Here is a 112,534-nt window from a genome sequence, read left to right as displayed (position 1 = left end):
CGGCAGATGATGACGAACCAGAGAACGGCCAGCCAGTTGCCGGCGTTCGCATGGGGCTGGGGGCCCGTGGCCTTGAAGGTCCGTACTTCGTGCGCGATGCGCGCTTCGATCGCGCCGTCGGTGACCGAGGCGGCTGCGAAGGCCGCCGTACCCACCTGCATCGCGGAGACGGTGGCGTCCCACGTGGCGAAGCGGTTGGCGCGGGGGTTGAGGGCCTGGTGCGCCTGAACCAGCCGGAGTGCCTCGTTCAGCGCCGCGCCCACCGTCGTGGGCGAGGCATCCAGATTCCGGATGCTGGTCTCGAACGCGTCCGCCAGATGCTCGGTGACCTGCTCGTCGACCGCGGGAACGGAGTGCCGCACCACCCTTGCCGTCACGTCGCGAACTCGCCGACCCAGGTGCGCTTGAGCAGGTGCTTGGGCAGGTACTCGGACTCGACCGTGAACACCAAGTCGACGTCGTACGCCAGGCATGCCATGGCCAGCGGAGCCAGGGCGACGAGGCCGTCACCACTCAGGGAGCGAGCCTCATCGGCGGTCCAGTACTCCTTGTGCCAGTTCAGAGCATTCACCAAGGAGTCGTTGAAGGCCTGGTCCTCACGCCGCAAGTACAGCTGGAAGAGCTCGAGCGGGGGGTAAAGGATCTTCAGCATCAGCTCGGAGCCCGCGATCGGCGCGCGCTCCGGTGCAGTGCCCTGCACGGCGGTGACCAGGGTGTCCCACACCTCCGAGCGCCCGAACCAGAAGTGCTGCAGGGTCTCGATCCAGGCGTATACGTACTCGTCGAACTCGGCGCCGGAGGCGCGCAGGAACTCCACCGGCACCTGCGCCAGCTGGTTCAGCCGGTCGTTCTCGCGGCAGATCAGCGCAAGGTAGAAGGCGGTCAGCCAGTTCCCGGCATGCAGGTACTCCTGCGGGCCGGTCGCCGGCAGCCTGCGGATCTCGTCCAAGGTTCCGACGCGGCAGGCGACCGGCCCCTCCTGCGCGGTCCCGGCGGCGAACAGCGCCGGACCCACCTGCATGGCCAGGATCCACGACTCCCAGGTCTCCAGGTCCCCCGCCACGGGGTCGTGGAGGCAGCGCCACTTGGCCGCGGAGAGCGTCAGCGCTGGCGCGTCGTAGCGATCGTCCTCGGAGGTCTCGATCCCCTCGACCGCTTCCCGGGCCGACGCGACGACCGGGGCCGTGGCCACGGCCGCGTCGTCCGTGCGGAACGGGTGGCGGGGGACGGCGGTGGTCATGGGTGCCTTACGTGCGTTGTGGGGCCGGGGGCGTGCTGTCCGCGGTCTTGCGTGGTTACGCGTCGAACTCGCCGCGCCAGGCGAAGTCGAGGAGGGCTTCGGGCAGGTAGCCGGACTCGATCTCGACCGTGACGCCGTTGGCCTTCGCCAGGCAGGCGATCGCCAGGGGGGCCAGGGCTACGACTCCCAGGATGTTCGAGGCGCGGTCCTCGTCGGCGGTCCAGTACTCCTTGTGCCAGCGGACGGCGTCGGCCAGGGCTTCGTTGAAGCCGGCGAGGTCGTTCCGCAGGTAGTGGTAGAGCATGATGATCGGCGGGTAGCGGAGCTTGCTCATCTCCTCCGCGTCGACGACGCGGGCCTGCTCGGGAGCGCTCAGGTCGACGGCGCGGATCAGGTGCGTGCGCAGGTCGTCCCGGTGGAGCCAGAAGCTCTGGAGGGTCTCCACCCAGGCGTAGGTGTACTCGTCCAGGGCGCCGCCGAAGTCGCGCAGCAGGGACACCGGGATCCGGGCCAGCATGTCGAGTCGGGCTGCCTCACGGCAGATCATCGCGAGGTAGAAGGCATCGAGCCAGGTGTTCGCGTTGAGGTAGGTCTGCGGTCCGGTGGTGGCGAGGCGGCGTTCCTCCTGCCGGATCTTGCAGTTGACCATTTCCAGGTCGGAAGCGGTGGCGGCGAAGACGGCCGAGTGCACCTGCATGGCCAGCAGCCAGGACTCCCACGTCTCCAGCATGACGGCGCCGGGGTCCCCGACCGTGCGGACGAGGGCGACGTTCAGCGACTCCATGACGGCATCCGCCCTGGAGTTGTGGGAGGTCTCGATCCTCTCCAGCGATTCGGACAGTGACTTCTCCATGACGGGAACCACCGCCGCCATCTTGTCCGTCGGATAGTCCTGGCGAGGCACGACCACGGTCAAGTGCCCTCCACGTGACGAACTTGCCGCATGGGCCGGGCTCGTCACGACTGCGCCAGTTCCCGGAGCTTCCAGAACTCGTCGACCTCGGTCAGCTCAGCCGAACCTGCCTGCCCGGAGACGGGGTCCCCTGGATGCTCCATCAGCTCGGCCAGCGCGACGCTGGGGAGAAGGCCCCGGTCGTACGCCTCCTGTAGTCGGTCCAGCCAGACCAGGCCGGCCCTGTAAGCCTCCAGGTCGGCCTCATCGCGTGCCTCGAAGCTCGCCGCGCCGTCGGTGTCCGATGCCCACAGGAACCCCAGCACTCCCGGTTCACCGAGTACAGGCACGTATCGGACGGGGCCGGACGTCTGCCGCTCGTACCCGGCTGAGAACTTCGGGGTCTGACTGAAGATTCCGTTGCGGTAGGGGATCTCCGCCAAGGCCGAAGCCAGGCGGGGCCGGTTCGCGGCGAACACGGCCTCTTGCTCGTGCCCCCGCAGATCGAACGGCATCCAGGCATCGGAGAACGTCGTGAACCCCACCTGAGGTTGGCCGGTGCGATCTCGTTGAGCTGGACCAGTCCGGTGGCAACCGTCTCCACTTCGGAACCCGGGATCCGGCCTGCCGGCTTCCAGTGCAGGTTCCGGGTGAACAGCTCGTCGAACTGCTCGACTCGCAGCACGCGGTGCCTGAGGAGTGGCCCCTGGCCGTCGGCCGAGGTGGAGGACGAGACGCGCCCCTTGGCGTCCACGGCATCAAGCACGGTCTGGCTCAGTGCCCGCAGAAGCGGAGTGCCGAGGTTGCCCTGTGCGGTGCCGGGGCGGAACGTCACGCCCGTCAGATCGAGGCCGCCTGCGTTGTCCACCATGAACTCTCCATCCCTTTCGTAGAAGAGGACTAGCGGCTCGTAGAGGTCGGGGATGACGCAGTACGAGGCCGGATTCTGTGCGCGGAGCTCTGCCAGGCGCACGGCACCCGCACGGGTGCGCTGAAGGACGCCGCACGGAACGGTACGCAGGAATTCTCGAGTTCCGCGGAAAGCTCCGGCGACAGTCGGAATGCGGGTTCCACGTGCTCCGTGATGTCAGAGAAGGGCCATGTGCTCTCGGCGAAACACGCCTGGGCCCACATGGCCGCCCGCCGGAGATACTCACGCATCAACAGGCGCCACGACATCACGTGCCCGAACGCATGGTCCCACTCGGCAGTCTATTCCATCGCGCGAAAGTGACTCAGTGTGACGGATGACATCCGGTCGTCGCTTGGGGCAGTCCCCATAGCGGAGTCACTGACCTTGGGGTCGTTGAGGAGGCAGGACCTGAACGTGTGCACCCCGGCTGTTCAGCCAGAATTCGAGATCGGCTCCGGTGATCTCCCGCAGCTCTTCCCCTTCGACGACCGAAGCCGGACCGAACACCGTCCCTGTGAGCCCCAGCACTACCGTCTGTTCATCCATGGCGACTTGAAATGAGGTTTGTTTGACACTCGCGTTCGACAGGTCCGCGCCTTGAAGTTTTACGTCGAGCAATCCGGCCCCATCGAGTTTCGCGTGTCGGAAGGATGCTCCGCGAGCATCGACCGACCACATTTCCGCACTTCCGAGGTCGGCTCGGTCCAAATTCGCGCGGCCCAGAGAAGATCCATCCAGGACGGCCTTTACGAGCGTGGCTCCGGAAAGGTTCGCCCCATCGAGCTCGGCCCCCTCCAGGTGGGATCGATACAGATCAGCCCCGGACAAGTTCACGTCGCGGAGGACGGACTCCGTGAACAGCCCGTTGGCGAGATCGGCACCCGAGATATCAGCTCCACTCAGATCGAGCCCAGCGACATCCAGCAGGGAATCGCTCTCCGCAGCCCACTCGTTCAGTACGGCAGTGGCTTGCGCATCGGCTGGGAGCGTCTTCACGCTGCGTCCATCGTTACGGATACCAGACAATGCGATCACTCCAACCGTTCTGTTTCACTATGGCTTCGAGGTCATTGATCGCGGCTTGGTTGGCATTTCGCGTGTCGAGAATGACGATGCGACCCTTGACTTCGATCTGGTCCCTCAGCTTCCGGGTCCATCCCTGATTGTCCGCCGGATTGTACGCTCCCTTGAACGGAAGTGACTTGTCACGGACGTTGTTGAGCGGTGGCCAGTCGGAGTGCACGCCCTTGATGTCATAAAACTCGCCTGAGCCGGGCGAATAAAGATCGCCCTGGTTCGCCCCGGGCGGTCGCTGGATGTCGGCCGGGAGGGTTCCCCGCTCACGCATGTCGAGGGCGAGGCGGGCCTCGTCCATCTCGGAGGGCTTCACCTTCCCCTTGTGGTCGGGGTCCTGCTTCATCTGATCGAAGTCGTCCGTATGCCGTTGCTCGACGCCTTCCAGGTGCTGGGCGTGCGCAGCCTGATCTTCCGGAGTCAGCGCCGGGGCGGGTCCGAGCGGCGACTCGGGGAGGTCGGCCGGGGGAGGGCCGTCGTGCCCGACACCGTCTGGGCCTTCACCCGCACCGGACGGGCTTCCGCTGTTGCCGCCAGGGGCGGTTTCCGGGTGGGGGCCCGGGGTGTGGCCCGTGCCGGACGGCGCGCTCTCGCCGTGGCCGGAGCCTGTGGAGGGGCCGTCTGTGTGGCCCGTGCCTCCCGAACCGTCCGGGTGCCCCCCACCGCTGGAGGTGGTGTCACCCTGGCCACCGGTCGGGGAGTCGTGGCTCGCGGAGGGACCCTTGCCCAAGTCGTTCGCACTGCCGCCAGGGGAGGTGTCCGGGCGGGTGCTCGGGAGGTCGTCGGCCGCACCGACCGGGGGAGAGGTGTCGGAGCCGAGGCGGACGACGTCGTCGGTGCCGCGGGCGCCGACGCCGACCAGTTCGCGCTCCGGGACCCTGGCGGTGGCCGGGGCGTCCGGCTTCGGGGCCTCGACGCGGGGGGTGTTCGCGTCCGCGTCCGGCACGTTCTCCTGCTTGGCGGCCTTTCCGCTCTGCTCCAGGGAACCGTCGGCCTTGTAGATGTTGCCGTCGAGGTCCATGAACCGCGGCCCGTCGGGCGTCGGGAGCTTGACCGTGCCGGGCGGGAGGGTCGTCGTGCCCTCGGGCAGCTTGACGGTGCCGTCCGCGAGCTTCGTCGCGCCTTCGGGGACCGTCGCGCCGGCCGGGAGGTGGATCGCGCCGTCCGGCAGCAGCACCGCGCCGTCGGGGAGGGCGACCGCGCCGTCCAGGTTGATGCTGGGGACCTCGAACTTGCCGGCGCCCTTGAGGCCGGCCATCACGTCGCCGATCTTGGCGAACCCGGCCCCGGCGCCCTTGAACATGTACGTCATCGGGTCGATCGCCCGGCCCGCCTTGCCGGCGAACGACAGGGTCTTGGCGACCGCGCCCGCCTTGCCGGCGCCCGAGACCGCACCGCCCGCGCCGCCGGTGAACACCGTGGTCAGGACGTTGAAGGTCACCGCGCCCGCGGCACGGGACGGGTTGGAGCCCCACTGGTCCCAGGCCAGGAGGGCCTTGCCGGTCTCCTTCATGGCGGTGCGGGAGTCGCGGAGCCAGGACGGGAGCTTGTCGTCGGGGGCGGCGAGGAAGAGGGGGCCCACGCCGGGGACCGACATGATGGCGAGGCCGGTACCCAGCTTGGCCAGGCCGGTCCAGGACTGCTTGAACACGTCCCAGCCCTGGAGCCCCACCAGACCGCCGAGGCCCTTGAGGGTGCCCCAGACGCCGTCGACGATGATGCCCTTGCCGAACTCCCAGGCGTGCTCCCACACCTGCCAGGCGGGGATGGACTCCTCGACCGCGTCGCCCCAGGGCAGGGACTTGGACTGCTTCATCGCCTCGGCGTCGTAGCCGTACATGTCCTTGCCGTTGGAGCCGTCGTTGACCTTCAGCGGCTTCCCGCCGACCAGGGCGACGATCTTTCCGTAGGCGGCCCGCTCCACTTCCTGGAACTCGGCCCAGACTTCGGCGATCTTGTTGCGGCGTTCGAGGTTCTCGTCGATCAGATCGCCGTCCTCACGCCACTTCTCGTCCTTGTCCGTCTCCGTGCGGAAGGCCTGCGCCTCCGCCTTCAGGGTCTCCAGCTTCTTGACGATCGGCGCGGCGTCGCGCGAGTACGTGCCCAGCGCGCCGGCGATCGTGCACATGTCGGAGCTGAGCTTGAGCCCGAGGTCGGAGACGGGCTTGGTCGTCGCGAACAGCTGGTCGGCTTCCGGGGCCTGGTAGAAGGCCTGGAGGCCGCCGAAGCTGGTGTGGACGTCCGAGGTCTTCGTCGCGACCGCGGCCCCGCCCGACGAGATGGCCTTGACCTTCGCGTCCAGCACGGCCAGGTTTCCCGTGAAGACCGGCACCTCGGCCGGGTCGACCGGCGCGTTCCCGCTCACTTCTTGCCCCCCGGCTTCTCGCGCAGGACGTCGAGGTTGACGGCCCTGGCCGCGTCCTGGGCGGCCTTGGCCTGCTCCAGGTCGCCTTCCAGGTACTCGTTCGTCGCCTTCACCGCACCGAGGACGCAGGCCTCGATCCGCTCCGCCATCGACTTGAACTCCGGCTTGCGGGCCGTCAGGTACTCACCGAGCGCGGCCGCGACCGGGCCCATCGCCTTCTGGCTCAGATGCGGCTGGCCGACCGGCACCGGCCCTGCCAGCTTGGTCTCCGCCTGCGAACCGGGCACGGCCGTCCCCGCGGCCTGCGCCGCCTCCGACATGGCCGTGAGCAGGGCGTTGAGCGCCTTCTCCAGCTCACCGGCATGCGTGCCGACGGTCTTCAACTGGCCCTGCACACCCTGCGGCTTGATGTCCCACGACGTCATCAGCGAACCCCCGTACTACCCCGACCAACCGTCCCGCGTTCCCGGCTCGTTCAGCCGATGTTGTCGACCGCGGCCTTCGCCCGCTGCAGCGTCTGGTGCGCCGTCGCGTCGTTCTTCTCCAGCGTCGTGTTCAGCAGCTGGATGATGTTCTTGACCTCCTGCGAGGCGTTCTTCCACCGCAGCTCCTTGGCGTGGTAGTCGTCCGCCACACCGTCCGCCGCGAAGTCCGCCATCGCCGAGGCGACCTGCGCCTCACGTGCCGCGATGACCTGCTCCAGCTGGCCGATCACGGCCTTGATGCCGCCCTGTACCTCCGTCGAGGCACCCACGTCGTACGCACGACGGTCCGTCCCACCTGCCACCACAACCACACTCCCCGTGAAGAAGAACCAGAAGAAGAACCAACAGAAGAAGGAGCGGCGGCCTCAGCGGCCGCGGAAGCGGGCGGCGTCGAAGTTCGCCGCACCCTGCGTCTGCCGGGCGTTCTCGCCCTGCTCCTGGTCACCCGAGCCGAAGGCCTGCTCCATCCCCGACTGGCCGCCCAGGATGGCCGCCAGCGAAGCGTTCAGCTCCTTCGCGATCCCGTCCGCGCGCAGCTTGAACGAGTCGAACGCGACCTTGCCCTGGCCCTGGAACTTGCCCTCCAACGGCTGCGCCGCGGTCACCAGCTGCTTGATCAGCGACCCCAGGTCCGTATTGGAGTTGCGCGACCCGGACATCAGGTTCGTCAGGACCTGCGTCCCCATGTCGAACTTCATCTCACTCCCCCGTACATGCGATCGATCGTAAGTATGTTCATCTTCGTCAATCCGCGTCGCGCCTGCAACCGGCAAAGCCGCAGTTGTGACTCACCCATGACAATCCCCCAGAGGTCTTCACGACCCCTTCAGATGACCCATGAGCCGCTCGAAGACGGCCCACCCCGAGAGGTCCGAAGGGTCCCCGGGCATCGCGTAGTAGTAGGCGGGGCGGGACTTGGGGCCCAGTCGCACCGGCTGTGCGGCCAGCGGGGTGTGCCGGGCGCGGTCGTCGGGCATGGCCCGGACCTCCTCCGCTCCCAGGACGAAGGCGAGCGGCACGCCCGGCCCCTCGAAGCGCGGCGGTACCAGCAGGTCCCGGCGCGCTTTGCGGAGTTGTACGAGCATCGACTGGAGGCGGTGCCGGGTGACGAGCGCCTCCGCCGTGCGCGGCATGGCGTCCAGCGGTGGTTCCTCGCCGGCGCCGTAGCCGAGGGCCAGGGTCACGGTCTCCTCGACGCCCGCCTTCGTACGGCTGATCCGCACCGTGGCGAGGCCGGGCCGCTCGGGGCTGCCCACCACCACGAACCAGGTCGGCTCGGGTGCCCGGGCGAAGGCCACGTCGGTCAGCCGGCCGGGCGACCACGGCAGGTTGGCCGGCTCGGCCGTGCCCCAGCCCGCCGGGGGCGCGCCGGTCAGCTCGCGCCACACCGTCTCCAGGGCGCCGCCGAGGACCAGCCGGTCGTCCGCGGGGTGGACGGTGCGGAAGGTGACGGCCAGCTGCCGTTCGGCCGTCTCCGTGACCTCCTGGTACGAGGCGGCCACCGGGGTCCGCGGGTCGTCCTCGGTGGCGTGCTCGGACACCACGGTGGCGAACATACCCTCCTGCCAGCGCAGTACCGCGCCCGAGAGCCCGTCGTAGTAGCCGTCACGCTCGTCCCGCACGACCCACCGCGACGGCCAGTCCGGCATGTTGGCCAGCACCGCCGGCGACATCGGCGTCCCGGGCGGAGTGACGACCTGCAGGCCCCGCTCGGCCGCCGCCGCGGCCCGGAAGGCGTCGGAGAGCCAGGCCGTCATGGCGACGACCGGGCGGTCCATGATGACCACCGCGACGTTGGGGGTCAGTACGTCCACGGCGGGCTGCGCCGCCGCGGGCGCGGGCGCGACGCCGACCCCGTCGGTCCGCACCACGCCCAGGGAGCCGGCCGCCTCCGGCGGCCATGCGCTCCCGCCCGCCAGATCGGCGAGCCGGGCCGCGAAGGTTCCGGCGAGGCGCTCGGCGTCGGGTACGCCGGTGGTGGCGCGCGCCTCCGTCCACCAGAACGGAACGCGCGGCGGGGTGGCCCCGAGGAGCCGCTCGGCCTCCCCCTCGACCTGGACCAGCAGGGGTGCCTCAACCGAGACCAGCGGCCGCCCCTGCTCGTCGCAGAGCTGTACGACCGCGCCCTCGCCCGCCGCGTTCACCAGTTTGTCGGGGCCCCCGGAGAGGAGGCCGGCGAGCACCACCCACGGATCGGGCATCCGCGGGGTGAGGGCGATGACGTCCTTGGTCATGAGGTCGTACGGTCCTTCGCAGTCCGGTGTCGGGGAGGGGCGGCAGGGGATGGCCGGGAGTGCCAGGGGTGTCACCCGGGCGACGTGTACACGGTCTGGATCAGGCGGTTGGACTGGCCCCTGCGGACGAGGACGCCGCGGCCGGCCGGCTGCTGGGAGGCGTACACCCCCGGGAACAGCTGGCCCTCGCCCCGGTCTCCCGCCATGACGATCGCCGAGGCGCCGGACTCGCGCAGGCCCTGTACCAGGGGTTCGTACATCCCGCGCGAGGCGCCCGCGACGCGGCGCGTCAGGACGAAGTGCAGGCCGATGTCCATCGCCGCCGGGATGTACGGGACGAACGGGGCGAGCGGCGACTGTCCCGCGGTGGTGAGCACGTCGTAGTCGTCGACGAGCACGACGATCCGGGGGCCGCCGCCCCAGCTGCCGGGTTCCAGGTCGTCCAGGGGTGCGCTGTCGTCGGGCAGCCGGCGCTCCAGTTCGGTGGCGATGCCCGCGGCCAGCCCGGCGCACATCTTGCCGTTGTAGGCGTAGCCGCCGTTGAACTCCTCCGGGACCACGCCGCGCAGGCTCCGCCGCGGGTCCATGATGGCGAAGACCAGTTCCTCCTCGCCGTAGCGGTCGATGAGGCCGGCGGCGATGGTCTTGAGCAGGTTCGTCTTGCCGCACTCGCTGTCGCCCATGACCAGCAGGTGCTGGTCGTGCCGGAACAGGTCGAGGAGCACGGGCGCCAGCCCGTTCTGGTCGAGGCCGATCGGCACGCGCGCGGGCTCCGCCGCCGGTCCCGGCAGCAGGGCGGGCTCCAGCAGGTGCGGCAGTACGCGGACCGGCTGGGCGGTCTCTCCGCTCCAGGTGGCCCGGACGGTACCGGCGGTGCGCTCCAGCACCGCGCCGAGTTCCGAGGTGTCGCGGAGCCCGTCGGTGCGGGGCAGTGCCACCTGCGCGAAGAGCTTGCCGTCGGTGAGGACACGGCCGGGTTCGGCGGGGGACAGGGTCTCGGCCAGTTTGCGGTCGACGCTGGACTCGCTGGGGTCGTTGAGGCGCAGTTCGACGCGGGTGCCGAAGTTCGACTGGGTGGCGATGCGGACGTCGTTCCAGCGGAGCATGCCCGCGACGACGTGGATGCCGTAGCCGCCGCCGCGCTTGAGGATGTCGACGACGGCGTCGTCGAGCTCCTCGAAGTCGTCGCGCAGCGCGCCGAAGCCGTCGATGACGAGGACGATCTCGGCGGAGGCGAGCCGGGGCAGCCGGCCGGCCGCGTGCAGTGCGCGCAGCTGCTCGACGGAGTCGATGCCGTGTTCCCGGAAGAGGTCCTCGCGGGTCGCGAGCATGGTGCGCACTTCTTCGAGGGTGCGGGCCGCGCGCTCGCGGTCGGCGCGTCCCGCGACTCCGCCGACGTGCGGCAGACCGGCCAGGGCCTGGAGGCCGCCGCCGACCAGGTCGAGGCCGTAGACGCCGACCTCCTGCGGGGTGTGGGTGAGCGCGAGCGACAGGACGAGGGTGCGCAGCAGGGTGGTCTTGCCGGACTGCGGGCCGCCGATGACGGCGGCGTGGCCGCCCGCGACGGTGAGGTCGAGGTACCACTCGCCCTGCCGCTGCCTGGTCGGGTCGTCGATCAGGCCCATCGGTACCGTGAGCCGGCCGCGCCGCTTGGTGAGCTGCATGCCGCGCGCGCCGACGTCGAGCGGGCCGGCGACCTCGTCCAGGGGGATCGCGTCGGGCAGCGGGGGCAGCCAGATGCGGCGTACGGGAGCGGCGGCGGCGCGCAGCTGCTCGACGATGACGCCCATCTCGGTCGGTCCGGTCTCGCGGCGCCGGGCGGTGGGCTCCCGGCTTCCGGTGGTGTCCGGCTTGGACAGGGTGTTGAAGGCCTCGTACTCCAGGGCGAGGGGTCCGCTGTCCTCGTCCTCGGCGCGCTGTACGGGGCCCCGGTAGGCGCCCGAGACGTAGCTCGCCTTGAACCGCTCGTAGTGGCTGGTGTCGACCTTGAGGTAGCCGAAGCCGGGCAGCGGCGGGAGGTGGAAGGCGTCGGTGGTGTCCAGGACCGTGCGGGACTCGTCGGCGGAGAACGTGCGCAGGCCCAGCCGGTACGAGAGGTACGTGTCCAGGCCCTTGAGCTTGCCGCCCTCGATGCGCTGGCTGGACAGCAGCAGGTGGACGCCGATGGAGCGGCCGATGCGGCCGATGGACAGGAACAGGTCGATGAAGTCCGGCTTCGCGGTGAGCAGTTCGCCGAACTCGTCGATGACGACGAACAGGTGCGGCAGCGGTTCCAGGTCGGGGCGGCGGTCGGCGCGCAGCGCGGCGTAGTCACCGATGTCGGCGATGTTGCCGGCTTCCTTCAGGACCTGCTGGCGGCGCTTGACCTCGCCGGCGAGGGAGGCGTGGACGCGCTCGACGAGACCGGCCTGGTTCTCCAGGTTGGTGATGACGCCCGCGACGTGCGGCAGGTCCGCGAACGGGGCGAAGGTGGCGCCGCCCTTGTAGTCGACGAGGACCAGGGCGAGGTCTTCCGGGGGGTGCGTGGCGACCAGGGAGAGGACCAGGGTGCGCAGGAGCTCGGACTTTCCGGAGCCGGTGGCGCCGACGCACAGGCCGTGGGGGCCCATGCCCAGTTCGGAGGATTCCTTGAGGTCCAGCAGCACGGGCCCGTGGGAGTCGCTGATGCCGATGGGCACGCGCAGGAAGGCGCGTTCGCCGCGCGGGGCCCACAGGCTCGCCAGGTCCAGCCGGGCCACGTCGTCGATGCCGAGCAGGTCGGCGAAGTCGACGGGGCCGGACAGGGGCGCGTCGACGAGGGATTCGGCGGACAGGCGCAGGGGGGCGAGCATCCGGGCGAGGCCCTCGGCGAAGGGGACGCCCACTTCGTCCACGGTCCCGTGGGCGCTGATGGGCTGGTCCTCGCGCAGGTCCTCGATGAGCAGCCGGTCCCCGTCGGCGGTGATGCGCACGCCCACGTGTCCCGGTTCCTGGATCCGCTGTTCCAGGAGGTGGATGACGGTGGTGCCCATCTCGCGCAGGCCGACCGCCTCGTCGGGGCGGGGCAGTTCGGCGGCGTCCTCGCCGTGCCCGTCGGTCACGACGAGCAGGCGGGACGTCATGGCCAGGGCGTCCCTGCCGGACAGCCCGCGGCGCACTTCGGCGGCGTAGGAGGCGCGGCGACGCAGGTCCGGGCCGATCTGCCGGGCGAGCTGGTCCACGGAGGGGGCGATGCGGCGGGCGGCGACGGGGCCGTCGAGCTGCTCGGTGTCGAGGAGGTGCGGCATCCACTTGGCCCAGTCCCAGTCGGGGAGCCGGTCCCCGGGGACGGCCAGGGCGATCGCCACGTCGTCGGGGGCGTGCAGGGCGGCGGCCTGGACGAGCAGGGCGCGGGCGACGCGCAGGCAGTCCTCGCGCGGGCCGATGACGCTGATGTTGCCGACGCGGTCGAGCGGGACGGTGAGCGGGAGTTCGGTGCCGTTGCGGAACCGGGCCGTCAGCGCCGACGCCTCGTTGAGCATGAACTGGTCGGGCGGGGTGAGGACGGTGGAGCTCTGCTGGCCGATCTGCAGGTCGCGCACGGGCATCTCGCCGGTGCCGACGCGCACGCGCAGGAAGTCGCCGTCGACGCGGCGGCGCTCCCACAGCCGGGCCGGGTCGCGGACGATGTCGTACAGGGCGTGGGGCGACGGGTTGAGGACGTCGGCCCGTTCACCGCGCTCGCGCTCCTCGCCGGTGAGCTCCTCGCGCAGGTCCTCCAGGTAGGCGAGGTAGGCCTCGCGCTGCGTGCGGCGCGTCCGCTGGGCCTTGCCCCGCTGGGAGAAGACGAGCGCGAGGGATCCGACGATGGTGACGACGAGGATCAGCGCGCCGAGAGCGGCGAACTGGCTGTTGCGGACGACCGTCATCATCACGACGGACGACATGACGCCGGCCACCGGCAGCAGCGACATGGCGATGTTGCCCGCCTTGCCCTCGGGCAGGTTGGGCGGGGCCTCGATGATGCGGGCGGCGGGGGCGGCCGGGGGCTTGATGGTTCTGGCCGGGCGGTGGACCAGTCGGGTGCTCATCGTCGTCGTCCGTCAGTCGCGGTCGGGCTCGGCATGTCGGTCAGTGGCGCTTCTGGGAGAGCTGGAAGGCGTCCGCGGCGATCCGCGTGGCGGTCTGCCTGGTCGAGCGGGCCAGCAGCTCGGGGCTGATGGGGCCGCCGGCCGCCAGGTGCCGGTCGTACGGCAGGACGTGGACGGTGGTTCCGGCGGCCTTGAGGGTGCGGGCCGCCTCGGCGAGGTCGATCCCCGAGTGCGGCGTCTGCTCGGTGAGCACGACGACCGTGCCGGCGATCATGTGCGGGGGCAGCCCCCGCATCCACTGGAGGACCGCGTACGTGCTGGCGACGCCGTCGAGGGTCGCGGGGGTGGTGAGGACGCGGGCCTGGGCGGCGGAGAGCGCGACGCGGGCGACCTCGGCGGGCAGGGTCTCGCAGTCGACGACGGTCACGCCGAAGTAGCGGCGGAGCGCGACCATGGCCCGCTCGTAGGACCGGGTGTCGAGCATCGCGCCGATCTGTCCCTGGCTGCCGGGGAGCAGCCAGGCGTTGTCGCGGAGCTGGACGAGGTAGCCGGTGACGTCGAGGAGCGACATCTGGGGTTCGACGATGTCCGCGACGTCGCCGGTGGTCCAGCGCAGGGTCTCGGCGCCGAGGCGGACGGGCAGGGAGCCGAGGGCGGGGTCGGCCTCGACGAAGAGGACGGGGTCCTGCCGGTAGTGGGCGTACGTCGTGCCGAGCAGGGCGGCGACCGTGGACTTGCCGGCGCCGCCGCGGATGGAGGTGACGGCGATCTGGCGGCCGGTGGTGACGGGCTGCTGGAGCAGCTCGGCGGTCCGGGTGGCTTCGGCGACCTCGTGGGCGACGGATGAGGAAACGATTCGCCGTACGGCGCGTACGGCGCGCGCGGCGAAGGGCTCACCGTGGCGGGGCTTGCGGCCCGCCCCGGCCAGGTCCCTGTCGACCGCGGGCCGGGAGTCGGGGGTGCGGGCCTGCGGGGAGGCCGGCTGACGCCGCGGTGCGTGGCCGAGGGGGTCCGCCCGCGGGTGCCCGTGGCCCGGGGCGGGCTGCGGCGCGCCGCCGGGGGGCGGGGCGGACTCCCGGCCGCCGGGCGCGGGCGCGGCGGGCACCGGGTGCGGGCCGCCGTGGACCGGGTCGCCGGACCCCCGGGTCGGGAAGCCGGCGCCCTGCGGCGCCTGCGCGGCGGCCGGGGGCTGCGGGCCGGCCGGCGGCTGTGGGCCGGCCGGGCCCTGCGACGCCGGCCGGGCGCCGGGCGCCGCGGCGCCGGACCCCAGGTCGCGCAGGACGTCGCCCTGCCAGTTGTCTCCGCTCGGCATCCCTGCCCCGCCCCTCTTCATTCCGTCCTGCCGCCCCGCCCGGAGCGCGTGCGCGTTGACTCAGAACTTGTCGAGCAGTTGCCCGTACACACCGAACACCCCGACGGCGATCGGGAACAGCCCCACCATGCCGACCGACTCGACGAGGTCGGCGGTGCGCCGCAACCGCACCCGGACGTGCTCCGGCGGCTGCACCGCGAGCACGACCAGCGGCAGCAGCGCCGCCACCGCGAGGACGGCGAGCGGTCCGGCGCCCTCGCCGTGCTCGGTCCACAGCATCACCAGGCGTACGACGAGCAGCGCCGCGGCGGCGAACAGCGCCACGACCTCGGCGACCAGCGGGAAGGCGCGCGCTCTGGACAGGAGCACCACCGCGCCGAGCGTCGGCAGCACCACCGTCCACACGGTCGGCTTCTCGGCCAGCGTCAGCAGCCAGCCGGCGGCCGCCGCCGAGATCGCGGTGACGATCGTCGCGAGGGCGAGCCCGCGGTGCGTGGCGGCGAGGGCGTTGCCCACCTCGTGGCGGCTGACCGAGGCGCCCCCCGAGCGGCGGTCGTCGAGGGCGGTGAGCCCCGAGGCCATCAGGGCGAGCCGCGGCAGCAGGCCGAGCAGCACCACGGAGAAGAGGAGCATGACCGCGCCGAGCCGGGCCGGATCGCCCTGGACGGCGGCGACGGCTTCCCACACGGCGGTGATCACGGCGGTGACCACGGCGCCGATGAGTCCGCCCCGGCCGAGGGGCGAGAAGTAGCCGAGCAGCACCAGCGTCAGGACGAGCGCGCCCGCGACGGCGGCGAGCCGTGCACCGCCCGACCAGTGGTGGGCGTCCGCGGCGGTCCACGCGGTGAGCACGCCCAGCGTGCCGGAGGCGAGCAGGAGGGCGGTCGCCAGGCCCCGGTTGCCCTGCCCGATCCGGGCGACGAGCGCGCCGGCCACCAGCAGGACCAGGGTGACGGTGCCGAGGGCGACCGCCAGGGCGTCGAGTGCGAACTCGCGGCGGGCGAGCAGCGCGGCCGTCACCGCGAAGGCGACGGTGGCCACGCCCGCACTGCGCCGGCGGGCGGCCGGGCGCCAGCGCCAGGCCCGCAGATCGAGGTCGTCGGCCACCAGGTCCGTGACGTCGTGGACGACGGGCGCGGGCGGCGCGGAGTGCGACCGTACGAGCCGCAGGACGGCGCCGTCGGCTATCCCGGCCGTCGCGAGCGTGCTGTCGTGCGGCAGCGCGGAACCGTCCGGCGCGATCAGCTGACGCGTCATCGGGCGCGCCGCGGCCCGGTCGTCGAGCAGGTGCAGTATGTCCGGGAGCAGTTGCCCGATCGGAGTGTCGGAGGGCAGGACCATGTCGGCCCGGCGCCGCTCGCCGACCAGGGTCACCCGGCTCAATTGCGCGCGGGAAGTCGTTGCTGTGCTCACCACTTACCGGAACCTATCATCGCGGAATTGCGACCTTTCGGGGCCAAGGGGACATAGTTCTGCTGGGGGCGGCGAGCTTTCCCGGATCTGCACACGGCTGCGTCCCCGCCGCCCCTACGCCGGTGTCGGCTTGGGCGACGTGGACGTACGCGCGGGCGGGGGCGACTTCTGCGGTGTCCGCGACGGCGACGGGTGGGGTGCCGTCGAAGGGCGGTTCGCCGTCGAAGGGCGGGGCGGCGGCGCCGTGGACGCGCCCGTCGGCAGCGGCGACTTCGCCGGCCCCCCGAACTGCTCCACGCGGTTCTGCTGCTGCCGCTGCTGCTCGGCCTTCTGCTTGGCGAGCGTGTGCTGGATGAAGGACCACCCGACGCAGCCCGCGCACAGGACGGCCGTGATGGCGAGGCCCGCGAACAGCTTCCCGAGCCGTCCGTCCGCCGTGCGCCGCGCCCGCTGCGCGCCGAACAGCAGCGCGTCCCCCATCCTGCGCCGGCGTACCGTCACCGATTCCAGGAGCTGGCTGTCGTAGTCCCTTGCCATCCGTCGTCCGTCGCCTCAGTCCCGACTCGTCGAGCGCGGCAACCGCTCCGGGGCGCGGATGCTGCGCCTGGGCCATGCGAAATCCCCCGTGTTTTGCCTCTGCAACATAAGGCATGGAACAACCCCGGGCACACCCCTGTCCGGGGAGGGGCGCTCCGATCCCCCCGTGCGCGGGCACGGCCCCGGCGGCCCCCGGGGGCCGGCCCACGGCGCGGTCGCCCGCGGGCGGGGGCGCGGTTACGTTGGAGGGACCGGTCCTTGTCGGCTCCGCGGGAGGCCCGTCATGGCGACACGTTGGCGCAGTGCGGCGATGGCGGCCGCCGCGGTCGGGCTCGTGGTGGCGCCCCTCGGCGGGCCCGCGGCACAGGCCCGGACCGCCCAGGCCCCGGCCGCGGCGGTCGCGGCCACCGATCCCGCGGAGGATGCCTTTCCCCGGCTGACCCCGGCCGTGGCCGCGGAGCTCGACGGCGCGATCCGCGGGGTCATGGACGAGGCGAAGGTGCCGGGGGTGCTGGTGTCGCTGTCGGCGCCCGGCAAGGGGGAGTACGTACGCGCCTTCGGCGTCGCGGACAAGGCGACGGGCGCGCCGATGGCCACCGACCTCTACATGCGGATGGGCAGCGAGACCAAGACCTTCACCGTGACCGCCCTGCTCCAGCTGGTGGACGACGGCAGGGTCGGCCTGGACGATCCGATCGGCAGGTACGTCTCCGGTGTGCCGAACGGCGACCGGATCACCCTGCGCGAGCTGGCCGGCATGCGCAGCGGACTGTTCAACTACTCCGACGACGAAGCCTTCTTCAAGGCGCTGACCAGCGACCCCCGGGGCAACTTCACCCCGCGGGAGCTGCTCGGGTTCTCCTTCTCGCACCCGGTGCAGTTCGAGCCCGGAGCGCAGTTCCAGTACTGCAACACGAACCTGATCCTGCTCGGCCTGGTGGTGGAGAAGGTCACGGGCACCCCGCTCGCCGAGTACGTCAACAAGGAGGTCGTCGCGCCCGCCGGACTGAAGCACACCCTCTTCCCCCGGGGCGCGGAGTTCCCCTCGCCGCACGCCCACGGCTACACGAACCAGACGGCCTCCGGGAAGACCGAGGACGCCACCGACTGGAACCCCCCGTGGGCGTGGGCCGCCGGCGCCATGATCTCCGACCTCGCCGACCTGAAGGTCTGGGCGCAGAGCCTTGCCACCGGCCGGCTGCTGACCCCGGCCACCCAGGCGGAGCGGCTGAAGACGAGCCCGGCCGGGAACCTGCCCGACACCGGATACGGACTCGGCATCTTCGACGCGGAGGGCTGGATCGGGCACAACGGCTCGCTGCCCGGATACCAGTCGCTGACCGTCTACCTCCCCGAGGCGAAGGCCACGATGGTGGTGCTGCTCAACACCGACATCGCCTACGAAGGGGCCGAGCCCAGCTCCCTGTTCGGCGAGGCGATCACCCAAGTGGTGACCCCGGACCACGTGTTCAAGCTGCCCTCCCAGCCGGTCGCCGGCACGGAGTAGCCGCCCGGGCGCGCCCCGCCCCGGCCCCCCTCCGGAGTCCCGCGCACAATGGGGCTTCGCGCGGGACGCCGACCGAGGGAGAGACGACGCACATGAACGCTCAGGCATCGCAGGGGCAGCAGCCGGGCACCGGGGTCGTGCTCCGCACCGCCGGAGAGGCGGACCTCGACGAGGCCGCCGCGCTGTTCCGGGGCTACCTCGACTTCTACGAGGTGCAGGTCGAGGACCCGGACCGCCCGCGGGCCTTCCTCGCCGAGCGGATCGCCAAGGACGAGTCGCTGGTGCTGCTCGCCGAGGTGCCGGGGGCGGGGACGGTCGGGTTCGCGCAGGTCTACCGCACGTTCTCCTCCCTCGCCCTGCGGCCGGCCTGGATCCTCGGCGACCTGTACGTGGCCCCGGCCGGGCGCCGTACGGGCGCGGCGACGGCGCTGCTGCGCGAGGTGCTGCGCCGCGCCGCCGCGTCGGGTGCGGCCGCGGTGCAGCTGGAGACGGCGTACGACAACCACGTCGCGCAGGGGCTGTACGAGGCGGAGGGCTTCGTCCGCGACGAGTTCCACCTCTACTTCCACGGGCTGGAGGGCCTGGAGGGACCGGAGGGATCGGCCTGACCTCGGCGCCGGCAGAGGTCCCGGGGCCGGCCGCGGTGCCGGTGCCGGTCCCGGGCCGCGGTCACTTGGCGTCGGCGTAGCACTCCACGACCGCCGTCGTGAACGGGAACCGGACCGGGGTGTCGCCGAAGGCGATCCGTCCGGCCCGGTCCCCGGCGGCGCGGATCGCCTCGGCGACCGCCCCGGCCTCCTCGGCGGGGCAGTGCACGATCACCTCGTCGTGCTGGAAGAACACCAGCTCGGCCCGCATCCCCGCGGTCGCCTGCCGCAGGGCGGCCAGGAGCAGCAGGGCCCAGTCGGCGGCGCTGCCCTGCACCACGAAGTTGCGCGTGAAGCGGCCGCGGGCCCGGGTGTTGGTCGAGGCGTAGCTCGGGGTCCAGGCGTCGTCGCGCTCCTGCGGGAGTCCGGCTTCGCCGCCTTCCCCGCCGCCGGCCGGGGTCCCGCCCGCGTCGGCGTCCCCGTCCCCGTCCGCGTCCGCGGAGGTGGCGGGGGGCGGGCTGGTGCGGCCCAGCCAGGTCCGTACGAGCCGTCCCTCCTCGCCCGCCCGGGCGGCGTCGTCCACGTACGCCACGGCGCGGGGAAAGCGGCGGCGCAGTGCGGCGAGGTTCTTCAGGCCGTCCCCGGAGGTCTGCCCGTAGACGGCGCCGAGGACGGCGAGCTTCGCCTTGTCCCGGTCGCCGGAGAAGCCCTGGCGGGAGACGGCGGTGTAGAGGTCCTCGGGCCGGCCGGCCACCTCCATGAACGCGGGGTCGCGGGAGATCGCGGCCAGGACGCGCGGCTCCATCTGGTCGGCGTCGGCGACGACGAGCCGCCAGCCGGGGTCGGCGACGACCGCCCGGCGGATCACCTTCGGGATCTGCAGGGCCCCGCCGCCGTTGGTGACCCAGCGGCCGGTCAGGGTGCCGCCGGGGATGAACTCCGGGCGGAAGCGGCCGTCGTGCACCCAGTCGGCGAGCCAGCTCCAGCCGTGGGCGGTGTAGATCCGGTACAGCTTCTTGTACGCGATCAGCGGTTCGACGGCGGGGTGGTCCAGCTCCTGGATCTCCCAGCGGCGGGTGGACTTGAGCTTGATCCCGGCTTCGCCGAAGGCCCTGATCACGTCGGCGGGCAGGTCGGGGCGCACGCGGCGGCCGAACGCGGCGGACACCTCGTCGGCGAGTTCGGCGAGCCGGCGGGGCTCGCCGCCGCCGGCGTACCGCTCGCCGAGCAGGTCGGTGAGCAGGGCGCGGTGGACGTCGGCCCGCCAGGGCAGGCCCGCGCGGTTCATCTCGGCGGCGACGAGGAAGGCGGCGGACTCGGCGGCGACGAGCAGCCGCATCCGGTCGGGGTGGTGGGTGGCGCCGAGGCGCTGCACCTGGTCGGCGTGGACCGCGAGCAGGGCGTCGAGGGGTACGGGGGCGGGCTGGGGGTCGAAGAGGGAGTCCTGCGTACCGGGCACGGCGGCCCGCTGCGGCGGATCGGGCGGTACGGGCTCGTTCCTGAGCCGGGCCCAGGCGGCCGCCGCCGACCGGGGCTCACCGAACCGGCCCTCGTGCCCGAGCAGCAGCAGTTCGGCGTCCTCGACGTCGTGGCACCGCTCGACGCGGGCGCCGGCGGCGAGCAGGCGGGGGTACACCGCGGCGGTGGACCGCCACACCCACCGCGTCCCGGCGGGGGCGGCCCGTACCGCCTCGGCGGGGTCGCGGACGCGGAGCCGGGGCCCGGCGGGGGCGTCCGGTGGCCCGGTGGGTGCGGGCGCGGGGGTGACGGGCGCGGGGGTGACGGGCGCGGCGTGCCACCACCCGTCGGCGTCCTCGGCGAGGGCCCACCGGCCGGCGTTTTCGCTCACGGGTGCGAGTGTCCCACCGGGGTCTGACAGGGGGGCGGCGCCGTGCCGGTCCCGTGCCGGGGGCTTGGGGGCTCGGGGCGCGGGGGCTCGGTTCGGTGCCGGGGGCGTCGGGACCGGGTGCCGCGCCGTTGCCGGGGCTCCGCCCCGGACCCCGCGCCTCAAACGCCGGCGGGGCTGGGAGGGGGCTCCGCCCCGGACCCCGCGCCTCGAACGCCGGCGGGGCTGAGAGGGGGCTCCGCCCCGGACCCCGGGCCCACACGCCGGCGGGGCTGAGAGGGGGCTCCGCCCCGGACCCCGGGCCCACACGCCGGCGGGGCTGGGAGGGGGCTCCGGCCCGGGCCCCGGGCCCACACGCCGGCGGGGCTGAAGTGGCGCCGCTCAGGCCCCCGGCTCGAAGGCCGGTGGGACTGGAACGGCGCTGCCTCGGGGCCCGGGGGGGGTCTTGGCCTCGCGGGTTCGGGGGTGGGGTGGGGGACATGCCAAGCTGGAGGGTGTGAGAGACCTTGCCGAGACCGTCGACCGCGCCTTCGCCGCCGCCCTCTACGCCCAGGACGACGCCGGACTGGACACCGGAGCCTCGGTGCTCGTCGCCGAGCCCGCGCTGTGGCCCGGGGTCGGGCAGGAGCTGCTCGCGCGCGGCGAGGCGTACGCACGGCAGGGCTGGGAGCGCGGCTGGCAGCCGGCCGACGTGCTGCGGCTGGTGCGCCGGGACCTCGACGAGCGGCACCTGAGGATCACCGGGGACCTGATCGCGGCCGAGGCGCGCCGTTACGCCCGGCTGCCCGCCCGGTGGACGGACGCCGAGGCCTGGTGGGGGAGCGACGGGGAGTACGCCGACCGGCTGGCGCAGCGGGAGCGGACGGACCGGTTCACGCTGGCCGGCGCCTTCCTGGAAGTGCTGCGGCTGCTGATCCGGCTGCCCTCGATCGAGCCCGTGGGCCCGCTGCCGGGCGACCCGGCGGACCTCGGGGAGCACGCGCACATCGAGCCGCGGATGCTCGGCCGCATCCGGGCCCTGCTCGCCAAGGCCGAGGCGACCACCTTCCCGGAGGAGGCGGAGGCGCTCAGCGCCAAGGCCCAGGAGCTGATGGCCCGGCACACCGTCGACGAGGCGCTGCTGGCGGCGCGCGGCGGCGGTCCCGCGCGAGTGCCGGGGGCGTGCCGGATCGGTGTCGAGCCGCCGTACGAGGAGGCCAAGGCGGTGCTGCTCGACGCGGTGGCCACCGCCAACCGCTGCCGGGCGGTGTGGAACAGCGGCTTCGAGTTCTCCGCGGTGGTCGGCTTCGAGAGCGACCTGGAGGCGGTGGAGCTGCTGTACACCTCGCTGCTCGTGCAGGGCACGGCGGCGATGACCCGCGCGGAGGCCGCGCAGCGCTCCGGCGGGCGCAAGCGGACGAAGACCTTCCGGCAGTCCTTCCTGCTCGCGTACGCCAGCAGGCTCGGCCAGCGGCTCGCCGAGACGGCCGAGCACACGGCCGCCGAGGCCCCGGACAACCTGCCGGCCCTGGTGGCCCGCGACGTGGCGGTGACCTCCCGGGCGGACGAGATGTTCCCCCGGACCACGACGACCCGGCTGCGCGGTGCCACCGACCACGCGGGCTGGGAGGACGGCACGGCAGCCGCCGACCGCGCCCACATGGGAGGCCGGCGCAACCCGCTGCCCCGCTAGGGCGGGCTCCCGCTACGGCTTGGTGGTGTCCTCCGCGCGCAGGGCCCGCGTCTCCGACTTCAGGATCCGCATCGACTTGCCCAGCGAACGGGCCATGTCGGGCAGCTTCTTCGAGCCGAACACCAGCAGGCAGACGACCAGCACCACGAGCAGGTGCCACGGTTGCACGGCGTTGCGGAACATGGAGGGCCCCCTCGGGCGGCCGTCGGGATGATGATCGGACCCATGGAACAGCCGCGGAAGGGGTCAGGACAAATCTGAAGAAGTCCTGAAAGCCGAACCGGCCCCCGCACGGCTACGCTCGACGCCATGAGCTGGCTCCGGGCGCTGAAGGACACCGCCCGGTCGGGCGTGAAGGTCGAGCGGACGCGCCTGGAACCCCTGGTCGCCCTGCGCGCGGCCGCCGGGCTCGCGATCGTCATCGGCGCCGGGCTCGCGTTCCTCGGTCCGGGAGCCGCCGCCAGTTCCGCGTTCGGCGCCTTCATGGCCGCCATCGCCACCTTCCAGCAGAGCTGGCGGCCGCGGCCCGTGCTCGCCCTCGCCTCCGGCCTGACCCTGGCCGTCTCCACCTTCGTGGGCTACCTCGTCGGCTCCTCGCACACCGCGCTCTTCCTCGCGCTCCTCGCCGTCTGGACCTTCGCCGCGAGCCTGATGTGGGCGGCCGGTCCCACCGCCGGGATCATCGCCTCGGGCAACGTCGCGATCATGCTGGTCACCGTCACCCTGCCGACCTCCGTCCCGCAGGCCGCCGGGCACGCCGCGATGATCGCCGCCGGCGGGGTGGTCCAGGCACTGCTGATCGTCCTCTTCCCCATCCGCCGCTGGGGCGCCCAGCGCGACGCCCTGGCCGACGCCCTCGCCGCCGAGGCGGACTACGCCCGGCGGCTGCGCCACGACCCCCACGCCCCCTTCGACCCGCAGCCGCTGATGCGGGCGCGGGCCGCCGCCACCGTCACCGCCCGGCAGGCCCGGCGGCGCCCCGCCGAGCTGCACGGGGCGCGGGGGCTCGCCGAACGGATCCGGCCCGTGCTGGCCTCGCTCGCCGACCCGGCCGTGGGGGCGCCCGCCGAGGGACCGGCGCGGGACCGGGTGCGGGAGCTGCTCGCCGCCGCCGCGTCGGTGCTCGACGCCGCCGCGCGGGCGATCCGGCACGGCGAGCCGGTCCGGCCGCCCGCTCCGGCCCTCGCCGTCCTGAGGTCCCCCGACACGGCGGACCTCCTCACCGGCGCGCCGCTGCGGGCCGCGCGCCGGCTCGCCGCCCTGCTGGACGACGTACGGGAGACGGCCGAGCCGGGCTCGGGGCGCACCGCCGACCCGGGGGAGTCGATGCTGCGGCCCACCCTGTGGCGGATGGCGCCGCTGGTCCTGAAGGCCGTACGGGCCGAGCTGCGGCCCGGGTCGCCGGTGCTGCGGCACGCCCTGCGGGTCACCGCCGTGGCCTGTACGGGACTGGTGATCGGGCTGGCGCTGCCGCTCGGGCACGCCTACTGGGCGCCGATGGCCTCCGTGATGGTGATGCGGCCCGACTTCAGCCAGACGTACTCCCGCGCCGTCGCCCGCTTCGCGGGGACCCTGGTCGGGGTCGCCGTCGCCACCGGCATCGTGCAGCTCGCCCATCCGGGCATGTACCTGTCGGGCCTGCTCGCGGTGGTCAGCGCGGGCCTGATGTACGTCCTGATGCGCACCGGGTACGCCGTCGCGCAGCTCTTCGTCTCCGCGTACGTCGTCTTCCTGCTCGGCATGGGCGGGGTCCGCTGGGACCAGACGGTGCCCGACCGGGTGGCGCTCACGCTGGTCGGCGGGCTGCTCGCGATGGCCGCGTACGCCCTCTACCCGGCCTGGGAGACCCCGCGGCTGCGCACCCGCCTCGCCGACTGGCTGGCCGCGGACGGACGGTACGCGGCCGCCGTGCTGCGCCAGTACGCCGACCCGGCCAGGGCTCACCGCGCGGACGTCCGCGCGGCCCTGCTGGACACCCGCGACGCCCGCATCGCCTGGCAGGACGCGGTCGCGCGGGCGGCGGGGGAACCGGTGCGCCACCGGGGGCTGTCCCGGGCGGCGGCCGAGGGAGCCGGCGACGCCCTGGCGGCGCTGGGCCGCCACGCGATGCTCCTGGAGGCCCACCCCCCGGACCGGGACGGGGCCCCGGTGGCGGGGGCGGCGGAGTTCGCCGAGGCGCTGCGCGCCGCGACGGAGGCGGGGGCCAGGGCCGTACGGGAGCGCCGCGTTCCGCAATGGGACGGCGTACGGGACCTGCTGACGGACTGGGACACCCCCGCGTCGGGAGTGCTGCGGGGGGCCGCCGAGCAGCTCGTGGACTCCCTCGACGAGGTGTCCGAAGCCCTGCGGCCCTGAAGGGGGCCCGTTTGTGATCAGTGGGCCACCCTCCGTGCACGTGCATCTGCCCATGCAGGCGCTTATGAACACAGCTATGATCCGGTGCAGTTGACATCTGCACTATCGGGGGCTTCCTGTGGACCACGCGTACAACGGGATGGCAGCTGCAGAACTCGCTTCCCTGTTTGAGCTGACGTGGCAGAAGAGCAGACACAGCAACTCTCAGGGCTCTTGTGTGGAGTTCGCGAGACTGCCCGGCGGCGATGTCGCCATGCGCAACTCGCGCTTCCCCGACGGGCCGGCGCTCGTGTACACGCCGGCCGAGATAGAGGCGCTGCTCCTGGGGGTCAAGGACGGCGAGTTCGATCACTTGATCGGCTGACGGAACAGCGCACTCATACAAGCCATGCACGTGCAGCGGCCGGGATTGATCGCAGTGATCAATCCCGGCCGGTTGGCGTGTAAGGGCGGGTCGGCCGCCGTCTGCGACGGCGGCCCCGCGGCTCAGTCGGGGAGCAGGAACAGCGCCCAGACGACCTTGCCGGTGAGGCGTCCCGCGAGCGGGTGCCAGCCCCAGCTGTCGCTGTAGGAGTCGACCAGGAACAGTCCGCGGCCGGACTCCAGGTCGAAGTTCTCCTCCGTGCGCTCCGGGGAGAAGGCCCCGCCGGGCCGGTCCTCGCTGGGGTCGCGCACCGCGCACACGAGCCGCGTGCTCCACCGCATCAGGTGCAGCCGCACCGGAGGCTCCGCCTCGGCGCACGCACCCCGCACATCCTCGGGCAGGGCATGGCGCAGCGCGTTGGTGACGAGCTCGGAGACGACCAGCGACACGTCGTCGAAGCGGTCGTCGAGACCCCACTGGGACAGTGTCGAGCGGGTGAAGGTGCGGGCGCCCCGCACCGCCTCGAAGCGGGCGGGCAGGGCACAGGAGGCGGACCCGGAGACAGCCGTGGGGTCGACCGGGGGAAGCCCCTGCCGTAACGGCTCGAGCATGGTCGATCCATTCGTCCCCATGCGAGGCACTCCCGGGATTCGCGGGCGAAGCGGCGGCCTCGTCCAAAGAGAACTGCGGGGTGGGTCCGTGCTCCGGCGCGAACAGCACGCAGGTGCGCGGGGACCATCGTTCCGAATGGCGGAGCCGGATGCAAGGGCAGATGCACGTGCACGCGCCGGACCTGTCCACTCCCGTGACGGTTCTTGCTCATTTCTTCCTACGCATACGGACGGACTTCTTTCCCCGCGGGCGGGATTCCGTTACAGAACGAGTACGGGCCGATGCGTTTTGGTGGCAGACTGCGGCCCCTGGGGTTCGGGGGCCCCGCTGGCTGTCCCGCCCGCACGTGAGTGCGGAAGGGGCGCACATCCATCGCGATGGGGAGGGCAGGACTAGTGACCGCAGAAGCCAGCGGTTCTGTGGTGCGCCGAATCCTCCTGGGCTCGCAGCTCAGGCGACTCCGTGAATCCCGCGGCATCACCCGCGAGGCGGCCGGCTACTCGATCCGCGCATCCGAATCGAAGATCAGCCGCTTGGAGTTGGGAAGGGTGAGCTTCAAGGCACGGGACGTCGAGGACCTCCTCACGCTCTACGGGGTCACGGACGACGCGGAGCGCGAATCCCTCCTGGGTCTGGTCCGCGAGGCCAACGCCACCGGCTGGTGGCACAGTTACGGAGACGTGCTGCCCGGGTGGTTCCAGACGTACATCGGTCTGGAGGGCGCCGCCTCGCACATCCGCATCTACGAGGTGCAGTTCGTCCACGGCCTGCTCCAGACCGAGGCGTACGCCCAGGCGGTCGTCCGCCGCGGCATGCCCGGCGCCACCGCGGCCGAGATCGACCGGCGCGTCGCGCTGCGCCTGGAGCGCCAGAAGGTCCTCGTCTCCGAGAGCGCCCCGGTCTTCCACGCCGTGCTCGACGAGGCCGCCCTGCGCCGCCCGTACGGCGACCGCGACGTCATGCGCGGCCAGCTGGAGCACCTCATCGAGATCTCCCAGCGGCCCAACGTGCAGCTCCAGGTGATGCCGTTCTCCTTCGGCGGCCACGCGGGCGAGAGCGGTGCCTTCACCCTGCTCCGCTTCCCCGAGTCCGACCTGCAGGACATCGTCTATCTGGAACAGCTCACCAGCGCCCTCTACCTGGACAAGGACGAGGAAGTGGGGCAGTACGGCCGGGCCATGGAGCGACTTCAGGCCGACTGCCCGGACCCGGGCCAGACCAGGGATCTTCTTCGCGGCCTGCTCCAACTGTCTTGATTCGCACGTACTATGACGTCTGATCAGTGCATGATGACCGATCGGTCTCCGGTGCAGCGCACGGGTGCGCGCTCGCAGTAAGGGATGGCATGTCCATATTCAGCGACCTGGCTCACCAGTACATCGACGGCGAATGGCTGGCCGGTACCGGTTCGTGGGACATCATCGACGTCAACCCCTACAACGGGGAGAAGCTCGCCGCCATTACCGTGGCCACCGTCGAGCAGGTGGACCAGGCCTACCGCGGCGCCGAGCGCGCCCAGCGCGAGTGGGCGGCCACCAGCCCCTACACCAGACGCGCGGTCCTGGAGCGCGCCCTGCGGATCACCGAGGAGCGCGAGAAGGAGATCGTCGAGGCGATGATCGACGAGCTCGGCGGGACGCGTCCCAAGGCCGAGTACGAGGTCCACATCGCCATGGAGTTCATCCGCGAGGCGATCCAGCTGGCCGTCCGCCCCGAGGGCCGCATCCTGGCCTCGCCGGTCGAGGGCAAGGAGAACCGGGTCCAGCGCCTCCCGGTCGGCGTCGTCACCGTGATCAGCCCGTTCAACTTCCCGTTCCTGGTCACCCTGAAGTCCGTCGCCCCGGCCCTGGCCCTGGGCAACGCCGTGGTGATCAAGCCGAACCAGAACGCGCCCGTGGTCGGCGGCGGGGTCATCGCCAAGATCTTCGAGGACGCCGGACTCCCCGCGGGCCTGCTGAACGTCCTCGTCACCGACATAGCGGAGATCGGCGACGCCCTCCTGACGCACCCCGTGCCCAAGGTGATCTCCTTCGCCGGCTCGGACCGCGTCGGCCGGCACGTCGGCGCCGTCGCCGCGAAGCACTTCAAGCGGACCGTCCTGGAGCTCAGCGGGAACAGCGCGCTCGTCGTCCTCGACGACGCCGACCTCGACTACGCGGTGGACGCGGCCGTCTTCAGCCGGTTCGTCTACCAGGGCCAGGTCTGCATGGCCGCGAACCGCATCCTGGTCGACGCCTCCGTCGCGGAGGAGTTCACCGAGAAGTTCACCGCCCGGGTCCGCGCCCTGAAGACGGGCGACCCGCACGACGCGGACACCCACATCGGCCCGCTGATCAACTCCTTCCAGGCCGACGCCCTCACCGCGCTCGTGGACCGGGCCGTCGCCGAGGGCGCCCAGGCGCTCGTCCGCGGGTCTACGCGCGGCAACCTGGTGGAACCGACCGTCCTGGCCGGCCTCCCCGAGGACTCCCCGCTGCTGGGCCAGGAGATCTTCGGCCCGGTGGCCCTGCTGGTGGTCTTCGACGGCGAGGAGGAGGCCGTACGGCTGACCAACCTCACCCCGTACGGGCTGAGCGGCGCGGTGCACACCCGGGACGTGGAGCGGGGCGTGCGCTTCGCGCAGCGCATCGAGACGGGGATGATCCACGTCAACGACTCCACGATCGGGGACGAGCCGCTGGCCGCCTTCGGCGGGGAGAAGGCCTCGGGGCTGGGCCGGCTGAACGGCGAGGCCACCGTCGAGGCGTTCACGACCCAGAAGTGGATCTCGGTGCAGCACGGGCGGACGCGCTTCCCCTTCTGAGCGGACGCGTTCTGAGCGGACGCGCTTCCCCTTCCGAGGGGCGCCCGATCTACACTCGACCGGGCGTACGCGGAGCAGCCGCCCGGGGGAGAGCAGAGTTGAGCAACATACCCGAGACCGGCCGGACCCCTCGGGTCCAGAACCGGCTCGTCGTCATCCAGATCGTCGTCTTCTCGCTCCTGCTCACCCTGGGCGGAAGACTGTGGTACCTCCAGATACGCAACGGCCAGGAGTACACGGACGAGGCCAAGAACAACCACGTCCAGCGCGTCGTCCAGCCCGCGGTCCGCGGGTCGATCCTGGACTCCCGCGGGGTCCCGCTCGCCGACAGCCAGACCCACCTCGTGGTCTCCGCCAGCCGGACCGAGCTGCTGAAGATGAAGGACCGCGGCACGGGGGTGCTGACCCGCCTCGCCGGGGTGCTGGGCATGAACCCCCAGGACGTCGTCGACAAGGTCCGGCTGTGCGACGCCAAGACGCCGCAGCCCTGCTGGAACGGTTCTCCCTACCAGCCCATCCCGGTCAGCGACGAGGCCACCACCGAGCAGGCGCTCCAGATCCACGAGCACGCCGAGGACTTCCCCGGGATCACCGCCGAGCCCACCGCCATGCGCCGTTACGCCGGACCGGACGGGGCCAACACCTCGCAGGTACTCGGCTACCTCTCCCCGGTGACCGACGAGGAGATCGCCAAGGCGAAGAACTCCGACTCGCCGTACCTGCGCTCCGACCAGGTGGGGCGCTCGGGCCTGGAGCGGACGTACGACAAGGACCTGCGGGGCAAGGCCGGCATCACCCGCTACGAGGTCGACAACCTGGGGCGCGTCACCGGCCAGGGCCAGACCGACAAGTCGCAGCCCGGCTCGAACGTGGTGACTTCGATCGACTCCCGGGTGCAGGCGGTCGCCGAGCGCGAGCTGAACAACGCCATGGTCGAGGCCCGCAAGACCTTCGACAAGAACAACACCCGCAAGAACTACGTGGCGGACTCGGGCGCCGTCGTCGTCATGGAGGCCAAGACCGGCCGCGTCGTGGCGATGGCCTCGAACCCGACCTACGACCCGAACGCCTGGGTGGGCGGCATCTCGGGCAAGGACTACGCCAAGCTCACCGACAAGAAGTCGAACTACCCGCTGCTGAACCGGGCGATCCAGGGCCAGGCGGCCCCGGGCTCCGTCTTCAAGGTGGTCTCCTCGACGGCGGCGGTCAACGCCGGCTACCCCTTCAACCGGCGCTACCCCTGCCCGAGCGCGTACTCGGTCGGCAGCCAGACCTTCACCAACTTCGAGTCCCAGGGCTACGGCGACATCACCATCGGCCGCGCGCTGGAGGTCTCCTGCGACACGGTGTACTACGCCATCGCGGACCAGGAGTGGAAGAAGGACGGCGGCATCAACCCCAAGAAGAACCCCAACGACTGGTTCTTCAAGACGGCCCACGCGTTCGGCCTCGGCAAGCCCACCGGCATCGACCTGCCGAACGAGGTGCCCGGCCGGGTCCCCGACCGCAAGTGGAAGCAGGACTTCTTCGAGGCGAGCAAGGCCTCCTGGTGCCGCGACGGCAAGAAGAACGGCACCTTCGCGGAGAAGATCGCCTACGAGAACTGCCGCGAGGGCAACCAGATGCGCGAGGGCGACGCGATCAACTACTCGATCGGTCAGGGCGACACCCTCGTGACCCCGGTCCAGATGGCCTCCGTCTACGCGGCCATCGCCAACGGCGGCACCCTCCACCAGCCCAGCGTGGGCAAGGCCGTCGTCAGCGCCGACGGCGCCTCGGTCAAGGAGATCGCCCCGAAGGTCCAGGGCAAGCTGCCGATGGACGCGAAGCTGCGCGACGACATCGACGGGGCCCTCGCCGACGTCGCCACCACCGGCAGCGCCGCCTGGCGCTTCGGCGGCTGGCCGCAGAAGCAGATCCCGATGCACGCCAAGACGGGCACCGCCGAGGTCCAGGGCAAGCAGACGACCTCGTGGTTCGCCTCGTACACCGAGGACTACGCGATCGTCATGACGATCTCCCAGGGCGGCACCGGCTCCGGCGCCTCGGGCCCGGCGGTCCGCAAGATCTACGAGGCCATGTACGGGCTGGACGAGAAGGGCACCCAGGACCTCGCCAAGGCCCTGCTGCCGAAGCCGGCCACCGGACTCCCGGCCCTGCGCCCGGACGAGGCCGGCGACGCGGCGCGCTGAACCGGCGATTGAGGACGGGAACTGACCGCAAGGCTCCGTAGCGTGGTTCTCGTGAGCGGGGGGAAGACACCCCCGGTCGCGAGAACCACGACAGCTGCGAGAACCCCACGGAAAGAAGGCGTCCGCCATGGCTCAGGTTTCCACAGAGGTCCCCGGTGACGAGCGCGGCACCCTCCTGTCCTTCGTCGAGGCCCAGCGCGCCGCCCTGCGCGAGGCGGCGGAGGGGCTGGACGAGGAGCAGGCGGCGAGCCGCCCGAGCGTCAGCGAGCTCTCGCTGTCCGGGCTGCTCAAGCACGCGGCGGAGTGCGAGCTGGGCTGGCTGCGGATGGCGCAGGGCAGGCCCGACGAGACCGTGCGTTCCGAAGCGGACTGGAACGATGCCTTCCGCCTCGTCGAGGGGGAGAGCGTCGCGTCCGTCCTGGCCTACTGGGACGGGGTCGCGCGGGAGACGGAGGCCTTCGTCCGCGTCGTCCCCAGCCTCGACGACAGCTTCCCGCTGCCGCCGGCGCCCTGGTTCCCGCAGGACACGAAGGTCTCCGTGCGCTGGCTGCTCCTGCACCTGATGGAGGAGTTCGCCCGGCACGCGGGCCACGCGGACATCATCCGCGAATCCCTCGACGGGACCCGCGCGATGGGGTGAGTAGCCTGGCCCCATGTCAGCGATCCGGCTTCTCGTCCTCGGTGCCGTCCGCCAGCACGGGCGGGCGCACGGGTACCAGGTGCGCAACGACCTGGAGTACTGGGGCGCGCACGAGTGGTCCAACACCAAGCCCGGGTCGATCTACCACGCGCTCAAGCAGATGGCCAAGCAGGGCGTCCTGCTCGCCCACGAGGTGGCCCCGAGTGCCGCCGGCGGCCCGCCGCGCACCGAGTACGAGGTGACGGCCGCCGGCCGCGAGGAGTTCTTCAAGCTGCTGCGCGAGGCCCTCGCCGCCTACGACCAGAAGGCGGACCTGCTCTCCTCCGCGCTCGGCTTCATGGTCGACCTCCCCCGGGCCGAGGTGCTGGAGCTGCTGCGGCAGCGGCTGGGGAAGCTGGCGCAGTGGCGCTCGTCGGTGACGGACTACTACACGCCCGAGGGCGGTCCCCAGCAGCTGGGGCACATCGGCGAGATCATGCACCGCTGGGTGCACTCCGCCGATGCCGAGGCGGACTGGACCCGGGGTCTGATCGACCGGATCGAGGGCGGCGCGTACTCCTTCGCGGGCGAGGGCGGCGAACCGTTCGTGGGGGTCCTGGCCGAGGGCCAGGAGAACCCCTACCCGGCATCCGGATCATCCACGCCATCCGCGTAATCAAGTTTGACTAGCCCCTTGGTGGGCAGTACCTTGGCGCAGCCTGCTACTCAAGTTTGACTAGTTAAGGGAGTCGCTTTGACGGTCTTCGTCGAAGGCGTTCACAAGCGGTACGGGGACAAGCCCGCCCTCGCCGGACTCGACCTGGAGGTCCCCGCCGGCACCGTCCAGGCGGTGCTCGGCCCCAACGGAGCCGGCAAGACCACGGCCGTACGGATCATGAGCACCCTGCTGCGCCCCGACGCCGGAACCGTCCGCGTCGCGGGCCACGACGCCCGGACCGAACCGGCCGCCGTCCGCGCGCGGATCGGGCTCCTCGGCCAGCACGCGGCGCTCGACGAGGAACTGGACGGCCGGCAGAACCTGGAGATGTTCGGCCGGCTCTACCACCTGGGCGCCCGGCGGGCCGGGCTGCGGGCGGACGAGCTGCTGGCCCGCTTCGGCCTCGCGGACACCGGCCGCAAGCCGGTGAAGCAGTACAGCGGGGGCATGCGCCGCCGCCTCGACCTCGCGGCCTCGCTGATCACCGAACCGGAGGTGCTGTTCCTCGACGAGCCCACCACCGGGCTCGATCCGCGCGGCCGCGCCGAGGTGTGGAGCGCGGTCCGCTCCCTGGTCGGCGGCGGTACGACCGTCCTGCTCACCACCCAGTACCTGGAGGAGGCCGACCAGCTGGCCGACCGGATCGCCCTGGTCGACGGCGGCCGGGTCGCGGCAGAGGGGACGGCGGACGAGCTGAAGTCCCTGGTCGGCGCGGACCGGATCGTCGTCGTGCTGCGGGATCCGGACCGGCTCGCGGATGCGGCCGCGCTGCTCCCGGACCCGGTGGTCACCACGGACCCGCCGACGCTCGGCTTCCCGGTCGAGGACCGGATGGAGGGGCTGGCCCTGACCCTGCGGGCGCTGGAGGGGGCGGGCATCGAGGCGGCGGACCTCGCGGTCCGCCGGCCCACGCTCGACGAGGTGTTCCTGCACCTGACGGACGGGCCCGACGGGTCCGGACCCGATGGGTCCGGCGGGTCCGGGTCCGGCGGGTCCGCCCGGACCGGCCGCGCCGACCGTACGGAGGTGTCCGCATGAGCGCCGCGGCATGGGTGGTCTCGGACTCCTGGACGATGACCCGGCGCGAACTCGCGCACTGGGCGAGGCAGCCGGTGCAGGTGGTCGTCGGGCTGGCCTTCCCGGTCATGATGCTGCTGATGTTCGGCTTCCTCGTGGGCGGCGGCCGCGGCGTCGACGGCGAGTACGTCGAGTTCCTGGTCCCCGGCATGCTGGTGCTGACCATGGCCTTCGGCCTGGAGGGCACCATGACGGCCGTCACCCAGGACCTCGGCAAGGGGGTCATCGACCGGTTCCGGTCCATGCCGATGTCCTCCTCGGCCGTCCTGGTCGGGCGCAGCGCGGCCGACATGCTCCAGTCGGCGGTGGGCCTCGCCGTCCTGGCGGGGGTCGGGATGCTGCTCGGCTGGCGCTGGCACGGTTCGGCGGGCGCCGCGCTGACGGCCTTCGCACTGCTCCTGCTGCTGCGCTTCGCCATGCTCTGGATCGGGATCTACCTGGGCATGGTCGCGGGCCGGCCGGAGCTGGTGGTGGCCGTGCAGATCCTGGTGTGGCCGGTGGGCTTCCTGTCCAACGCCTTCGCCAGCCCGGCGTCGATGCCCGGGTGGCTGGGGGCGGTGGTCGAGTGGAACCCGATGTCGGCGACGGCGACCGCGGTCCGCGACCTGTTCGGCAACCCGGCGGCGGCCTCCGGCTCCTGGGCCTTCGACCACGCCGGCCCGCTGGCCGTCGTCTGGCCGCTCCTGCTGCTCGCGGTCTTCTTCCCCCTGGCCGTGGGCCGCTTCCGGGGCCTCGGCCGCTGACCGCTCCACGGCGCACCGGCGGGCCGGACTTGCACCTCACGCGGCGTGAGGAGCCACAGTGAAGGGCGTACCCAACCGAGAGGAGCGGAAGCGATGGGCTACTCCGTGGGCCAGGTCGCCGGATTCGCCGGAGTGACGGTGCGCACCCTGCACCACTACGACGAGATCGGGCTGCTCTCCCCGAGCGGCCGCAGCCGGGCGGGGCACCGGCGGTACGACGACGCCGACCTCGACCGGCTGCAGCGCGTCCTGTTCTACCGGGAGCTCGGCTTCCCCCTCGAAGAGGTCGCGGTCCTGCTGGACGACCCGGAATCGGATCCGCGGGAGCACCTGCGCCGGCAGCACGTCCTGCTGTCCGACCGGATCGCCCGGCTCCAGCAGATGGCCGCCGCCGTCGAGAACGCCATGGAGGCACAGAAGATGGGCATCAACCTCACGCCCGAGGAGAAGTTCGAGGTCTTCGGGGACTTCGACCCCGACGCGTACGCCGAGGAGGTGGAGCGCCGCTGGGGAGGCACCGACGCCTACGCCGAGTCGCAGCGGCGGGCCGCCTCGTACACCAAGGACGACTGGCAGCGGATGCAGGACCAGGCCGACGACCTCAACCGGCGGCTCGTCGCGCTGATGGACTCGGGCGCCTCCGCGGAGTCCGAGGCCGCCATGGACCTGGCCGAGGAGCACCGCGGCTGGATCAGCGGGAACCACTACGCCTGCTCGTACGAGATGCACACCTGCCTCGGCGAGATGTACGTCGCGGACGAGCGGTACACCGCCTACTACGACGTCCAGCGGCCCGGCCTCGCGGCGTTCGTGCGGGACGCGATCACGGCCAACGCGATCCGCAACGTGTAGACGGAAGGTCACGGATTCGACCCCCGCCGGTCCCTGGAACCGGGCGGGGGTCGTGTGCGTTGATAATTGAGACGCCCGCCCCGCCTGCCTGCCTCCGCCGGCACCCCCCCGATCCAGGAGAGTCCGGAACCCGTGTACACGATTGCGCTCGGCCCTGAGTGGCTGTCCCCGGACTATCTGATCTCGCACTTCGGTCTGATCGGCATCCTGGTCATCGTCTTCGCGGAGTCGGGACTCTTCGCGTTCCTGCCCGGCGACTCGCTGCTCTTCACGGCGGGCCTGCTCGTCGCGGACGGCCAGTACATCAAGCAGCCGCTGTGGCTGGTCTGCACGCTGATCGTGGCCGCCGCCATCATCGGCGACCAGGTCGGCTACATGATCGGCAAGTTCTTCGGGCCGAAGCTGTTCAACCGGCCCAACTCCAAGCTCTTCAAGCGGGAGAACCTCGACAAGGCCCACGAGTTCATGGACCGGCACGGTCCGAAGGCCATCGTGCTCGCCCGCTTCGTGCCGATCATCCGCACCTTCGCCCCGATGGTCGCCGGCGCCGGCTCGATGAAGTACCGCACCTTCCTCACGTACAACGTCATCGGCGGCATCGGCTGGGGCGCGGGCGTCACGGTCGCCGGATACTGGCTCGGCCAGATCGAGTTCATCAAGACCAACGTCGAGCCGATCCTCGTGGGCATCGTCCTCATCTCGGTCATCCCGGTGGTCTTCGAGGTGCTGAAGGCCCGCAAGGAGGGCAAGGCGAAGGCCGCCCAGGCGCCGGCCGTCGAGAACAACGAGGGCCCGCAGGCCCCGGGCCAGCGCGGCCGCCACGCCAAGCGCTAGGCCGCAGTACGCCCGTCACGCCCCGGAGGCCCGCAGAGGGCCCCGGGGCGTACGCGTGTGACCCGCGGGCTCCCTAGAAGCCGCGGGTGCGCTTGGCCGCGCGGCGCTTGGCGGCGCTCGCGGCCCCCGGGATCCGCATGAACATCCGCGAGGCCTCCGAGCCCAGGTTGACGCCGATCGCGATGGCCAGCGCGATGGCCGCCGCGTTGGTCAGCGAGCCGAGCCCCTGGCTCAGGTGGTTCTCGGCGATCAGCAGCAGTCCGTAGTACGTCGCCGAGCCGGGCAGCAGCGGGCCGATGGCCGCGGTCACGTACGGCAGGGCGGACGCGAAGCGGTAGCGGGAGAAGAGCTGCCCGAACAGGCCGACCAGGCCGGCCGCGATGGCCGTGGACGGCACCGGCTCCAGGCCCCCCGCGTAGTGCAGCGCCCCGAACGTCGACCAGGCGATCCCGCCGTTCAGCGTCACGATCCACACGGTGGAGCGCTCCTGCTGGAGCAGGATCGCGAAGGTGAACACCAGCACCATCGAGGCGGCGATCTGGATCAGCGGCCGCTGCTGGATCTGGAGGACCTCCTCCGGCCGCGGCGAGGCGTCGTTGAACTGCAGCCCCACGTAGAGCACGACCAGCACGCCCAGGATGATGCCGATGAAGAGGTACATGACCTCCAGCAGCCGGGCGGAAGCGGTGATGTAGTAGCCGGTCAGGCCGTCCTGCACGGCCGCGACCAGGGCCCGCCCGGGCAGCAGCGCGAACAGCCCGCCGGTGATCACGGCGGAGGCCTTGACGTCGATCCCGGTCATGTTCAGGGCCACGCCGATGGCGGCGGGCGGCATCGCGGCGACGACGAACTGGTAGAACTCGGGCAGTCCCCGGCCGGCGCAGAGCCACGCCAGCCGGTCGCCGAGGACCGCGCCGATCGCGGCCGCGAAGAACACCAGGACCCCGCCGCCGACGAGGGTGGAGGCCGCGCCGGCGAGCAGCCCGGCGGCCGTCGTGAGCATCCAGCCGGGGTACGGGTGCCGGTTGCGGCGGATCTCGGCGAGGCGCCGGTAGGCCTCCTCCAGCGAGACGTCGTCGTGGGTGCTGATGTCGTCCACCAGCCGGAAGACGGCCGCGAGCCGGTTGTAGTCGGTGCCGCGGCGGCGCACGGTGCGGCTCGCCGACACCGGGTCGTCCACCAGCGAGGGCTGGTGGGTGATCGACAGCATGGTGAAGGTGACGGTGGGCTCGCAGCGGTCCAGCCCGTACGAGCGGGCCACCGCGAACATCGCCGCCTCCACGTCCTCGGCGGCCTCGCCGCCCGCGAGCAGCAGCTCGCCGATGCGCAGGGTCAGGTCGAGCACGCGCCCGACGGCCGGGCCGGTGTCCTCGGGCTGCTTGTACACCCGGTCGGGCACGGGGCGGACGTCGACCGGCATGCGCAGCATGGTGCGCATCCGGTCCTGCCAGGGGGACTCCTTCAACCGGGTCACGGGGAAGCCCTGGGCGGGGGTGTAGGCGGGCGGGGAGTGGTGGGCGCTGTACGTCGCGGGGTGGGCGAACGCGGAGCCCTCGGGCTCCACCGGGAGGGTCGCGAACCCGTCGGGCACCGCGAACTCGGAGGTCGGCTGGTCCTCCTCCGCCTCGGGCACCATCCCCGGCGGCGTGGTGAAGGCGCTGTGCGCCTCGTCGGACTGGGGCTTCCTGTCCTCGGCCCCGTCGGCCTCCGCCACGCGTCCTCCTGTCCGTCCGTCCGTGATCGCCCCCGTGATCATCCGCGCCTTCAGTATGCGGAATCGCTTCGTCCCCGGCGAAAGGGGGCGGCCTGCACCGAAAACGCACAGCGGGCGGCACCCCCGACGGGGGGTGCCGCCCGCTGTCGCGCGCGAAGGCCCGGGGCGAAGCGCCCCTGCGGCCCGCTCACCGGCGGAACCTAGTGGTGGCCGCCCTGCGCCTCGAGGCGCTTGTAGGAGTTCTCGATCTCGGCCTCGGCCTCGGTGCGGCCGACCCAGTTCGCGCCCTCGACCGACTTGCCCGGCTCCAGGTCCTTGTAGACCTCGAAGAAGTGCTGGATCTCCAGGCGGTCGAACTCGGACACGTGGTGGATGTCGCGCAGGTGCTCGACGCGCGGGTCGGAGGCCGGCACGCACAGCAGCTTGTCGTCGCCGCCCGCCTCGTCCGTCATGCGGAACATGCCGATCGCGCGGCACTTGATCAGGCAGCCGGGGAAGGTCGGCTCGTCCAGGATGACCAGCGCGTCCAGCGGGTCGCCGTCCTCGCCGAGGGTGTTCTCGACGAAGCCGTAGTCGGCCGGGTAGCTGGTCGAGGTGAAGAGGCGTCGGTCCAGACGGATCCGGCCGGTCTCGTGGTCCACCTCGTACTTGTTCCGCGAACCCTTGGGGATCTCGATGGTGACGTCGAACTCCACGTCCTGCTCCTCCATGATCAGCTGCATTGCTCCGGGACTGCGTTCGGATCCCGCGCGCGCGGTGGAACCCGGCCCCGCGGGGGGTGGGCTGCCATGCTCGCGGCAAGACGCAGTGGTTAAGTGTCCCTCACGCATATGTGTGATCGCGAAAGGGGCTGGTCCGAGGTGCCCTTGCTCAAGACGTGGCAGCTCATCGCGGGGTCGGCCGCCCTCGGCCTGGCCCTGTCGGTGGCCACGGTGTCCGCCGCCGGTCCTTGGGACTCCGGCCAGCGTAAGGCCGAGCGGGACAGGGTCGCCTCCTGGGGCCGTACGGGTGGCGCAGATCACGGTGCCGGGCCGCAGCCGCAGGCCGCGCCCAGTGCCCCCGGGGTGCTCGGGGCCGTCGGCCCGGGCGCCGTGCGCGGGCAGGCCGCGGCCGCCCCCGAGGGACTCGCCGCCGCGCTCGGCCCGCTGCTCGCCGACCGGGCGCTGGGCACCGTCCGCGCCGCCTCCGTCGTCGACACCGGCACCGGACAGGTGCTGTACGAGGCCGGGGCTCGGGACGCGATGACCCCCGCCTCCACCGTCAAGATCGCCACCGGGGCGGCGGCGCTGGCCGCGCTCGGGCCCGAGCACCGGATCCGTACGGCCGTCGCCCGGGGCGCCGCCCCCGGGCAGATCGTCCTGGTGGGCGGCGGCGACCCCTCCCTCACCGCCCGCAAGAAGGCCCCCGCCGGCTCCGGCGGCAGCCTCGTCGCCCTCGCCGCCGACACGGCCCAGGCCCTCAAGGCCGGCGGGACCGCCTCCGTGAGCCTCGGGTACGACGACTTCCTCTACACCGGTCCCGCCCGCCACCCGATCGGCGTCAACCCCAACCTCGCGCTCGTGACCGCCCTGACGGCCGACGAGGGCCGCCCCGACGAGTCCGTCTCCGGGCCCGTCGACCGGTCCGGGGACCCGTCGAAGGACGCCGCCCGCGCCTTCGCCGCCCTGCTGGCCGAGCGCGGCATCACGGTCACCGGCGAACCCGCCCGCACCAAGGCGCCCCAGGGGGCCCAGCCGCTGGCCTCCACCCTCTCCACCCCGATGGCCGGGCTCGTCGAGCGGATGCTGACCCACAGCGACAACGACATCGCCGAGGCCCTCGCCCGGCAGACCGCCCTCGCCTCCGGACAGCCCGCGAGCTTCGAGGGCGCCGAGAAGGCCGTCGCCGCCCGCCTCGCCTCCCTCGGCGTCGACACCGCCGGCTCCCGCTTCGCCGACGGCAGCGGCCTGAACCGCGCCGACAAGGTCAGCGCCGGCCTGCTGACCGGGCTGCTGGCCAAGGCCGCCGACCCGCAGCGGCCGGAGCTGCGGCCCGTCCTGACCGGGCTGCCCGTCGCCGGGTTCACCGGCACGCTGCGCGCCCGCAACGCCGGCGCCTCCCCGGCCGCGGGCCTGCTCCGGGCCAAGACCGGCACCCTCACCGGGGTGAACTCCCTCGCCGGAACCGTCGTCGACTCCTCCGGCCGGCTCCTGGCCTTCGCCTTCCTCACCTCGAACAGCCCGGGCCCCGAAGGCGCGGAGAAGGCCCTGGACAAGCTGGCCGCGGCGGTCGCGGCCACGTCGTAGGGGGTCCGCCGGGGGGCCGGTCCACGTACGGTTGACGCATGACGAGCATCAGTGGTGCGGAGATGGTCGACTGGAACCTCGCGGTGGCGACCGCGACCCGGCTGGTGCGACCCGGCCCGGAGGTCGGCCGGGACGAGGCACGGGCCGTCGTCGCGGAGCTGCGCGGGCACGCCAGGACCTCGGAACGGCACGTGCGCGAGTTCACCCGGATGATGCCCGAGGGCATCGTCCTCCCCGACACGCCCGTGCTGGTCGTCGACCGTGCCGGATGGGTCAAGGCCAACGTGGCGGGCTTCCGGGCCCTCCTCCAGCCCCTCCTGGGCACGATGCAGGAGCGCCGCGCCGCCACTCCCGGCAACGCCGTCCTCGGTGCGTTCGGCGGCAAGGTCACCGGGGTCGAACTCGGCATGCTGCTGAGCTTCCTGGCCTCCCGCGTCCTCGGCCAGTACGAGACCTTCGCCCCGCCCTCCCGAGACCTGCCGGGCGCCGCCCCCGGCGGCGGACGGCTGCTGCTCGTCGCGCCGAACATCGTGCACGTGGAGCGCGAGCTGGAGGTGAACCCGCACGACTTCCGGCTCTGGGTCTGCCTGCACGAGGAGACCCACCGTACGCAGTTCACGGCCGTCCCGTGGCTCCGGGACCACCTGGAGGGCGAAATCCAGACGTTCCTGGGAGCCACCGAAATGGACCCCTCGACGGTCCTGGAGCGCATCCGCGAAGCCGCCCAGTCCTTCGCCGGGGCACGCCCGGACGCCGAGCGGGGCGAGGAGGGGCGCTCCCTCGTCGAGCTCGTGCAGACCCCCGAGCAGCGCGAGGTGCTGGGCCGGCTCACCGCCGTCATGTCCCTCCTGGAGGGCCACGCCGACTTCGTCATGGACGGGGTCGGCCCCCAGGTGGTGCCCTCCGTCGCCGAGATCCGGGAGAAGTTCCAGCAGCGCAGGGCCACCGGGGCCGGCCGGCTCGACGCCGCGCTGCGCAAGCTCCTCGGCCTCGACGCGAAGCTGCGCCAGTACCGCGACGGCGAGCGCTTCGTGCGCGCCGTCGTCGGCCAGGTCGGCATGGACGGCTTCAACCGCGTGTGGACCTCTCCGAACACACTGCCGACGAAGGCCGAGATCGCCAGGCCCGCGGACTGGGTGGCCCGTGTACACCGCAAGGGGAGCGAAGAGAGCGAACGAGGGTGACGCAAGGGGCGTAGACATGTCTCACTGGGGGAAGCAGCGTCACCCGTCCGAGGGACCGTGGGCCGGGAAAGGGCGTGCGATGCTCGGGGAACGGCTCGGCTCTGTCACCATCGACGCACTCTGAGTGACATCCCCGCTCCGCGGGGAAATCCGGGCACCACTCCAGAGCACCCCGTCCCAGGGGCCCTCCCGACACCGGCCGGGGGAGCCTTTGAGGCATCCGAACTCCACCGAAGGGCACCGGACATGGGTCCCCATCCTGCGGTCGCGGCGATACGCCTGGCGGTCCGCCGCGTACTCCACGACGTCCTCACCGATCTCACCGAACTTCCCCAGACCCGGTCCGGGGCCGCGCCCTGCGCCGACCCGCGCTCCCAGTCCGGCGGCCCGCCGCTGGTCCTCGTCGCCTGCTCCGGCGGCGCCGACTCGATGGCCCTCGCCTCCGCCCTCGCCTTCGAGGCGCCGAAGCTGGGCATCCGGGCCGGCGGCGTCACCGTCGACCACGGCCTCCAGGCCGGCTCCGACCTGCGCGCCGCCGAGGTCGTCTCCCGCATGAGCGCGCTCCGCCTCGACCCGGTGGAGTCCGTCGCCGTGCGCGTCGGCCGGCAGGGCGGCCCCGAGGCCGCCGCCCGCGACGCCCGCTACGGAGCCCTGGACGAGGCCGCCGACCGGCTGGGCGCCGCCGCCGTGCTCCTGGGCCACACCCGCGACGACCAAGCCGAAACCGTTTTGCTGGGCCTCGCCCGCGGCTCCGGCATCCGGTCCCTGTCCGGCATGGCCGAGAAGTCGGGCGGCCCGGGCCGCACGAACCGCTACCGCCGCCCCTTCCTCCAGGTCGACCGGCAGACCGCCCGCAAGGCCTGCATGGTCCAGTCCCTCCCCGTCTGGGACGACCCGCACAACGCCGACCCCGCCTACACCCGCTCGCGCCTGCGCCACGAGGGACTGCCCGCCCTGGAGAAGGCGCTGGGCAAGGGGGTCGTCGAGGCCCTGGCCCGGACCGCCCAGCTGTCCCGCGACGACGCCGACGCCCTGGACTCCTGGGCCGCCTCCGCGGAGACCGGCGTACGGGACGACGACGGCCGCCTGGAGTGCGCCAAGCTGTACGCCCTGCCCCCGGCCGTCCGCCGCCGCGTGCTGCGCAGGGCCGTGGTCGCCGCCGGTTCCCCCGCGGGGTCCCTCTTCGCCCGTCACATCGAGGAAGTCGACCGCCTCATCACCGGATGGCGCGGTCAGGGCGCCATCAACCTGCCCGGCCGGGTCGAGGCCCAGCGGCAGGGTGGCAGACTTGTCATTCGGCAGGGCTGATTGGCGCTCGAAACACGGCCGAGTCCTCCGGGGTCGCCCCCGGAGCCCCGGCCGACAACGAAAGTGATGCGGGTGGACGAGAAGGACATGGGCAGCGACCTCCAGTCGGTGCTCATCACCAAGGAAGAGATCGACGCGAAGCTGGCCGAGCTGGCCGCGAAGATCGATGCGGAGTACGCGGGCAAGGACCTGCTCATCGTCGGTGTGCTCAAGGGCGCCGTGATGGTGATGGCGGACCTGGCGCGCGCCTTGTCCACCCCGCTCACCATGGACTGGATGGCGGTGTCCTCCTACGGCGCCGGAACCCAGTCCTCGGGCGTGGTCCGGATCCTCAAGGACCTGGACACCGACATCAAGGGCAAGCACGTCGTGATCGTCGAGGACATCATCGACTCGGGTCTGACGCTGTCCTGGCTGCTGTCGAACCTGGGCTCCCGCGAGCCGGCCTCCCTGGAGGTCGTCACGCTGCTGCGCAAGCCCGACGCCGCGAAGGTCGCCATCGACGTGAAGTGGGTCGGCTTCGACATCCCGAACGAGTTCGTCGTGGGCTACGGCCTCGACTACGCGGAGAAGTACCGCAACCTGCCGTTCGTCGGCACGCTCGCCCCGCACGTGTACGGCGGCTGATCACCCTCCCGGCCCCCGGGGCCGCCCGCTCGCCGAGCGAGGGGAACCTGGGGGCGCTTCCCGGCGTTGGAGCAGGGGAAGCGGGTCTGTCAGCCGTCCCACGAGGCCGCGGGTGACAATACAGGGGTACATTCCGAAGAACAGTCTTTACTCACAGCAGCATTTACCTACGGGCAGGAGGGACGGGGTGCCTGGCGCCCCGTATGGATGGACGTGAAGCGATACTTCCGTGGGCCGGTCATGTGGATCGTGCTGGCCGTCCTCGCCGTGGTCGTGTTGATGAATGTCGTCGGCTCCGGCGGCGGCTACAAGTCGGTGGACACCAGCGAGGTCATCAAGGCGATCAACAGTGGCCAGGTGGAGCAGGCACGCCTGACCACCGGCGACAGCCAGATGATCAAGATCGATCTGAAGAGCGATCAGAAGCTCGACAAGCGCGACGGCACCAAGTTCCAGGCCAACTACATCGGGGATCAGGGCGTCCAGCTCGCCCAGAACCTCCAGAGCAAGTACGAAGCCGGTCAGATTCCCAAGGGCTACTCCGTCTCTCCGGACAAGACCAGCCCGTTCCTGAGCGTGCTGCTCTCGCTCCTGCCCTTCGTCCTCATCGTCGTTGTCTTCCTGTTCCTGATGAACCAGATGCAGGGCGGCGGCTCCCGGGTCATGAACTTCGGGAAGTCCAAGGCCAAGCTCATCACCAAGGACACCCCGAAGACGACGTTCGCCGATGTCGCGGGTTCGGACGAGGCCGTCGAGGAACTCCACGAGATCAAGGAGTTCCTCCAGGAGCCGGCGAAGTTCCAGGCCGTCGGCGCCAAGATCCCCAAGGGCGTGCTGCTGTACGGCCCGCCCGGCACCGGTAAGACCCTGCTCGCGCGCGCCGTCGCGGGCGAGGCCGGTGTCCCCTTCTACTCGATCTCCGGTTCCGACTTCGTCGAGATGTTCGTCGGTGTCGGTGCCTCGCGTGTCCGTGACCTGTTCGAGCAGGCCAAGGCCAACGCCCCGGCGATCGTCTTCGTCGACGAGATCGACGCCGTCGGCCGGCACCGCGGTGCGGGTCTCGGCGGCGGTCACGACGAGCGCGAGCAGACCCTCAACCAGCTGCTGGTCGAGATGGACGGCTTCGACGTGAAGGGCGGCGTCATCCTGATCGCCGCCACGAACCGTCCGGACATCCTCGACCCGGCGCTGCTGCGTCCGGGCCGCTTCGACCGGCAGATCGCGGTCGACCGTCCCGACATGCAGGGCCGTCTGGAGATCCTCAAGGTCCACCAGAAGGGCAAGCCGGTCGCCCCGGACGTCGACCTGGGCGCGGTTGCCCGGCGCACGCCCGGCTTCACCGGTGCCGATCTGGCCAACGTCCTGAACGAAGCGGCCTTGCTGACCGCCCGCTCGGACAAGAAGCTGATCGACAACCACTCGCTGGACGAGGCGATCGACCGCGTCGTGGCGGGCCCGCAGAAGCGGACCCGGATCATGTCGGACCGGGAAAAGAAGATCACCGCGTACCACGAGGGCGGACACGCCCTGGTCGCGGCGGCCTCCCCGAACTCCGACCCGGTCCACAAGATCACGATCCTGTCCCGCGGACGGGCCCTGGGTTACACCATGGTCCTGCCCGACGAGGACAAGTACTCGACCACGCGCAACGAGATGCTCGACCAGCTGGCGTACATGCTGGGCGGGCGCGCGGCCGAGGAGCTGGTCTTCCACGACCCGACGACCGGCGCGGCGAACGACATCGAGAAGGCCACCGCCACGGCGCGGGCCATGGTCACGCAGTACGGCATGACCGAGCGTCTCGGTGCGATCAAGTTCGGCGGCGACAACACCGAGCCGTTCCTGGGGCGCGAAATGGCGCACCCGAGGGACTACTCGGAAGAGGTCGCGGCGCTGGTCGACGAAGAGGTCAAGAAGCTCATCGAGACCGCGCACAACGAGGCGTGGGAGATCCTCGTCGAGAACCGTGACGTCCTCGACAACCTGGTTCTCGCGCTGCTGGAGAAGGAGACGCTGAACAAGGAGCAGATCGCCGAGGTCTTCTCGACGATCGTGAAGCGTCCGGCCCGCCCCGCGTGGACCGGCTCCTCCCGGCGCACCCCCTCCACCCGTCCGCCGGTGCTCTCTCCCAAGGAGCTCCAGCTGACGAACTCGGCGAACGGCACGTCGGCCTCCGCCGCCGCGCCGGTCTCGACGGAGAAGGGCATCGAGGTGGCCCCCGAGGACACCCCCGAGGCCTGATCCGACCGGAATGGAAGCCGCGCCCCCCAGGTTCTAGCCTGGGGGGCGCGGCACTTTCACGTGCCCGTTTGCGTGCCACACAGGAACGAGGATGAGATGACCGACCCAGTGACCCTGACCGGCGGCGAGGGCACGATCGGCGAGTTCGACGAGAAGCGTGCCGAAGCCGCCGTGCGCGAGCTCCTGATCGCGGTCGGGGAGGACCCGGACCGCGAGGGGCTGCGGGAGACCCCGGCGCGCGTGGCGCGGGCGTACCGGGAGATCCTGGCCGGTCTGCGGCAGAACCCCGAGGACGTGCTGACCACGGTCTTCGACCTGGGGCACGACGAGCTGGTCCTGGTGAAGGACATCGAGATCGTCAGCCTGTGCGAGCACCACCTGCTGCCGTTCCACGGCGTGGCCCACGTCGGCTACATCCCGGCGGAGAACGGCAAGATCACCGGCCTGTCGAAGCTGGCCCGCCTGGTGGACGTCTTCGCCCGCCGCCCGCAGGTGCAGGAACGTCTCACCACCCAGATAGCCGACTCCCTGATGGAGATCCTGGACGCCCGCGGCGCCATCGTCGTCGTCGAGGCCGAGCACATGTGCATGTCGGTCCGCGGCATCCGCAAGCCGGGCGCCAAGACGATCACCTCCGCGGTCCGCGGCCAGCTCCGCGCCCCGGCGACCCGCAGCGAGGCCATGAGCCTGATCATCGCCCGCTGAGGCCCGCGCGCCGGCGCCCGCCCGCCGGCGCCGTGCACGGCCACGGCCACGGCCCCCCTCCGCGCGTTCGCGGAGGGGGGCCGTGGCGTCGTGGTGCGTGGCGTGCGGCCGTCAGGCCGGCGCCGGGGCCTCGGGCGACTCGTCGTCGTCCCCGGGGAGTTTGAGGACGTGTTCCAGGAAGAGGGCCGCGGCGATGACCGCGGCGCCCGCCAGGACCGAGAAACCGGCGTACCAGGCCTGGTCGCGGCGGGCGGGGACGTCCATGGCCTCGGTGAGCAGGAAGACGCCCACGCCGCCGTACATCCCCGCCACGAGGGCCGCCACCAGCGCGCTGGCCTGGCCGAAGACCACCGCGCGGGCCGCCATCAGCGGTTCCACGCCCTTGGCGCCGGGCCGCCGGTCGCGCTGGGCCTTCAGCCGGGCGCGCAGCGACAGCGCGGTGGCCAGCAGCACCACGGCGATGACCGCCAGGACGATCGGAGCGGCCAGCGGGACGCCGGGGAGCGTGCCGTACGCGTTCCACAGGCGGGCGCCGGCCCAGGACAGGACGGCGGCGACCGCGAAGATGCCCGCCAGTACCGCCGGCCTCAGTTGCTTCACTTGCCCGTCCCCGCTTCCCGCACCGATCCGTCAGCAGCCCACAGGGTAACGACTACTCGGGGAGGCGGAGTTCCAGGTCCGCGCGCGGCGTGACGCCGGTCAGACCGATTCCGGCCAGGAGCGCGGAGACGGCTCCACGGCCCGGGATGCTGGCCTCCGGGTCGATGTCGTGCCAGGGGGCCAGCACGAAGGCGCGCTGGTGGGCGCGCGGGTGCGGGAGGGTGAGGAGCGGGTCCTCGGAGACCACCTCGGCGTACGCGACGATGTCGACGTCGATGGTGCGGGGGCCCCAGCGCTCCTCGCGGACGCGGTCGAAGGCCTCCTCGATGGCCTGCCCGCGCTCCAGGAGGGAGGACGGGGGCAGGGTCGTCTTCACCGAGACGACCGCGTTGAAGTACGCGGGCTGGGAGCCCGGGTCCACGCCCCACGGCTCGGTCTCGTACACCGGGGAGACCGCCTTGACCCGCAGGCCCGGGGTGTCGCCGAGGGCGTCGATGGCGCCCTGGAGGGTCTCCAGCCGGTTCCCGAGGTTCGCACCGAGCGCGATCACGGCCCATTTGGGGTTGGAGAGGGTGACGTCCGCCGCGTCGACCGCTTCCACGACGGAGGCCGGTACCGGCTGGACCGTGGGGTCGCTCTGTGCGTTCAGTCCGTTGTTCATGCGCGGCTCCGGGTGATCGTGATGGTCACGTCGTCGAAGGGGACGGTGATGGGCGCGTCCGGCTTGTGGACGACGACCTCCACCTGTGCCACCGCTTCGTGCTTCAGGCACTGCTGGGCGATCCGCTCGGCGAGCGTCTCGATCAGGTCGACCGGCTCTCCCTGGACCACGTCGACGACTTCCTCCGCGACTACCCCGTAGTGCACGGTCTTAGCCAGGTCGTCGTCGGCCGCCGCCGGGCGGGTGTCGATGTGGAGCACGAGATCGACGATGAAGGTCTGGCCCTCCTCGCGTTCCCGGGGGAAGACGCCGTGGTGCCCGCGAGCCTTGAGGCCGCGCAGCGAGACACGATCCACGCGAATCACTCCTGCTTTCGTAGGTGCTGCCGGTCCCGGGACTCCCCGGGGCCATGGGCCTACGCCGAGTGCGGTCGGCGTCGTCCGGCCTCGAATTTACCTGCGAAACACCCCGGGTCCCGCCGGAGGGGTCAGGAGGGGTCGTCCTCGTCGTCCTCGTCGGACTCCGTGAGGACGGGGGAACCGTGGTGGGACCAGAGCCGCCAGCCCCCGGGTGTGCGTCGGAACACATTCGTCGCGACGACCAGCTGACCGACCAGCGGGCCGAGCTCCCCGCCGTCCTCGGCGGGCCCGCCGCTGAGGATGTTCTCCGTACAGGTCACCAGTGCGGTGTCGTCGATGACGGCCACCTTGGTGTCGGTGAGGAAGAACTGGATGTAGTCCGTGTGGGACATGATCAGCGCGTACGAGCGCAGCACCTCGCCCCGGCCGGAGAGCACCGGCCAGCCCGGGTGCACGCAGGAGATCTCGTCCTCCAGCCAGAGAGCCGACAGGGCGTCGAAGTCCCCCACCTCCAAGGCCTCGTAGAAGGCCGTGTTGACCTCTTCGACCGCTTCGATGTCGGTTCTGCTCACTGGGCTCCTCTTCGGTCGGTGGTCACAGTGCCCCTTCCACGGCGCGGGCCACCCGAACCGCGTCCGCGGTCGCCCGTACCTCGTGGACCCGTACGGCCCAAGCGCCCTGGTGGGCGGCGATGGCGGAGACGGCGGCGGTGGCCGCGTCTCGCTCGCGGGCGGGCGGCGGGGCGGCGTCCGCGCCGGCCAGCACGCGGCCGAGGAAACGCTTCCGCGAGGCGGCGACCAGGAGCGGGAAGCCGAGGGCGCGCAGGGCGGGCAGGTGGGCGACCAGGGCCAGGTCGTGGTCGGCGTTCTTCGCGAAGCCGAGGCCGGGGTCGACGACGAGCCGTTCGGGGGAGATGCCGCCGGCGACGACCGCGTCGAGCCGGTCGCGGAGCTCGGCGCAGACCTCGCCCACCACGTCGTCGTAGACGGCGAGGCTGTTCATGCCGGCGCTGAAACCGCGCCAGTGCATCACCACGAAGGGGACCTGGGCGGCCGCGACCGCCCCGATCATGCCGGGGTCGGCGAGTCCGCCGCTGACGTCGTTGACCAGCACCGCGCCGGCGGCGACGGCGCGGGCCGCGACGTTCGCCCGCATGGTGTCCACGGAGACGCTCACGCCTTCGGAGGCCAGGCCGCGCACCACGGGGACGACCCGGCGCAGTTCCTCCTCCTCGTCGACGCGGGGGGCGCCGGGCCGGGTGGACTCGCCGCCGACGTCGACGAGGTCGGCGCCCTGGACGACGAGGTCGAGGCCGCGCTTGACGGCTGCCGTGGTGTCGAACCAGCGGCCGCCGTCGGAGAACGAGTCGGGGGTGACGTTGACGACGCCCATGACCCCGCAGCGGTCCCACTCCGGAAGACCTGCGACCCGGCCCCTGCCGGTGGCTCCGCGCTTCGTGTTCATAGGTCCAAGGGTAGGGCTGACCTGGATACGGCAGGGCCCCGGAGGCGCGGACCCGGCAGGGTCGCAGCTCCGGGGCCCGGTCGGTCCCGCCTCAGGCGGCCTGGGCCGAGCGCTCCGTCTGCTTCGGGACCGACGCCATGGGGTGGTGGGCGCAGGTGCGGACCGGCTTGGGCCGCCGGCGGCTGGCGAACAGCCGGGGCAGCGCCAGCGTCACGAAGCCCTCGGCCTGCATCGCGGCGAAGCCGATGCGGGGCAGGTCGCGGGTGGTGCGGAAGACCACGAAGCGGGGCTCCCAGCGGGGGCGGAACTTCGCGTTGAACTTGTACAGGGACTCGATCTGGAACCAGCGGGAGAGGAAGACCAGCAGCCCGCGCCACATCCGCAGCACCGGGCCCGCGCCGATCTTCTCGCCGCGGGCGAGGGCCGAGCGGAACATCGCGAAGTTCAGCGAGACCTTCTCGATCTTCAGAGCGGGGGCGGCCTCCAGGGAGGCCACGATGAGCAGCTCGTTCATGCCGGGGTCGGCGGCGCGGTCGCGGCGCATCAGCTCCAGCGACATGCCGTCGGAGCCCCACGGGACGAAGTGCAGGACGGCCTTCAGGTCGCCGAAGGGGCTCGTGTCGCCCTCCTCGACGCGGTGGGCGGTGGCGATGAAGCAGTCGCCGTCGCCCGGGTCGCCGACGCGGCCCAGCGCCATGGAGAAGCCGCGCTCGGTGTCGGTGCCCCGCCAGGCCTCGGCGGCGCCGCGCACCTGCTCCAGCTCGGTCTCGGTGAGCTCGCTGACCCGGCGGACCTGGGTGGTGTAGCCGTTGCGCTCGATGCGCTTCACCATCTGGCGGACATTGCGCATGGCGCGGCCCGCGAGGGAGAAGTCTTTGACATCGACAATCGCCTCGTCACCCAGCTCCAGGGCGTCGAGACCGGTCTCGCGGGTCCAGACCTCGCCGCCGGTCTCGCTGCAGCCCATGACGGCCGGGGTCCAGGAGTGGGCCTTGGCCTCCTCCATGAACCGCTCGATGGCGCCGGGCCAGGCCTCGACGTCGCCGATGGGGTCGCCGGAGGCGAGCATCACACCGGAGACGACGCGGTAGGTGACGGCGGCCTTGCCGCTGGGGGAGAAGACCACGGCCTTGTCGCGCCGGAGCGCGAAGTGGCCGAGGGAGTCGCGGCCGCCGTGCTTGGCGAGCAGGCCGCGGAGCTGGGCCTCGTCGTCGGCGGTGAGGCGGGCCGCCGGGTGTTCGGGGCGGAAGGCCAGGTAGATGGTGGTGAGCGCGGTGAGCATGCCGAGCGCACCGAGGGAGTAGCCGACCGTCCAGGACACCCGTCCGGCGTAGTCGACGGGGCCCTCGTAGCCGAAGAGGCCGTAGACGACGTGGGTGATCTGCTCGTACAGGCTCGGGTTGCCGACGACCTTGCCCGGGTGCACGTTGACGATGACCAGGCCCAGGCCGATGGAACCGGCGCTCATCAGAACGAAGTTCGCGAGCGCCTTCCAGCGGCTGCGCGGGTCGGGCAGCGCCTTGAACTCGCCCTGGTGGCGCAGCAGGAGCGCGAGGAGCACCGCCGAGATGACCACGCTGAACAGCGAGTGGCGGTACGTGAACTGCGCCGCCGCGCCGGCGGGCAGCAGGACGACGGCGGCCCGCCAGGCGCGCCGCTTGTGCCGCTTGAGGCCGTGCGCGAGCAGCAGGAGCAGGACGCCCGCGCTGATCGACAGGGCCGCCGCGAAGGGGCCGAGGGAACCGGGCAGCACTTCGGTCACCGCGTGGATCCGGCTGTGCCGGAAGCGCGGGAAGACCCCCGCCGCGATGTCCAGAAGGCCGACGATCATGACGGCCGTACCTACCAGGCCGGGAACCGACTCCGGCCGTGGTCCGCGGAGGATCCGGCGGACCCCGCTCGGAACCTGTCCCGACTTATCGCCATCTATCCTGCTAGACATCGCTTCCCGTTGCTCCGCGAGAGATCAAGTGGCCGAAGGCCGCGACAGCCTCCGGTGTGTGGTGCGTCCAGTAGGACGACATCGACGAGGAGCGGGTTCACTCTTCCGCCGGAAATTTCCAGTCCTGCCATCAGAAAGTCGACTGACTGCTCATGGGTCTCACCAGTTATACGGTCCTGGCGCTGGCCATCCTCGCCGGTGTGCTGCTCTTCGCGGCCACCGTCGTGTTCTGGCCGAGGCTCTCGGGCCGCACCTGGCGCGCGTACACCGGCCGGATCGGACTGCTGCTGGCGACCCAGCTGGCGCTGTTCTCGGCGGTCGGTCTCGCGGCCAACAAGTCGTTCCTGTTCTACGGCACGTGGGCCGACCTGTTCGGCCAGGAGACGTCGATCGGCAAGGTCGTCGACCACTCGATGAGCAGCAAGGACATCAAGGTCGTCGACAAGCAGAAGCTGGACGTTCCCGGCGGGGGCAAGCCCCAGGTGGGCGGTCAGATCCTGAAGGTTGCCATATCGGGGCAGAAGTCGAAGATAACGAGCCCCGGCTACGTGTGGCTCCCGCCGGAGTACTTCCAGCCGCAGCACAAGGACCAGAACTTCCCGGCGTCCATCGTCCTGACGGGGTACCCGGGCACGGCCGAGAACCTCATCAAAGGGCTCGACTACCCGATGAAGGCCTTCAGCCTGTCCAAGGCGGGCAAGATGAAGCCGATGATCCTGGTCATGCTGCGCCCGACGATCGCGCCGCCGCGCGACACGGAGTGCGTGGACATACCCGGCGGGCCGCAGACCGAGACCTTCTTCGGCGTGGACCTGCCGCAGGCCATCACGGACACGTTCCGGGTGGGCAAGAAGCCCGAGAACATGGGCTTCATCGGCAATTCCACGGGCGGCTACTGCGCTCTGAAGATCGCCGCGCACTACCCGCAGACGTTCGGTGCCGCCGCCGGGCTGTCCGCCTACTACGAGGCCCCCGACGACCCGACGACCGGTGACCTGTTCCACGGCGACGCCCAGCTGAAGAAGCGCGCGGACGTCCTGGCCAGCATCGACGCCAAGGAGCCGAGCGGCACCTCGTTCCTCGTGACCAGCAGCGAGAAGGGCGAGCCGAACCTCGGCGACACCAAGAAGTTCATCAAGAAGGTGAAGTCCCCCGACCGCGTCTCCTCGATCATCCTCGACAGCGGTGGCCACAACTTCAACACGTGGCGCCGCGAGATCCCGCCGATGCTGGCGTGGATGAGCGGCCGCATCCAGGCCTGAGCCGGGGCGTGCGCGTGAGGGGGCGCCCGGGGAAGGGCGCGGGGAGGGCCCGGCTCCGGCCGGGCCCTTCCGCCGTTTCCGGGCTCAGGCCTCCTGGAGCTGGGCCCGGCGCAGCGCCCGGTGCACGCCCTCCGGGGTCAGTACGCCGATCAGCGCGCCGGAGTCCGGGTCGGTGACGCCGATCCGGCCCGAGTCCTCCTGGAGCAGGACCGCCAGCGCCTCGCGCAGGGTCGCGCCCAGCGCGACCGCGGCCGCCGGGGCCGGGTCCTTCGCGTCCGCCCGCGCCAGGTCGGCCTCCGCGACGGCGGTGACGGCGAGCCGCTTGAGCCCCCGGTCGGCGCCGACGAAGGAGGCCACGTAGTCGGTGGCGGGCGCCGCGAGCACGGCCGCCGGGCGGTCGAACTGCTCGATGGTGCCCGTGCCGTAGACGGCGATCCGGTCGCCGAGCCGGATGGCCTCCTCCAGGTCGTGCGTGACCAGCAGGATCGTCTTGCGCACCGTCTTCTGGAGCGTCAGGAACTCGTTCTGCAGCCGCTCGCGCACCACCGGGTCCACCGCTCCGAACGGCTCGTCCATCAGCAGCACCGGCGGATCGGCCGCCAGCGCGCGGGCCACGCCGACCCGCTGGCGCTGCCCGCCCGACAGCTGCTCCGGGTAGCGGCTCCCGTACACGGACGGGTCCAGGCCGACCAGGTCGAGCAGCTCGGCGGCCCGCGCGCGGGCCTTGGCCTTCGGGGTGCCGATCAGCTGCGGCACGGTCGCCGTGTTCTCCAGCACCGTCTTGTGCGGGAACAGCCCGACCTGCTGGATGACGTACCCGATCCGGCGGCGCAGCTCCACCGGGTCGGCGGCGGCGATGTCCTCGCCGCCGAGGAGGATGCGGCCGGAGGTCGGCTCGATCAGCCGGTTGACCATCTTCATGGTGGTCGTCTTGCCGCAGCCGGACGGGCCCACGAGCGTGACCAGCTCCCCCTCCGCCACCTCGAAGGACAGGTCCTCGACGGCTGTCGTCCCGTCGGGGTAGCGCTTGGTCACGTGCTCGAATCGGATCACCCTCCCATCCTTCCCCAAGAGGGCGGTCGTATGGGCTGCGGGTTTGTTAGGGCAGTGTTGCGCGCCTGCGAAGATTTCCGGCCAATGTGGGTACCCGGGGTTAAGGTCGCTCCTGGTTGTGGCATTCGGCTAGGACATGTGTGCGGTGAAGGGGGAGGTGAGGAGCGTGGCGGCACAGAACTGCCTGGTGGCGAACGACTGGATCTGCTGGGACTACGTGACCTCCCGCTCCCAGGAGCTCACCGACGCCACCCTCGAACACGTCTGGATCACCGGCGCCTCGGTCCTCATCGGGATCGCCGTGTCCGTGCCCCTCGCGCTGCTGGCCCGCCGCGGCCGCCGCTGGGCGGCGCCCGTGCTGGGCCTCACCACGCTGCTCTACACCGTGCCCTCCCTCGCCATGTTCTCCCTGCTGCTGCCCGTCTTCGGCCTCTCGGCGACGCTGGTGGTGACCGGACTGGTGCTGTACTCGCTGACCATCCTGGTCCGCAACGTGCTCGCCGGCCTGGAAGCCGTCCCCGAGGAGGTGCGGGAGGCCGCGCGCGGCATGGGCTACGGCCCGTCGCGGCTGCTGTGGCAGGTGGAACTGCCGCTGGCGCTGCCCGCCCTGCTGGCCGGTGTCCGGATCGCGACGGTCTCGACCGTCGCGCTGACCACGGTCGGCTCCATCGTCGGCAAGGGCGGCCTCGGCAACCTGATCGCCCCCGCCGTGAACACCTCCTTCAAGGCGCAGGTGCTCACCGCCTCCGTCCTGTGCGTGCTGCTCGCGCTGGTCGCGGACCTGCTGCTGCTCGGCGTACAGCGGCTGCTCACCCCGTGGACCCGGGCCACCGGGCGCCCGGCCGCCTCCGGCAAGGGGGCCTGACGCCGTGGGCGTACTGGGTGGGGCCTGGGACTGGCTGGCCGACGGGGCCAACTGGTCCGGCGAGAGCGGTGTCTGGCACCGGCTCGGCGAGCACGTCTACGTCAGCGGGATCGCCCTCGCGATCGCCTGCGCGGTGGCGCTGCCGGTCGGCCTGTACCTCGGCCACCTCGGCAAGGGCGGCGCGCTCGCGGTCAACATCTCCAACATCGGCCGGGCCGTGCCCGTCTTCGCGGTGCTGGCGCTGTTCATGGTCTCCCCGCTGCGCAACTCCGGCTACCTGCCGACCATCGCCGCCCTGGTGCTGTTCGCCGTCCCGCCGCTGCTGACCAACGCGTACGTCGGCATGCGCGAGGTCGACCGCTCCGTGGTCGAGGCCGCCCGCGGCATGGGCATGTCCGGCGGCCAGCTCTTCCTGCGGGTGGAACTCCCGCTCGCCCGGCCCCTGGTGATGACGGGCCTGCGGTCCGGCGCCGTGCAGGTCATCGCCACCGCCACCATCGCCGCGATGGTCGGCCAGGGCGGACTCGGCCGGATCATCACCGCCGGCTTCAACACGTACGACACCGCGCAGGTCGTCGCGGGCGCCCTGCTCGTGGCGGCGCTCGCCCTGCTGGTGGAGGGCGCTCTGATCGCGGCGGACCGGCTGCTGCCGCGGGCCGCGACGTCCCGCTGATTCCTGTCCATCGCCTCGAACGGAGTACCCCCATGAGCAAGACCACGCGCGTCCTCGGCGCGTCCCTGGGCGCCCTTGCGCTGACGGTGTCGCTGGCCGCGTGCGGCGGCGACAGCCTGGAGAAGAGCAAGGACGGCGGCTCGGCTTCCTCCGAACCGTCCGCGGGAGGCGCCAAGGGCAGCCTGGTGATCGGCTCGGCCGGCTTCACCGAGGCCAACGTGCTCGCGGAGCTGTACGCGCAGGTCCTCAAGGACGCGGGCTACAGCACCTCCGTCAAGACGGTCAACAACCGCGAGCTGTACGAACCGTCGCTGGAGAAGGGCGAGATCGACGTCGTCCCGGAGTACGCGGCCACCCTCGCGGAGTTCCTCAACGCCAAGGTGAACGGCGCGAAGGCGCCGGAGGAGAAGCCGGTCGCCTCCAGCGACGTCGCGGCGACCGTGGCGGCGCTGGAGAAGCTCGCCGGCCCGCTGGGCCTCAAGGCGCTCCCGGCGGGCGGGGCGGTCGACCAGAACGCCTTCGCGGTGACGAAGGAGTTCGCTCAGAAGAACAACCTGAAGACGCTGTCCGACCTGGGCACGTCCGGTCTGAAGGTGAAGATCGCGGCGGGTGACGAATGCGCCGTCCGTCCCTTCTGCGCCCCCGGGCTGACGAAGACGTACGGGATCCAGGTGGCCGGAATCGACCCGAAGGGCGTCGGCACCCCGCAGGCCAAGCAGGCGGTCAAGGACGGCGCGGACCAGCTCGTGCTGACCACGACCACGGACGCCACCCTCGACGGCTACGGCCTGGTCCTGCTGGAGGACGACAAGAAGCTCCAGAACGCCGACAACATCCTGCCCGTGGTGAACGCCAAGGACGCGGGCGCCCCGGAGGTCGCGGCCGCACTGGACAAGCTGACCAAGGCGCTCACGACGGCCGACCTGATCGACCTCAACCGCAAGGTGGACGCCGAGCGAGCCAAGCCGGCGGACGTGGCGAAGGCCTACCTGGAGTCCAAGGGCCTCGTGCAGAAGTAGCAGTTACGCGGTTGGTGGAGAAATGTGCGGTAACCGCCCGGCAAGGATTTGCCGGGCGGGTACCCCACTCGGCCTCAACGCCCTGTAAATTTCTGGCCATGCCCCGTGGACGCCACCGCAATCCAGAACCCCTGCACCGGCTGCTCACGCCGACGACCGTCGCCGGTGTCTCCGCCGTCAGCGCCGGCGCGGCCTGGTTCCTCGCCGAACCGCTGGCGCTACGGCTGCTCGTGGCCGTCACGGCAACCGCGGGGATCGCCGGAGCCGTCGTCATGCGCGCCTGGGACCAATCGGCGGGACGCCGGGTCGCGGAACTGGCGCGCGAGCGGGTCAAGGACGAGTGGAAGACGGACGAGCGGATAGCCGAGCTCGAATCCGACCTCGAAGAGGCCCGCGTGCTGCGGGCCAAGCTCGACACCAAACTGCGGGCCAAGCGCGTGGAACTGGCCGGGCTGCGCGGCGAGCACGCGGCGCTCCTGCGCCGGTACGCCACCGCCGAGACCGAGCGGGCGAGCGCCCTGGAGCGCCGCCGGCTGCTGGCCATCGAGGCGGCCGCGGCCGCTCCGGCTCCGAAGGAACTCCCCGCCGTCTCCGAGGAGCGCACCGCCGCCGGCGCGCCCACCCCGGTCGGCTACGCCCGGGCCAACGCGGCCCTCAGCGCGCTCGCCCGCAAGGCGAAGACCCCGGCCCTGCCGGGCCCGCCCCGGCCGCCCGCCGCCCGCGTCCCGGCGCCCGCCCCCGCTCCGGCTTCCGGTGCTCCCGCCCCGGTGTCCGCCCAGGCGCCGGCGCCCGCTTCTCCCGCTGCTCCCGCCGGCCCCGTGCCCGGCGCGGCCGGCGCCCACACCCGTCCGGCGCTCACCGGCGCGCCCGCGGTGCCCGCGCGCCGGCTCGCCGCCGCGGTCGCCCCGTACGCGGCCCAGCGGCGCACGGGTTCCCGCGTCGAGGGCGGCTTCGACTTCTTCGGCACCAAGAACGCGGCGCAGGCCCGCGCGGTGATCGAGGCCGTGCAGAACGAGGACCTGGCCGACGTCGTCGGCGCCGAGGCCCTTGCGGCCCACAAGGCCGAGGCCGCGCGGACCGGCACCGAGCCCGGGTTCAAGCCGGCGACCGCCGAGACCCGCGCGGTGGGCCAGGTCATCGACCTGACGGCCCACGACGAGACCGAGCCGATCGACGTGGCCCGGCTGCGCACCGCGATCTCCTAGGACCGCGGGGCGACGGCGCCGACACCGTCTAGGGGGCGTCCCGTACGGACGCCGCCGCGGGGAGCCGGACCGTGACGAGGAGCCCCCCGGCGGGGCCGGGGGCCAGTTCCAGGGTCCCGTCGTGGGCGCGGACGATGCTGTGCACGATGGCCAGCCCGAGGCCGACGCCGGCGTGCTCGTCGGTGCGTACGCGCTCCGTACCGCGCTGGAAGGGCTCGGTGAGGGTCGGTACCAGGGCGTCGGGGATCCGGTGGCCCGTGTTGCCGACGTGCAGCACGCTCGTTCCCCCGCAGGCCTCGGTGTGGACCGTCACGGAGCCGCCGGCGGGGAGGTTGTGGACGACGGCGTTCTGGACGAGGTTCGTCACCATCCGCAGCAGGAGCTCGGCGGAGCCGCCGGTCGGGGCCGCCCCTCCGGTGACGTCGAGCGCGATCCGGCGCCGTTCCGCGAGGGGGAGCAGCGTCTCGGCGGCCTCCTCGGCGAGGAGGGACAGGTCGACGTCCTCGCGGGTGAGGTTCCCTCGGTCGCCGCGGCTGAGCAGCAGCAGGGCCTCGGTGAGGCCGATCGCCCGGGTGTTGACGGCGTGCAGGCGCTCGACGAGTTCGTCCCGGTCCCGCGCGGGGTCCTTGCGGGCCACGTCGAGGAGCGTCCGCGAGATCGCCAGCGGGGTGCGCAGCTCGTGGGAGGCGTTCGCGGCGAACCGCCGCTGCTCGGCGACGCGGGACTCCAGCTGGTCGAGCATCGAGTCGAAGGCGTCGGAGAGTTCGCGGAACTCGTCCGTGCGTCCCGTCATGCGGATCCGGTGCGACAGCGACCCCTTGCCCGCCGTCCGTGCCGCGTCCGCGATCCGGGTGAGGGGGGCGAGCATCCGGCCGGCGAGGATCCAGCCCCCCACGAGGCCGAACACGAGCAGGCAGGCCAGTGCGACGGCCGCGGCGGGGGCGAAGGTGTGCACGAGGAGGTAGCGGTTGGGCGAGATCCCGAGCAGGCCCTGGGAGTTGTCCGGTACGTAGCGCAGCAGGAACATCCACACCACGGCCAGCAGGAGGGCGCTGGCGAGGAGGAGGAACCCGGCGTAGCTGAGGGTGAGTTTCAGGCGGGCGCTGAGCCCCGGGCGTCTACGCACGGGTCCCGCCGGGGGCGGCGGCGGACCCGCCGGTGTCCCCGGCGGAGCCGCCGCCCGTGGCCCCCGCGCCGTCCCCGCCGGTCCGGCCGGCGTCGATCCGGTAGCCGACTCCGGGCACCGTGGCGATGATCCACGGTTCGCCGAGCCGTTTGCGCAGGGCGGAGACGGTGATGCGCACGGCGTTGGTGAAGGGGTCGGCGTTCTCGTCCCAGGCCCGCTCCAGCAGGTCTTCGGCGGAGACGACCCCGCCCTCGGCGGTGACGAGGACTTCCAGGACGGCGAACTGCTTGCGGGTGAGCGCGACGTGGTGCCCGTCGCGGAAGACCTCCCGGCGGAACGGGTCGAGCCGCAGGCCCGCGATCTCGCGGACCGGGGGGCGGGCGTACGCGCGCCGGCGGTCCAGCGCCCGCAGCCGCAGGACGAGCTCCCGCAGCTCGAACGGCTTGGTGAGGTAGTCGTCGGCGCCGAGCCCGAACCCGGAGGCCTTGTCGTCGATCCGGTCGGCGGCGGTCAGCATGAGGATCGGCAGGCAGCGGCCGGAGGCGACGATGTGCCGGGCGACCTCGTCGCCGGAGGGCCCGGGGATGTCGCGGTCGAGGATCGCGAGGTCGTAGGAGTGGACGCCGAGCAGTTCCAGGGCGGAGTCGCCGTCACCGGCGATGTCGGCGGCGATCGCCTCCAGCCGCAGACCGTCCCGGACGGCCTCGGCCAGGTACGGCTCGTCCTCCACGATCAGTACGCGCATGGCCGAAGCCTAAGGGCTGTCCCGTAATCCCCGGCGGGCGCGCGGCGACAGCTACGGCACCTCGCCGCGTTGTCGGAACGTCCGGATACGTCCAGTATCCGGACGCTCCTCCGCCTTGCGATGTACCGCATCTGACGCCGCGCGCTGATCCACCGGGGATTACGGGACAGCCCTTCGGGGCCGTCCCGTATCGCCCGCGTATGCCGGTCAGCCCGCCGGGGCGGGCGCGGGCTCGGGCGCGGGGCGGGGCCGCCCGGGCCGGGCCGGCGCCGTGGTGCGCCACCAGCGGCGCGAGGCCAGCCCGGCGAGCGCGGCGCCGGCGGCGTTGACGAGGACGTCGTCCACCGAGGACACCCGGTCCAGCCGCAGGACGTACTGGGCACTCTCCACGAGGACCGAGCAGCCCGCGCCGAGGGCGAGGATCCGCGGCACGGACGCCACCGCCGCCCACCGGACGGGAGCGAAGAAGCCCAGGGCCGCGAAGACCAGCAGGTTGCCCGCGATCCCGAGCGGCCCCATCGTGGCCAGGTCCCGCAGCGGTACGAGGCTCAGCCGGCCGGGGACGACGCCGGCTCCGGAGCCCGGCATCATCGTCATCCACACGAACGGCACCGTTCCGTGGACCATGCCCACCGCGGCCAGCGACATCCGCCACGCGGAGGCGGAGGCGGCGCCGTCGGCCCGTCGGCGGGCCGCCAGGGCCCAGGCCACCAGCACGGCCAGGGGCAGCGTGACCAGCGTCATGAGCACCACGCCGTTGAACGTGTCGAAGCAGCCGTGCCACCGCCCGGCCAGGCACATCGGGGCGGACATCATCAGCGGCCGCCGCAGGGCGAACAGGGCTCCCGCAAGGACGAGGACCGCCAGGACGAGGAGGACGGCTCCGCGCGTGCGGCGGCGCGGCGCGGAGGGGGACGCATCGGGGTTCATGGCTCGATGGAAGACGGCGGGCCGTTGCGCGGGCGTATCGAATTTTCGCCACGCCCGCGATAAGCGGTTCCCCGGCGGCTCAGCTCCGCTCGGCCGCGTAGGACCTGATCAGCCGGGCCAGATGGGCGCCCGCCACCAGCAGCGGGGTGCGGCTCTGCTCGACCTGGGCGGCGATCTCGGCTCCGCCCAGGGTGTTCAGGACCGTCGCGGCCAGGTCGCGGGCCTCGTCCTGCGGGTGGCCCGACGCCAGGAGCTTCGCCGCCGCCAGCTCCTCCCAGTGGGCGAAGGCCCGGGCGCAGGCGGCCTGGATCTCCGGGTGGCGGCCGATCGACTCCAGGGCGGTCGTCGTCACCGGGCAGCCGTCCCGCCAGTACGAGTCCGCCAGGGCGTCCGCGAGCAGGACGGCGACTGCCTCGACGGCCTGCGCCGGGTCGGGGTGCGCGGCCAGGCCGGTGCGGAGCACCTCGGCGAACTCCTCGTCGCCGTAGCGGATCGCGGCCACCGCGAGCTCCTGCTTGCCGCCGGGGAAGAAGTGGTAGAGCGAGCCGAGGGTGGCTTCCGCCTCGCGGACGAGCTGCTTGACCGGTGTGTTCTCGTAGCCGCCGTGCTGCATGAGGCGGGAGGCGGTCCGGACCAGCCGGTCGCGCGTGCCCGTTCCGGTCTTCGTCGCTGCCGTCTCTGTCTTCGCCGCTGCTGCCATGGGCGGGATCTTACCGTCCTATCTGGATAGAGCGCTCGTTCCAGCTGGTGTACGGTCGGGATGAGCGCTGGATAGAGCGTTCGTTCTAGGCCGTTCGTCGTGGGGAGAACTCCGTCATGAGCCAGGTTTCCAATGCCGCCAACGCCGCCACCACCACCGATGTCACCGTCGTCGGCCTCGGGCCCATGGGCCGGGCCATGGCCGCCGCCTACCTCGACGCGGGCCACCGGGTCACCGTCTGGAACCGCAGCCCCGGCAAGTACGCCGAGCTCGTGGCGCGCGGGGCGCACCGCGCCGCGACGGCCGCCGAGGCCGTCGCCGCGAGCCCGCTGACCGTGCTCAGCCTGATCGACGTGGACGCCCTGTACTCCGCCCTGGGGGAGGCGGACCTCGCCGGCCGGGTCCTCGCCAACCTGTCCTCGGACGTCCCGGACAAGGCCCGCTCGGCCGCCCGGTGGGCCGGGGAGCGGGGCGCGGCGTACCTCACCGGCGGGATCAACGTGCCGCCCACGGGCATCGGCCGGGAGGGCGCGTCCGCCTTCGTCAGCGGCCCCCGCGAGGTGTACGAGGCGCACCGTGCCGTGCTCGACGTCCTCGCCGCCACCGACTACCGGGGCGCCGACCCGGGCCACGCCCAGCTCTACTACCAGCTCAACATGATGATGTTCTGGACCGCGTTCACCGGCTGGTACCAGGCCCTCGCCGTGGCCCGCGCGAACGGCCTGACGGCCGCGGACGTGGTCCCGTACGCCGCGTACACCGCCGACACCCTGCGCGGCTTCTACGAGGGTTCCGCCCCGCTGATCGACGCGGACGACCACGCGGGCACGCACGAGCGCCTCGCCATGTGCGCGGCCAGTGTGGAGCACGTGCTGCACACCGCCGCCGCCTCGGGCGTGGACACCGGGATCCTGGCCGCCCACGCCGACCTCTACCGGCGCGGCGTCGCCGCCGGCTTCGGAGCGGACAGCAGCTCGCGGCTGATCGGCGTGCTCGGCGGCCGCTGAGGCGTCAGAACAGCGGGAGCTGCCCCGGGTGTTCGGACAGCACGAAGCCGTCCAGGGTCGGCGCGGAGGCGCCGAGCACCACCCGGGCCCGGGAGCCGGGGCAGGACACCAGGTCTCCGCGTCCGCTCCCGCCGGGAGGGTCGTGGCGGGCGATCCGGCCGGCGGTGACGGCGCAGTCGCGGCCGCAGGCCGGGCAGGCCCGGCGAGGGGAGTGGGACATGGCCCCAAGTCTGCCCTGCCGCACGGACATCGCCGGCCCGGCCCACCCCGGCCCCCGCCCCGGCCCCCGGCCCGGCCCACCCCCCGGCCCCCCGGGCGGGGGTCAGGTCCCGGCGGACCGCCGGGCCTGCCACGCCTCGTGGGCCCGGCACGCCGCGGCCCACAGCGCCGCCCGGTCCTCCGGGGTGAGGCCGTCGAGCCGCCGCCCGAAGACGCCCTCGATCGCCGCGCGGAACTCCTCCGGGCCCGCCAGCTCCCGCTGGCTCGTCCCCCGCGCGGGATCGATCCGGCTCAGCACCCGGCCCCGCAGCACGTCCACGCCCTCCGCGTCCCGCCGCAGCAGCGCGAAGTTCCGTACGAAGGGGGACTCGGCGGCGCTGGAGAGCCGGGTGTGCATCGCCGCGAAGTCGGCCGTGACGGCCGGGGCGTCGCGGAAGTTCACCCGGGGCATCGGCCCGCCGGGATTGCGGTAGGTCCAGCCCGGGCCCTCGCCCTCCAGCGGCTCCAGCCGTTCCATCACGTACCGGAAGCGCCCCCGCTCGTACGCGCCCGCGCGCAGCGGCAGCGGCTCGTGCGGGCCGTCGCCCAGACCGGTGTCCACGAAGTAGGCCCCTCCACCGACCCGGACGGTCAGGGCGAGGTGGTCGCCGCTCACCGCGCGGGATCCGGGATCGGCGTTCACCCCGCCGAGGTGGCGGGTCACGTCGTAGCCCAGTGACCCGAGGAGCAGCGCGAAGGCACCGTTGAGGTGGAAGCAGTAGCCGCCGCCCCCGGCGGCGATGCGCCGGGCCGACCGCTCGGGGTCGATCCCGGGCGGCCGGCCGAGCTGGATGCCGACGTTGTCGTACGCGACGCGCTCCAGGTGGGCCCGCTGGAGGGCGAACAGCCCCTCGGCGGACGGGCTGCCCGGATCGGTGACGCCGAGCCGCCGCAGGTAGCCGGCGCGCAGGCCGGGACTCATCCGGCCCTCCTGGAGCGCGGCGGCCGGTGCGCGGCCCTGGATCCCCGGCGGATCGGCCCGGAGCGGCCCGTGAGGGGCCACTACTTGTCGATGTCGCCGACGACGAAGAAGAGCGAGCCGAGGATCGACACCATGTCCGCGACGAGCTGCCCGGGCAGCAGCACGGCGAGGGCCTGGATGTTGTTGAAGGAGGCGCTGCGCAGCTTCAGCCGGTACGGGGTCTTCTCGCCCTTGGAGACGAGGTAGTAGCCGTTGACGCCGAGCGGGTTCTCGGTCCAGGCGTACGTGTGGCCCTCGGGCGCCTTGAGGACCTTGGGCAGGCGCTGGTTGACCGGCCCCGGCGGCAGCTCCGCCATCCGGTCCAGGCAGGCGACGGCCAGGTCCAGCGCGTTGTGCGTCTGGTCGAGCAGGACCTCGAAGCGGGCCAGGCAGTCGCCCTCGGTGCGGGTGACCACCTTCAGGACGTCCTGGAGCTCGCCGTAGGCCAGGTACGGCTCGTCGCGGCGCAGGTCGAAGTCGACGCCCGAGGCGCGGGCGATCGGGCCGGAGACCCCGTACGCGTGGACCGCCTCGGCGGTCAGCACCCCGACGCCGCGCGTGCGGCCGCGGAAGATCTCGTTCCCGTGGACCAGCTTGTCGTAGACGTCCATCCGGGTGCGGACGTCGGCGATCGCGGCGCGGGCCCGGCCGAGCCAGCCCGCCGGGAGGTCCTCCTTGAGGCCGCCGACGCGGTTGAACATGTAGTGCATGCGGCCGCCGGAGATCTCCTCCATGACGGCCTGGAGCTCCTCGCGTTCGCGGAACGCGTGGAAGATCGGCGTGATCCCGCCCAGTTCGAGCGGGTACGAGCCGAGGAACATCAGGTGGTTCAGCACCCGGTTCAGCTCGGCCAGCAGGGTCCGCATCCATACGGCCCGCTCGGGGACCTCCATGCCGAGCATCCGCTCGACCGCCATGACGACGCCCAGCTCGTTCGAGAACGCGGACAGCCAGTCGTGGCGGTTCGCGAGCATCACGATCTGCCGGTAGTCGCGGGCCTCGAAGAGCTTCTCGGCGCCGCGGTGCATGTAGCCGACCACCGGCTCGGCGCTGACGATCCGCTCCCCGTCCAGGACGAGGCGCAGCCGCAGGACGCCGTGCGTGGAAGGGTGCTGGGGGCCGATGTTGAGCACCATGTCGGTGCTCTCCGCCGCACCGCCGATGCCGACCGTGGTCTCCGTCATGCGGGCATTGTCTCAGCAGGACGGGAGGGATCGTCGATCCGTCCGGATCGGCGGCCCGCCCGCCTAGGGTGGACGCATGGAAACGGGGACATCGGGTGGGACGGGCGGGCCCGAGTGGGTGGGGCTGCCGGGCGGGCTCCTGACGCTGAGGCGGCTGCTGCTGGTGATCTGGACGACGCTGTTCGCGGCGCTGACGGCGGTCGTCCTCGGCCTGACCGCCGGCCCGGCGTGGGCGGCGGCCGGGGCGTTCTGGTTCGCGGTGACGGCCTGGGGCTGGGTGATGCTGGGCCGGAACTGGCGGTCGTGGCGGTACGCGGAGCGCTCCGACGACCTGCTGATCAGCCGGGGCGTGCTCTGGCGGGAGCAGACGGTGGTCCCGTACGGGCGGATGCAGCTCGTCGAGGTGACCTCGGGCCCGCTGGAGCGCCGCTTCGGGCTGGCCTCCGTCCAGCTGCACACGGCGGCCGCGGCGACGGACGCCAAGATCCCGGGGCTGGTCCCGGCCGAGGCGGAACGGCTCCGCGACCGGCTCACCGCGCTCGGCGAGGCAAGGTCGGCGGGCCTGTGACCCCGGCCCGGGCGGGAGACGAGCCGGCGACCTCCGGTCCGGCGGCCGGCGCGCCCCCGGCCGCCCCGGAGCCGGCGGGGGGCGCGGCGGACGCCCCCGCCCCCTCCGCGGAAGCCGCGTCGGCCTCCGAGCGGCGGCTGCACCCCTTCACCCCGCTGCGCCGCGCCTGGGTGCCCATCGCCGCCACCGTCGGCGTGATCGTCCAGCAGGGCGACCGGGCGGGGGAGTGGGTCGCGGACCTGTCCGCCCTGCTGCGCGTCCTCGCGCTGCTCGCGCTGGTCCTCGTCTTCGGCGCGTACGGCTTCCTGAGCTGGTGGTTCACGCACTTCGCGGTGACCGACACCGAACTGCGCATCCGCACCGGCCTGTTCTTCCGCCGCACCGCGCACATCCGCCTCGACCGGCTCCAGGCGGTGGACGTCACCCGGCCGCTGCTGGCCCGGCTCACCGGGGTCGCCTCCCTGCGGCTCGACGTCATCGGGACGGACGACAAGGACGAGCTCGCCTTCCTCGGCGAGAAGGAGGCCGTCGCCCTGCGCGCCGAGCTCCTCGCCCGGGCGGCGGGCTTCAGCCCCGAGGAGGCCGTGACGCTGGGCCAGGCCCCGGAGCGGGAGCTGCTGCGCGTCAGTCCCCGGGACATCGCCGTCTCGCTCGCGCTGAGCCTGAGCGTGCTCGCCGCCCTGGCGGGCGGGATCATCGCGCCGGTGTTCGTCTGGTGGATCAGCTCCAGCCCGTGGGCGGCCGTCGTCACCCTGCTCCCGATGCTGGGCGCGGTGTGGGCGGGCAGCGCGGGCCGGTTCCTCAGCGAGTACGACTGGACCGTCGCGGAGTCCCCCGACGGCCTGCGCCTGGACCACGGGCTGCTGGACCGGGCGCACGAGACCGTGCCGCCGGGGCGCGTGCAGACCGTACGGATCGTGGAGCCGCTGCTGTGGCGGCGGCGGGACTGGGTCCGCGTGGAGCTGGCCGTGGCGGGCTCCAAGAACGACGTCCTGGTCCCGGTGGCCTCGCGGGACGCCGCGTACGCCGTGATCCACCGGGTCCTGCCGGGGGTGGACCTCGCGGCGCTCGCCTTCGAGGGCTCCCCGCGCACCGGGTCGCGCTGGGTGGTGCCGGTGTGGTGGAAGGGCTACGCCCTGGCCGTCTCCCCGGACGTGTTCGCCGCCCGGCACGGCCGCCTGTGCCGCCGTACGGAGATCGTCCCGCACGCCAAGGTGCAGAGCGTCCGCCTCTCCCAGGGCCCCTGGACGAGGGCCCGCGGCCTGGCCGACGTCCACGTCGACACCGGCGCGAACGGCACGGTGACGGCCCGGCTGCGCGCCGCGGCCGGGGCCGCGGAGCTGCTGCACGCGCAGGCCGCCCGCTCCCGCACCTCCCGCGCCTCGGCCCGCCCGGACCGCTGGATGACCAGCGGCCCGGGAGGGACGGACGCAGGGCCTGCCTAGGCCGCCCTCAGGCCGCCCTCAGGCCGCCGGGCCGCCGCCCGCGCGGACCAGGCCCGTCTCGTACGCCAGGACGACGACCTGGACGCGGTCGCGCAGCCCCAGCTTGGTCAGGATGCGGCCCACGTGCGTCTTGACGGTGGCCTCGGACAGGACCAGCCGGGCCGCGATCTCGCCGTTCGACAGGCCCTGGGCGACCAGCAGCATGACCTCGCGCTCGCGCTCGGTCAGCCGGTCGACCTCCTTGTTCCGCGGCTCCTCCGTGGTCGTCGGGAGCATCGGCGCGAACCGGTCCAGCAGCCGCCGCGTCGTGGACGGGGCGACGACGGCGTCGCCGCTGTGCACGGAGCGGATCGCCGCCAGCAGCTCGGCGGGCGGCACGTCCTTCAGCATGAAGCCGCTCGCGCCCGCCTTCAGGCCCGAGAAGGCGTACTCGTCGAGGTCGAAGGTCGTCAGGATGATCACCTTGGGGTGTTCGGGCGGCTCGCAGATCCGCCGGGTCGCCTCGACCCCGTCGAGCTTGGGCATGCGGACGTCCATCAGCACCACGTCCACCGTGGTGGCCCGCAGCACCTCCAGCGCCTCCAGGCCGTTGCCCGCTTCGGCGACGACCTCCATGTCGGGCTGGGCGGCGAGCACCATGCGGAAGCCGGTGCGCAGCAGCACCTGGTCGTCGACGAGCATCACGCGGATGGACATCAGTTACCTCGTCCTCTTCAACTTCAAGAAATCCAAGAACTTCACGGTCAACTCTTCTTCAGGGGAAGCAGCGCGCTGATCCGGAAGCCGCCGCCGGGCCGGGGCCCGGTGTCCAGGGTTCCGCCGACCATACCGATGCGCTCGCGCATGCCGATCAGCCCGTGCCCGGCGCCGTCGGCGCCGCCGTCCTCGTACAGCTCGTGGGCGGCGCCCCGGCCGTCGTCCTCGACGAGCAGGCCCAGGCCGTCGTCGAAGTAGACCAGCCGGACGCTGGCCCGCGCGTCCGGGCCGCCGTGCTTGCGCGTGTTCGTCAGGGCCTCCTGGACGATCCGGTACGCCGTCAGCTCCACCCCGGTGGGCAGTTTGCGCGGTGCGCCCTCGACCTCGAAGTCCACCGCGAGCCCGGCCGCCCGCACCTGCTCGACCAGCACCTCGATCTGCTCGACGTCCGGCTGCGGCACGTAGTCCTCGGACTCCTGGGGCTCGCCTGTCCGCAGCACGCCCAGCAGCCGGCGCATCTCGGCGAGGGCCTGGCGGCCGGTGCCGGAGATGGTCTGGAGGGCCTCCTTGGCCTGCTCGGGGGCCACGTCCATGACGTACGCGGCGCCGTCGGCCTGGACCACCATGACCGAGACGTTGTGCGCGACGACGTCGTGCAGTTCGCGGGCGATCCGGGCGCGCTCGGCGGCGACGGCGACCTTGGCCTGCGCCTCGCGCTGGTTCTCCAGCCGCTCGTTGCGCTCGATCAGCTGGGCGTAGTAGGCCCGGCGGGTGCGCAGCGAGTCGCCGGCCACCCAGGCGAGGGCGAAGGGGACGATGACGAAGAGGGCGAAGAGGGCGCTCTCCGGGTCGCTGAGGCCCTTGTCCACGCCGAAGCGCAGGAAGTACAGCGGGGAGGCCAGCAGGCCGACGCCCAGCGCGGTGCGCGAGACCCAGCGCGGGAGGTCGCCGGCGGCCACGGTGTAGAGGATCACGAGCATGGCGACGTCGGTGAACTGGGCCTCGATGCCGAGGACCAGCTGGTAGAGGCCGGCGCCGAGGGCCAGCCAGAACATCGCCTGCGTCCACTTGCGGCGCAGCGCCACGACGGCGGTCATCGCCAGGGTCACGGGGACCGCTGCGAGCCGGAGGCCGGTGCTCGCGCTCATCGACGCCACGTTCAGCATCGAGAACCCGAAGAAGAAGACGGCCCAGAAGCTGTCGACGCCCGTCGGGTGTCTGCGGAGGAATTCGTAGAGGCGCTGCACGTAACCCAGCGTAGGGAAAGGAGATAGGTGCTGGAGTCAACCACAGGTGCGACCTTGCACCGGGGGCGTACTCCCGAAGGTGGACCCTGAGCTTAGCCTTTGCGTGATGAGCACCCAGGGTGAACGCATGATTCCGGTCCGCTGGCGGACGGCGATGGAGACCGCGCTGTACGGGCCCGGCGGCTTCTACGTGCGGCCGGGCGGCCCGGGACCGGCGGGGCACTTCCGCACCTCGGTGCACGCCTCCGGCCTGTACGCGGGCGCGGTGGCCCGGCTCCTGCTCCGGGTGGACGCCGCCCTCGGGCACCCGGAGGCGCTCGACCTGGTCGACGTGGGCGCCGGGCGGGGGGAGCTGCTGGCCGGGGTGCTCGCCGCGCTGCCGGCGCGGACGGCGGCGCGGGTGCGCCCGTACGCCGTGGAGCGGGCGGAGCGGCCGCCGGGGCTCGACCCGCGCATCGGCTGGGGCGCCGCCCCGCCCGAGGGCACGACCGGACTGCTCTTCGCCAACGAGTGGCTGGACAACGTGCCGCTGGAGGTGGCGGAGGACGGGCGCTACGTCCTGGTCGCGCCGGACGGTACGGAGTCCCCCGGCGGCCCCCTCGACGACGCGGACCGGGCCTGGCTGGAGCGGTGGTGGCCGGGCGGCGGCCGCGCGGAGGTGGGCCGCACCCGGGACGAGGCCTGGGCGGCGGCCGTGGCCACCGTGGAGCGGGGCCTGGCGGTGGCGGTGGACTACGCCCACGTACGGGACGCACGGCCCCCGTACGGGACGCTGACGGGCTTCCGGGCGGGCCGGGAGGTGGCGCCGGTCCCGGACGGCGGCTGCGACGTCACGGCGCACGTGGCCCTGGACGCGTGCGCCGGGCCGGGCGCGGTGCTGCTGACCCAGCGGGAGGCCCTGACCGACCTCGGCGTCTCCGGGGCCCGGCCCCCGCTGGCGCTGGCCTCCACGGATCCGGCGGCGTACGTCCGGGCCCTGGCGGCGGCCGGCGAGGCGGCGGAGCTGACGTCCGCGGCCGGCTTGGGCGGGTTCGGCTGGCTGGTGCAGCCGGTGGGCATCGAGGCGTGGCCGCAGGACGGCGGCGCCGGGACCTGAGGGGCCCGACCGAGGGGCCGGGCACGCCCGACGGGGCAGCCGTACGGGCCGGGCACGCGGGAGGGGCCGGAACCCCCACGGGATTGCGGCCCCTCCCCACCCGTGGCGGGTGACCGCTGCGGGCCACCCGCCTCCGGCTGCCGCCTACTGCTTGATCTCGTCGTGGCCCGGGTGCAGGCCGCCGCCACCGCCGCTGCCGCCGGGGGTCGGCACCGAGACGACCGGCTTCGTCAGCGGGGCCAGGTCGTGCGCGTAGTGGCCGACCGCGTCCGCGATGACGTCGACGTTGATGTCGAGCGCCTTCTGGTCGATGTTGTTGATGTCGTCACCCTTGCCGTGGTAGTTCACGTCGTAGGCGACACCGGCCTGGCCACCGAACTTCGCGGCCTCCTCGGGCGTCTTGATGCCCTCGGCGCCGGTGAACGTGCCGCCGGACGGGATGCCGACCTCGATGAACGGGCCGTAGTCCGAGCGGCCGGAGAAGTCCGTGCCCGCGTGCGGGATCTTCTTGGAGTCGAGGAAGTCGGTGATCCCCTTCTCCAGCTGGGCGGAGCCCGCCGGGCCGGGGCCCGCGCCGGTCGCGTCCGAGTCGTCGCCGTCGTAGACGAAGTACGCGGCGTTCGGCGAGCCGATCATGTCGAAGTTCAGGTAGAGCTTGATCTGCTTCTTCTGCGCGTCGGTCAGGCCGGCGACGTACGCCTCGGAGCCGAGCAGGCCGAACTCCTCCGCCGACCACCAGGCGAACTTGACCTTGTTCTTGATCTTCGTCTGGCTGCTCGCCAGGCGCTGCGCGACCTGGAGGATGCCGGCCGAGCCGGAGCCGTTGTCGTTGATGCCCGGGCCCACCGCGACCGAGTCGAGGTGCGCGCCGAGGAAGACGGTGTTGTTCGCGTCGCCGCCGCGGGTCTCGGCCACGACGTTGTACGTCTTGCGGTTCTCGCGCAGCTCGCGGATGTCGAGGGTGAGCTCGACCGGGCCGGCCGCGGCGTCGGCGGCGAGCCGCTCGCCCTCGGCCTGGGTGACGCCGCCGGTCGGGACCTTGCCCACGGCCGGGTCGCCGAGGGTGCCGTTCAGGGCGCCCTCGGTGTTGTTGAAGATGACCGCGCCGACCGCGCCGGCCGCCGCCGCGTTCTCCTGCTTGACCGCGAAGGCGCAGCCGCCGCGCTTGATCAGGGCGATCTTGCCGGTGAAGGCGCCGGCGGCGAAGTCGCCGGGCTCGCAGCCGCTGGTGCCGTCCGCGTCGACCGGGGCGACCGCCAGCTGGGCGGTGACGCCGTCCTCCGGACCGCTCTTCGTGTACGTCATCAGGTGGATCGGCACGTCGCGCCCGTTGGCGCCGTTCACCGTGAGGGTCTCGGCGACGGTCTCGACGTAGACGAAGTCGAACTCGTTCTTCGTGACCTTGTATCCGGAGGCGCGCATGACGGCCTCGACGTACTGGGCGGACTGCACGTGGCCCTTGGAGCCGGCCACGCGGGTGCCCTTGTTGTAGTCGGCGATCGCCTGGAAGACCTTCAGGTGGTTGTTGGCTCCCTTACCGGTCGCCTCCTTGACCAGCTTCTTCGCGAGCGCGTCACCCTTGGCGCGGTCGCTCTGCGGGCTGCCGGTGGCACCGGCCGGCCCGGCGAGCAGCAGGGGGGAGACGAGGGCCGCGGCGGCCAGGGCGGCGGTTGCTGCGGCTATACGGCGTGAGGGCATGTAGGTCCTTCCACGACAAAAGACGAGCAGAGCAGGTCGGGCGGAGCGGTGGGACGGGGCACCGTGCGCGAGGGTCGGCGGCAGCGGTGGTGGCACGTTAAACACCAAGTGGCCACTCTGGCCAGAGTTTTCACTGATTCCGGTTTATGAATTCCGTATATCGGTGAATCTGCGCCGATCGAAACAGGCCAGAGCCAGGCCTTGTTCGGCCAGGATCGGTCCTGTTCCGGGCGGTTTCCGGCCATGCGCCGGACACGGGAGAGCTGCCGGCCGGGTCCTCAGCGCAGGATGCCCTCGATGAAGTCCGACCCGATGCGGGCGACGGCCGCCAGGTCCAACTGGTGCTGGACGTAACGGCCCTGGCGCCGCGTGTGCATCAGGCCGGCCTTCTTGAGGACGGCCAGGTGCCGTGACACCTCCGGCGCGGTGATCCCGTACACGGCCGCCAGCTCGCTCGTCGTGTACGGGGCCCGGGCCAGGCTCCGGCACAGCCGCATCCGCATGGGATGCGCCAGCGCCTCCATCCGCAGCTGCAGCAGCTCCACCGAGCCCGGCGCGGAGGCCGGCGCGGGTGAGCCGAGCGGATAGTGGATCACCGGCCGCCAGCCCGGTGCGTGCAGCACGAGCAGGTGCGGCCAGCCGAAGTTGGTCGGCACGAGGACCAGGCCGCTGCCTATTCGGGGGTCGGTGGCGGTGGTGGAGCCGTTCACCATCTTGTCGGCGGTGACGGTGGTCAGCGCCTCGTCGACGCTCAGCGCGGACGAGACCTCCTTCAGCGCCGCCGCCAGGCCCTTGCGCCGCAGCACCTCCGCCTTGTGCCGCGCGTCGGCGCTCTGGCCGGGCTCGATCCGCTTCCAGGTCTCCGCGAAGAACGCCGCGTCGCAGTCCTCCAGGAGCCGCCGCATCCACACCCGGACCCCGGCGGTGTCGTCCAGCAGCCGGGCCGAGAAGGCCAGCTGCCGCGGCCCCCGGGCGGCGGCCGTCTCCAGGGCCTTGGCCCGGGCCCCCGCGTCGGTGAGCGGCGAGGGCCCGCCGCCGGCGTCGTACAGCGCCAGCCAGCAGTGCTCCAGGGCCGCCATCACGAACTGCTCGTCGTCCATCCGGTCGAGCACGTCGAGCTCCCCGGCCAGGGTCGAGGAGGGCCTGCCGCTCCCGCCGGGGGTGCCGGCGAAGGCCATGAAGATGTCCGAGAAGGAGCTCCGCCACATGAAGTCCGCCTCCAGCAGCCGGTCCGCGAGGTCCGGGTCGAGCGCGGCGGCGGTGGCGGTCGTCCAGGAGGTCAGCCCGGGGTGGTGGGCGGGCTGTGCGAGCGCGTGCAGGGACATGCAGAGCTCCGCCAGCGGAGAGGGCGCGAAGGTGATCCGGTCCGCGGGGAGCCCGGCGATGTCGATGGTGACGCTCATCAGCCCATTCTGCCGGTGGGACCGCCCGCCGGGGCGCGGGGGGCGGGGCCGGACGGCCTACCGGCCGTCCGCCGCCGCCCGGCGGGCGCGACCGGCCCGCCCGCCGATTGACGGCCCCCGTCAATCGACGCGCGGGGGCGCCGCGGCGGGGTCAGGGTGGAGGCATGAGCTCCATCGAGCAGTACCTCATCGACACCTACCGGGCCTCCCAGCACGGTGACCCCATGCCCCCGCCCCCGGGCCGGGACGACGTCGCCGCACTGCGCGCGGTCCGGTCCCACGCCCAGGCCGAAGCGGTCCTGGAGGGACGCCCGGCCGGGCACCCGTGGCGGGCCGCCCTGCTGCGGCTGCTGCGGCACCCCGGAGGGCCCGGCGGGGCCTGCGCCACCCCCCGGGGGTGACGCGGGCGGCGCCCGGCTACTCGAAGTTGGGCGCGTTGCGCTCGTACACCAGCCGCAGACCGATCAGGGTCAGCCACGGCTCGTGGTCGTCGATCACCGCGGACTCCCCGAGGACGATCGGCGCCAGGCCCCCCGTCGCGATCACCCGGACGTCGTCCGGGTCGCCGTTCGGGCCCGCCAGCTCCTTCGCCATCCGGGCGACGATCCCGTCGACCTGGCCCGCGAAGCCGTAGACCACGCCCGACTGCATCGCCTCGACGGTGGACTTGCCGATCACGTTGCGCGGCCGGGCCAGCTCGATCTTCCGCAGCTGGGCGCCCCGTACGCCGAGGGCCTCCATCGAGATCTCGATGCCCGGGGAGATCACCCCGCCCACGTACTCGCCCTTCGTGGACACCGCGTCGAACGTGGTCGCCGTGCCGAAGTCCACCACGATCGCCGGGCCCCCGTAGAGCTCGACCGCCGCGACCGCGTTGATGATGCGGTCCGCGCCGACCTCCTTCGGGTTGTCCATCAGGATCGGCACGCCCGTCTTGATCCCGGGCTCCACCAGCACCGCCGGCACGTCCCCGTAGTAGCGCCGGGTGACCTCGCGCAGCTCGTGCAGGACCGACGGCACCGTCGAGCAGATCGCGATGCCGTGGATGCCGTCGCCCAGCTCGGTGCCGAGCATCGGGTGCATGCCCATGAGCCCCTGCATCAGCACGGCCATCTCGTCGGCCGTGCGCCGCGGGTCGGTCGAGATCCGCCAGTGCTCGACGATCTCGTCACCGTCGAACAGGCCCAGGACCGTGTGGGTGTTGCCTACGTCGATGGTGAGGAGCACGGGTTACACCGCCTCGCGCAGATCGAGACCGATGTCCAGGATCGGGGAGGAGTGGGTCAGCGCGCCCACCGCCAGGTAGTCCACGCCGGTCAGGGCGTAGTCGCGGGCGGAGTCCAGCGTCAGGCGGCCGGAGGACTCCAGCGTCGCGCGGCCGGCCACCAGGGCGACGGCCTCGGCGGTCTGCGTGACCGTGAAGTTGTCCAGCAGGATCAGGTCCGCCCCGGCCTCCAGGACCTCGCCGACCTGCTCCAGGGTGTCGACCTCGACCTCCACGGGCACGTCCGGGAAGGCCTCACGCACGGCCGCGAAGGCCTGCGCGACGCCGCCCGCCGCGATCACGTGGTTGTCCTTGACCAGCGCCGCGTCCGAGAGGGACATGCGGTGGTTGACGCCGCCGCCGCAGCGCACCGCGTACTTCTCCAGCGCGCGCAGGCCCGGGGTGGTCTTGCGGGTGTCGCGGACCTTCGCCGTGGTGCCGTCCAGCACGTCCGCCCAGCGGCGGGTGGCCGTCGCGATGCCGGACAGGCGGCACAGGATGTTCAGCGCGCTGCGCTCCGCCGTCAGCAGGTCGCGGGTGCGGGCGCGGACCGACAGCAGCAGCTGCCCGGCCTTGACGGCGTCGCCGTCCTCCGCGTGCCGCTCCACCTCGAAGGCCTCGGTGCAGACCACGGAGAACACGGCCTCGGCGATGCGCAGGCCGGCCACGACGCCGTCCTCGCGCGCCACGAAGTCGGCGACCGCCTCGGCCTCCTCGGGCACGGTCGCCACGGTGGTGACGTCCACCCCGCCGTCCAGGTCCTCGGAGAGCGCCATGTGCGCGATGTCCTCGACCTCGATCGGGTCCAGGCCGGCGTCCGCCAGCAGCTGCGCCAGCGCCGGGTCGAGGCCGGTCTCCTCGCCGTCACCGCAGCCGCAGTCGTCGCCGCAGCCGCCTTCGGTGCTGTCGATCAGGGGGAGTTCGTCGGGGGTGCTCACGGTCACTGCTCCAGGCTCTGGGTGGTGAGGGGGTGTCGTACGGACGGGAAGTCCGCGGAGTCGGTGGGGGTGACGACCAGGGCCCGCTTCTCGGTCGCGGAGAGCCGGACGACGAGGTGGCGGCGCCAGTCGGCGTCGTCCCGGTCGGGGTGGTCCTCGCGCCAGTGGCAGCCGCGGGTCTCCACCCGCTGCCGGGCGGCGGCGACCAGGACGCGGGCCACGCACAGCAGGTTCGTGGCCTCCCAGGTGTCCACGCCCGGTTCGGCGGTCTTGCCGTGCGCCTCCAGCTCGTTCAGGGCGGTCGCGTACAGCCCTTCGAGGGCCTCGGCCGCGGTCCGCAGCGAGTCGGCCGAGCGGAGCACGCCCGCTCCGTCCGTCATGATCCGCTGGACCTCGTACCGCGCCCCGGAGGGCTGGAGCGGACCGGTCGCGGGGACCGGGACGCCGGGGCCGCTGCCGGCCGGCGGGGAGGCGACGATGTCGTCGGCGATCCGCTCGGCGAAGACCAGCCCCTCCAGCAGGGAGTTGGACGCCAGCCGGTTCGCCCCGTGCACGCCGGTGCAGGCGACCTCGCCGCACGCGTACAGGCCGGGGACCGTGGTCCGCCCCTGCAGGTCGGTGCGGACGCCGCCGGACGCGTAGTGCGCCGCGGGCGCGACCGGGATCGGCTCGGTCACCGGGTCGATGCCGTGCGCGCGGCAGGCGGCCAGGATCGTCGGGAAGCGCTGCTCCCACATCGCGGCCCCGAAGTGCCGGGCGTCCAGGTACATGTGCGCGGCGTCCTGCTCCTGCATGCGGCGCATGATGCCCTTGGCGACGATGTCGCGCGGCGCCAGCTCGGCCAGCTCGTGCTGCCCGGTCATGAAGCGCACGCCGTCCGCGTCGACCAGGTACGCGCCCTCGCCCCGCACCGCCTCCGACACCAGCGGCTGCTGCCCCTCGGCGTCCGGGCCCAGGAAGAGCACCGTCGGGTGGAACTGGACGAACTCCAGGTCCGAGACCTCCGCGCCGGCCCGCAGCGCGAGCGCCACCCCGTCGCCGGTGGACACCGACGGGTTGGTGGTGGCGGAGAAGACCTGCCCCATGCCGCCGGTCGCCAGGATCACGGCGGGCGCGTGGACGGCGCCCACCCCGTCGTGCTGGCCCTCGCCCATGACGTGCAGGGTGACGCCGGCCGTACGGCCCTGCGCGTCCTGCAGCAGGTCCAGTACGAGTGCGTTCTCGACCGTCTCGATGCCCGCGGCCTGCACCGCCCCGACCAGCGCCCGCGAGATCTCGGCGCCGGTGGCGTCGCCGCCCGCGTGCGCGATCCGGCGCCGGTGGTGGCCGCCCTCCCGGGTCAGCTCGATCTCGCCGGTCTCGGCGGAGGTGTCGAAGACGGCGCCCGCGGCCATCAGCCGCCGCACCGCGCCCGGACCCTCCGTGACGAGCAGCCGTACGGCCTCCTCGTCGCACAGGCCCGCGCCCGCGACCAGCGTGTCGTCCAGGTGCTGCTCGGGGGTGTCGCCCTCGCCGAGGGCCGCGGCGATGCCGCCCTGCGCCCAGCGGGTGGAGCCGTCGTCGAGACGGGCCTTGGTGACCACGACGGTACGGCGGCCGCCGGCCGCGCAGCGCAGCGCGGCCGTCAGGCCCGCGACGCCGGAGCCGACGACCACGACGTCCGCGTCGATGGACCAGCCGGGGGCCGGGGCGTGCAGCCGTATGCCGGTACCGGCGCCGGTGCCCGCGGTGCCTCTGCCTGGGGTGCTCACGAGTGTGCTCCGAACTCCAATGGGATGTTGTCGATCAGCCGGGTCGTGCCCACCTTCGCGGCGACGGCCAGGACGGCCCGCCCGGTGAACCCGGGGGCGGCCTCGGTGAAGTCCCGCGGGTCCACCAGCGCCAGGTAGTCCAGTACGAGCGGCGGCTCGTGGCGGCCCGCCTCCTCCAGCACGTGGCGCGCGGCGGCCCGTACGGCGTCCGGCAGCCCCGCGCCCGCCGCCGACACGGCGTGCGCGTCGGCGGAGGCGCGGATCTCGCCGAGCTTCGCCAGCGCCGAGGCCCGCTCGTCGCTGGCCGGGGAGGCCTCGGCGCGGGCCCGCAGCGCCGCCTGCGCGGCGAGCCGGTCCCGCCCGGCGAACAGGGCGCGGGACAGGGCCAGCGCGGTGCGCCGCTCGGCGGGGGAGAGGTAGCGGTTGCGGGAGGACAGCGCCAGCCCGTCCTCCTCGCGGACGGTCGGTACGCCGACCACCTCGACGGGGAAGTTCAGGTCGGTCGCCATCCGCCGGATCAGCGCCAGCTGCTGCGCGTCCTTCTGGCCGAAGAGGGCCAGGTCGGGGCGGGTGAGGTGGAGCAGCTTGGCGACGACGGTCAGCATCCCGTCGAAGTGCCCGGGACGGGTGGCCCCTTCGAGGCGCCCGCCCATGGGCCCGGCGCTGACCCGCACCTGCGGGTCGCCGCCCGGGTACACCTCGTCGACGGCGGGGGCGAACACCGCGTCGGCGCCCGCCTCCCCGGCGATCGCGAGATCGGCGTCCAGGGTGCGCGGGTAGCGGTCGAGGTCCTCGCCCGCGCCGAACTGCAGCGGGTTGACGAAGACGGTGACGACGACCTGGCCGTCCGGCCCGGCCTGCTCCCGCGCCGTGCGGATCAGGGTGGCGTGCCCCTCGTGCAGGGCGCCCATCGTCATCACCACGGCCCGGCGGCCGGTGCGCGGCAGCGCGTGGAGCTCGGCCGCGGTGTGCAGCAGCAGGCGGCTCATCGGTCGCCGTCCTCGTCCGCGAGCACCCCGAGGAGGTCCTCGGCGAGCTCGGGCTTGAGCAGACCGTGCGCCAGCGCCCGGTCGGCGGTGGTCCGGGCCATCGCCAGGTACCCGGCGACCGCTCCGGGCGCGTGCCGGCGCAGCTCCGCGACGTGCGCGGCGACCGTACCGGCGTCCCCGCGGGCCACCGGGCCGGTCAGGGCGGCGTCGCCGGAGCGCAGGGCGTTGTCGAGGGCCGCGCCGAGCAGCGGGCCGAGCATCCGGTCGGGGCGCTCCACCCCGGCGGTGCGCAGCAGCTCCAGCGACTGGGCGACCAGGGTGACCAGGTGGTTCGCGCCGAGGGCCAGGGCCGCGTGGTAGAGCGGGCGGTTCTCCTCCGCGATCCACTCGGGCTCGCCGCCCATCTCGATGACCAGCGCCTCGGCGGCGAGCCGCAGCTCGTCGGGGGCGGTGATCCCGAAGGCGCAGCCGGCCAGCCGCTGCACGTCCACCTCGGTGCCGGTGAAGGTCATCGCCGGGTGCAGGGCCAGCGGCAGCGCGCCGGCCCGGCGGGCCGGGTCGAGCACGGCGGTCCCGTACCGGCCGGAGGTGTGGACGAGGAGCTGGCCGGGCCGGACCGCACCGGTCTCGGCGAGGCCCTCGACCAGCGAGGGCAGCGCGTCGTCGGGGACGGTGAGGAGCACCAGGTCGGCGCGCTCCAGCACCTGGGCGGGCGGAACCAGCGGCACGTCGGGCAGGAGCCGCGCGGCGCGCCGCACGGACGCGTCGGAGACTCCGGACACGGCGACGGGCACGTGCCCGGCCTGCTGGAGCGCACGGGCCAGCGCGGGGCCGACCCGCCCGGCTCCGACGACGCCGACGGCCAGCCGGGCAGGGCGTGGCTGCTGTGATGGGTTCACGCGGGGAGGGCCTTCCGTTCCAGTCCGCGGGGGGTACCGGACGATACGCCGCCATGCTAGCCCCTGGCCCTTCTGGCCGGTCGGCGATGATCGGGAGCTATGAACGAGGACAGCGGCGAGCACGACGAGGACACCGCACGCACGAAGCGGCTGGTGGCGGCCTGGAAGGGGGCGGAGCGGACCCTGTCCCGGAGCCTCCTGGAGCCGACGGTGGGGGAGCTGCTGGACCAGCTCCGCGACGCCCCCTACCCCATGGACGAACCGGCCGACGTGTACGGCGACGGGGTGGTCGCGGAACTGGAGCGCAGGGTCGCGGAGCTGCTGGGCACCGAGGACGCGGCGTTCTTCCCCACCGGGACCATGGCGCAGCAGGTCGCCCTGCGCTGCTGGGCGGCCCGGACCGGCAACCCGGTCGTGGCCCTGCACCCGATGTCCCACCCGGAGCGGTGGGAGGGCGGCGCGCTGTCGGCGGTCTCCGGCCTGCGGGTGGCGCACCCGACCGTCGAGCCGCGCCAGCCGACGCCCGCCGAGGTCCGCGACCTCGCGGAGCCCTTCGGCACGCTGATGCTGGAGCTGCCGCTGCGCGACGCGGGCTTCCTGCTCCCCTCGTGGGAGGAGCTGGAGGCGCTGGTCGACGCCGCCCGGGAGCGGGACGCGGTGGTCCACTTCGACGGGGCCCGGCTCTGGGAGTCGACGGTGCACTTCGGCCGCCCGCTCGCGGAGATCGCGGCGCTCGCGGACTCCGTGTACGTGTCCTTCTACAAGTCGCTCGGCGGCCTCAGCGGCGCCTGCCTGGCGGGCCCGCGGTCCTTCGTGGAGGAGACCAGGGTCTGGCGCCACCGCTACGGCGGCCAGGTCTTCCGGCAGTTCCCGCAGGCGCTGTCGGCCCTGGCCGGCCTGGAACGGGAGCTGCCGCTCCTCCCGGCGTACGTCGCGCAGGCGCAGAGGGTGGCGCGGGCCCTGCGGGAGGGCTTCGAGGCGGCCGGGACCCCCTGGTTCCGCGTCCACCCGGAGGTGCCGCACACCCACCAGTTCCAGGTGTGGCTCCCGTACGGGCCGGACCGGCTGACCGAGGCGGGCCTGCGGCTGGCGGAGGACACCGGCCGGGTCCTGTTCCGCCGCTGGTCCGCCGACGGGCCGCCCGACGTGTCGGTGACGGAGCTGGAGGTGACGGAGCCGGGCCTGTCGTGGACGGCGCAGGAGGTCACGGAAGCGGTCGCCGCCTTCACGGCCCGCCTGTAGCCGCCGTCGGGGCGCGGGGCGCGGGGCGCGGGGAGCGGGGCGCGCCGTGCGGCTGCCCCGAACCGGCCCCGGGGCCGCCCCGCGCCCCGGCGCCGGGCACTCGGCGCGCCGGGTCCGACGCACCGAATTCCGCCAATGTCACCGGCCCGAAGCCGCCGCGGCGTTACCTTCCCTTCACAGGAATGACCGGCGACCGCGCCCGGAGGAGACACCATGACCGCTCAGCCCGTGTGGCAGAAGTCCTCGTTCTGCGACGAGGGGGACGCCTGCGTCTACGTCGCCGCGAGCCCCGGTTCGCTCGTGCGCGTCGCCGACCACGCCGACCCGGCGCACCTCGTGCTCGCCACCACCCAGGCCGCCTGGGCCGACTTCCTCCGCGCCGTCAAAGAGTCCGGCTGACCTGCGGCGTCGGCGGGGCCGCCGCGCCGACGCCGCTCATCATCAGGGGTTTTTGTCCGATTAGCGCGTATCGTCGGCCCATGCCCACGCCCTACGGATCCCGCGGCGGCATGGCGTTCAGCCCTGCTGAGCTGCACGTGCTCAGGCGCTCGCTCGCCCACGCCCTCCAGTCCTCCCCGGCCCCCCTGTCGGCCGCGGAGGTCCAGGACTGCCACCGCCTCGCGCGGTCGGTGGACGACGCGATGGCGGAGGCGGCCCGGCTCAGAGCCTTCCTCCTGGAGGATCTCGGACGCTACCGGGGTGCACTCCCCGGCAGCCTCTCCGGGTACCTGGAGCTGCTGCAGGACGCCCTGGCCGCCGGGTACGAGCCGGTGCCGGACGACCTCGCCGCGCTGCGGGCGCTGCGCGCCAACCCGCTCGCCGCCGCGCTGCTGGACCGGGCCAGGGCCGTCGCCGAGCGCTCCGTGCGCAGACGGCTCTCGACCACCCCCGCGCCCCGCAGCCGGCTCCTGACGCTCGCCGGGGGTCAGGGGGGCGGCCAGGGCGGCCGGCCGCCCGTTCCGGCGCCGCAGCCCAAGGACCGGCCGAAGCCGGAACGGCCCGTGCCCACGCCCGGCGAGGTGTTCCCGCCGCGCCGCAAGCCCACCCCGCCCCCGGCGGCCGGACGCGCCGCCGGGTAGCTACGCTGAGGGCATGGACTACGTTTCCGCGCTCGTGCCCCCCATCGTGATGGCCGCGTTCTTCATCGCTCTCGTCGTGACGATCGTGAAGACCCAGGGCGGCGCCAACAAGGCCAAGGAGGACGCGGCGGTCGACGCCGTGCTCGCCCGGGCCGAGGCCGCCCAGCAGCCCCGGAAGTAGTACTCCGAAGCCTTCGGGCACCCCGGGCCCTCCGGGCACCACGGGCGTACGGCCATCGCGGCCGTGCGCCCGATTTGCTGCGCGTTGCCGGCGGAATGGCCGGGCAATTCACCGCAATCCGCACTATCGTGCTGGTGTGCCTCGCCCCTTGGGAGATCTCGAAGACGCCGTCATGACGCGGGTGTGGCAGTGGAACCGCCCGGTCACCGTTCGGGAAGTGCTGGAAGACCTCCAGCAGGAACGGTCCATCGCTTACACCACGGTCATGACCGTTATGGACAATCTCCATCAGAAGGGCTGGGTCCGCCGCGAGGCGGAAGGACGCGCCTATCGATATACGGCGGTCTCCACCCGCGCCGCCTACTCGGCCGCGCTGATGAACGAAGCCTGGTCGACGAGCGACAACCCCGCGGCCGCCCTCGTCGCCTTCTTCGGCATGATGTCGGCGGAACAGCGCGAGGCACTCCGGGACGCCGTCCGGATCGTCCAGCACGACGACGAGGCGGCGGATGCCGTCATCGCGGCCGCGGATGCCGCGGAAGTCGAGGCCGCCGCCCCCGCCGCGCGAGAAGCCGCGCGAGAAGCCGCGCCGGAAGGGGAAGACGGCGCCGCCGAGCACCCCGCCGCTCCGGGGCGATAGCGTCCGGGCCCATGGGAGAGTTTTCCGCTGCACACGCAGAAACAGTGACGATCCGCCGTGCCCGCACCCGCGATGTTCCCGCGCTGCGCCGCCTGCTCGACCAGTACGTGCAGCAGCGGATCCTGCTCGACAAAGCGCCGGTCGTCCTTTATGAGGACATCCAGGAGTTCTGGGTCGCGGAACGCGACTCGGACCACGAGGTGGTCGGTTGCGGGGCTCTCCACGTGATGTGGGAAGACCTCGCCGAAGTGCGCACTCTCGCCGTGGACCGGGAGTTGAAGGGCGGCGGCGTCGGCCACCGGGTGCTGTCGCAGTTGTTGGAGACCGCCCGCGCCCTCGGGGTCAGCCGGGTTTTCTGCCTGACCTTCGAAGTGGACTTCTTCGCGAAGCACGGGTTCACCGAGATCGGCGAGACGCCGGTCGAGACCGATGTCTACATCGAGCTCCTGCGTTCCTATGACGAGGGCGTCGCGGAGTTCCTCGGTCTCGAACGGGTGAAGCCGAACACCTTGGGCAACAGTCGCATGCTTCTGCACCTCTGATCGATCCCCTCGGCTTTTCCGGTGTCCCACACACCCGCGGCCTATGTCCGAATCGCGCACGTTTCCCGCCCTGTTGCGCTCTCGAACCTCTCCCCGGGGGTTTGTGTTTTCCCCGCAAAAGCGGTTTCCTTTCCGCGTACTGCTTTTCGATGAAAGGAAATCCCGGTGGCACAGAAGGTTCAGGTCCTTCTTGTCGACGACCTCGACGGTGGCGAGGCGGACGAGACGGTGACGTTCGCTCTGGACGGCAAGACCTACGAGATCGACCTCACCACCGCCAACGCTGAAAAGCTCCGCGGTCTGCTCGACCCGTACACCAAGGGCGGACGCCGCACCGGTGGCCGTGCCAGCGCCACCCGCACCAAGGGCCGCGCCTCCGCGACGACCGGTAACCCGGACACCGCCGAGATCCGCGCGTGGGCCAAGGAGAACGGTTACAACGTGAACGACCGCGGCCGCGTCCCGGCCGAGATCCGCGAGGCCTACGAGAAGGCCAAGGGCTGACGGGTCCGGTGCGTGCGCCGCAATCGCGCCCGGTGGCATTCCGTCGCCGCCGCCGCGACCAGGCGTACGAGATCGGGCCCGCCCGCGGGCCCGGTGCCCTTCCCGGGAGCGGGGAGGGAGGGCAGCAGTGCCTCACACCCCTTCTCGGGGGGCCGCAGCCACACGGCGGCCTCCCGGGGGCCCTCTCCGGAGGGAGCTCCGGGCGGCTTCGGAGCAGTGATCCGGCCACCCTCACCCAGGGCGGTGAGATCCAGGGCGACCCCGCCCCACTCCAGCCAGTCGAGCAGCCCGTCCAGTTCGTCGGCGCTCCCGGCGGCCACCAGGAACCGCATCCGGCGTCCCATCAGGGCCACCGGTCCGGTGGCGACCGGCCTGCGCAGCAGGGCGGCCCCCGCGTCGGACGGCAGCTCCAGCACGTCGAACCGGGTTCCGGTGACGAGCTGGGCCGGCGGTCCGCCGGCGACGGTCCAGCCGAGCACCCGCTCGTACCAGGAGGCGTACGCGCCCTCCCCGGGCGGTACGCGGGGCGACGGGACGGTGACGCTGCTGACGGCCATGCCCGGAGCAACTCCCGAATGCCCGGGGGGTTACGGGCGGTGTGACGCACCGCACGCGGTCCAATGCGGAACGTAAAGATCCGCAGGGGTGGGGTCCCACATTCGGGACGCAACCGTGTTCGCCCTTAGCGGAGTGAACCGGGGCCACCGGCATGGAGTGTCCGTCCCGACGGGTAAGACATTCCTAGTGGATCGGGGCGACACGCTGATTTGTACGGCTCCCGTTCGCCATCGGCGTACACGCGTGACGGGTATCTGCCTGGCCTGCGGGAACATCGTCTCCCACTATCGGGTTGGAGCAGTTGTCGGCTGTTCAGGCCGGTTTTCCTCACCGACGTGGGGGTGAGCCGCGGACGGATGTCGGCAGTTGGAATGAGCTGTCCCGCCCCGCGGGACTAGCATGCGGAAGGACAGGGCGGGGACCGACCCCGAACTGCCCGACCGCTCTGAGGAGCGATAAACGATGTTCGAGAGGTTCACCGACCGCGCGCGGCGGGTTGTCGTCCTGGCTCAGGAAGAAGCCCGGATGCTCAACCACAACTACATCGGCACCGAGCACATCCTCCTGGGCTTGATCCACGAGGGTGAGGGTGTCGCCGCTAAGGCCCTGGAGAGCCTCGGGATTTCGCTCGAGGCTGTTCGCCAGCAGGTTGAGGAGATCATCGGACAGGGGCAGCAGGCCCCTTCCGGCCACATCCCCTTCACCCCGCGGGCGAAGAAGGTCCTGGAGCTGTCGCTCCGAGAGGCCCTCCAGCTCGGCCACAACTACATCGGCACCGAGCACATCCTGCTCGGCCTGATCCGCGAGGGCGAGGGCGTCGCCGCCCAGGTCCTCGTGAAGCTGGGCGCCGATCTCAACCGGGTCCGGCAGCAGGTCATCCAGCTGCTCTCCGGCTACACCGGGGGCGGCAAGGAGTCGGCCACGGCCGGCGGCCCGGCCGAGGGCACGCCCTCGACCTCGCTCGTCCTGGACCAGTTCGGCCGCAACCTCACGCAGGCCGCCCGCGAGTCCAAGCTCGACCCGGTCATCGGGCGCGAGAAGGAGATCGAGCGGGTCATGCAGGTCCTGTCCCGCCGGACCAAGAACAACCCGGTCCTCATCGGCGAGCCCGGCGTCGGCAAGACCGCCGTCGTCGAGGGCCTGGCGCAGGCGATCGTCAAGGGCGAGGTCCCCGAGACCCTCAAGGACAAGCACCTCTACACGCTTGACCTCGGTGCCCTGGTCGCCGGTTCCCGCTACCGCGGTGACTTCGAGGAGCGCCTGAAGAAGGTGCTCAAGGAGATCCGCACCCGCGGCGACATCATCCTGTTCATCGACGAGCTCCACACCCTCGTGGGTGCGGGCGCCGCCGAGGGCGCGATCGACGCCGCGAGCATCCTCAAGCCCATGCTGGCCCGTGGTGAGCTCCAGACCATCGGTGCCACGACGCTGGACGAGTACCGCAAGCACCTCGAGAAGGACGCGGCCCTCGAGCGCCGTTTCCAGCCGATCCAGGTGGCGGAGCCTTCCCTCCCCCACACGATCGAGATCCTCAAGGGCCTGCGGGACCGCTACGAGGCCCACCACCGCGTCTCCATCACGGACGAGGCCCTCGTCCAGGCGGCGACGCTGGCGGACCGGTACATCTCGGACCGCTTCCTCCCGGACAAGGCGATCGACCTGATCGACGAGGCCGGCTCCAGGATGCGCATCCGCCGGATGACCGCGCCGCCGGACCTCCGCGAGTTCGACGAGAAGATCGCGGGCGTGCGCCGCGACAAGGAGTCGGCCATCGACTCCCAGGACTTCGAGAAGGCGGCGTCTCTCCGCGACAAGGAGAAGCAGCTGCTGGCGGCGAAGGCCAAGCGCGAGAAGGAATGGAAGGCCGGCGACATGGACGTCGTCGCCGAGGTCGACGGCGAGCTCATCGCCGAAGTCCTCGCGACCGCGACCGGCATTCCCGTCTTCAAGCTCACCGAGGAGGAGTCCTCGCGACTGCTCCGCATGGAAGACGAGCTGCACCGTCGGGTCATCGGCCAGAAGGACGCCATCAAGGCGCTCTCCCAGGCGATCCGCCGTACCCGTGCGGGTCTGAAGGACCCGAAGCGCCCGGGTGGCTCGTTCATCTTCGCCGGTCCGTCCGGTGTCGGTAAGACCGAGCTGTCGAAGACGCTCGCCGAATTCCTCTTCGGCGACGAGGACGCGCTGATCTCCCTCGACATGTCGGAGTTCAGCGAGAAGCACACGGTTTCCCGTCTCTTCGGTTCGCCCCCCGGCTACGTGGGCTACGAAGAGGGCGGCCAGCTCACCGAGAAGGTGCGCCGCAAGCCGTTCTCCGTCGTCCTCTTCGACGAGGTCGAGAAGGCCCACCCGGATATCTTCAATTCCCTTCTCCAGATCCTGGAGGACGGTCGCCTGACCGACTCCCAGGGCCGGGTCGTGGACTTCAAGAACACGGTCATCATCATGACGACCAACCTGGGTACCCGGGACATCTCGAAGGGGTTCAACCTGGGCTTCGCGGCCCAGGGCGACACCAAGACCGGATACGAGCGGATGAAGGCGAAGGTCAACGAAGAGCTCAAGCAGCACTTCCGGCCCGAGTTCCTCAACCGTGTCGACGACACGGTCGTCTTCCACCAGCTCACCGAGGAAGACATCATCCAGATCGTCGACCTCATGATCGCCAAGGTCGACGAGCGCCTGAAGGACCGCGACATGGGCATCGAGCTGAGCGGTGACGCGAAGCTCCTGCTCGCCAAGCGCGGCTACGACCCGATCATGGGCGCCCGCCCGCTGCGCCGGACCATCCAGCGCGAGATCGAGGACCTGCTCTCGGAGAAGATCCTCTTCGGCGAGCTGCGTCCCGGTCAGATCGTGGTCGTCGGCAAGGAGGGTGAGGGCGAGGACGCCAAGTTCACCTTCCGCGGCGAGGAGAAGACGGCTCTGCCGGACCTCCCCCCGATCGAGGCCACGGGCTCCGGCCCGGACCTGTCGAAGGGCGCGTGACCGCCGCCTGACGGCAGCGGTACGGACGAAGGGGCGGCCCCGGAACCCAATGGGTTCCGGGGCCGCCCCTTTTCGCGCGCTGCGGGCCCTGCACGCCTCCTGGGCGCCCGCAGGAGGGCCGCCGGTCCCCGGGCAGGGGGCCGGCGCGTTCCCGGGGGCGTGCGGGGGCGCGTGGCGGGTGCGGTGGAGGAGGGCGCCCGGAAGGCGGCGACGCGGCGCCGCGGTGACGGGCGCAAACGGGCAGTGCGAAGCGGCGGCCGAGGGTCCCGGACCGGGCCGCCGAAGGTCCTCGGCCGGTGACAAGCCGCACAGAACAAATCGGACGTACTAGGCGGATTCGTAGATCCAAAGGGTCTCAAAACGGACCCTCCGCCCCAGCAGGGGGGCGGTCAACAGGTCCGAGAGCCCCGGCCCGGCTACGAGCCCGGGTAGTAACGGGGACGTTTGGGGAACGCCGGGGGCGCGGGTTACCAAGGTTGAGCCAGCCCGGCACGTGCTTGATCGTGCCGGGTCACTTCATGCCCGAAGAGGGCGTGACTCGTCCTGTCCCCGGCCTCGGAGGTCTATTTCATGTTCGCGAAGCGCGTCACTACCCGTCGTACCCGCATTGCCGTCGGCGTAACCACCTTCGGTGCGGTGCTGGCCCTCGGGGCCGGGGCGTCCGCCGCCTTCGCCGACACGACGCAGACCGCCCTGACGGGCACCGCCCAGCTGGTCGCCGAGCAGGCCTCCGCCCAGGCCGCCGCCGCCAAGGGTGCGGTCGCCAAGGGTGCGGCCGCCAAGGGTGCGAAGACCGGTCTGTGGGACAAGCCGGTCGAGAAGTACACGCTGTCCGCGACCTTCGGCAAGGGCGGCACCATGTGGTCGCACAAGCACTCCGGTCAGGACTTCGCCGTTCCCGTCGGCACCCCGGTCAAGGCCGCGGGCGCCGGAACCGTCGTCAAGGCCGGCCCCAACGGTGGCGGCGACGGCCCGGCCTACGGCAACGCCATCGTGATCAAGCACGCGAACAAGACGTACTCCCAGTACGCCCACCTCTCGCGCATCCAGGTCAAGATCGGCCAGAAGGTCTCCACGGACCAGCGGATCGCCCTCTCCGGCAACACCGGAAACTCCAGCGGCCCGCACCTGCACTTCGAGATCCGCACCACCCCGAACTACGGCTCCGCCGTCAACCCGGTCGCCTTCCTGCGCAACGCCGGCGTCCACCTCTAAACAGCGGTACGCACGCGCCGGCCGGCCGGAACCGTCGGCCGGCCCGGATCAGAGCAGGACCCACGCGCCGGTCGGCTTCACGGACGAGGACAGCTTGTTCTGGCGGACGGCGGCGACCTGCTCCGGCGACAGGGCCACACCGAAGGTGCGCATGCTGTCCATGGCCCCGTTCCAGGAGCCGGTCCAGTTGCCCTCGTGGCGGCTGCGGGCCAGCTGGAGCGGGCCGGGGGCGTTGTAGACGTCCGTGACCTGGCCCTCCGAGGCCTTCTTGCCGTTCACGTACAGGGTGATCGTCTTCTTGGCGGCGTCGTAGGTGCCCGTCAGCGTCGTCATCGTCTTCGTCATCTTCATCCCCTCCGCGGCGACGGTCTGCGTCGTGGAGTCGGCCCCCTGGTCGCTCGTCTGGACGCGGAAGATCCACGCGGGCTTGCCGTTCACCTCGTCCGAGCCCAGCTCGAAGCCGAAGGTCTTGTCGTTGCCCTGGCTGACGGCTATCTGGCGCCCCTTCGGGGAGCGGTTCCAGACGCGGGCCGAGACGGTGAAGCTCTTGGACGCGTCGACGACGCGCTTCTCCGCCTCGGCGTACGACTTCTCGTTGCCCTTCGTCCGCAGCTCGTAGTGCTTGTCGATCGCGAAGACGCCCGCCTCGGCGCTCATCTTCAGGTGGTCCTTGCCGCTGTGGTCCCGGATCAGGGTCGGGTCGCTGGCGACGGTGGGGGACTTGTCGACCGGGGCCTTGCTCTTGGAGCCGTCCGGCTTGGGGGAGGCCGATCCGGTGGCGGTCGGTGCGTCGTCCGCCACCTCCTGCGTCGAGTCGTCGTCGCCGCCCAGGAGAAGGAACGTTCCGCCACCGGCGAGCAGGGCCAGTACGGCCACCAGCCCGCCGATCGTCCACAGCCGCTTCCTGCGCCGCTCGGCAGCCGAGCGGTCGGCGAGCGCGTCCCAGTCCGGCTGGCCCGACTGCTGCTGCGCGAACGGCGCCGGCTGCTGCGCACCGGCCGGCGGCCACCCCCCGCCCCCCTGGTCGGCCGGGGCACCCGGGGCGCCGCCCGGGAACTGCTGGTAGCCGCCCGGCCGGTACGGTCCCGGCAGGTCCTGCTGGTACGGGTTCGGCTGCCCCTGCCCCTGCCCCTGCCCCTGCCCCTGGTCCGCCGGGTAGCCGTAGCCGCCCCCGGGCGGCGGCGCCGGGTAGCCGTAGCCTCCGCCCGGGGCGGGCTGCGGGCCCTGGTCGGCCGGGTAGCCGTAACCGCCGGACGCGGGCGGTGCCGGCGGGAACCCGTAGCCGCCGCTCCCCGGGGCGGGCTGCTCGGGCTGCGGGCTGCTGGGGGGATTCGTACCGTCGGTCATGCCACGGATGCTAAGTCACGCGCCCGTCGGGGCCTACGGCCCGGTACCGCTCGGGCACCGGACCGCGGCGCTCACTGCTGGGGGAGCGTGACGACCGGGAAGCTGCCCGTCGCCGTCGGCGCGTGCTCCGGGAGCCACAGCACCGCCACCGCGCCCGCCGCCGTCCCCTCGCGCTCGAAGCCGCCCGGGGCCGCCACGTTGCGGAACGTCAGCCGGGCGCCCAGCACCCGCGCCTGACCCTCCGCGATCGTCAGCCCCAGCCCGTGGCCCACGCCCGCCCGGTCCGTGGAACCGGTCCGGAAGCGGCTCGGCCCCTCGCGCAGCAGCGCCTCGGGGAAGCCCGGGCCGTGGTCGCGGACCCGTACGACGCGCCCCTCCACGTCCACCTGGATCGGCGGCTGACCGTACCGCGTCGCGTTGGCCAGCAGGTTTCCCAGGATCCGCTCCAGGCGCCGCGGGTCGGTGCTCACGATCTCGTCCGCCACGACCCGTACGGAGGCCTCCGGCATCAGCGCCCGCACCCGCCGGCTCACGAACTCGCCCAGCGCCACGTCCTGGAGCTCCGCCCGCTCGGACGCGCTGTCCAGCCGGGCCACTTCCAGCACGTCCTCCACGAGCGCGCGCATCGCCTGCGCCCGGTCGCGCACCAGCTCGGTCGGCCGCCCCGGGGGCAGCAGTTCCGCGGCCGTCAGCAGGCCCGTCACCGGGGTCCGCAGCTCGTGCGCGATGTCCGCGGTCACCCGCCGCTCGGCCTCCAGGCGCTGCTGGAGCGCGTCGGCCATGGCGTCCACGGCCCGCGCGAGGTCGTCGGTCTCGTCCCGTACGAGGCCCCCGACGGCGTCCCGCACCCGCACCTCGGGATCCCCGTGGGCCACCCGCTGCGCGGCCGCCGCGGCCTTGCGCAGCCGGCGCGAGATCTGGCCCCCGATGAGGACGCCGAGCGCCGAGCCGCCGATCACGACGGCGAGCGAGCCGACGACCAGCGCCTGGTCGAGGTCCCGGACCATGTTGGCGCTCTCCCGGAACTGGGTGTGCAGCGACAGCACCTGCCCGTTGCCGAGCGGCACCGCGGCCCACACCTCGGGAGCGCCCTTGCGGGTCTCCTGGACGTACGTCCCGCGCCGGCCGGAGCGCGCCTTCTCGCGCAGTTCGGCGGGCAGCTCTGGGTCGTTGAGCTTGGCCACCATGGGCGGCTTGCGCCCGGCCTCGGCGACCCCGGCCATGAACTGGACCCGGTCGAGCTGGGTCTCGCGCGCGCTCTCCAGCATCGACACCCGGGCAGCACTGTGCACCACCAGGCTCAGCGCCACCGCGGTGAGCGCGCCGACCGCGGCGATGGCGAGGGTGATCTTCCAGCGGATCCCCGTGCGCAGGGTGAAGCGCCTCATGCCGTCGTGGCCTCAGGCCTTCAGCTTGTATCCGAAGCCGCGGACCGTTTCGATCCGGTCCTGGCCGATCTTGGTGCGCAGCCGCTGCACGTGGACGTCGACCACCCGGGTGTCGCCGCCCCAGTCGTAGTCCCAGACCCGCTCCAGCAGGCGGTCGCGGGAGAGCACGGTGCCGGGCGCGGAGGAGAACTCCAGCAGCAGCCGCATCTCGGTCGGCGTCAGCGCCACGGCGGCGCCCGCCCGGCGGACCTCCATGCCCTCGGTGTCGACCTCCAGGTCGCCGAAGGCCAGGACCCCGCGCTCGCCGGAGTCGTCCTCGTCGCCCGACCCGCCGTTCTGCGGGCCGCCGGCGTGGCCGAAGCGGCGCAGCACGGCGCGGATGCGGGCGACCAGAACGGAGCCGTCGAAGGGCTTGGTGACGTAGTCGTCGGCGCCCGCCTCCAGGCCCAGCACCACGTCGATGGAGTCGGCGCGCGCCGACAGCATGATCACGGGGACGGTGGACTCGTCGCGGATGCGCCGGCACAGGCTCACGCCGTCCATGCCGGGCACCATCACGTCCAGCAGGGCGATGTCGGGGCGGTCGGCCCGGAAGGACTCCAGGCCGGACAGGCCGTCGGGCATCGCGGTGACCACGAACCCGTCGCGTTCCAGCGCCAGGGTGGTGGCCTCGCGGATGACGTCGTCGTCCTCCACGAACAGGACATGGGTCTCGGCCATGCGGGAGCCTCGCCTCGGTTCTTCTCTTCGCTCGGTTCTGCGGCGGTCGGTCGGACGGTCGGGTGGCCGGGTGGGTCGGGCGGCCGGCCGGCCGGGTCTTCGGACGGGCGGTCAGTTCTTCGGCGTGACCACCGGCGCGGGCTGGCCGCCGCCGTCGACCACGTTGCTGTACTCCGAGTGCACCCGGTCGTGCTCGACGAACTTCTCCCCGTTCCAGCGGTACGTGATCACGTCCTCGCCCGACGGATAGGCGAGCGCGTCGCTCTTTCCGTAGACCTGCTTCGTGACCACCAGGTCGCCCCGGTCGATCTCCGCGTAGACGGGTGGCTGCTCGTCCGAGAACACATTCTCGTACTTTCCGGAGTCCTCCCGGTACACGAACGAGCCGCGGCCGAGGGCGTCCGCGCAGGACAGCACGTTGACGACGACGTCGACGACGGGGCTGCCGGTGACCCGGCCGTAACTGACGTCGACCGGGTACTCCTTGCCCGTGCAGGGCTTGAGGTCGCGCTTGATCGCGTTGCTGACCTTGGGGTCGGCCATGAGGAGCCGTACCGGGTCCACCTTCGGGGCCGGCTTCCCCGACGCCGCCGAGGCGGAGCCGGAGGGGGCGGCGGCGGACGGGGCCGTCTTGGCCACCGCGTCGGTGCGCGCGGGACCGCCGTCGCGCAGGCCGGTGCCGCCGGTGGCGCAACCGACCGCGAACACGGCTGTGCCGACGAGGACGACCGTCCCCGCCGACATCAGCACCAGCGACCCACCGCTGCTCAAACCCTGGCCTCTCAGGCCGCGCACCGCTCACGCCCCTCGTACCGCATGGTGTGGTCACCGCGCTCCAGCGCGCGCATGTCGAGGTCCCGGCTCTCCAGTTCCTGCCGGAGGCGGGCCAGTGCGCGGTGCAGGGTGCTCTTCACGGTTCCCGCCGACATCCCGAGCGCCGCGGCCGTCTCCTCGGTGCTCATCTGCTCCCAGTGTCGCAGCACCACCACGCTGCGCTGCTTGGGCGCGAGCACCTTGAGGATGTCCATCAGCAGGGCGCGGTCGGCGCGCTGGTCGGAGCCGTCCTCGACGGAGGCGTCCGGGAGCTGCTCGGTGGGGACCTCTTCGAGCTTGCGGGCGCGCCACCACTCGGTCCGGGTGTTGATCATGACGCGGCGGAGGTAGGCGTCGGCCAGGGACTTGTCGGCGATGCCGTCCCAGCGGCCGTAGGTGCGGACGAGGGCGGTCTGCAGGAGGTCCTGCGCGTCGGTGGGGTCCGGGACCAGGCGCCGGGCGCTGCGCAGCAGCGCGTCCTGCCGAGTGCGTACGTACTCTTCGAATTCGAGTACCTCGCCGTGCGCCATCTCAGACCGCCTCCGTTCCGTCCAACCGCTCAACCGCTGCCTTACGGACTCGAAGGTACGGAGGGGTTGTCACGGGCCTGTGCGGGCCAGCCTTCGGTGGGCGCACGGACACCCATAGGTTGTGTAACAGTGCCCGTGAGCTGCGGGTTTCCCGGTCCGAAGCGGAATGAGGCAGTCAGCCCCGGACCGGTCCCCGTCAGGTGTGCGGCAGCCGGTAGAGACCGCCCGCGAGCGGTTCCACGAGCCCGTCGGAGACCAGTCCGTCCAGCGCCCGGGCGCGCTGCACCGGCTCGTCCCAGACGGTGTCGAGCACCGCCTGCGGAACCGAGCCCACCGCTTCCCGGAGCACCGCCAGGAGCTTGCCGCGCACCTGCCGGTCCGTGCCGGCGTACGTCTGCCCGCGCCGCGGCGGTCCGTCGTGCGCCGGCTTCCCGGCCAGCCGCCAGGCGCACAGCCCGGCCACCGGGCAGCGCGCGCAGTCCGGGCTCTTGGCGGTGCACACGAGCGCGCCGAGCTCCATCGAGGCCGCCGCCCAGCGGGCCGCCGTGTCCTCGTCCTCCGGGAGCAGGGCCCGGGCGAGGCGCCGTTCGGCGGCGGTGGTGGCGTTCGGCGGGTACTCGACCCCGGTGGCGGCCCGCGCGAAGACCCGCCGGACGTTGGTGTCGAGCACGGCGTGCCGCTGCCCGTACGCGAACGAGGCGACGGCCGCCGCGGTGTACTCCCCGATGCCGGGCAGCGCGAGCAGCTGCGCGTGGTCGCGGGGTACGTCGCCCCCGTGCCGTTCCGTTATGGCCAGGGCCGCGCCGTGCAGCCGCAGGGCCCGCCGGGGGTAGCCGAGCCGCCCCCAGGCCCGTACGGCCTCTCCGGGGGCGTCGGCGGCCAGGTCGGCGGGGCGCGGCCACCGGGCGAGCCACTGCTCGTACACCGGCAGGACCCGGCTGACGGGGGTCTGCTGGAGCATGAACTCGCTGACCATGACCCCCCAGGGGCCGGCCTCGGGGCGGCGCCAGGGCAGGTCGCGGGCGTGCTCGTCGAACCACGCGATGACGGGGGAGTGCAGCGCGCAGTCCGCGGCGGGCTGTGACGCGGTCGTCTGTGACACGGAGGTCTGTGATGGGGATGCAGTCATGGCAGACGGCATCCTGGCACGTTTCGCCCCTACCGCGCCGGGCCGGGACCGGTGAACCAGACGGCGGCGCGGACGCCGCTCGCCCGCATGGCCGCCATGACGGTACTGATCGGACCGGTCAGGACCAGGACGACGAGGGCGGCCACGGCGCCGCCCAGCAGCAGGCCGATCCCCACGTCGTGCGGGTAGTGCACGCCGACGAAGACGCGGGAGAAGGCCATCAGCAGGGCCACCGGCACGGTCAGCAGCGCGAGGCGGCGGACGGCCAGGGCCAGGGAGACGGCGGCGGCGCCGGCGATCGTGGCGTGGTTGCTGGGGAAGGACCAGTCGCCGACCGGCGGGCACGCGAGCAGCGAGGCGGCGGCCCCGGCGACGGCGCGGCAGGGCCGGTCCTCGTCCATGGTGGACTTCAGCGACTCGGAGGTGACGTACGCGAGGGCGGTGGCCAGCGGAGCCAGGACGGCGAGCGCCACCGTCCGGGGGCTGCGGCGGCCGCGCGAGCGCCACCAGACGGATATGAAGAGCACGGCGAAGACCAGAAGGCCGTACTCGGTCCAGACCTCGAAGGCCGACTGCACCCAGCCGGGCGTCGAGTGGGCGAAGTCGGTGATGTCGCGGTAGAGGTCGGAGCTGTCCATGGTCACCGACGGTACTCAAGGAAAAAGGGCACCCGCGTCAGTCTCCTGGCTGATTCCGGGCGTTCCCGGCGGGGTTCGGGGACTCCCGCAGGCTGATGATCGGCAAAACACGCCCGTTGCACGGCATGGGGGGCGCGGAACGGAGCGCGGACTCTCGTAAAGTTCCGTCCGTGGGATCTCTGCGCAATCCGGTCGGGCCGCTCCCCTCCTCCATCTACTGGCGACGGAGGGCCGTGCTGGCGTCCGTTGCCGCGCTCCTCGCGATTCTCGCCGTATGGGCCGTCAGCTCCGGCGGGAACGGGTCGAGTACGAACGGCAAGGGCCAGGGCCGCCCCGGCACCATCACGATCACCCCCGGCCCCTCGGGCACCGGGCCGGCGATCAGTCAGGCCCCGGGCGGCCGGACCGAGTCGGGCGGCGGCACGACCGGGTCCGAGGGCGGCGGCTCCGCGGGCACCGGCAAGAACGGCGAGCCGGGCGCCTCCCCCGGCGCGGGCACGGGCGGCGCGGCGGCGGCCGGAGCCGGAGCCGGCGGGGGAGGCGGTGGCGCGGCGCAGGTTCCGGCCGACTCCGCGCTTCCCACGTGCGCGGCGAGCGCCCTCCAGTGGGAGGTGAAGAGCGCGAAGAACGAGTACGAGGCGAACGAGAAGCCTCGGCTGGAACTGATCGCCCGCAACATCTCCGGAACGACCTGCAAGGTCGACCTCGGCCCGAAGCAGGCGATCCTGACGATCCTTCAGGGGCGCGACAGCAAGGCGGTCTGGTCCTCGGCCGACTGCCCGCCGGGCGCGGGCAACGTCTTCTTCCGCGTCCCCGCACAGGGCGAGACGAAGCACGTCCTCGAATGGGACCGCGCGTTCAGCGCCCCCAACCAGTGCCAGACGCCTCCGCCGGGCAGCGCGACCGCGGACACGTACGTGGTGGAGCTCAAGTCGCCGGGCATGCCGGTGGCCAACACCTCGTTCGTCCTGAAGCAGGACTGACGGCCCGTCTCCCCGGCCCGGATCCCGCACGGGCCGGGGGGACCGCGCCGGCCCGTGCGGGGGTGCGCCTCAGACGTAGCGTTCCAGGATGGACGATTCCGCAAGGCGGGACAGGCCCTCGCGGACGCTGCGCGCCCGCGCCTCGCCCACGCCGTCGACCGTCTGCAGGTCGTCCACGCTGGCCGCGAGCAGCTTCTGCAGCCCGCCGAAGTGCTCCACCAGGCGCTCGATGATGGCGCCCGGCAGCCTCGGCACCTTCGCCAGCAGCCGGTAACCGCGGGGCGACACCGCCGAGTCCAGGGTCTCCGGCGATCCGGTGTAGCCCAGGGCCTTCGCGACGATGGCCAGCTCCAGCAGCTCCGGGTGCGTCAGCGCGTCCAGTTCGGACAGGGCCTCGTCCACCGTGCGGGAACGCTTCGCCGTCGGCTCCGGCACGTAGTCCCGGATGACCAGCTCGCGCTCCTGCTCGATCCCGACCGTCAGCTCGTCCAGCTGCAGCGACAGCAGCCGCCCGTCCGTGCCCAGTTCGACCACGTACTCGGCGATCTCCGTCGCGATCCGGCGCACCATTTCCAGCCGCTGGGCGACCGCCGTCACGTCACGGACCGTCACGAGGTCCTCGATCTCCAGCGCCGACAGCGTGCCCGCGACCTCGTCGAGGCGCAGCTTGTACCGCTCCAGCGTGGCGAGGGCCTGGTTCGCGCGCGACAGGATCGCCCCGGACTCCTCCAGGACCCGCCGCTCACCGTCCACGTACAGCGCGATCAGCCGCATCGACTGCGACACCGACACCACCGGGAAGCCGCACTGCTTCGAGACGCGGTCCGCCGTGCGGTGCCGCGTGCCCGTCTCCTCGGTGTGGATCGACGCGTCCGGCACCAGTTGCACGCCGGCCCGAAGGATCTTGGTGATGTCCTTGTCGAGGATGAGCGCGCCGTCGAGCTTGCACAGTTCGCGCAGCCGGGTCGCGGTGAACTCCACGTCCAGCACGAAGCCGCCGGTGCACATCGCCTCGACGCTCTTGTCCATGCCGAGCACGATGAGCCCGCCGGTGTTGCCGCGGACGATCCGTTCCAGCCCGTCACGCAGCGGCTGACCAGGTGCGACCGCGCTCAGCGAGGCACGCATCATGGCTTCCTGCTTGGAGCTCGCGCCCGACTTTCCGGATGCTGCTGCCCCGTCCTTGGCTGCCACTGCACTCCTCGGGTCGCGGGTTGCGCCGCCTGCGTACGGCCGGGCGGACCATCCGGAAGTCTACCGGCGCGCGCTGCGGCCCCGCCGTTGCTTGGCCAGGTCCGCCCCGCGGGGACCCCGTACGGACGCCCTGACCAGGGGATCCGTCCGCTACTCGGCCGCCCGCTCCTTGGCCGGCGTACGGGAGCGACCGCGCGGCAGCACCCGCAGGGCGTCACCCATGTCGGCGACCTCCACGACCTTCATCCCGGCCGGGACCTTGCCCGGATCGGACGGTACGAGGGCGTGCGTGAAGCCGAGCCGGTGCGCCTCGGCGAGCCGGCGCTGTACGCCCGTCACCCGCCGCACCTCGCCGGCCAGGCCGACCTCGCCGATGGCGACGAGGTTCTTCGGGAGCGGCACGTCGCTGGCGGCCGACGCCAGGGCCAGCGCGATCGCGAGGTCGGCGGCCGGCTCGGTCAGCTTCACCCCGCCCACGGTCGCGGAGTAGATGTCGCGCTTGCCGAGCGCGGTGATCCGGCCGCGCTGCTCCAGCACCGCCAGCATCATCGACACCCGCGAGGTCTCCAGGCCGGAGGTGGTGCGCCGGGGCGAGGGGATCTGGGAGTCCACCGTCAGCGCCTGCACCTCCGCGACCAGCGGGCGCTTGCCCTCCAGGGTCACGGTCAGGCAGGTGCCCGGAACGGCCTCGGCGCGCCGGGTCAGGAACAGCCCGCTCGGGTCGGCGAGCCCGGTGATCCCCTCGTCGTGCAGCTCGAAGCAGCCGACCTCGTCGGTGGCGCCGTAGCGGTTCTTGATGCCGCGCACGAGCCGCAGCCGGGCGTGCCGGTCGCCCTCGAAGCTCAGCACCACGTCGACCAGGTGCTCCAGGAGCCGCGGGCCGGCGATGGCCCCGTCCTTCGTCACGTGTCCCACGAGCAGGGTGGACATCCCCCGCTCCTTGGAGGCCCGGATCAGCGCCCCGGCGACCTCGCGCACCTGGGCCATGCCGCCGGGCGCCCCGTCGATCTCGGGGGAGGCGACGGTCTGTACGGAGTCCAGGATGAGGAGGGAGGGCTTCACGGCGTCGAGGTGCCCGAGCACCGCCGAGAGGTCGGTCTCGGCGGCCAGGTAGAGGTGGTCGCTCAGCGCGTGGATCCGGTCGGCCCGCAGCCGGACCTGGCTCGCGCTCTCCTCGCCGGTGACGTAGAGCGTGCGGTGCTCGTCGCTGGCCGCCTTGGCCGCGACGTCCAGCAGCAGCGTCGACTTGCCCACGCCCGGTTCCCCGGCGAGCAGGACCACGGCGCCCGGCACGAGGCCGCCGCCGAGGACGCGGTCCAGCTCGTCGACGCCGGTGCTGCGCGCGGTCGCGGTGCGGCCGTCGACCTGGGCGATCGGCACCGCGGCGGTGGAGACGCGGCCGGCGGCGGTGGTGCGCACGGCGGGCGCGCCCATCTCCTCGACGGTTCCCCACGCCTGGCACTCGGGACACCGCCCGAGCCACTTCGCGGTGGTCCACCCGCACTCGGTACAACGGTAGGACGGCCGGTCCTTGGCGGATGAACGAGCGGTGCGGGCAGCCATGCGCCCCACGGTAGCCGCCCCCACCGACAACGCCGGCCGGGGCCGGTGGCGCGGGCCTGCTTCCGGCGGGAGGTGTGCCGGGGCCACCGGGTCGGGCCCGTGCCGGCGGCCGCGTCGAAGGCCGTGCCGGCGACCGCGTCAAGGGGCCTGTCAGCGCGTCGCCGATCTGTTCACCCGTAAGGACTAAAACTGCTGAAGGCTTCCGGGCCTTCACCGGCGCGCCGCCTACGGTCGCGAGGTGAACAGCAGCAACCAGGCACACCCCTCATCGCGCACCGGCGCACACCCGGCGCACGGGCGCACGCCCTCAGAGGGTTTGGAGGAGGGTTCCACGGAGGGTTCCACGGGGATCGGGGAACCCGGGGGGACCCGCGGATCCGGTGGCCGGGCCGGCGCCGGCGGCTCCCGGAGGCCGGCGGCGGAGCAGCCGCCCGAGCCGCCGCGCTTCCGCCACGAGCCCTACCTGGACGGGCTGTTCACCTATTGCCTGTCGGTGCTGTGCGACCACGACACCGCCACCGAGGTGCTGGGCGACGCCCTCGCCGCGGCCGAGCGGCATCCCGGCCGGTGTCCCGACGAGGGGGACCGGCGGGCCTGGCTGTACGCCCTCGCCCGCTGGGGCTGCCTGCGCCGGCTCGCCGAGAAGCGGCGCGACCGGCAGGGAGCGCATTCCGCCCGGCGCACGCCGGAGCACGCCGACGGCACTCACGCGCCGGGCGGTGCGGCGGGCACTGTACGTGCTGCGGGCACCGGGAGCACCGGGGACACGGCCCCCGGCCCGGGCGGCGGCGAAGCCGTCCCCGCGGGCCGGCGCCCCCTCGACGTGAGCGCGTACCGCCGTACGGAGCTGGCCCGGCTCGCCTGGCCCGAGGCCGCGGGCACCACCCCCGAGCAGCGCGAGGCCCTCGAACTCGCCGTGCGCCACCGCCTCGGCGTCGCCGAACTCGCCGCCGTCCTCGGCACGCCGCAGGCCGCCGCCCGGGAACTGCTGTCCGGGGCCGCCTGCGAGGTCGAGCGCACCCGCGCCGCCCTCGCCGTCGTGGAGACCGGCGGCTGCCCCAGCGTGTCCCGGCTCACCGGGGACGGCCAGGTGCTGCTCTCCACCAGCCTGCGCGCCGAGCTCGTCCGGCACGTCGACGACTGCCCGCGCTGCCGCCGCGTCGCCGAACGGGTCGGGGCCGGCTCCCCCTGGCCCGGCTCCGGCATCGACACGGCCGCGCTCCCGCTGGTCCCCGCCCCGCGCACCGCCGTGCACGCCGCGATGCTCCGCTCCGGCCGGCGCCGGGGCGGCGGACCCGGCCCGCGCTTCGACCGCACCGGGTTCCCGATGGACCCCAAGGACCGCGCCGCCCGGCGCGACCGGCTGCGCGCCCGGGCGGTGACCACCACCGTGGTCGCCACCGTCGTCGCGGCTCCGGTCCTGGCCCTGTGGGCGGCGTACCGGGGCGCTCCCGCCACCGGCGAGCCCGTCGGCGGCGACGGCATCCGCATCTCCGCCGGCGAGTCCGAGATCCCGCCGCACGCCGGGGGCCGACCGCTGGCCGCGTACGAGAACGCCGGCAACGCCGCCCGGACCACCGGCGGCCCCGGCTTCGCCCCGGGCAGCGCCGAACCCGACGTGTTCGTCGAGGTGATCAGCACCGGCCCGCCGGTCCCCGCCGACGCGGGCCGCCCCGACGCCCCCGGCCGCCTCACCGTCGCCGCCTCCTCCCACGGCGCCACCACGCTGCTCACCCTCACCGCCTCCGGCGGCGGGCCGGTGGACTGGCAGCTGTGGTCCGACGGCCCGTGGCTGCGCGCGAGCCGGACCGCGGGCACGCTGGCCCCCGGAGAGTCCGTCACCCTGCGGATCACCGTGGACACCGGGGCCCAGCCCGTCGGTGCCTGGACGGCCCGCGTCGGGGTCGACCCGGGCGGCGCCGTGGTCGCCATCCAGGGCCGCGGGCGCCCGGCGCCGCCGCCGCCCGCCGCGACGCAGCAGCCCCCCGCGAGCCCCCAGCCCCCGTCGGCGGAGCCGACCCCGCCGCCCGCCACTGCGGCCCCGACCCCCACGCCGACCGAGCCGACGATCCCGCCGTCACCGACCCCCGCGCCGTCGGCGGAGCCGACGGACGGGACGGGAGGAACGGTTTCCCCGACCCCGCCGGCCTCCGACCCGCCGGCCCCGGGCTCCTGAGAGCGGTCCCGGGGGGCCGGCCCCGGCCGGGGGGCGGGGCCGCGCCACCTCAGGGCGCGACCGGGTCCGCCGGGTGCGGGGCCATCGGCAGCAGCGAGGCGAGCCGCGCCTCGCACAGCCGGACGAGCTCCTCGTACCCCTCCTTGCCCATCAGCTCCGTCAGCTCGGGCCGGTACGTGACGTACACCGGGTCCCCGGCGCCGTGCGCGGAGGTCGCCGACGTGCACCACCAGTGCAGGTCGTGGCCGCCCGGACCCCAGCCGCGGCGGTCGTACTCGCCGATCGACACCTGGAGGACACGGGTGTCGTCGGGCCGGTCGATCCAGTCGTACGTCCGGCGGACGGGCAGCTGCCAGCAGACGTCGGGCTTCGTCTCCAGCGGCTCGCGACCCTCGCGCAGCGCCAGGATGTGCAGCGAGCACCCCGCTCCGGCGGCGAAGCCGGGCCGGTTCTGGAAGATGCACGAGCCCTCCCAGCGCCGGGTCTGCTTCTCCCCGTCGTCGTCGAGCTGGGTCCAGCCGGTCTCGCTGCCCACGTCGTGGAACTGCCACAGCTCGGGCGTCAGCCGGGCCACGTTCTCCGCGACGCGCTTCTCGTCGTCCTCGTCGGAGAAGTGCGCGCCGAGCGTGCAGCACCCGTCGTCCGCCCGGCCCGCCTGGATGCCCTGGCAGCCGCTGCCGAAGATGCAGGTCCAGCGGGAGGTCAGCCACGTCAGGTCGCAGCGGAAGACCTGTTCGTCGTCCGCGGGATCGGGGAACTCCACCCAGGCCCGGGGGAAGTCGAGCCCCTTCTCGTCGGGTACCGCGGGCTTGCGCTTGCCCTTGGCCTTGCCCGCGTCCTTCTTCGACCGGGTCGTGTTGGCCTTCTTCGTATTTGGCACAAACCCAAGCCTAAGCGCCCCTTACGCAACCCCTCCGCCTTCACCGCAGTAGCGTTTCCCCCTATGAGACTCGGTGTCCTTGACGTGGGTTCGAACACGATCCATCTGCTGGTGGTGGACGCGCACCCCGGTGCGCGCCCCCAGCCCGCGCACTCGCACAAGGTGGACCTGCGCCTGGCGGAGCTGCTCGACGAGCGCGGCGCCGTCACGCCCGAGGGCGTCGAGCTGCTGGTGTCGGTGATCGGCGAAGCCGTGCAGGCCGCCGAGGACAAGGGCTGCGAGGACCTCGTCCCCTTCGCGACCAGCGCCGTCCGGGAGGCCACGAACGCGGACGAGGTGCTGGCGCGCGTGAAGCTGGAGACGGGCATCGACCTGCCCGTCCTCAGCGGTGACGACGAGGCCCGCCTGACGTTCCTCGCGGCGCGCCGCTGGTTCGGCTGGTCCGCCGGAAAGCTGCTCGTCCTCGACATCGGCGGCGGTTCGCTGGAGATCGCCTACGGGATGGACGAGGAGCCGGACCGCGCCGTCTCCCTCCCGCTCGGCGCCGGCCGGCTCACGGCGGGCTGGCTGCCGGGGGATCCGGTGGACGCGGCCGACGTCCGGGCGCTGCGGCGCCACGTACGGGCCCAGATCGCCCGGTCCGTAGGGGAGTTCAGCCGTTTCGGGGCCCCGGACCACGTGGTGGCCACCTCGAAGACCTTCAAGCAGCTGGCCCGCATCGCGGGCGCGGCCCGCTCGGCGGACGGCCTCTACGTGCAGCGGGACCTGACCCGCAAGTCCCTGGAGGAGTGGGTCCCGCGTCTGGCCGCGATGACCACGGCCCAGCGGGCGGCCCTCCCGGGGGTCTCGGAGGGGCGCGCGAACCAGATCCTGGCGGGCGCGCTCGTCGCCGAGGGCGCGATGGACCTCTTCGGGGTGGAGGAGCTGGAGATCTGTCCCTGGGCCCTGCGCGAGGGCGTCATCCTCCGCAGGCTGGACCACCTGCCGACGGTGGGGGAGCCCGAAGGCCCCCGGGGCGGTCCCGGGACGGCGTAGCGGCTGCGGCCCGGCGGGTCGGGACCGGTCTCGGCGGCCTTCGCCCTGCCGGGCCGCCGGGTGACCCTCGTGACATCCCGCACCGTGCCGCGCCCCCGGTGACGGACCGCGGAGAGCCGGCTGCCGGACCCCCGGCGCCCGCGTATCCGCAGCTCGGCCCGGCCGGCGCGCGGCCGGGGCCGCGCCGGGCGCGCGCCGGGCCGGGGCGCCCCGCCCGGGCGCCCCCTCGCCCCGTCCGGACCGGGCGCCGTGCCGGGCCCGTACCCTGTGTCCGTGGCAGAACCAGTCCGTGTCCCGACCGCGAAAGTCGCGCTTTCCACGGCCTCCGTCTATCCGGAGTCCACGGCGACCGCCTTCGAGATCGCCGCGCGCCTCGGGTACGACGGCGTCGAGGTGATGGTCTGGACGGACCCCGTGAGCCAGGACGTCGACGCGCTGCGCCGCCTCTCCGACCACCACCAGGTGCCGATCCTCGCCGTCCACGCGCCCTGCCTGCTGATCACCCAGCGCGTCTGGTCCACCGATCCGTGGACCAAGCTCCGGCGCGCCCAGGCGGCGGCCGAACGGCTCGGCGCCTCCACCGTCGTCGTGCACCCGCCGTTCCGCTGGCAGCGCCAGTACTCCCGGGACTTCGTCTCCGGCATCTGGCGGATGGCCGACGAGACCGACGTCCGCTTCGCCGTCGAGAACATGTACCCCTGGCGCTACCGCGACCGCGAGATGCTCGCGTACGCGCCGGAGTGGGACGTCACCAAGGACGACTACCGGCACTTCACCGTCGACCTCTCGCACACCGCGACCGCCCGCACCGACGCCACCGCGATGATCGACCGCATGGGCGACCGGCTCGCGCACATCCACCTCGCCGACGGGAACGGCTCCGCGAAGGACGAGCACCTCGTCCCCGGACGCGGCACGCAGCCCTGCGCCGAGCTGCTGGAGGGCCTGGCCCGTACGTCCTTCGACGGCCACGTCGTCATCGAGGTCAACACCCGGCGCGCGATGTCCTCCGCCGAGCGCGAGGCCGACCTCGCCGAGGCGCTGGCCTTCACCCGGCTGCACCTCGCGACCGCGCCCGACGACGTCCCCGCCGTCCGGCCGCAGCCCCGGCCCCGGCCCCGGCCCCGGGCCCGGCGCACGTGACGGAACCGCGGGAGCCGGCGGAACCGGCGCGGTCGCCCGGGTCGCCGGAGCCGTCCGAGCCCCGGGACCGGCCGACCGAGCCCGCCCCGTCCGCCCCGCGCCGCCGCCGCGGCCCCGGCCGGCCCCGCCAGGACGAGGCCGACGAGGGCCCCGGCACCCAGGAGCGCATCCGGCTCGCCGCCCGCTCCGAGTTCGCCGCGCGCGGCTACGACAAGACCTCCGTACGCGGCGTCGCCAAGGCCGCCGGGGTCGACCCGGCCCTGGTCCACCACTACTTCGGCAGCAAGGACGACCTGTTCGCCGCCGCCATCGAGGTCAGCATGGAGCCGGCGCTGGTGATCCCGGCGATCCTCGGCGCGGGCCCCGACGGCATCGGCGAGCGGCTCGCGCGCTTCTTCCTCGGCGTCTGGGAGAACCCGGCCACCCGCGCCCCGCTCCTCGCGGTGATCCGCTCGGCCCTCACCCACGAGGCGGCGGCCGCCGTGCTGCGCCGGCTCGTCCTGCGCCGCCTCCTGGAGCGGATCGCCGCCGACCTCGACGTGCCCGACCCGACGTTCCGCGCGGAGCTCGCCGCCTCCCACATGGTCGGCATCGCGATCCTGCGCTACGTGCTCCAGGTCGAGCCCCTCGCGTCGGCGGACCCCGAGGACATCATCAGACTGGTGGCGCCCACGCTGCAGCGCTACCTGACCGAAGAATGAGCCTCCCGTCCCGGCATCCGGACAGGGTGTCCGCATCGCGGGCGAGGGGCGTAGCCTCGTAACTGCTTCATATCTACAGTCGCGGCCGAGTCCGTACGGCCGGCCGCACCCCATGGGGAGTGAACCCGATGCCCGAGCTGAGGTCCCGCACCGTCACCCACGGCCGCAACATGGCGGGCGCACGTGCCCTGATGCGCGCCTCGGGCGTAGCGAGCGCGGACATCGGGAAGCCGATCATCGCGGTCGCCAACTCGTTCACCGAGTTCGTCCCCGGCCACACGCACCTGGCTCCGGTCGGCCGGATCGTCTCCGACGCCATCCGCGAGGCCGGCGCGATCCCCCGCGAGTTCAACACCATCGCGGTCGACGACGGCATCGCCATGGGCCACGGCGGCATGCTCTACTCGCTGCCCTCGCGCGACCTGATCGCGGACAGCGTGGAGTACATGGTCGAGGCGCACTGCGCCGACGCCCTGATCTGCATCTCCAACTGCGACAAGATCACCCCCGGCATGCTGATGGCCGCCATGCGCCTCAACATCCCGGTCGTGTTCGTCTCCGGCGGCCCGATGGAGGCCGGCCAGGCCACCCTCGTCGACGGCACCGTCCGCAAGCTCGACCTGATCGACGCCATGGTCGACGCCTCCAACGAGAACGTCTCGGACGAGGACGTGCTGCGGATCGAGGAGAACGCCTGCCCCACGTGCGGCTCGTGTTCGGGCATGTTCACCGCCAACTCGATGAACTGCCTCGCCGAGGCCATCGGCCTCGCCCTCCCCGGCAACGGCTCGGTCCTCGCCACCCACACCGCCCGCCGCGCCCTGTACGAGGACGCCGGCCGCACGGTCGTGGAGATCACCAAGCGCCACTACGAGCAGGACGACCACTCGGTCCTGCCCCGCAGCATCGCCACCCGCGAGGCGTTCGAGAACGCCATGGCCCTCGACATCGCCATGGGCGGCTCGACCAACACGATCCTGCACCTGCTGGCCGCCGCCCAGGAGGCGGGCCTGGAGTACGACCTCACGGACATCGACGAGGTCTCGCGCCGCGTCCCGTGCCTCTCCAAGGTCGCGCCCAACGTGGCGCCCGGCGGCACGTACTACATGGAGGACATCCACCGCGCCGGCGGCATCCCCGCCATCCTCGGCGAGCTGCACCGCGGCGGGCTCCTCAACAAGAACGTCACCAGCGTCCACTCCGAGGGCCTGGAGGACTGGCTCGCCGAGTGGGACGCCCGCTCCGGCACCGCCTCCGACACGGCGATGGAGCTGTGGCACGCGGCCCCCGGCTGCCAGCGGTCGGCCAGCGCCTTCTCCCAGTCCGAGCGCTGGGACACCCTGGACCTCGACGCCGAGGGCGGCTGCATCCGCTCGGTGCAGCACGCGTACTCCAAGGACGGCGGCCTCGCCGTCCTGCGCGGCAACATCGCCGTCGACGGCTGCGTCGTGAAGACGGCCGGTGTCGACGAGTCGATCTGGACGTTCGAGGGCCCGGCCGTCGTCTGCGAGTCGCAGGACGAGGCCGTCGACAAGATCCTCCGCAAGGAGATCAAGGCGGGCGACGTCGTCGTCATCCGCTACGAGGGCCCGCGCGGCGGCCCCGGCATGCAGGAGATGCTCTACCCGACGTCCTTCCTCAAGGGCCGCGGCCTCGGCAAGGTCTGCGCGCTGGTGACGGACGGCCGCTTCTCCGGCGGCACCTCCGGCCTGTCCATCGGCCACGCCTCCCCGGAGGCGGCCTCGGGCGGCACCATCGCGGTGGTCGAGGACGGCGACCGCATCCGGATCGACATCCCGAACCGCTCCATCGAGCTGCTCGTCGACGAGGCCACCCTGGCGGCCCGCCACGAGGCCCTCGGCGGGGTGTACGCCCCGAAGAACCGCGAGCGCAAGGTCTCGGCGGCCCTGCGCGCGTACGCCGCCATGGCCACCAGCGCCGACAAGGGCGCGGTCCGCGACGTGTCCCTGCTGGGCTGAGTCCCCGCCGCTTCCGTGACGGGACCCCGTCGGGCGCACCGCCCGGCGGGGTCCCGTCACGTACGCACCGGGTCCGGCCGCCGCGCGTTCCCGAACCGGACGGTCAGCCCGTACCGGACGGGTCCCGCGCCGGCACCGCGAACACCGACCCGTCCGGCGCGGACGCGTAGACCCGCCCGTCGGCGACCACCGGCGCGGGCAGGGTCGCGCTGAACGTGGCCTGGCCCGCCCCCATCCGGGGCTGCGTCTGTCCCGCGAACCGCCCGGCTGCCGCGTCGACGGTCAGCAGCCGCCCGTCCTGCGCCGTCAGGTACACCCGCCCGTCGGCGGCGACCGGCCGGGACGCGGCCCCCGCGCCGGTCTCCAGCCGCCAGCGCTCCTTGTCCGGTCCGACCGCGACGAGCCCGCCCCGGCCCTCGACGGCGTACACCGTCCCGTCGGCGCCGACCGAAGCCTCCGCCTCGTACAGCGGGGCCGTCAGCCGGACCCGGTGGACCGCGCGGGTCGCCGCGTCCACCCGTACGACGCCTCCCGTCCGGGCGCCCGCGTCGTTGTCCAGCAGGTACACCGAGCCGCCCGCGACCCCGACCGGCCGCAGCCGGCCGGCGGTCCGCGTCTGCCAGCGCACGGCGCCGGTCGCCGGGTCCACCTCCGCGAGCTGCGTCGAGCCGCCGCCCGCGTCGGGCGTCGCCGCGTAGAGCACGGGCGGGCCCGCACCGGCGGGCCCGCCCCACCACACGGATCCGGCGCCGCCGATCCGCTTCGTCCAGCGCTCGGCGCCGCCCGCCGCGTCCAGGGCGGTGACCTTGCCGTCGGGGGCCACCACGAGCACGTACGGCCCGGCCGGCACGACCCGCACCCCGCCCGGCAGCGCGCGCCGCCAGCGCTCCGCGCCCGTCGCCGGGTCCAGCGCCTGCAACAACTCGCTGCCGGGCGCCACCGCGAGGACCACGCCGTCCGCGTGCAGCGGCGTGCTGTCGGTGACCGCCCCGGGGGCGGGTGCGCCCGTACGGACCGACCACAGCACCGAGCCGTCGGCGGGGTCGAGCCGCGCCGCGGCCAGCCCGCGCCCCGAGCAGTAGAGGCCGGCTCCGGCGGCCCCCGCCGAGCACGACGCGGCGTGCCCGCCCAGGGACACCGCCCACGGCGCGAACGGTTTGCCCGCGGCGCCCGCCGTCCCCGGCGCCGGCGTCCCGGACGCGGAGGTCCCGGACCGCGCGGCGGCGTCCCCGCCGGTGCCGGACCACGCGTACCCGGCGACCGAACCCGCCGCGAGCAGCACCCCGAGCGCGGCGGCCCACAGCGCCGGCCCGCGCCGCCGCCGCCCGGCCGGGGCGGCGGGCGCAGCGGGCGGCTCCCGCCGGTGCGTGACCTCGTCGCGGGACCCGGCCCGCCCCACCGCCGGGCGGCGCGGCTGGGGGATGAAGGCCTGCGTGTCCTCGGCGGTCGGATAGGCGGCGGCGCGCATCTCCGAGATCAGCGCGTCCGCCGTCGGGCGCTGCGCGGGGTCCTTCGCCAGGCAGCGCGCCACGATCGGGGCGAGCCGCGCCGGCAGCCCCGTCAGGTCGGGCTCGCTGTGCACGACCTGGTACGCCACCAGGTAGTGGCTGTCGGAGTCGAAGGGCCCCCGCCCGGTCGCGGCGTGCACCAGCACGGCCCCCAGCGCGAACACGTCCGCCGCGGTCCCCACCTCTCGGGGCCGCTGGAACTGCTCCGGCGCCATGAACGGGGGCGTGCCGATCAGCTTGCCCGTCTCGGTCCGCAGGTCGCTGTCGGCCGGGCGCGAGATGCCGAAGTCGATGACCCGCACCCCGTCCGGGGCCATCAGCACGTTGCTGGGCTTCAGGTCCCGGTGCACGACCCCCGCCCGGTGGATGTCCCGCAGGGCCTCCGCCAGCCCGGCGGCGAGCCGGGCCAGCTCGGCGGGGTCCAGTACCCGTTCGCGCACCCGCTCGGACAGCGTCGGCGCGTCGATGAAGAGGGTGGCCATCCACGGCCGCTCGGCGTCCGGGTCGGCGTCCACGACGGGCGCGGTGAAGGCGCCGCTCACCCTGCGCGCGGCCGCGACCTCCTGCCGGAACCGCGCCCGGAACTCCGGATCCACGGCGTGCTGGGCGTGCACGACCTTGACGGCGAGTTTCAGCCCGGAACTGGAATCGGCGAGGTGGACGACGCCCATGCCACCGGAGCCGAGCACGGATTGGAGCCGGTACTGCCCGGCGTACTCCGGAAACCCCGCGTAGTCCGCGCGCAGCGAATGCACCGCTCACCACCCCCGCCGGAGCCTAGTCCATTGCCCATACGCACACCCAAGGGCTTGGTACCCTGCGCGCGTTGCGCAGAGCAACACCCAAGGGGGGAGTTTCCACATGTCCGTTGAGAACGATTCAAGCCAAGTCCAGACGGTCGCCGCCGCCGAGTCCACGGGTCTTCCGACCTACCCGCTCGCGCCCGGCAGCCGGGTCAACGTCCGCAGCGGCCCGGGCACCAACTACTCGATCATCGACGTCCTGCCGGCCGGCGGGTACGTCACGATCCGCTGCCAGTGCCCCGGAACGAACATCAGCGGCCCGTACGGCACCACGAACATCTGGGACTGCATCGGCAACGGCCGCTTCGTCTCGGACGCCTACGTGCGGACGGGCAGCGACGGCTACGTGGCGGGCCGCTGCTCCTAAGGGCTGTCCCGTCATCCCCGGCGGGCGCGCGGCGTCAGCTACGGCACCTCGCCGCGTTGTCGGAACGTCCGGATACGTCCAGTATCCGGACGCTCCTCCGCCTTGCGATGTACCGCATCTGACGCCGCGCGCTGATCCACCGGGGATGACGGGACAGCCCTTAGGCCGTCCCCTTCCGGGCGGTGCCGGTCCCGCGCCGCCCGGCACCGGCACCGGCCCTCCGCCTCGCGAGGCACCGGCACCGGACACCACGGCCCCGGCCGCCACGATCCACCGGAACCCGGAGGCACCGGGACGGTCGCACCGTTCCGCCACCGGGCCGTTCCGCCGTTCCGCCACGCGAGACGCACCGGGCCCGTCCGGCCCGGCGGGGGATAATCGCCGATGTGAGCGACGAGCAGCGAGACCAGACCCCCGCCGAGCCGGCCGCGGCCCCGGCCCCGGCCGCGCCGGAGCCCACGGGCCCCGAGCCGGAGCCGATCCCGTTCTTCGGCACCACCTGGGTGAAGCACGACGGCGGCTACGCCCTGCGCCGCGCGGCCGTCGCCGTCGGCTCCCTGGTCACCGCCGTCGCGGCGGCCCTCCTGCTGCGCCTCTCGTACGAGGGCCTGGAGATCGGCAACGTCGGCCCCTTCCTCAGCATCTCCGTCGTCGTCCTCTTCGCGATCGCCAGCTCCATCGCCTTCGCCAAGACCTGGGACTCCTTCAGCCGCCGCGCCGCCCCGTCCTCCGACGAGACCGCGCTCAAGGGCCTCAAGACCATCGGCTTCATCGGCTCCCTCATCGCGTACTTCCTCCGCTGCTTCGCCGAGGCCCCGGGCGAGAAGCTGCGCCGCGCCGAGTACGAGCGCGCCACGGCGGAATTCGCCCGCCGCCGCAGCTCCCGCACGGGCAACCCGGCGGCCCGCCGCCCCAAGCGCAAGAAGTAACCCCCGCCCCGCTCCGCCCCCCGAACCGCACGCGCCCCCGCCCCGCCCCCGCACCGAGGGGCCCGGCGGGGGCGAATTCCGTTCCGGCGATTGACGACCGGGACCGGCGGGAGCATTATTCATCACATGATGAATAACCCGGCCGAGGGAGATCCGGCCCGTACCCCGGCCGCCGTCCACGCCCACGACCTCACCGTGCGCCGCGGCACCGGCCGTACCCTCCGCACCGTCCTCGACGCCATCGCCTTCGACGTCCCCCGCGGCCGCATCACCGGCCTCCTCGGCCCCTCCGGCTGCGGGAAGTCCACCCTGATGCGGGCCGTCGTGGGCACCCAGGCCCACGTCACCGGTACCCTCGACGTCCTCGGCCGCCCCGCCGGCCATCCCGAGCTCCGCTCCCGCATCGGCTACGTCACCCAGGCGCCCTCCGTCTACGACGACCTCACCGTCCGGCAGAACCTCGACTACTTCGCCGCCGTCCTCGACCCCGGCCGGGCCGCCGCCGACCGCCGCTCCGCGGCCGTCGCCCGCGCCATCGCCGACGTCGACCTCACCTCCCGCGCCGGAGCCCTCGCCGGGAACCTCTCCGGCGGCCAGCGCAGCCGCGTCTCCCTCGCGGTCGCCCTGCTCGGCGCCCCGGAGCTCCTCGTCCTCGACGAACCGACCGTCGGTCTCGACCCCGTCCTGCGCCGCGACCTGTGGAACCTCTTCCACGACCTCGCCGCCACCCGCGGCGCCACGATCCTGGTGTCCTCCCACGTCATGGACGAGGCCGAGCGCTGCCACGCCCTCCTCCTCATGCGCGAGGGCCGGATCCTCGCCCGGGACACCCCCGACGCCCTGCGCTCCCGCACCGGCTCGGCCACCGTCGAAGAGGGCTTCCTCCGCCTCGTGGACGACGCCAACGCCGACGCCAACGCCAACGCCAACGCGAAGGCCGACGCGAACGCCACCACCACCCTCACCGCCGCGGAGCAGACCCGATGAACGCCCTCAGCCCCGCCCGCACCGCCGCCACGGCCGCCCGCGTCCTGCGCCAGCTCCGCCACGACCCCCGCTCCATCGCCCTGATGCTGCTGGTCCCCGTACTGATGCTGACGCTGCTCCGCTTCGTCTTCGACGGGAACGCGCAGACCTTCGACGGCATCGGAGCGTCCCTCCTCGGGATCTTCCCCCTCATCACCATGTTCCTGGTGACCTCCATCGCCACCCTCCGCGAGCGCACCTCCGGCACCCTGGAACGCCTCCTCGCCATGCCGCTCGGCAAGGGCGACCTCATCGCCGGCTACGCCCTCGCCTTCGGCGCCGTGGCCGTCGTCCAGTCCCTCCTCGCCACCGGCCTCGCGCTCTGGGTGCTCGGCCTCGACGTCGTCGGCTCCCCCTGGCTGCTCCTGCTCGTGGCGCTCCTCGACGCGCTCCTCGGCACCGCGCTCGGCCTGTTCGTCTCCGCCTTCGCGGCCTCCGAGTTCCAGGCCGTCCAGTTCATGCCGGCGGTGATCTTCCCCCAGCTGCTCCTGTGCGGCCTCTTCGCACCCCGCGACACCATGCAGCCCGTCCTCTCGGGCCTCTCCGACGTCCTGCCGATGTCCTACGCCGTCGACGGCATGACCCAGGTCCTCACCCACACCGACATGACCGCCGCCTTCGTCCGCGACGCCGTCATCGTCGCCGCCTGCGCCGTCCTCGTCCTCGGCCTCGGCGCCGCCACCCTCCGCCGCCGCACCCCCTGACGCCCACAGGCCGGACGGCCCCGCCCCGTTCGTTCACCGGGTGAAAGGATGGGGACGCATACGCACCCCACGCGCAAGAACCGTTCGGCGAGGTGAATCGGGCATGACCCAGACAGTCGCAGTCCTCGGTACCGGCAAGATCGGCGAGGCCCTGCTCAGCGGGATGATCCGCGGCGGCCGGCCCGCCTCGAAGCTCCTCGTCACCGCCCGCCGTCCGGAACGCGCCGAGGAGCTGCGCTCCCGCTACGGCGTCGAGGCCGTCTCCAACGCCGAGGCCGCCAAGCGCGCCGACACCCTCATCCTCACCGTCAAGCCGCAGGACATGGGCCGGCTCCTCGACGAGCTCGCCCCGCACGTCCCCGCCGACCGCCTGATCATCAGCGGCGCCGCGGGCATCCCGACCTCCTTCTTCGAGGAACGGCTCAGCCCCGGCACCCCCGTGGTCCGCGTCATGACGAACACCCCCGCCCTCGTCGACGAGGCCATGTCTGTCATCTCGGCCGGCAGCCACGCGACCGCCGCGCACCTCCTGCACACCGAGGAGATCTTCGGCGGCGTCGGCAAGACCCTGCGCGTCCCCGAGTCCCAGCAGGACGCGGCCACCGCCCTCTCCGGCTCGGGACCCGCGTACTTCTACTTCCTCGTCGAGGCCATGACCGACGCCGGCATCCTCCTCGGCCTGCCCCGCGCCCAGGCCCACGACCTGATCGTGCAGGCCGCCGTCGGCGCCGCGGTGATGCTCCGCGACAGCGGCGAACACCCGGTCAAGCTCCGCGAGGCCGTCACCTCCCCGGCCGGCACCACCATCAACGCCATCGTGGAGCTGGAGAAGCACGGCGTGCGCGCCGCCCTGATCGCCGCCCTGGAAGCCGCCCGCGACCGCAGCCGCGAGCTGGCCTCCGGCAACAGCTGAGACACCCGCGACGACGGGGGCCCCGGGTCACCCGGGGCCCCCACCCGTCACGGCTCCAGCAGTCCGATCGCCCGGTACGCCCGGTCCACCACCGGCCGCGCCAGCTCGCGCGCCCGTCCGGCCCCGGCCCGCAGCACCTTCTCGACCTCCGCCGGATCCGCGGCCAGTTCCGCGTGCCGCTCCCGCACCGGCCGCAGCAGCTCGACCACCGCGTCGGCGACGTCCCGCTTGAGGGCCCCGTACCCCTGGTACCCGTCGGCCAGCACCTCCGGGTCGCCGCCGGTGCAGGCGGCGAGGACGTCCAGCAGGTTCGCGACCCCGGGCCGCTCCTCCCGGTCGTAGACGACACCGCCGTCCCCGGAGTCGGTGACGGCCCGCATCACCTTCTTGCGCACCACCTCGGCCTCGTCGAGCAGGTAGACGATGCCCGCCCCGCTCGCGTGGGACTTGCCCATCTTCGACGTCGGCTCCTGCAGGTCCATGACCCGCGCGGCCACCGCCGGATGCGTCGCCCGGGGAACGGTGAAGGTGTGCCCGTACCGCTGGTTGAACCGCACGGCCAGGTCCCGGGTCAGCTCGACGTGCTGCCGCTGGTCCTCACCCACCGGGACCTCCTGCGTCCCGTACGCCAGGATGTCGGCGGCCATGAGCACGGGATAGGTGAGCAGGGACAGCCGCACCCCGTCCCCGGCGGCCTGCGCCGTCGCCGCCTTCTCCTTGTACTGGATCATCCGCCGCAGCTCCCCGTCGGTGGCGGTGCACTCCAACAGGTACGCGAGCCGGGTGTGCTCGTCGACGTGGCTCTGTACGAAGAGCGTGCACCGCCGCGGATCCAGCCCTGCGGCGAGCAGCAGCGTCGCCGCCTGCCGACTGAGCCGGCGCACCCGGGCCGGCTCGTGCTCGACGGTCAGTGCGTGCAGGTCGACGACGCAGAACAGCGCCTCGTCCGGTTCCTGGTCCGTGGCGACCCACTGCCGTACGGCGCCCAGGTAGTTCCCCAGCGTCAGATGCCCGGTCGGCTTGACCCCGCTGAAGATCCTCGTCATGTCGTGTTCTCCCTCGTGAGTGGTGTGTACGGGGCCACCGCGCCGGGGGACCGAGCCACTCCCGGTGAGGGGAGAAACGAAAAACGGCCGCCGGAGCGGCGGCCGTGAGCGCGTGCGTGCTCGCGTTGGGGTCCGGCCGCCGTCAGGCGGCCCACCAGCGCAGGTCGAGCGGAAGCACGTGCGTCGTCATGGCTCCACCGTAGACCGCGGGGGGTGAGGCCGGGGTGAGATTCGCGCACTCCGCGCGGTCGGCGAGCCGGGGGTTGACACACCTGTACCGGGTCCGTAAGGTTCTTCGAGTTGTCCGAAGTGAGCGCCGACCCCGGTCGGTCCCCGGACAGCCATCCCGCACCTCCACATTCGAACGTACGACTCACTTTGTCGTCCCGTTTTCATGTGTATTTGCGAATGAGGAATCCGCGTCCGAGGGCGCGGCCGCCGATTAGGTTCGGGGGCGAGGAATCCGCTACTGTCTCACTCGCCGCAAGGGCCCAACAGCCCCGAAGGCAAAGCCCGCTGACCGGGAGTCAGGCCCGAAAGGTTCTGATAGAGTCGGAAACGCCGGAAAGGAAAGCGCGAAAGCGAATACCTGGAAAGCGCCGAGGAAATCGGACACGAAAGAGTCTGATAGAGTCGGAAACGCAAGAACAGAACGAAAGCCCGGAGGAAAGCCCGAGAGGGTGAGTACAAAGGAAGCGTCCGT

103 protein-coding genes and 2 pseudogenes (1 of these 105 cut by a window edge) are annotated in these 112,534 nt (G+C 72.8%); 50 read left to right on the top strand and 55 right to left on the bottom strand.

Annotation, left to right across the window (positions count from 1 at the left end; genetic code table 11):
- The 14 genes and pseudogenes from ACZ6S8_RS17715 to ACZ6S8_RS17650 form a co-directional block, all read right to left on the bottom strand.
- Positions 1 to 377, bottom strand: partial view of an immunity 49 family protein gene (locus ACZ6S8_RS17715; RefSeq protein ID WP_469456698.1) — the 5' end (the start) only. 478 nt of this gene lie to the left of the window's left edge; the window shows 377 of its 855 coding nt (coding positions 1–377); it begins with the start codon at positions 375 to 377; its stop codon lies off the left edge, out of view.
- Positions 374 to 1,240, bottom strand: coding sequence for an immunity 49 family protein (locus tag ACZ6S8_RS17710; RefSeq protein WP_469456697.1), 867 nt, complete (start codon positions 1,238 to 1,240; stop codon positions 374 to 376). The genes ACZ6S8_RS17715 and ACZ6S8_RS17710 overlap by 4 nt, the downstream gene beginning before the upstream one ends.
- A gap of 55 nt (positions 1,241 to 1,295) precedes the next feature.
- A complete protein-coding gene (locus ACZ6S8_RS17705; protein WP_469456986.1) occupies positions 1,296 to 2,150 on the bottom strand; it encodes an immunity 49 family protein in 855 nt (284 codons plus the stop codon).
- Positions 2,151 to 2,197: 47 nt separating this feature from the next.
- Positions 2,198 to 2,647: a hypothetical protein gene (locus tag ACZ6S8_RS17700; RefSeq protein WP_469456695.1), complete on the bottom strand. Its 450-nt coding sequence runs from the start codon at positions 2,645 to 2,647 to the stop codon at positions 2,198 to 2,200.
- 773 nt (positions 2,648 to 3,420) lie between these two features.
- Positions 3,421 to 4,041, bottom strand: coding sequence for a pentapeptide repeat-containing protein (locus ACZ6S8_RS17695; protein WP_469456693.1), 621 nt, complete (start codon positions 4,039 to 4,041; stop codon positions 3,421 to 3,423).
- A gap of 13 nt (positions 4,042 to 4,054) precedes the next feature.
- Entirely contained in the window at positions 4,055 to 6,484 is a 2,430-nt protein-coding gene (locus tag ACZ6S8_RS17690; RefSeq protein WP_469456691.1) for a hypothetical protein, read from the bottom strand.
- Positions 6,481 to 6,909 (bottom strand): DUF6507 family protein, encoded by a 429-nt coding sequence (locus tag ACZ6S8_RS17685; RefSeq protein ID WP_469456689.1) that lies wholly within the window; start codon positions 6,907 to 6,909, stop codon positions 6,481 to 6,483. The genes ACZ6S8_RS17690 and ACZ6S8_RS17685 overlap by 4 nt, the downstream gene beginning before the upstream one ends.
- A 50-nt stretch (positions 6,910 to 6,959) precedes the next feature.
- Positions 6,960 to 7,271 (bottom strand): pore-forming ESAT-6 family protein, encoded by a 312-nt coding sequence (locus ACZ6S8_RS17680; RefSeq protein ID WP_267843840.1) that lies wholly within the window; start codon positions 7,269 to 7,271, stop codon positions 6,960 to 6,962.
- Positions 7,272 to 7,334: 63 nt separating this feature from the next.
- On the bottom strand, positions 7,335 to 7,667 hold the full coding sequence (locus ACZ6S8_RS17675; RefSeq protein ID WP_267723108.1) for a hypothetical protein: 333 nt from the start codon (positions 7,665 to 7,667) through the stop codon (positions 7,335 to 7,337).
- A 117-nt stretch (positions 7,668 to 7,784) separates the two neighbouring features.
- Positions 7,785 to 9,203 (bottom strand): DUF6177 family protein, encoded by a 1,419-nt coding sequence (locus ACZ6S8_RS17670; protein ID WP_469456686.1) that lies wholly within the window; start codon positions 9,201 to 9,203, stop codon positions 7,785 to 7,787.
- Between the two features lie 71 nt (positions 9,204 to 9,274).
- Positions 9,275 to 13,252 carry a type VII secretion protein EccCa gene (gene eccCa, locus ACZ6S8_RS17665; RefSeq protein WP_469456684.1) on the bottom strand — a complete coding sequence of 1,326 codons (3,978 nt, stop codon included), beginning with the start codon at positions 13,250 to 13,252 and terminating at the stop codon, positions 9,275 to 9,277.
- A 40-nt stretch (positions 13,253 to 13,292) separates the two neighbouring features.
- Positions 13,293 to 14,564, bottom strand: a complete 1,272-nt coding sequence (locus tag ACZ6S8_RS17660; RefSeq protein WP_469456682.1) for a MinD/ParA family ATP-binding protein — start codon at positions 14,562 to 14,564, stop codon at positions 13,293 to 13,295.
- Positions 14,565 to 14,624: 60 nt separating this feature from the next.
- Positions 14,625 to 15,980: a type VII secretion integral membrane protein EccD gene (eccD, locus tag ACZ6S8_RS17655; protein ID WP_469456680.1), complete on the bottom strand. Its 1,356-nt coding sequence runs from the start codon at positions 15,978 to 15,980 to the stop codon at positions 14,625 to 14,627.
- A 270-nt stretch (positions 15,981 to 16,250) separates the two neighbouring features.
- Positions 16,251 to 16,514 (bottom strand): annotated as a pseudogene (locus ACZ6S8_RS17650) (hypothetical protein); the annotation flags it as partial.
- Between the two features lie 283 nt (positions 16,515 to 16,797).
- Here ACZ6S8_RS17650 and ACZ6S8_RS17645 point away from each other — a divergent pair.
- Entirely contained in the window at positions 16,798 to 18,021 is a 1,224-nt protein-coding gene (locus ACZ6S8_RS17645) for a serine hydrolase domain-containing protein (protein WP_469456679.1), read from the top strand.
- Positions 18,022 to 18,113: 92 nt separating this feature from the next.
- Entirely contained in the window at positions 18,114 to 18,629 is a 516-nt protein-coding gene (locus ACZ6S8_RS17640; protein WP_469456677.1) for a GNAT family N-acetyltransferase, read from the top strand.
- Positions 18,630 to 18,690: 61 nt separating this feature from the next.
- On the opposite strand, the gene ACZ6S8_RS17635 is transcribed toward ACZ6S8_RS17640, so the two are convergent.
- On the bottom strand, positions 18,691 to 20,457 hold the full coding sequence (locus tag ACZ6S8_RS17635) for a bifunctional 3'-5' exonuclease/DNA polymerase (RefSeq protein WP_469456675.1): 1,767 nt from the start codon (positions 20,455 to 20,457) through the stop codon (positions 18,691 to 18,693).
- A 493-nt stretch (positions 20,458 to 20,950) separates the two neighbouring features.
- On the opposite strand from ACZ6S8_RS17635, the gene ACZ6S8_RS17630 reads away from it, so the two are divergent.
- Positions 20,951 to 22,126 carry a DUF2786 domain-containing protein gene (locus ACZ6S8_RS17630; protein ID WP_469456673.1) on the top strand — a complete coding sequence of 392 codons (1,176 nt, stop codon included), beginning with the start codon at positions 20,951 to 20,953 and terminating at the stop codon, positions 22,124 to 22,126.
- A 12-nt stretch (positions 22,127 to 22,138) separates the two neighbouring features.
- On the opposite strand, the gene tatA is transcribed toward ACZ6S8_RS17630, so the two are convergent.
- Positions 22,139 to 22,309 (bottom strand): Sec-independent protein translocase subunit TatA, encoded by a 171-nt coding sequence (gene tatA / locus ACZ6S8_RS17625; protein WP_469456671.1) that lies wholly within the window; start codon positions 22,307 to 22,309, stop codon positions 22,139 to 22,141.
- A 126-nt stretch (positions 22,310 to 22,435) separates the two neighbouring features.
- On the opposite strand from tatA, the gene ACZ6S8_RS17620 reads away from it, so the two are divergent.
- Positions 22,436 to 24,481: an FUSC family protein gene (locus ACZ6S8_RS17620; RefSeq protein ID WP_469456669.1), complete on the top strand. Its 2,046-nt coding sequence runs from the start codon at positions 22,436 to 22,438 to the stop codon at positions 24,479 to 24,481.
- Between the two features lie 118 nt (positions 24,482 to 24,599).
- Positions 24,600 to 24,845, top strand: a complete 246-nt coding sequence (locus tag ACZ6S8_RS17615; RefSeq protein ID WP_069920830.1) for a DUF397 domain-containing protein — start codon at positions 24,600 to 24,602, stop codon at positions 24,843 to 24,845.
- A 122-nt stretch (positions 24,846 to 24,967) separates the two neighbouring features.
- On the opposite strand, the gene ACZ6S8_RS17610 is transcribed toward ACZ6S8_RS17615, so the two are convergent.
- Entirely contained in the window at positions 24,968 to 25,477 is a 510-nt protein-coding gene (locus ACZ6S8_RS17610) for an ATP-binding protein (RefSeq protein ID WP_469456666.1), read from the bottom strand.
- 357 nt (positions 25,478 to 25,834) lie between these two features.
- Here ACZ6S8_RS17610 and ACZ6S8_RS17605 point away from each other — a divergent pair, with 357 nt between their 5' ends.
- From ACZ6S8_RS17605 to ACZ6S8_RS17565, 9 genes and pseudogenes are all read left to right on the top strand, one after another.
- Positions 25,835 to 26,713, top strand: coding sequence for a helix-turn-helix domain-containing protein (locus ACZ6S8_RS17605; RefSeq protein WP_383918086.1), 879 nt, complete (start codon positions 25,835 to 25,837; stop codon positions 26,711 to 26,713).
- Between the two features lie 89 nt (positions 26,714 to 26,802).
- Positions 26,803 to 28,260: an aldehyde dehydrogenase family protein gene (locus ACZ6S8_RS17600; protein ID WP_469456664.1), complete on the top strand. Its 1,458-nt coding sequence runs from the start codon at positions 26,803 to 26,805 to the stop codon at positions 28,258 to 28,260.
- A 98-nt stretch (positions 28,261 to 28,358) separates the two neighbouring features.
- Positions 28,359 to 30,452, top strand: coding sequence for a penicillin-binding protein 2 (mrdA, locus tag ACZ6S8_RS17595; RefSeq protein ID WP_469456662.1), 2,094 nt, complete (start codon positions 28,359 to 28,361; stop codon positions 30,450 to 30,452).
- A 127-nt stretch (positions 30,453 to 30,579) separates the two neighbouring features.
- Positions 30,580 to 31,092 (top strand): DinB family protein, encoded by a 513-nt coding sequence (locus tag ACZ6S8_RS17590; RefSeq protein ID WP_469456660.1) that lies wholly within the window; start codon positions 30,580 to 30,582, stop codon positions 31,090 to 31,092.
- Between the two features lie 13 nt (positions 31,093 to 31,105).
- Positions 31,106 to 31,747: a PadR family transcriptional regulator gene (locus tag ACZ6S8_RS17585; RefSeq protein WP_469456657.1), complete on the top strand. Its 642-nt coding sequence runs from the start codon at positions 31,106 to 31,108 to the stop codon at positions 31,745 to 31,747.
- 78 nt (positions 31,748 to 31,825) lie between these two features.
- Positions 31,826 to 32,827 carry an ATP-binding cassette domain-containing protein gene (locus ACZ6S8_RS17580; RefSeq protein ID WP_469456655.1) on the top strand — a complete coding sequence of 334 codons (1,002 nt, stop codon included), beginning with the start codon at positions 31,826 to 31,828 and terminating at the stop codon, positions 32,825 to 32,827.
- Positions 32,824 to 33,609: an ABC transporter permease gene (locus ACZ6S8_RS17575; protein ID WP_469456654.1), complete on the top strand. Its 786-nt coding sequence runs from the start codon at positions 32,824 to 32,826 to the stop codon at positions 33,607 to 33,609. The genes ACZ6S8_RS17580 and ACZ6S8_RS17575 overlap by 4 nt, the downstream gene beginning before the upstream one ends.
- Before the next feature lie 93 nt (positions 33,610 to 33,702).
- Positions 33,703 to 34,461 (top strand): MerR family transcriptional regulator, encoded by a 759-nt coding sequence (locus tag ACZ6S8_RS17570; protein WP_469456652.1) that lies wholly within the window; start codon positions 33,703 to 33,705, stop codon positions 34,459 to 34,461.
- Positions 34,462 to 34,593: 132 nt separating this feature from the next.
- Positions 34,594 to 35,265 (top strand): annotated as a pseudogene (locus ACZ6S8_RS17565) (DedA family protein); the annotation flags it as partial.
- Between the two features lie 103 nt (positions 35,266 to 35,368).
- Here ACZ6S8_RS17565 and ACZ6S8_RS17560 read toward each other — a convergent pair.
- Together ACZ6S8_RS17560 and ACZ6S8_RS17555 are read right to left on the bottom strand one after the other, a co-directional pair.
- The gene (locus ACZ6S8_RS17560; RefSeq protein ID WP_469456651.1) at positions 35,369 to 37,051 is read right to left on the bottom strand and encodes a threonine/serine exporter family protein; all 1,683 of its coding nucleotides are present in this window, start codon (positions 37,049 to 37,051) and stop codon (positions 35,369 to 35,371) included.
- Positions 37,052 to 37,209: 158 nt separating this feature from the next.
- Positions 37,210 to 37,704 carry an inorganic diphosphatase gene (locus ACZ6S8_RS17555; protein ID WP_267723126.1) on the bottom strand — a complete coding sequence of 165 codons (495 nt, stop codon included), beginning with the start codon at positions 37,702 to 37,704 and terminating at the stop codon, positions 37,210 to 37,212.
- Positions 37,705 to 37,869: 165 nt separating this feature from the next.
- On the opposite strand from ACZ6S8_RS17555, the gene dacB reads away from it, so the two are divergent.
- The 6 genes from dacB (at position 37,870) to folE (ending at position 45,359) form a co-directional block, all read left to right on the top strand.
- Positions 37,870 to 39,294, top strand: a complete 1,425-nt coding sequence (gene dacB, locus ACZ6S8_RS17550; RefSeq protein ID WP_469456649.1) for a D-alanyl-D-alanine carboxypeptidase/D-alanyl-D-alanine endopeptidase — start codon at positions 37,870 to 37,872, stop codon at positions 39,292 to 39,294.
- A gap of 38 nt (positions 39,295 to 39,332) precedes the next feature.
- Positions 39,333 to 40,478: a zinc-dependent metalloprotease gene (locus tag ACZ6S8_RS17545; RefSeq protein WP_469456647.1), complete on the top strand. Its 1,146-nt coding sequence runs from the start codon at positions 39,333 to 39,335 to the stop codon at positions 40,476 to 40,478.
- Positions 40,479 to 40,724: 246 nt separating this feature from the next.
- Entirely contained in the window at positions 40,725 to 41,786 is a 1,062-nt protein-coding gene (tilS, locus tag ACZ6S8_RS17540; protein ID WP_469456645.1) for a tRNA lysidine(34) synthetase TilS, read from the top strand.
- Positions 41,787 to 41,852: 66 nt separating this feature from the next.
- Complete coding sequence (gene hpt / locus ACZ6S8_RS17535; RefSeq protein WP_383918050.1) at positions 41,853 to 42,413, top strand: hypoxanthine phosphoribosyltransferase; 561 nt, start codon at positions 41,853 to 41,855, stop codon at positions 42,411 to 42,413.
- A gap of 207 nt (positions 42,414 to 42,620) precedes the next feature.
- The gene (gene ftsH / locus ACZ6S8_RS17530) at positions 42,621 to 44,654 is read left to right on the top strand and encodes an ATP-dependent zinc metalloprotease FtsH (RefSeq protein ID WP_469456642.1); all 2,034 of its coding nucleotides are present in this window, start codon (positions 42,621 to 42,623) and stop codon (positions 44,652 to 44,654) included.
- Between the two features lie 96 nt (positions 44,655 to 44,750).
- Positions 44,751 to 45,359 carry a GTP cyclohydrolase I FolE gene (gene folE, locus ACZ6S8_RS17525; RefSeq protein ID WP_469456640.1) on the top strand — a complete coding sequence of 203 codons (609 nt, stop codon included), beginning with the start codon at positions 44,751 to 44,753 and terminating at the stop codon, positions 45,357 to 45,359.
- 111 nt (positions 45,360 to 45,470) lie between these two features.
- On the opposite strand, the gene ACZ6S8_RS17520 is transcribed toward folE, so the two are convergent.
- From ACZ6S8_RS17520 to ACZ6S8_RS17495, 6 genes are all read right to left on the bottom strand, one after another.
- Positions 45,471 to 45,959: a DUF3180 domain-containing protein gene (locus ACZ6S8_RS17520; RefSeq protein ID WP_469456638.1), complete on the bottom strand. Its 489-nt coding sequence runs from the start codon at positions 45,957 to 45,959 to the stop codon at positions 45,471 to 45,473.
- Between the two features lie 52 nt (positions 45,960 to 46,011).
- Positions 46,012 to 46,620 carry a 2-amino-4-hydroxy-6-hydroxymethyldihydropteridine diphosphokinase gene (folK, locus tag ACZ6S8_RS17515; protein WP_469456636.1) on the bottom strand — a complete coding sequence of 203 codons (609 nt, stop codon included), beginning with the start codon at positions 46,618 to 46,620 and terminating at the stop codon, positions 46,012 to 46,014.
- A complete protein-coding gene (gene folB / locus ACZ6S8_RS17510) occupies positions 46,617 to 46,976 on the bottom strand; it encodes a dihydroneopterin aldolase (protein WP_267723076.1) in 360 nt (119 codons plus the stop codon). The genes folK and folB overlap by 4 nt, the downstream gene beginning before the upstream one ends.
- A 131-nt stretch (positions 46,977 to 47,107) precedes the next feature.
- Entirely contained in the window at positions 47,108 to 47,551 is a 444-nt protein-coding gene (locus ACZ6S8_RS17505) for a nuclear transport factor 2 family protein (RefSeq protein ID WP_469456634.1), read from the bottom strand.
- 22 nt (positions 47,552 to 47,573) lie between these two features.
- On the bottom strand, positions 47,574 to 48,443 hold the full coding sequence (folP, locus tag ACZ6S8_RS17500) for a dihydropteroate synthase (protein ID WP_469456632.1): 870 nt from the start codon (positions 48,441 to 48,443) through the stop codon (positions 47,574 to 47,576).
- Between the two features lie 91 nt (positions 48,444 to 48,534).
- Positions 48,535 to 50,385 (bottom strand): phosphatidylglycerol lysyltransferase domain-containing protein, encoded by a 1,851-nt coding sequence (locus ACZ6S8_RS17495; protein ID WP_469456630.1) that lies wholly within the window; start codon positions 50,383 to 50,385, stop codon positions 48,535 to 48,537.
- 152 nt (positions 50,386 to 50,537) lie between these two features.
- On the opposite strand from ACZ6S8_RS17495, the gene ACZ6S8_RS17490 reads away from it, so the two are divergent.
- Positions 50,538 to 51,647, top strand: a complete 1,110-nt coding sequence (locus ACZ6S8_RS17490) for an alpha/beta hydrolase (RefSeq protein ID WP_469456628.1) — start codon at positions 50,538 to 50,540, stop codon at positions 51,645 to 51,647.
- A gap of 84 nt (positions 51,648 to 51,731) precedes the next feature.
- On the opposite strand, the gene ACZ6S8_RS17485 is transcribed toward ACZ6S8_RS17490, so the two are convergent.
- Positions 51,732 to 52,700, bottom strand: a complete 969-nt coding sequence (locus ACZ6S8_RS17485; protein WP_469456626.1) for an ABC transporter ATP-binding protein — start codon at positions 52,698 to 52,700, stop codon at positions 51,732 to 51,734.
- Positions 52,701 to 52,866: 166 nt separating this feature from the next.
- Here ACZ6S8_RS17485 and ACZ6S8_RS17480 point away from each other — a divergent pair, with 166 nt between their 5' ends.
- The 4 genes from ACZ6S8_RS17480 to ACZ6S8_RS17465 all read left to right on the top strand — a co-directional run bounded on the left by ACZ6S8_RS17480 (position 52,867) and on the right by ACZ6S8_RS17465 (position 56,462).
- Positions 52,867 to 53,565 carry an ABC transporter permease gene (locus ACZ6S8_RS17480; RefSeq protein ID WP_469456624.1) on the top strand — a complete coding sequence of 233 codons (699 nt, stop codon included), beginning with the start codon at positions 52,867 to 52,869 and terminating at the stop codon, positions 53,563 to 53,565.
- 4 nt (positions 53,566 to 53,569) lie between these two features.
- Positions 53,570 to 54,238: an ABC transporter permease gene (locus ACZ6S8_RS17475; RefSeq protein ID WP_469456623.1), complete on the top strand. Its 669-nt coding sequence runs from the start codon at positions 53,570 to 53,572 to the stop codon at positions 54,236 to 54,238.
- Between the two features lie 32 nt (positions 54,239 to 54,270).
- Positions 54,271 to 55,257, top strand: a complete 987-nt coding sequence (locus tag ACZ6S8_RS17470) for an ABC transporter substrate-binding protein (RefSeq protein WP_469456622.1) — start codon at positions 54,271 to 54,273, stop codon at positions 55,255 to 55,257.
- Between the two features lie 98 nt (positions 55,258 to 55,355).
- Complete coding sequence (locus ACZ6S8_RS17465) at positions 55,356 to 56,462, top strand: hypothetical protein (RefSeq protein ID WP_469456620.1); 1,107 nt, start codon at positions 55,356 to 55,358, stop codon at positions 56,460 to 56,462.
- A 28-nt stretch (positions 56,463 to 56,490) separates the two neighbouring features.
- Here the strand turns inward: ACZ6S8_RS17465 and ACZ6S8_RS17460 are convergent, their stop codons facing one another.
- From ACZ6S8_RS17460 to ACZ6S8_RS17445, 4 genes are all read right to left on the bottom strand, one after another.
- Positions 56,491 to 57,588 carry a sensor histidine kinase gene (locus ACZ6S8_RS17460; RefSeq protein ID WP_469456618.1) on the bottom strand — a complete coding sequence of 366 codons (1,098 nt, stop codon included), beginning with the start codon at positions 57,586 to 57,588 and terminating at the stop codon, positions 56,491 to 56,493.
- A complete protein-coding gene (locus ACZ6S8_RS17455) occupies positions 57,581 to 58,333 on the bottom strand; it encodes a response regulator transcription factor (protein ID WP_469456616.1) in 753 nt (250 codons plus the stop codon). Before ACZ6S8_RS17455 ends, ACZ6S8_RS17460 begins: the two co-directional genes overlap by 8 nt.
- Before the next feature lie 207 nt (positions 58,334 to 58,540).
- On the bottom strand, positions 58,541 to 59,263 hold the full coding sequence (locus tag ACZ6S8_RS17450; protein ID WP_469456614.1) for a VanZ family protein: 723 nt from the start codon (positions 59,261 to 59,263) through the stop codon (positions 58,541 to 58,543).
- A gap of 79 nt (positions 59,264 to 59,342) precedes the next feature.
- Entirely contained in the window at positions 59,343 to 59,963 is a 621-nt protein-coding gene (locus tag ACZ6S8_RS17445) for a TetR/AcrR family transcriptional regulator (RefSeq protein WP_469456612.1), read from the bottom strand.
- Between the two features lie 116 nt (positions 59,964 to 60,079).
- On the opposite strand from ACZ6S8_RS17445, the gene ACZ6S8_RS17440 reads away from it, so the two are divergent.
- Positions 60,080 to 60,970: an NAD(P)-dependent oxidoreductase gene (locus ACZ6S8_RS17440; RefSeq protein ID WP_469456610.1), complete on the top strand. Its 891-nt coding sequence runs from the start codon at positions 60,080 to 60,082 to the stop codon at positions 60,968 to 60,970.
- Between the two features lie 4 nt (positions 60,971 to 60,974).
- Here the strand turns inward: ACZ6S8_RS17440 and ACZ6S8_RS17435 are convergent, their stop codons facing one another.
- The 3 genes from ACZ6S8_RS17435 to ACZ6S8_RS17425 all read right to left on the bottom strand — a co-directional run bounded on the left by ACZ6S8_RS17435 (position 60,975) and on the right by ACZ6S8_RS17425 (position 63,373).
- Positions 60,975 to 61,190, bottom strand: a complete 216-nt coding sequence (locus tag ACZ6S8_RS17435) for a hypothetical protein (protein WP_386529788.1) — start codon at positions 61,188 to 61,190, stop codon at positions 60,975 to 60,977.
- Between the two features lie 102 nt (positions 61,191 to 61,292).
- Positions 61,293 to 62,150, bottom strand: coding sequence for an arylamine N-acetyltransferase family protein (locus tag ACZ6S8_RS17430; RefSeq protein ID WP_469456608.1), 858 nt, complete (start codon positions 62,148 to 62,150; stop codon positions 61,293 to 61,295).
- 80 nt (positions 62,151 to 62,230) lie between these two features.
- Positions 62,231 to 63,373 (bottom strand): NADH-quinone oxidoreductase subunit D, encoded by a 1,143-nt coding sequence (locus ACZ6S8_RS17425; protein WP_469456606.1) that lies wholly within the window; start codon positions 63,371 to 63,373, stop codon positions 62,231 to 62,233.
- Between the two features lie 76 nt (positions 63,374 to 63,449).
- On the opposite strand from ACZ6S8_RS17425, the gene ACZ6S8_RS17420 reads away from it, so the two are divergent.
- Together ACZ6S8_RS17420 and ACZ6S8_RS17415 are read left to right on the top strand one after the other, a co-directional pair.
- Positions 63,450 to 63,941: a PH domain-containing protein gene (locus ACZ6S8_RS17420; RefSeq protein WP_469456603.1), complete on the top strand. Its 492-nt coding sequence runs from the start codon at positions 63,450 to 63,452 to the stop codon at positions 63,939 to 63,941.
- A complete protein-coding gene (locus tag ACZ6S8_RS17415; RefSeq protein WP_469456601.1) occupies positions 63,938 to 65,386 on the top strand; it encodes a PH domain-containing protein in 1,449 nt (482 codons plus the stop codon). The genes ACZ6S8_RS17420 and ACZ6S8_RS17415 overlap by 4 nt, the downstream gene beginning before the upstream one ends.
- Before the next feature lie 18 nt (positions 65,387 to 65,404).
- Here the strand turns inward: ACZ6S8_RS17415 and ACZ6S8_RS17410 are convergent, their stop codons facing one another.
- Both ACZ6S8_RS17410 and ACZ6S8_RS17405 read right to left on the bottom strand, forming a co-directional pair.
- Positions 65,405 to 66,082 (bottom strand): response regulator, encoded by a 678-nt coding sequence (locus tag ACZ6S8_RS17410; RefSeq protein ID WP_267723059.1) that lies wholly within the window; start codon positions 66,080 to 66,082, stop codon positions 65,405 to 65,407.
- 47 nt (positions 66,083 to 66,129) lie between these two features.
- On the bottom strand, positions 66,130 to 67,329 hold the full coding sequence (locus ACZ6S8_RS17405; protein WP_469456599.1) for a sensor histidine kinase: 1,200 nt from the start codon (positions 67,327 to 67,329) through the stop codon (positions 66,130 to 66,132).
- 106 nt (positions 67,330 to 67,435) lie between these two features.
- On the opposite strand from ACZ6S8_RS17405, the gene ACZ6S8_RS17400 reads away from it, so the two are divergent.
- Complete coding sequence (locus ACZ6S8_RS17400; RefSeq protein WP_469456597.1) at positions 67,436 to 68,425, top strand: SAM-dependent methyltransferase; 990 nt, start codon at positions 67,436 to 67,438, stop codon at positions 68,423 to 68,425.
- Between the two features lie 144 nt (positions 68,426 to 68,569).
- On the opposite strand, the gene ACZ6S8_RS17395 is transcribed toward ACZ6S8_RS17400, so the two are convergent.
- Together ACZ6S8_RS17395 and ACZ6S8_RS17390 are read right to left on the bottom strand one after the other, a co-directional pair.
- On the bottom strand, positions 68,570 to 70,123 hold the full coding sequence (locus ACZ6S8_RS17395; protein ID WP_469456595.1) for a M28 family metallopeptidase: 1,554 nt from the start codon (positions 70,121 to 70,123) through the stop codon (positions 68,570 to 68,572).
- A gap of 278 nt (positions 70,124 to 70,401) precedes the next feature.
- Positions 70,402 to 71,526 carry a DUF5937 family protein gene (locus ACZ6S8_RS17390; RefSeq protein ID WP_469456593.1) on the bottom strand — a complete coding sequence of 375 codons (1,125 nt, stop codon included), beginning with the start codon at positions 71,524 to 71,526 and terminating at the stop codon, positions 70,402 to 70,404.
- Positions 71,527 to 71,690: 164 nt separating this feature from the next.
- Between ACZ6S8_RS17390 and ACZ6S8_RS17385 the strand changes: the two genes are divergently transcribed.
- Positions 71,691 to 71,927: a hypothetical protein gene (locus ACZ6S8_RS17385; RefSeq protein WP_469456591.1), complete on the top strand. Its 237-nt coding sequence runs from the start codon at positions 71,691 to 71,693 to the stop codon at positions 71,925 to 71,927.
- Between the two features lie 16 nt (positions 71,928 to 71,943).
- Here the strand turns inward: ACZ6S8_RS17385 and ACZ6S8_RS17380 are convergent, their stop codons facing one another.
- From ACZ6S8_RS17380 to ACZ6S8_RS17360, 5 genes are read right to left on the bottom strand one after another with little or no spacing between them, the layout of a single operon-like run.
- Positions 71,944 to 72,753: a type III pantothenate kinase gene (locus ACZ6S8_RS17380; RefSeq protein ID WP_267723052.1), complete on the bottom strand. Its 810-nt coding sequence runs from the start codon at positions 72,751 to 72,753 to the stop codon at positions 71,944 to 71,946.
- Between the two features lie 3 nt (positions 72,754 to 72,756).
- Complete coding sequence (nadC, locus tag ACZ6S8_RS17375; protein ID WP_469456589.1) at positions 72,757 to 73,728, bottom strand: carboxylating nicotinate-nucleotide diphosphorylase; 972 nt, start codon at positions 73,726 to 73,728, stop codon at positions 72,757 to 72,759.
- A 2-nt stretch (positions 73,729 to 73,730) separates the two neighbouring features.
- Positions 73,731 to 75,479 (bottom strand): L-aspartate oxidase, encoded by a 1,749-nt coding sequence (locus ACZ6S8_RS17370; RefSeq protein WP_469456587.1) that lies wholly within the window; start codon positions 75,477 to 75,479, stop codon positions 73,731 to 73,733.
- Positions 75,476 to 76,468 carry a pantoate--beta-alanine ligase gene (panC, locus tag ACZ6S8_RS17365; RefSeq protein WP_469456585.1) on the bottom strand — a complete coding sequence of 331 codons (993 nt, stop codon included), beginning with the start codon at positions 76,466 to 76,468 and terminating at the stop codon, positions 75,476 to 75,478. The genes ACZ6S8_RS17370 and panC overlap by 4 nt, the downstream gene beginning before the upstream one ends.
- Positions 76,465 to 77,367 (bottom strand): Rossmann-like and DUF2520 domain-containing protein, encoded by a 903-nt coding sequence (locus ACZ6S8_RS17360; protein WP_469456583.1) that lies wholly within the window; start codon positions 77,365 to 77,367, stop codon positions 76,465 to 76,467. Before ACZ6S8_RS17360 ends, panC begins: the two co-directional genes overlap by 4 nt.
- A 99-nt stretch (positions 77,368 to 77,466) precedes the next feature.
- Here ACZ6S8_RS17360 and ACZ6S8_RS17355 point away from each other — a divergent pair, with 99 nt between their 5' ends.
- From ACZ6S8_RS17355 to ACZ6S8_RS17325, 7 genes are all read left to right on the top strand, one after another.
- Positions 77,467 to 78,609, top strand: a complete 1,143-nt coding sequence (locus ACZ6S8_RS17355; protein ID WP_469456581.1) for a threonine aldolase family protein — start codon at positions 77,467 to 77,469, stop codon at positions 78,607 to 78,609.
- A 213-nt stretch (positions 78,610 to 78,822) separates the two neighbouring features.
- Positions 78,823 to 79,008, top strand: coding sequence for a DUF397 domain-containing protein (locus tag ACZ6S8_RS17350; protein WP_469456579.1), 186 nt, complete (start codon positions 78,823 to 78,825; stop codon positions 79,006 to 79,008).
- Between the two features lie 80 nt (positions 79,009 to 79,088).
- Positions 79,089 to 79,688 (top strand): hypothetical protein, encoded by a 600-nt coding sequence (locus tag ACZ6S8_RS17345; RefSeq protein WP_469456577.1) that lies wholly within the window; start codon positions 79,089 to 79,091, stop codon positions 79,686 to 79,688.
- Positions 79,689 to 79,701: 13 nt separating this feature from the next.
- The gene (locus ACZ6S8_RS17340) at positions 79,702 to 79,869 is read left to right on the top strand and encodes a hypothetical protein (protein ID WP_267723044.1); all 168 of its coding nucleotides are present in this window, start codon (positions 79,702 to 79,704) and stop codon (positions 79,867 to 79,869) included.
- A gap of 136 nt (positions 79,870 to 80,005) precedes the next feature.
- Complete coding sequence (locus ACZ6S8_RS17335; RefSeq protein ID WP_469456574.1) at positions 80,006 to 80,509, top strand: BlaI/MecI/CopY family transcriptional regulator; 504 nt, start codon at positions 80,006 to 80,008, stop codon at positions 80,507 to 80,509.
- An 11-nt stretch (positions 80,510 to 80,520) separates the two neighbouring features.
- Entirely contained in the window at positions 80,521 to 81,051 is a 531-nt protein-coding gene (locus tag ACZ6S8_RS17330; protein WP_469456572.1) for an amino-acid N-acetyltransferase, read from the top strand.
- A gap of 165 nt (positions 81,052 to 81,216) precedes the next feature.
- Positions 81,217 to 81,555, top strand: coding sequence for a histone-like nucleoid-structuring protein Lsr2 (locus ACZ6S8_RS17325; protein WP_383932049.1), 339 nt, complete (start codon positions 81,217 to 81,219; stop codon positions 81,553 to 81,555).
- On the opposite strand, the gene ACZ6S8_RS17320 is transcribed toward ACZ6S8_RS17325, so the two are convergent.
- Positions 81,534 to 82,112, bottom strand: a complete 579-nt coding sequence (locus ACZ6S8_RS17320) for an SCO3374 family protein (protein WP_469456569.1) — start codon at positions 82,110 to 82,112, stop codon at positions 81,534 to 81,536. The two genes, ACZ6S8_RS17325 and ACZ6S8_RS17320, sit on opposite strands and share 22 nt — an antisense overlap.
- 463 nt (positions 82,113 to 82,575) lie before the next feature.
- On the opposite strand from ACZ6S8_RS17320, the gene ACZ6S8_RS17315 reads away from it, so the two are divergent.
- Both ACZ6S8_RS17315 and ACZ6S8_RS17310 read left to right on the top strand, forming a co-directional pair.
- On the top strand, positions 82,576 to 85,101 hold the full coding sequence (locus ACZ6S8_RS17315) for an ATP-dependent Clp protease ATP-binding subunit (protein ID WP_469456567.1): 2,526 nt from the start codon (positions 82,576 to 82,578) through the stop codon (positions 85,099 to 85,101).
- A 570-nt stretch (positions 85,102 to 85,671) separates the two neighbouring features.
- A complete protein-coding gene (locus tag ACZ6S8_RS17310) occupies positions 85,672 to 86,316 on the top strand; it encodes a M23 family metallopeptidase (protein ID WP_469456565.1) in 645 nt (214 codons plus the stop codon).
- Between the two features lie 48 nt (positions 86,317 to 86,364).
- Here the strand turns inward: ACZ6S8_RS17310 and ACZ6S8_RS17305 are convergent, their stop codons facing one another.
- The 7 genes from ACZ6S8_RS17305 to ACZ6S8_RS17275 form a co-directional block, all read right to left on the bottom strand.
- Positions 86,365 to 87,663, bottom strand: coding sequence for a LamG-like jellyroll fold domain-containing protein (locus tag ACZ6S8_RS17305; protein ID WP_469456563.1), 1,299 nt, complete (start codon positions 87,661 to 87,663; stop codon positions 86,365 to 86,367).
- A gap of 71 nt (positions 87,664 to 87,734) precedes the next feature.
- Complete coding sequence (gene cseC / locus ACZ6S8_RS17300; RefSeq protein WP_469456561.1) at positions 87,735 to 89,051, bottom strand: two-component system sensor histidine kinase CseC; 1,317 nt, start codon at positions 89,049 to 89,051, stop codon at positions 87,735 to 87,737.
- Positions 89,052 to 89,063: 12 nt separating this feature from the next.
- Positions 89,064 to 89,771: a two-component system response regulator CseB gene (gene cseB, locus ACZ6S8_RS17295; protein ID WP_383929645.1), complete on the bottom strand. Its 708-nt coding sequence runs from the start codon at positions 89,769 to 89,771 to the stop codon at positions 89,064 to 89,066.
- Between the two features lie 111 nt (positions 89,772 to 89,882).
- Complete coding sequence (locus ACZ6S8_RS17290; RefSeq protein ID WP_469456984.1) at positions 89,883 to 90,515, bottom strand: hypothetical protein; 633 nt, start codon at positions 90,513 to 90,515, stop codon at positions 89,883 to 89,885.
- Positions 90,516 to 90,553: 38 nt separating this feature from the next.
- A complete protein-coding gene (locus tag ACZ6S8_RS17285; RefSeq protein ID WP_319727094.1) occupies positions 90,554 to 91,114 on the bottom strand; it encodes a SigE family RNA polymerase sigma factor in 561 nt (186 codons plus the stop codon).
- Between the two features lie 196 nt (positions 91,115 to 91,310).
- Positions 91,311 to 92,243 (bottom strand): HhH-GPD family protein, encoded by a 933-nt coding sequence (locus ACZ6S8_RS17280; RefSeq protein ID WP_469456558.1) that lies wholly within the window; start codon positions 92,241 to 92,243, stop codon positions 91,311 to 91,313.
- A 29-nt stretch (positions 92,244 to 92,272) separates the two neighbouring features.
- Positions 92,273 to 92,881 carry a phosphatase PAP2 family protein gene (locus ACZ6S8_RS17275; RefSeq protein WP_469456556.1) on the bottom strand — a complete coding sequence of 203 codons (609 nt, stop codon included), beginning with the start codon at positions 92,879 to 92,881 and terminating at the stop codon, positions 92,273 to 92,275.
- 170 nt (positions 92,882 to 93,051) lie between these two features.
- On the opposite strand from ACZ6S8_RS17275, the gene ACZ6S8_RS17270 reads away from it, so the two are divergent.
- Entirely contained in the window at positions 93,052 to 93,864 is an 813-nt protein-coding gene (locus tag ACZ6S8_RS17270) for a hypothetical protein (protein ID WP_469456554.1), read from the top strand.
- Between the two features lie 69 nt (positions 93,865 to 93,933).
- On the opposite strand, the gene disA is transcribed toward ACZ6S8_RS17270, so the two are convergent.
- Together disA and radA are read right to left on the bottom strand one after the other, a co-directional pair.
- Positions 93,934 to 95,058 (bottom strand): DNA integrity scanning diadenylate cyclase DisA, encoded by a 1,125-nt coding sequence (gene disA, locus ACZ6S8_RS17265; protein WP_351280081.1) that lies wholly within the window; start codon positions 95,056 to 95,058, stop codon positions 93,934 to 93,936.
- Positions 95,059 to 95,208: 150 nt separating this feature from the next.
- Positions 95,209 to 96,621 (bottom strand): DNA repair protein RadA, encoded by a 1,413-nt coding sequence (radA, locus tag ACZ6S8_RS17260; protein ID WP_383929658.1) that lies wholly within the window; start codon positions 96,619 to 96,621, stop codon positions 95,209 to 95,211.
- Between the two features lie 238 nt (positions 96,622 to 96,859).
- Here radA and ACZ6S8_RS17255 point away from each other — a divergent pair, with 238 nt between their 5' ends.
- Positions 96,860 to 98,797 carry a BACON domain-containing protein gene (locus ACZ6S8_RS17255; protein WP_469456551.1) on the top strand — a complete coding sequence of 646 codons (1,938 nt, stop codon included), beginning with the start codon at positions 96,860 to 96,862 and terminating at the stop codon, positions 98,795 to 98,797.
- 49 nt (positions 98,798 to 98,846) lie between these two features.
- Here ACZ6S8_RS17255 and ACZ6S8_RS17250 read toward each other — a convergent pair whose 3' ends face one another.
- Entirely contained in the window at positions 98,847 to 99,677 is an 831-nt protein-coding gene (locus ACZ6S8_RS17250) for a DUF3109 family protein (RefSeq protein WP_383929663.1), read from the bottom strand.
- Between the two features lie 63 nt (positions 99,678 to 99,740).
- Here ACZ6S8_RS17250 and ACZ6S8_RS17245 point away from each other — a divergent pair, with 63 nt between their 5' ends.
- The 4 genes from ACZ6S8_RS17245 to ilvD all read left to right on the top strand — a co-directional run bounded on the left by ACZ6S8_RS17245 (position 99,741) and on the right by ilvD (position 104,535).
- Positions 99,741 to 100,712, top strand: coding sequence for a Ppx/GppA family phosphatase (locus ACZ6S8_RS17245; protein WP_469456549.1), 972 nt, complete (start codon positions 99,741 to 99,743; stop codon positions 100,710 to 100,712).
- Positions 100,713 to 100,985: 273 nt separating this feature from the next.
- Positions 100,986 to 101,855, top strand: a complete 870-nt coding sequence (locus ACZ6S8_RS17240; RefSeq protein ID WP_469456547.1) for a sugar phosphate isomerase/epimerase family protein — start codon at positions 100,986 to 100,988, stop codon at positions 101,853 to 101,855.
- Positions 101,852 to 102,556 carry a TetR/AcrR family transcriptional regulator gene (locus tag ACZ6S8_RS17235; RefSeq protein ID WP_469456545.1) on the top strand — a complete coding sequence of 235 codons (705 nt, stop codon included), beginning with the start codon at positions 101,852 to 101,854 and terminating at the stop codon, positions 102,554 to 102,556. Before ACZ6S8_RS17240 ends, ACZ6S8_RS17235 begins: the two co-directional genes overlap by 4 nt.
- 128 nt (positions 102,557 to 102,684) lie before the next feature.
- Positions 102,685 to 104,535: a dihydroxy-acid dehydratase gene (gene ilvD / locus ACZ6S8_RS17230; protein WP_469456542.1), complete on the top strand. Its 1,851-nt coding sequence runs from the start codon at positions 102,685 to 102,687 to the stop codon at positions 104,533 to 104,535.
- 103 nt (positions 104,536 to 104,638) lie between these two features.
- Here ilvD and ACZ6S8_RS17225 read toward each other — a convergent pair whose 3' ends face one another.
- On the bottom strand, positions 104,639 to 106,798 hold the full coding sequence (locus ACZ6S8_RS17225; RefSeq protein ID WP_469456541.1) for a protein kinase domain-containing protein: 2,160 nt from the start codon (positions 106,796 to 106,798) through the stop codon (positions 104,639 to 104,641).
- Between the two features lie 106 nt (positions 106,799 to 106,904).
- Here ACZ6S8_RS17225 and ACZ6S8_RS17220 point away from each other — a divergent pair, with 106 nt between their 5' ends.
- From ACZ6S8_RS17220 to proC, 5 genes are all read left to right on the top strand, one after another.
- On the top strand, positions 106,905 to 107,213 hold the full coding sequence (locus tag ACZ6S8_RS17220) for an SH3 domain-containing protein (protein WP_469456539.1): 309 nt from the start codon (positions 106,905 to 106,907) through the stop codon (positions 107,211 to 107,213).
- Positions 107,214 to 107,599: 386 nt separating this feature from the next.
- Complete coding sequence (locus ACZ6S8_RS17215) at positions 107,600 to 108,142, top strand: hypothetical protein (protein WP_469456537.1); 543 nt, start codon at positions 107,600 to 107,602, stop codon at positions 108,140 to 108,142.
- 126 nt (positions 108,143 to 108,268) lie between these two features.
- Positions 108,269 to 109,129: an ABC transporter ATP-binding protein gene (locus ACZ6S8_RS17210; RefSeq protein ID WP_469456535.1), complete on the top strand. Its 861-nt coding sequence runs from the start codon at positions 108,269 to 108,271 to the stop codon at positions 109,127 to 109,129.
- Complete coding sequence (locus ACZ6S8_RS17205) at positions 109,126 to 109,872, top strand: ABC transporter permease (RefSeq protein WP_469456533.1); 747 nt, start codon at positions 109,126 to 109,128, stop codon at positions 109,870 to 109,872. The genes ACZ6S8_RS17210 and ACZ6S8_RS17205 overlap by 4 nt, the downstream gene beginning before the upstream one ends.
- Positions 109,873 to 109,975: 103 nt before the next feature.
- Positions 109,976 to 110,785 (top strand): pyrroline-5-carboxylate reductase, encoded by an 810-nt coding sequence (proC, locus tag ACZ6S8_RS17200; RefSeq protein ID WP_351284057.1) that lies wholly within the window; start codon positions 109,976 to 109,978, stop codon positions 110,783 to 110,785.
- A 47-nt stretch (positions 110,786 to 110,832) separates the two neighbouring features.
- Here the strand turns inward: proC and trpS are convergent, their stop codons facing one another.
- On the bottom strand, positions 110,833 to 111,831 hold the full coding sequence (trpS, locus tag ACZ6S8_RS17195) for a tryptophan--tRNA ligase (RefSeq protein ID WP_469456531.1): 999 nt from the start codon (positions 111,829 to 111,831) through the stop codon (positions 110,833 to 110,835).
- Between the last annotated feature and the right edge of the window lie 703 nt (positions 111,832 to 112,534).

The organism is Streptomyces sp. NPDC048461 (genome assembly GCF_055587105.1).
Note: the sequence above shows the minus strand (reverse complement) of the source record. Positions and strands in the feature narration are given on the sequence as shown.

Coding starts and splice junctions, on each gene's coding strand:
- ACZ6S8_RS17710 (WP_469456697.1), bottom strand. CDS start 1,240: ATGACCACCGCCGTCCCCCGCCACCCGTTCCGCACGGACGACGCGGCC.
- ACZ6S8_RS17700 (WP_469456695.1), bottom strand. CDS start 2,647: ATGCCGTTCGATCTGCGGGGGCACGAGCAAGAGGCCGTGTTCGCCGCG.
- ACZ6S8_RS17685 (WP_469456689.1), bottom strand. CDS start 6,909: ATGACGTCGTGGGACATCAAGCCGCAGGGTGTGCAGGGCCAGTTGAAG.
- ACZ6S8_RS17675 (WP_267723108.1), bottom strand. CDS start 7,667: ATGAAGTTCGACATGGGGACGCAGGTCCTGACGAACCTGATGTCCGGG.
- ACZ6S8_RS17670 (WP_469456686.1), bottom strand. CDS start 9,203: ATGACCAAGGACGTCATCGCCCTCACCCCGCGGATGCCCGATCCGTGG.
- eccCa (WP_469456684.1), bottom strand. CDS start 13,252: ATGAGCACCCGACTGGTCCACCGCCCGGCCAGAACCATCAAGCCCCCG.
- ACZ6S8_RS17660 (WP_469456682.1), bottom strand. CDS start 14,564: ATGCCGAGCGGAGACAACTGGCAGGGCGACGTCCTGCGCGACCTGGGG.
- ACZ6S8_RS17645 (WP_469456679.1), top strand. CDS start 16,798: ATGGCGACACGTTGGCGCAGTGCGGCGATGGCGGCCGCCGCGGTCGGG.
- ACZ6S8_RS17640 (WP_469456677.1), top strand. CDS start 18,114: ATGAACGCTCAGGCATCGCAGGGGCAGCAGCCGGGCACCGGGGTCGTG.
- tatA (WP_469456671.1), bottom strand. CDS start 22,309: ATGTTCCGCAACGCCGTGCAACCGTGGCACCTGCTCGTGGTGCTGGTC.
- ACZ6S8_RS17620 (WP_469456669.1), top strand. CDS start 22,436: ATGAGCTGGCTCCGGGCGCTGAAGGACACCGCCCGGTCGGGCGTGAAG.
- ACZ6S8_RS17610 (WP_469456666.1), bottom strand. CDS start 25,477: ATGGGGACGAATGGATCGACCATGCTCGAGCCGTTACGGCAGGGGCTT.
- ACZ6S8_RS17605 (WP_383918086.1), top strand. CDS start 25,835: ATGGGGAGGGCAGGACTAGTGACCGCAGAAGCCAGCGGTTCTGTGGTG.
- ACZ6S8_RS17600 (WP_469456664.1), top strand. CDS start 26,803: ATGTCCATATTCAGCGACCTGGCTCACCAGTACATCGACGGCGAATGG.
- ACZ6S8_RS17590 (WP_469456660.1), top strand. CDS start 30,580: ATGGCTCAGGTTTCCACAGAGGTCCCCGGTGACGAGCGCGGCACCCTC.
- ACZ6S8_RS17585 (WP_469456657.1), top strand. CDS start 31,106: ATGTCAGCGATCCGGCTTCTCGTCCTCGGTGCCGTCCGCCAGCACGGG.
- ACZ6S8_RS17575 (WP_469456654.1), top strand. CDS start 32,824: ATGAGCGCCGCGGCATGGGTGGTCTCGGACTCCTGGACGATGACCCGG.
- ACZ6S8_RS17570 (WP_469456652.1), top strand. CDS start 33,703: ATGGGCTACTCCGTGGGCCAGGTCGCCGGATTCGCCGGAGTGACGGTG.
- ACZ6S8_RS17560 (WP_469456651.1), bottom strand. CDS start 37,051: ATGATCACGGGGGCGATCACGGACGGACGGACAGGAGGACGCGTGGCG.
- ACZ6S8_RS17545 (WP_469456647.1), top strand. CDS start 39,333: ATGACGAGCATCAGTGGTGCGGAGATGGTCGACTGGAACCTCGCGGTG.
- tilS (WP_469456645.1), top strand. CDS start 40,725: ATGGGTCCCCATCCTGCGGTCGCGGCGATACGCCTGGCGGTCCGCCGC.
- hpt (WP_383918050.1), top strand. CDS start 41,853: ATGCGGGTGGACGAGAAGGACATGGGCAGCGACCTCCAGTCGGTGCTC.
- ftsH (WP_469456642.1), top strand. CDS start 42,621: ATGGACGTGAAGCGATACTTCCGTGGGCCGGTCATGTGGATCGTGCTG.
- folE (WP_469456640.1), top strand. CDS start 44,751: ATGACCGACCCAGTGACCCTGACCGGCGGCGAGGGCACGATCGGCGAG.
- folK (WP_469456636.1), bottom strand. CDS start 46,620: ATGAACAACGGACTGAACGCACAGAGCGACCCCACGGTCCAGCCGGTA.
- folP (WP_469456632.1), bottom strand. CDS start 48,443: ATGAACACGAAGCGCGGAGCCACCGGCAGGGGCCGGGTCGCAGGTCTT.
- ACZ6S8_RS17495 (WP_469456630.1), bottom strand. CDS start 50,385: ATGTCTAGCAGGATAGATGGCGATAAGTCGGGACAGGTTCCGAGCGGG.
- ACZ6S8_RS17490 (WP_469456628.1), top strand. CDS start 50,538: ATGGGTCTCACCAGTTATACGGTCCTGGCGCTGGCCATCCTCGCCGGT.
- ACZ6S8_RS17470 (WP_469456622.1), top strand. CDS start 54,271: ATGAGCAAGACCACGCGCGTCCTCGGCGCGTCCCTGGGCGCCCTTGCG.
- ACZ6S8_RS17465 (WP_469456620.1), top strand. CDS start 55,356: ATGCCCCGTGGACGCCACCGCAATCCAGAACCCCTGCACCGGCTGCTC.
- ACZ6S8_RS17455 (WP_469456616.1), bottom strand. CDS start 58,333: ATGCGCGTACTGATCGTGGAGGACGAGCCGTACCTGGCCGAGGCCGTC.
- ACZ6S8_RS17450 (WP_469456614.1), bottom strand. CDS start 59,263: ATGAACCCCGATGCGTCCCCCTCCGCGCCGCGCCGCCGCACGCGCGGA.
- ACZ6S8_RS17445 (WP_469456612.1), bottom strand. CDS start 59,963: ATGGCAGCAGCGGCGAAGACAGAGACGGCAGCGACGAAGACCGGAACG.
- ACZ6S8_RS17440 (WP_469456610.1), top strand. CDS start 60,080: ATGAGCCAGGTTTCCAATGCCGCCAACGCCGCCACCACCACCGATGTC.
- ACZ6S8_RS17435 (WP_386529788.1), bottom strand. CDS start 61,190: ATGTCCCACTCCCCTCGCCGGGCCTGCCCGGCCTGCGGCCGCGACTGC.
- ACZ6S8_RS17430 (WP_469456608.1), bottom strand. CDS start 62,150: ATGAGTCCCGGCCTGCGCGCCGGCTACCTGCGGCGGCTCGGCGTCACC.
- ACZ6S8_RS17425 (WP_469456606.1), bottom strand. CDS start 63,373: ATGACGGAGACCACGGTCGGCATCGGCGGTGCGGCGGAGAGCACCGAC.
- ACZ6S8_RS17420 (WP_469456603.1), top strand. CDS start 63,450: ATGGAAACGGGGACATCGGGTGGGACGGGCGGGCCCGAGTGGGTGGGG.
- ACZ6S8_RS17410 (WP_267723059.1), bottom strand. CDS start 66,082: ATGTCCATCCGCGTGATGCTCGTCGACGACCAGGTGCTGCTGCGCACC.
- ACZ6S8_RS17400 (WP_469456597.1), top strand. CDS start 67,436: ATGAGCACCCAGGGTGAACGCATGATTCCGGTCCGCTGGCGGACGGCG.
- ACZ6S8_RS17395 (WP_469456595.1), bottom strand. CDS start 70,123: ATGCCCTCACGCCGTATAGCCGCAGCAACCGCCGCCCTGGCCGCCGCG.
- ACZ6S8_RS17390 (WP_469456593.1), bottom strand. CDS start 71,526: ATGAGCGTCACCATCGACATCGCCGGGCTCCCCGCGGACCGGATCACC.
- ACZ6S8_RS17385 (WP_469456591.1), top strand. CDS start 71,691: ATGAGCTCCATCGAGCAGTACCTCATCGACACCTACCGGGCCTCCCAG.
- panC (WP_469456585.1), bottom strand. CDS start 76,468: ATGAGCCGCCTGCTGCTGCACACCGCGGCCGAGCTCCACGCGCTGCCG.
- ACZ6S8_RS17355 (WP_469456581.1), top strand. CDS start 77,467: ATGAACGAGGACAGCGGCGAGCACGACGAGGACACCGCACGCACGAAG.
- ACZ6S8_RS17350 (WP_469456579.1), top strand. CDS start 78,823: ATGACCGCTCAGCCCGTGTGGCAGAAGTCCTCGTTCTGCGACGAGGGG.
- ACZ6S8_RS17345 (WP_469456577.1), top strand. CDS start 79,089: ATGCCCACGCCCTACGGATCCCGCGGCGGCATGGCGTTCAGCCCTGCT.
- ACZ6S8_RS17340 (WP_267723044.1), top strand. CDS start 79,702: ATGGACTACGTTTCCGCGCTCGTGCCCCCCATCGTGATGGCCGCGTTC.
- ACZ6S8_RS17330 (WP_469456572.1), top strand. CDS start 80,521: ATGGGAGAGTTTTCCGCTGCACACGCAGAAACAGTGACGATCCGCCGT.
- ACZ6S8_RS17320 (WP_469456569.1), bottom strand. CDS start 82,112: ATGGCCGTCAGCAGCGTCACCGTCCCGTCGCCCCGCGTACCGCCCGGG.
- ACZ6S8_RS17315 (WP_469456567.1), top strand. CDS start 82,576: ATGTTCGAGAGGTTCACCGACCGCGCGCGGCGGGTTGTCGTCCTGGCT.
- ACZ6S8_RS17310 (WP_469456565.1), top strand. CDS start 85,672: ATGTTCGCGAAGCGCGTCACTACCCGTCGTACCCGCATTGCCGTCGGC.
- ACZ6S8_RS17305 (WP_469456563.1), bottom strand. CDS start 87,663: ATGACCGACGGTACGAATCCCCCCAGCAGCCCGCAGCCCGAGCAGCCC.
- cseC (WP_469456561.1), bottom strand. CDS start 89,051: ATGAGGCGCTTCACCCTGCGCACGGGGATCCGCTGGAAGATCACCCTC.
- cseB (WP_383929645.1), bottom strand. CDS start 89,771: ATGGCCGAGACCCATGTCCTGTTCGTGGAGGACGACGACGTCATCCGC.
- ACZ6S8_RS17290 (WP_469456984.1), bottom strand. CDS start 90,515: ATGTCGGCGGGGACGGTCGTCCTCGTCGGCACAGCCGTGTTCGCGGTC.
- ACZ6S8_RS17285 (WP_319727094.1), bottom strand. CDS start 91,114: ATGGCGCACGGCGAGGTACTCGAATTCGAAGAGTACGTACGCACTCGG.
- ACZ6S8_RS17280 (WP_469456558.1), bottom strand. CDS start 92,243: ATGACTGCATCCCCATCACAGACCTCCGTGTCACAGACGACCGCGTCA.
- ACZ6S8_RS17275 (WP_469456556.1), bottom strand. CDS start 92,881: ATGGACAGCTCCGACCTCTACCGCGACATCACCGACTTCGCCCACTCG.
- radA (WP_383929658.1), bottom strand. CDS start 96,621: ATGGCTGCCCGCACCGCTCGTTCATCCGCCAAGGACCGGCCGTCCTAC.
- ACZ6S8_RS17245 (WP_469456549.1), top strand. CDS start 99,741: ATGAGACTCGGTGTCCTTGACGTGGGTTCGAACACGATCCATCTGCTG.
- ilvD (WP_469456542.1), top strand. CDS start 102,685: ATGCCCGAGCTGAGGTCCCGCACCGTCACCCACGGCCGCAACATGGCG.
- ACZ6S8_RS17220 (WP_469456539.1), top strand. CDS start 106,905: ATGTCCGTTGAGAACGATTCAAGCCAAGTCCAGACGGTCGCCGCCGCC.
- ACZ6S8_RS17210 (WP_469456535.1), top strand. CDS start 108,269: ATGATGAATAACCCGGCCGAGGGAGATCCGGCCCGTACCCCGGCCGCC.
- ACZ6S8_RS17205 (WP_469456533.1), top strand. CDS start 109,126: ATGAACGCCCTCAGCCCCGCCCGCACCGCCGCCACGGCCGCCCGCGTC.
- proC (WP_351284057.1), top strand. CDS start 109,976: ATGACCCAGACAGTCGCAGTCCTCGGTACCGGCAAGATCGGCGAGGCC.
- trpS (WP_469456531.1), bottom strand. CDS start 111,831: ATGACGAGGATCTTCAGCGGGGTCAAGCCGACCGGGCATCTGACGCTG.